The organism is Burkholderia sp. MSMB2157WGS, from assembly GCF_001532755.1.
Lineage (GTDB): Bacteria > Pseudomonadota > Gammaproteobacteria > Burkholderiales > Burkholderiaceae > Burkholderia.
The window spans coordinates 1-115,077 of sequence record NZ_LPJG01000002.1 but is presented as its reverse complement, the minus strand read 5'-3'; the positions used below and the strand labels follow the sequence as shown (position 1 = coordinate 115,077).

Annotated in this window: 104 protein-coding genes, 2 tRNA genes and 1 pseudogene (1 of these 107 only partly in view); 57 read left to right on the top strand and 50 right to left on the bottom strand. The window is 66.4% G+C overall.

The features are described 5' to 3' along the window. Positions 1 to 328, bottom strand: the 5' portion of a protein-coding gene (locus tag WT53_RS00985) for a phytanoyl-CoA dioxygenase family protein (protein WP_034208659.1). Its footprint begins 446 nt before the window's first position; only the first 328 of its 774 coding nucleotides appear in the window; it begins with the start codon at positions 326 to 328; its stop codon lies beyond the left edge, outside the window. Between the two features lie 351 nt (positions 329 to 679). Here WT53_RS00985 and WT53_RS00980 point away from each other — a divergent pair, with 351 nt between their 5' ends. Continuing rightward, positions 680 to 1,021, top strand: a complete 342-nt coding sequence (locus WT53_RS00980; protein ID WP_034208660.1) for a hypothetical protein — start codon at positions 680 to 682, stop codon at positions 1,019 to 1,021. Between the two features lie 111 nt (positions 1,022 to 1,132). Here the strand turns inward: WT53_RS00980 and metK are convergent, their stop codons facing one another. After that, entirely contained in the window at positions 1,133 to 2,320 is a 1,188-nt protein-coding gene (metK, locus tag WT53_RS00975; protein ID WP_006482984.1) for a methionine adenosyltransferase, read from the bottom strand. A gap of 265 nt (positions 2,321 to 2,585) precedes the next feature. Between metK and lpxL the strand changes: the two genes are divergently transcribed. Beyond that, positions 2,586 to 3,470 carry a lauroyl acyltransferase LpxL gene (gene lpxL / locus WT53_RS00970; protein WP_034208661.1) on the top strand — a complete coding sequence of 295 codons (885 nt, stop codon included), beginning with the start codon at positions 2,586 to 2,588 and terminating at the stop codon, positions 3,468 to 3,470. Positions 3,471 to 3,501: 31 nt separating this feature from the next. Here lpxL and WT53_RS00965 read toward each other — a convergent pair whose 3' ends face one another. Next, positions 3,502 to 3,804: a HigA family addiction module antitoxin gene (locus tag WT53_RS00965; RefSeq protein ID WP_034208662.1), complete on the bottom strand. Its 303-nt coding sequence runs from the start codon at positions 3,802 to 3,804 to the stop codon at positions 3,502 to 3,504. 16 nt (positions 3,805 to 3,820) lie between these two features. After that, a pseudogene (locus WT53_RS31615) lies at positions 3,821 to 4,096 on the bottom strand (type II toxin-antitoxin system RelE/ParE family toxin); the annotation flags it as partial. 391 nt (positions 4,097 to 4,487) lie between these two features. Between WT53_RS31615 and dapF the strand changes: the two are divergent. The 8 genes from dapF (at position 4,488) to hslU (ending at position 12,661) form a co-directional block, all read left to right on the top strand. Then, positions 4,488 to 5,357, top strand: coding sequence for a diaminopimelate epimerase (gene dapF / locus WT53_RS00955; protein WP_034208664.1), 870 nt, complete (start codon positions 4,488 to 4,490; stop codon positions 5,355 to 5,357). A gap of 39 nt (positions 5,358 to 5,396) precedes the next feature. Further along, positions 5,397 to 6,122: a DUF484 family protein gene (locus WT53_RS00950; RefSeq protein WP_034208665.1), complete on the top strand. Its 726-nt coding sequence runs from the start codon at positions 5,397 to 5,399 to the stop codon at positions 6,120 to 6,122. A gap of 13 nt (positions 6,123 to 6,135) precedes the next feature. Continuing rightward, positions 6,136 to 7,056: a tyrosine recombinase XerC gene (gene xerC / locus WT53_RS00945; protein WP_034208666.1), complete on the top strand. Its 921-nt coding sequence runs from the start codon at positions 6,136 to 6,138 to the stop codon at positions 7,054 to 7,056. A 76-nt stretch (positions 7,057 to 7,132) separates the two neighbouring features. Continuing rightward, positions 7,133 to 8,347, top strand: a complete 1,215-nt coding sequence (locus tag WT53_RS00940) for a class I SAM-dependent rRNA methyltransferase (protein ID WP_034208667.1) — start codon at positions 7,133 to 7,135, stop codon at positions 8,345 to 8,347. Positions 8,348 to 8,541: 194 nt separating this feature from the next. Continuing rightward, the gene (locus WT53_RS00935) at positions 8,542 to 9,621 is read left to right on the top strand and encodes a GTP-binding protein (protein ID WP_034208668.1); all 1,080 of its coding nucleotides are present in this window, start codon (positions 8,542 to 8,544) and stop codon (positions 9,619 to 9,621) included. A gap of 495 nt (positions 9,622 to 10,116) precedes the next feature. Beyond that, positions 10,117 to 10,533 (top strand): RNA polymerase-binding protein DksA, encoded by a 417-nt coding sequence (dksA, locus tag WT53_RS00930; protein ID WP_006477498.1) that lies wholly within the window; start codon positions 10,117 to 10,119, stop codon positions 10,531 to 10,533. A 237-nt stretch (positions 10,534 to 10,770) separates the two neighbouring features. Then, complete coding sequence (gene hslV, locus WT53_RS00925; protein WP_006760749.1) at positions 10,771 to 11,307, top strand: ATP-dependent protease subunit HslV; 537 nt, start codon at positions 10,771 to 10,773, stop codon at positions 11,305 to 11,307. Between the two features lie 10 nt (positions 11,308 to 11,317). Then, positions 11,318 to 12,661: an ATP-dependent protease ATPase subunit HslU gene (gene hslU / locus WT53_RS00920; protein WP_034208669.1), complete on the top strand. Its 1,344-nt coding sequence runs from the start codon at positions 11,318 to 11,320 to the stop codon at positions 12,659 to 12,661. A gap of 216 nt (positions 12,662 to 12,877) precedes the next feature. On the opposite strand, the gene WT53_RS00915 is transcribed toward hslU, so the two are convergent. From WT53_RS00915 to WT53_RS00905, 3 genes are all read right to left on the bottom strand, one after another. Further along, positions 12,878 to 13,420: a response regulator transcription factor gene (locus tag WT53_RS00915; protein WP_006483687.1), complete on the bottom strand. Its 543-nt coding sequence runs from the start codon at positions 13,418 to 13,420 to the stop codon at positions 12,878 to 12,880. Positions 13,421 to 13,433: 13 nt separating this feature from the next. After that, on the bottom strand, positions 13,434 to 14,852 hold the full coding sequence (locus tag WT53_RS00910) for an ATP-binding protein (protein WP_034208670.1): 1,419 nt from the start codon (positions 14,850 to 14,852) through the stop codon (positions 13,434 to 13,436). A gap of 90 nt (positions 14,853 to 14,942) precedes the next feature. Then, a complete protein-coding gene (locus WT53_RS00905; protein WP_034208671.1) occupies positions 14,943 to 15,167 on the bottom strand; it encodes a cysteine-rich CWC family protein in 225 nt (74 codons plus the stop codon). Positions 15,168 to 15,461: 294 nt separating this feature from the next. On the opposite strand from WT53_RS00905, the gene argB reads away from it, so the two are divergent. The 13 genes from argB to WT53_RS00845 all read left to right on the top strand — a co-directional run bounded on the left by argB (position 15,462) and on the right by WT53_RS00845 (position 31,675). After that, positions 15,462 to 16,361 (top strand): acetylglutamate kinase, encoded by a 900-nt coding sequence (gene argB / locus WT53_RS00900; protein ID WP_006490510.1) that lies wholly within the window; start codon positions 15,462 to 15,464, stop codon positions 16,359 to 16,361. Continuing rightward, positions 16,358 to 17,149, top strand: a complete 792-nt coding sequence (locus WT53_RS00895) for an HAD-IA family hydrolase (protein WP_034208672.1) — start codon at positions 16,358 to 16,360, stop codon at positions 17,147 to 17,149. Before argB ends, WT53_RS00895 begins: the two co-directional genes overlap by 4 nt. Then, complete coding sequence (gene slmA, locus WT53_RS00890; protein WP_034208673.1) at positions 17,116 to 17,793, top strand: nucleoid occlusion factor SlmA; 678 nt, start codon at positions 17,116 to 17,118, stop codon at positions 17,791 to 17,793. The genes WT53_RS00895 and slmA overlap by 34 nt, the downstream gene beginning before the upstream one ends. 543 nt (positions 17,794 to 18,336) lie before the next feature. Next, positions 18,337 to 18,879, top strand: coding sequence for a fimbrial protein (locus WT53_RS00885; protein ID WP_034208674.1), 543 nt, complete (start codon positions 18,337 to 18,339; stop codon positions 18,877 to 18,879). Between the two features lie 104 nt (positions 18,880 to 18,983). Then, entirely contained in the window at positions 18,984 to 19,748 is a 765-nt protein-coding gene (locus WT53_RS00880; protein ID WP_052100363.1) for a molecular chaperone, read from the top strand. A 138-nt stretch (positions 19,749 to 19,886) separates the two neighbouring features. Next, positions 19,887 to 22,514, top strand: a complete 2,628-nt coding sequence (locus tag WT53_RS00875) for a fimbria/pilus outer membrane usher protein (RefSeq protein ID WP_230624938.1) — start codon at positions 19,887 to 19,889, stop codon at positions 22,512 to 22,514. A 298-nt stretch (positions 22,515 to 22,812) separates the two neighbouring features. Beyond that, positions 22,813 to 23,361, top strand: coding sequence for a fimbrial protein (locus WT53_RS00870; protein WP_034208675.1), 549 nt, complete (start codon positions 22,813 to 22,815; stop codon positions 23,359 to 23,361). A 120-nt stretch (positions 23,362 to 23,481) separates the two neighbouring features. Beyond that, positions 23,482 to 24,033: a fimbrial protein gene (locus WT53_RS33275; protein ID WP_179948979.1), complete on the top strand. Its 552-nt coding sequence runs from the start codon at positions 23,482 to 23,484 to the stop codon at positions 24,031 to 24,033. A gap of 134 nt (positions 24,034 to 24,167) precedes the next feature. Beyond that, positions 24,168 to 27,005 (top strand): autotransporter outer membrane beta-barrel domain-containing protein, encoded by a 2,838-nt coding sequence (locus WT53_RS00865; RefSeq protein WP_230624939.1) that lies wholly within the window; start codon positions 24,168 to 24,170, stop codon positions 27,003 to 27,005. A 339-nt stretch (positions 27,006 to 27,344) separates the two neighbouring features. Continuing rightward, positions 27,345 to 28,490: a homoserine O-acetyltransferase gene (locus tag WT53_RS00860; protein WP_034208676.1), complete on the top strand. Its 1,146-nt coding sequence runs from the start codon at positions 27,345 to 27,347 to the stop codon at positions 28,488 to 28,490. Then, complete coding sequence (gene metW, locus WT53_RS00855) at positions 28,487 to 29,095, top strand: methionine biosynthesis protein MetW (RefSeq protein WP_034208677.1); 609 nt, start codon at positions 28,487 to 28,489, stop codon at positions 29,093 to 29,095. Before WT53_RS00860 ends, metW begins: the two co-directional genes overlap by 4 nt. A gap of 116 nt (positions 29,096 to 29,211) precedes the next feature. Next, the gene (locus WT53_RS00850; protein ID WP_034208678.1) at positions 29,212 to 30,633 is read left to right on the top strand and encodes an AmpG family muropeptide MFS transporter; all 1,422 of its coding nucleotides are present in this window, start codon (positions 29,212 to 29,214) and stop codon (positions 30,631 to 30,633) included. After that, positions 30,623 to 31,675: a M48 family metallopeptidase gene (locus tag WT53_RS00845; RefSeq protein WP_034208679.1), complete on the top strand. Its 1,053-nt coding sequence runs from the start codon at positions 30,623 to 30,625 to the stop codon at positions 31,673 to 31,675. Before WT53_RS00850 ends, WT53_RS00845 begins: the two co-directional genes overlap by 11 nt. 22 nt (positions 31,676 to 31,697) lie before the next feature. On the opposite strand, the gene WT53_RS00840 is transcribed toward WT53_RS00845, so the two are convergent. After that, on the bottom strand, positions 31,698 to 32,642 hold the full coding sequence (locus tag WT53_RS00840; protein ID WP_034208785.1) for an AraC family transcriptional regulator: 945 nt from the start codon (positions 32,640 to 32,642) through the stop codon (positions 31,698 to 31,700). A gap of 227 nt (positions 32,643 to 32,869) precedes the next feature. On the opposite strand from WT53_RS00840, the gene WT53_RS00835 reads away from it, so the two are divergent. Continuing rightward, positions 32,870 to 33,922: an NAD(P)-dependent alcohol dehydrogenase gene (locus WT53_RS00835; protein WP_034208680.1), complete on the top strand. Its 1,053-nt coding sequence runs from the start codon at positions 32,870 to 32,872 to the stop codon at positions 33,920 to 33,922. 108 nt (positions 33,923 to 34,030) lie between these two features. Here the strand turns inward: WT53_RS00835 and WT53_RS00830 are convergent, their stop codons facing one another. From WT53_RS00830 to gatC, 5 genes are all read right to left on the bottom strand, one after another. Further along, positions 34,031 to 34,804 carry an exodeoxyribonuclease III gene (locus WT53_RS00830; RefSeq protein WP_034208681.1) on the bottom strand — a complete coding sequence of 258 codons (774 nt, stop codon included), beginning with the start codon at positions 34,802 to 34,804 and terminating at the stop codon, positions 34,031 to 34,033. Between the two features lie 41 nt (positions 34,805 to 34,845). Continuing rightward, on the bottom strand, positions 34,846 to 35,685 hold the full coding sequence (locus WT53_RS00825) for a polyphosphate kinase 2 family protein (RefSeq protein WP_034208682.1): 840 nt from the start codon (positions 35,683 to 35,685) through the stop codon (positions 34,846 to 34,848). Positions 35,686 to 35,803: 118 nt separating this feature from the next. Further along, positions 35,804 to 37,279 carry an Asp-tRNA(Asn)/Glu-tRNA(Gln) amidotransferase subunit GatB gene (gene gatB, locus WT53_RS00820; protein ID WP_034208683.1) on the bottom strand — a complete coding sequence of 492 codons (1,476 nt, stop codon included), beginning with the start codon at positions 37,277 to 37,279 and terminating at the stop codon, positions 35,804 to 35,806. Between the two features lie 4 nt (positions 37,280 to 37,283). Continuing rightward, entirely contained in the window at positions 37,284 to 38,774 is a 1,491-nt protein-coding gene (gene gatA, locus WT53_RS00815) for an Asp-tRNA(Asn)/Glu-tRNA(Gln) amidotransferase subunit GatA (protein ID WP_034208684.1), read from the bottom strand. A gap of 69 nt (positions 38,775 to 38,843) precedes the next feature. Beyond that, positions 38,844 to 39,143: an Asp-tRNA(Asn)/Glu-tRNA(Gln) amidotransferase subunit GatC gene (gatC, locus tag WT53_RS00810; protein WP_006485929.1), complete on the bottom strand. Its 300-nt coding sequence runs from the start codon at positions 39,141 to 39,143 to the stop codon at positions 38,844 to 38,846. Between the two features lie 366 nt (positions 39,144 to 39,509). Here gatC and WT53_RS00805 point away from each other — a divergent pair, with 366 nt between their 5' ends. From WT53_RS00805 to rodA, 5 genes are all read left to right on the top strand, one after another. Next, complete coding sequence (locus WT53_RS00805; protein WP_004189550.1) at positions 39,510 to 40,553, top strand: rod shape-determining protein; 1,044 nt, start codon at positions 39,510 to 39,512, stop codon at positions 40,551 to 40,553. A gap of 138 nt (positions 40,554 to 40,691) precedes the next feature. Continuing rightward, the gene (gene mreC, locus WT53_RS00800) at positions 40,692 to 41,741 is read left to right on the top strand and encodes a rod shape-determining protein MreC (protein ID WP_034208685.1); all 1,050 of its coding nucleotides are present in this window, start codon (positions 40,692 to 40,694) and stop codon (positions 41,739 to 41,741) included. Further along, entirely contained in the window at positions 41,738 to 42,250 is a 513-nt protein-coding gene (mreD, locus tag WT53_RS00795) for a rod shape-determining protein MreD (protein ID WP_027785749.1), read from the top strand. The genes mreC and mreD overlap by 4 nt, the downstream gene beginning before the upstream one ends. A 101-nt stretch (positions 42,251 to 42,351) precedes the next feature. Next, the gene (mrdA, locus tag WT53_RS00790; protein ID WP_034208687.1) at positions 42,352 to 44,637 is read left to right on the top strand and encodes a penicillin-binding protein 2; all 2,286 of its coding nucleotides are present in this window, start codon (positions 42,352 to 42,354) and stop codon (positions 44,635 to 44,637) included. 11 nt (positions 44,638 to 44,648) lie between these two features. Further along, entirely contained in the window at positions 44,649 to 45,797 is a 1,149-nt protein-coding gene (rodA, locus tag WT53_RS00785) for a rod shape-determining protein RodA (RefSeq protein WP_034208688.1), read from the top strand. A gap of 129 nt (positions 45,798 to 45,926) precedes the next feature. Here rodA and WT53_RS00780 read toward each other — a convergent pair whose 3' ends face one another. The 14 genes from WT53_RS00780 to def form a co-directional block, all read right to left on the bottom strand. Continuing rightward, positions 45,927 to 46,679: a tetratricopeptide repeat protein gene (locus tag WT53_RS00780; protein WP_034208689.1), complete on the bottom strand. Its 753-nt coding sequence runs from the start codon at positions 46,677 to 46,679 to the stop codon at positions 45,927 to 45,929. Next, a complete protein-coding gene (locus tag WT53_RS00775; RefSeq protein WP_034208690.1) occupies positions 46,676 to 47,461 on the bottom strand; it encodes an HpcH/HpaI aldolase/citrate lyase family protein in 786 nt (261 codons plus the stop codon). Before WT53_RS00775 ends, WT53_RS00780 begins: the two co-directional genes overlap by 4 nt. A 330-nt stretch (positions 47,462 to 47,791) precedes the next feature. Then, positions 47,792 to 48,244, bottom strand: coding sequence for a 6-carboxytetrahydropterin synthase QueD (queD, locus tag WT53_RS00770; protein WP_027785754.1), 453 nt, complete (start codon positions 48,242 to 48,244; stop codon positions 47,792 to 47,794). A gap of 18 nt (positions 48,245 to 48,262) precedes the next feature. After that, the gene (gene queE, locus WT53_RS00765; RefSeq protein WP_034208691.1) at positions 48,263 to 48,895 is read right to left on the bottom strand and encodes a 7-carboxy-7-deazaguanine synthase; all 633 of its coding nucleotides are present in this window, start codon (positions 48,893 to 48,895) and stop codon (positions 48,263 to 48,265) included. Between the two features lie 75 nt (positions 48,896 to 48,970). Further along, a complete protein-coding gene (queC, locus tag WT53_RS00760) occupies positions 48,971 to 49,705 on the bottom strand; it encodes a 7-cyano-7-deazaguanine synthase QueC (protein ID WP_034208692.1) in 735 nt (244 codons plus the stop codon). A gap of 351 nt (positions 49,706 to 50,056) precedes the next feature. Then, positions 50,057 to 50,132, bottom strand: a tRNA-Phe gene (locus tag WT53_RS00755). Between the two features lie 60 nt (positions 50,133 to 50,192). Continuing rightward, positions 50,193 to 50,894 carry a response regulator transcription factor EsaR gene (gene esaR, locus WT53_RS00750; RefSeq protein WP_034208693.1) on the bottom strand — a complete coding sequence of 234 codons (702 nt, stop codon included), beginning with the start codon at positions 50,892 to 50,894 and terminating at the stop codon, positions 50,193 to 50,195. Further along, the gene (esaS, locus tag WT53_RS00745) at positions 50,895 to 53,309 is read right to left on the bottom strand and encodes a sensor histidine kinase EsaS (RefSeq protein ID WP_034208694.1); all 2,415 of its coding nucleotides are present in this window, start codon (positions 53,307 to 53,309) and stop codon (positions 50,895 to 50,897) included. Further along, on the bottom strand, positions 53,299 to 53,889 hold the full coding sequence (locus tag WT53_RS00740; protein ID WP_034208695.1) for a DUF4390 domain-containing protein: 591 nt from the start codon (positions 53,887 to 53,889) through the stop codon (positions 53,299 to 53,301). The genes esaS and WT53_RS00740 overlap by 11 nt, the downstream gene beginning before the upstream one ends. Next, on the bottom strand, positions 53,886 to 55,277 hold the full coding sequence (rsmB, locus tag WT53_RS00735; RefSeq protein WP_034208786.1) for a 16S rRNA (cytosine(967)-C(5))-methyltransferase RsmB: 1,392 nt from the start codon (positions 55,275 to 55,277) through the stop codon (positions 53,886 to 53,888). Before rsmB ends, WT53_RS00740 begins: the two co-directional genes overlap by 4 nt. A gap of 248 nt (positions 55,278 to 55,525) precedes the next feature. Beyond that, the gene (htpX, locus tag WT53_RS00730; RefSeq protein WP_034208696.1) at positions 55,526 to 56,383 is read right to left on the bottom strand and encodes a zinc metalloprotease HtpX; all 858 of its coding nucleotides are present in this window, start codon (positions 56,381 to 56,383) and stop codon (positions 55,526 to 55,528) included. Positions 56,384 to 56,483: 100 nt separating this feature from the next. Next, positions 56,484 to 57,125, bottom strand: a complete 642-nt coding sequence (locus tag WT53_RS00725) for a LysE family translocator (protein ID WP_034208697.1) — start codon at positions 57,123 to 57,125, stop codon at positions 56,484 to 56,486. Positions 57,126 to 57,245: 120 nt separating this feature from the next. Continuing rightward, a complete protein-coding gene (gene fmt / locus WT53_RS00720; protein ID WP_034208698.1) occupies positions 57,246 to 58,229 on the bottom strand; it encodes a methionyl-tRNA formyltransferase in 984 nt (327 codons plus the stop codon). 34 nt (positions 58,230 to 58,263) lie between these two features. After that, positions 58,264 to 58,767 (bottom strand): peptide deformylase, encoded by a 504-nt coding sequence (gene def / locus WT53_RS00715; RefSeq protein ID WP_006477461.1) that lies wholly within the window; start codon positions 58,765 to 58,767, stop codon positions 58,264 to 58,266. 185 nt (positions 58,768 to 58,952) lie between these two features. On the opposite strand from def, the gene dprA reads away from it, so the two are divergent. From dprA to WT53_RS00700, 3 genes are all read left to right on the top strand, one after another. Next, on the top strand, positions 58,953 to 60,266 hold the full coding sequence (gene dprA, locus WT53_RS00710) for a DNA-processing protein DprA (RefSeq protein WP_034208699.1): 1,314 nt from the start codon (positions 58,953 to 58,955) through the stop codon (positions 60,264 to 60,266). Between the two features lie 36 nt (positions 60,267 to 60,302). Further along, positions 60,303 to 60,683 (top strand): thioredoxin family protein, encoded by a 381-nt coding sequence (locus WT53_RS00705; protein WP_034208700.1) that lies wholly within the window; start codon positions 60,303 to 60,305, stop codon positions 60,681 to 60,683. A 194-nt stretch (positions 60,684 to 60,877) separates the two neighbouring features. Further along, the gene (locus WT53_RS00700; protein ID WP_034208701.1) at positions 60,878 to 63,475 is read left to right on the top strand and encodes a DNA topoisomerase III; all 2,598 of its coding nucleotides are present in this window, start codon (positions 60,878 to 60,880) and stop codon (positions 63,473 to 63,475) included. A gap of 108 nt (positions 63,476 to 63,583) precedes the next feature. On the opposite strand, the gene WT53_RS00695 is transcribed toward WT53_RS00700, so the two are convergent. Beyond that, positions 63,584 to 64,633 (bottom strand): LysR family transcriptional regulator, encoded by a 1,050-nt coding sequence (locus WT53_RS00695; RefSeq protein ID WP_034208702.1) that lies wholly within the window; start codon positions 64,631 to 64,633, stop codon positions 63,584 to 63,586. A gap of 427 nt (positions 64,634 to 65,060) precedes the next feature. Here WT53_RS00695 and WT53_RS00690 point away from each other — a divergent pair, with 427 nt between their 5' ends. Further along, the gene (locus tag WT53_RS00690; RefSeq protein WP_034208703.1) at positions 65,061 to 66,074 is read left to right on the top strand and encodes a D-2-hydroxyacid dehydrogenase family protein; all 1,014 of its coding nucleotides are present in this window, start codon (positions 65,061 to 65,063) and stop codon (positions 66,072 to 66,074) included. Between the two features lie 49 nt (positions 66,075 to 66,123). Here WT53_RS00690 and WT53_RS00685 read toward each other — a convergent pair whose 3' ends face one another. Together WT53_RS00685 and WT53_RS00680 are read right to left on the bottom strand one after the other, a co-directional pair. Beyond that, complete coding sequence (locus WT53_RS00685; RefSeq protein WP_034208704.1) at positions 66,124 to 66,990, bottom strand: patatin-like phospholipase family protein; 867 nt, start codon at positions 66,988 to 66,990, stop codon at positions 66,124 to 66,126. Positions 66,991 to 66,998: 8 nt separating this feature from the next. Then, on the bottom strand, positions 66,999 to 67,403 hold the full coding sequence (locus tag WT53_RS00680) for a PaaI family thioesterase (RefSeq protein WP_031399646.1): 405 nt from the start codon (positions 67,401 to 67,403) through the stop codon (positions 66,999 to 67,001). Between the two features lie 190 nt (positions 67,404 to 67,593). Between WT53_RS00680 and WT53_RS00675 the strand changes: the two genes are divergently transcribed. Together WT53_RS00675 and WT53_RS00670 are read left to right on the top strand one after the other, a co-directional pair. Then, a tRNA-Lys gene (locus tag WT53_RS00675) sits at positions 67,594 to 67,669 on the top strand. A 325-nt stretch (positions 67,670 to 67,994) separates the two neighbouring features. Continuing rightward, complete coding sequence (locus WT53_RS00670; protein WP_034208705.1) at positions 67,995 to 68,903, top strand: DUF3592 domain-containing protein; 909 nt, start codon at positions 67,995 to 67,997, stop codon at positions 68,901 to 68,903. Positions 68,904 to 68,939: 36 nt separating this feature from the next. Here the strand turns inward: WT53_RS00670 and WT53_RS00665 are convergent, their stop codons facing one another. After that, positions 68,940 to 69,554: a CGNR zinc finger domain-containing protein gene (locus WT53_RS00665; protein WP_034208706.1), complete on the bottom strand. Its 615-nt coding sequence runs from the start codon at positions 69,552 to 69,554 to the stop codon at positions 68,940 to 68,942. 81 nt (positions 69,555 to 69,635) lie between these two features. Between WT53_RS00665 and WT53_RS00660 the strand changes: the two genes are divergently transcribed. Further along, the gene (locus tag WT53_RS00660) at positions 69,636 to 70,451 is read left to right on the top strand and encodes an alpha/beta fold hydrolase (RefSeq protein WP_034208707.1); all 816 of its coding nucleotides are present in this window, start codon (positions 69,636 to 69,638) and stop codon (positions 70,449 to 70,451) included. A 171-nt stretch (positions 70,452 to 70,622) separates the two neighbouring features. Here the strand turns inward: WT53_RS00660 and phnY are convergent, their stop codons facing one another. Both phnY and phnA read right to left on the bottom strand, forming a co-directional pair. After that, on the bottom strand, positions 70,623 to 72,077 hold the full coding sequence (gene phnY, locus WT53_RS00655; RefSeq protein WP_034208708.1) for a phosphonoacetaldehyde dehydrogenase: 1,455 nt from the start codon (positions 72,075 to 72,077) through the stop codon (positions 70,623 to 70,625). 27 nt (positions 72,078 to 72,104) lie between these two features. After that, positions 72,105 to 73,343, bottom strand: a complete 1,239-nt coding sequence (gene phnA, locus WT53_RS00650; RefSeq protein WP_034208709.1) for a phosphonoacetate hydrolase — start codon at positions 73,341 to 73,343, stop codon at positions 72,105 to 72,107. A 208-nt stretch (positions 73,344 to 73,551) separates the two neighbouring features. Here phnA and WT53_RS00645 point away from each other — a divergent pair, with 208 nt between their 5' ends. The 5 genes from WT53_RS00645 (at position 73,552) to WT53_RS00625 (ending at position 80,187) form a co-directional block, all read left to right on the top strand. Continuing rightward, a complete protein-coding gene (locus WT53_RS00645; protein ID WP_034208710.1) occupies positions 73,552 to 74,607 on the top strand; it encodes a putative 2-aminoethylphosphonate ABC transporter substrate-binding protein in 1,056 nt (351 codons plus the stop codon). Positions 74,608 to 74,701: 94 nt separating this feature from the next. After that, positions 74,702 to 75,793, top strand: a complete 1,092-nt coding sequence (locus WT53_RS00640; protein ID WP_034208711.1) for a putative 2-aminoethylphosphonate ABC transporter ATP-binding protein — start codon at positions 74,702 to 74,704, stop codon at positions 75,791 to 75,793. Further along, the gene (locus tag WT53_RS00635) at positions 75,790 to 77,517 is read left to right on the top strand and encodes a putative 2-aminoethylphosphonate ABC transporter permease subunit (RefSeq protein ID WP_034208712.1); all 1,728 of its coding nucleotides are present in this window, start codon (positions 75,790 to 75,792) and stop codon (positions 77,515 to 77,517) included. The genes WT53_RS00640 and WT53_RS00635 overlap by 4 nt, the downstream gene beginning before the upstream one ends. Before the next feature lie 47 nt (positions 77,518 to 77,564). Continuing rightward, complete coding sequence (locus WT53_RS00630) at positions 77,565 to 78,695, top strand: 2-aminoethylphosphonate--pyruvate transaminase (RefSeq protein ID WP_034208713.1); 1,131 nt, start codon at positions 77,565 to 77,567, stop codon at positions 78,693 to 78,695. Between the two features lie 103 nt (positions 78,696 to 78,798). Then, positions 78,799 to 80,187, top strand: coding sequence for an FAD-dependent oxidoreductase (locus tag WT53_RS00625; RefSeq protein ID WP_059824674.1), 1,389 nt, complete (start codon positions 78,799 to 78,801; stop codon positions 80,185 to 80,187). Positions 80,188 to 80,278: 91 nt separating this feature from the next. Here WT53_RS00625 and WT53_RS00620 read toward each other — a convergent pair whose 3' ends face one another. Continuing rightward, a complete protein-coding gene (locus WT53_RS00620) occupies positions 80,279 to 81,004 on the bottom strand; it encodes a phosphonate utilization associated transcriptional regulator (protein WP_034208715.1) in 726 nt (241 codons plus the stop codon). A gap of 213 nt (positions 81,005 to 81,217) precedes the next feature. Beyond that, on the bottom strand, positions 81,218 to 83,389 hold the full coding sequence (locus tag WT53_RS00615; RefSeq protein ID WP_060258176.1) for a phosphocholine-specific phospholipase C: 2,172 nt from the start codon (positions 83,387 to 83,389) through the stop codon (positions 81,218 to 81,220). A 230-nt stretch (positions 83,390 to 83,619) separates the two neighbouring features. Between WT53_RS00615 and WT53_RS00610 the strand changes: the two genes are divergently transcribed. Then, on the top strand, positions 83,620 to 84,546 hold the full coding sequence (locus WT53_RS00610; protein WP_060258172.1) for a LysR family transcriptional regulator: 927 nt from the start codon (positions 83,620 to 83,622) through the stop codon (positions 84,544 to 84,546). A 99-nt stretch (positions 84,547 to 84,645) separates the two neighbouring features. Here WT53_RS00610 and WT53_RS00605 read toward each other — a convergent pair whose 3' ends face one another. Continuing rightward, positions 84,646 to 86,286 carry an L-lactate permease gene (locus tag WT53_RS00605; protein ID WP_034208718.1) on the bottom strand — a complete coding sequence of 547 codons (1,641 nt, stop codon included), beginning with the start codon at positions 86,284 to 86,286 and terminating at the stop codon, positions 84,646 to 84,648. Positions 86,287 to 86,759: 473 nt separating this feature from the next. Between WT53_RS00605 and WT53_RS00600 the strand changes: the two genes are divergently transcribed. Beyond that, positions 86,760 to 87,077, top strand: a complete 318-nt coding sequence (locus WT53_RS00600) for a DUF4148 domain-containing protein (RefSeq protein ID WP_034208719.1) — start codon at positions 86,760 to 86,762, stop codon at positions 87,075 to 87,077. Between the two features lie 69 nt (positions 87,078 to 87,146). Here WT53_RS00600 and gshA read toward each other — a convergent pair whose 3' ends face one another. From gshA to ada, 3 genes are all read right to left on the bottom strand, one after another. After that, positions 87,147 to 88,760: a glutamate--cysteine ligase gene (gene gshA, locus WT53_RS00595; protein WP_060258169.1), complete on the bottom strand. Its 1,614-nt coding sequence runs from the start codon at positions 88,758 to 88,760 to the stop codon at positions 87,147 to 87,149. Between the two features lie 464 nt (positions 88,761 to 89,224). Then, a complete protein-coding gene (locus tag WT53_RS00590) occupies positions 89,225 to 90,184 on the bottom strand; it encodes a DNA-3-methyladenine glycosylase (RefSeq protein WP_034208721.1) in 960 nt (319 codons plus the stop codon). Beyond that, positions 90,181 to 91,275 (bottom strand): bifunctional DNA-binding transcriptional regulator/O6-methylguanine-DNA methyltransferase Ada, encoded by a 1,095-nt coding sequence (gene ada, locus WT53_RS00585; protein ID WP_034208722.1) that lies wholly within the window; start codon positions 91,273 to 91,275, stop codon positions 90,181 to 90,183. The genes WT53_RS00590 and ada overlap by 4 nt, the downstream gene beginning before the upstream one ends. 430 nt (positions 91,276 to 91,705) lie before the next feature. Between ada and WT53_RS00580 the strand changes: the two genes are divergently transcribed. Next, positions 91,706 to 92,119, top strand: a complete 414-nt coding sequence (locus tag WT53_RS00580; RefSeq protein WP_034208723.1) for a VOC family protein — start codon at positions 91,706 to 91,708, stop codon at positions 92,117 to 92,119. Positions 92,120 to 92,140: 21 nt separating this feature from the next. Here the strand turns inward: WT53_RS00580 and WT53_RS00575 are convergent, their stop codons facing one another. From WT53_RS00575 to speG, 3 genes are all read right to left on the bottom strand, one after another. Beyond that, positions 92,141 to 92,695 (bottom strand): YaeQ family protein, encoded by a 555-nt coding sequence (locus tag WT53_RS00575; RefSeq protein WP_006498691.1) that lies wholly within the window; start codon positions 92,693 to 92,695, stop codon positions 92,141 to 92,143. Positions 92,696 to 92,884: 189 nt separating this feature from the next. After that, complete coding sequence (sap1, locus tag WT53_RS00570) at positions 92,885 to 93,232, bottom strand: surface attachment protein Sap1 (RefSeq protein ID WP_034208724.1); 348 nt, start codon at positions 93,230 to 93,232, stop codon at positions 92,885 to 92,887. A gap of 488 nt (positions 93,233 to 93,720) precedes the next feature. After that, complete coding sequence (gene speG / locus WT53_RS00565) at positions 93,721 to 94,278, bottom strand: spermidine N1-acetyltransferase (protein WP_034208787.1); 558 nt, start codon at positions 94,276 to 94,278, stop codon at positions 93,721 to 93,723. Positions 94,279 to 94,428: 150 nt separating this feature from the next. Here speG and WT53_RS33750 point away from each other — a divergent pair, with 150 nt between their 5' ends. The 4 genes from WT53_RS33750 (at position 94,429) to WT53_RS34005 (ending at position 96,708) form a co-directional block, all read left to right on the top strand. Continuing rightward, positions 94,429 to 94,599 carry a hypothetical protein gene (locus WT53_RS33750; RefSeq protein WP_006489933.1) on the top strand — a complete coding sequence of 57 codons (171 nt, stop codon included), beginning with the start codon at positions 94,429 to 94,431 and terminating at the stop codon, positions 94,597 to 94,599. A gap of 116 nt (positions 94,600 to 94,715) precedes the next feature. After that, positions 94,716 to 94,964 (top strand): DUF2795 domain-containing protein, encoded by a 249-nt coding sequence (locus tag WT53_RS00560; protein ID WP_034208788.1) that lies wholly within the window; start codon positions 94,716 to 94,718, stop codon positions 94,962 to 94,964. Between the two features lie 109 nt (positions 94,965 to 95,073). Further along, positions 95,074 to 96,432, top strand: a complete 1,359-nt coding sequence (locus WT53_RS00555; RefSeq protein WP_034208725.1) for a sensor domain-containing diguanylate cyclase — start codon at positions 95,074 to 95,076, stop codon at positions 96,430 to 96,432. Positions 96,433 to 96,582: 150 nt separating this feature from the next. Then, the gene (locus WT53_RS34005; protein WP_256980637.1) at positions 96,583 to 96,708 is read left to right on the top strand and encodes a hypothetical protein; all 126 of its coding nucleotides are present in this window, start codon (positions 96,583 to 96,585) and stop codon (positions 96,706 to 96,708) included. A 75-nt stretch (positions 96,709 to 96,783) separates the two neighbouring features. Here the strand turns inward: WT53_RS34005 and WT53_RS00550 are convergent, their stop codons facing one another. Beyond that, positions 96,784 to 97,443 (bottom strand): hypothetical protein, encoded by a 660-nt coding sequence (locus tag WT53_RS00550; protein WP_034208726.1) that lies wholly within the window; start codon positions 97,441 to 97,443, stop codon positions 96,784 to 96,786. 225 nt (positions 97,444 to 97,668) lie between these two features. Beyond that, complete coding sequence (mnmE, locus tag WT53_RS00545; RefSeq protein WP_060258166.1) at positions 97,669 to 99,063, bottom strand: tRNA uridine-5-carboxymethylaminomethyl(34) synthesis GTPase MnmE; 1,395 nt, start codon at positions 99,061 to 99,063, stop codon at positions 97,669 to 97,671. Positions 99,064 to 99,401: 338 nt separating this feature from the next. Between mnmE and WT53_RS00540 the strand changes: the two genes are divergently transcribed. Beyond that, complete coding sequence (locus WT53_RS00540; RefSeq protein WP_006489946.1) at positions 99,402 to 99,836, top strand: transcriptional regulator; 435 nt, start codon at positions 99,402 to 99,404, stop codon at positions 99,834 to 99,836. A 116-nt stretch (positions 99,837 to 99,952) separates the two neighbouring features. Here WT53_RS00540 and yidC read toward each other — a convergent pair whose 3' ends face one another. From yidC to rpmH, 4 genes are all read right to left on the bottom strand, one after another. Then, positions 99,953 to 101,614 carry a membrane protein insertase YidC gene (gene yidC, locus WT53_RS00535; RefSeq protein ID WP_034208728.1) on the bottom strand — a complete coding sequence of 554 codons (1,662 nt, stop codon included), beginning with the start codon at positions 101,612 to 101,614 and terminating at the stop codon, positions 99,953 to 99,955. A gap of 8 nt (positions 101,615 to 101,622) precedes the next feature. Further along, on the bottom strand, positions 101,623 to 101,889 hold the full coding sequence (gene yidD / locus WT53_RS00530; protein WP_006489939.1) for a membrane protein insertion efficiency factor YidD: 267 nt from the start codon (positions 101,887 to 101,889) through the stop codon (positions 101,623 to 101,625). A gap of 75 nt (positions 101,890 to 101,964) precedes the next feature. Continuing rightward, entirely contained in the window at positions 101,965 to 102,426 is a 462-nt protein-coding gene (rnpA, locus tag WT53_RS00525) for a ribonuclease P protein component (protein WP_034208729.1), read from the bottom strand. 15 nt (positions 102,427 to 102,441) lie between these two features. After that, the gene (gene rpmH, locus WT53_RS00520) at positions 102,442 to 102,576 is read right to left on the bottom strand and encodes a 50S ribosomal protein L34 (protein WP_004198824.1); all 135 of its coding nucleotides are present in this window, start codon (positions 102,574 to 102,576) and stop codon (positions 102,442 to 102,444) included. Between the two features lie 421 nt (positions 102,577 to 102,997). Between rpmH and dnaA the strand changes: the two genes are divergently transcribed. From dnaA to WT53_RS00500, 4 genes are all read left to right on the top strand, one after another. Beyond that, on the top strand, positions 102,998 to 104,575 hold the full coding sequence (dnaA, locus tag WT53_RS00515; RefSeq protein WP_034208730.1) for a chromosomal replication initiator protein DnaA: 1,578 nt from the start codon (positions 102,998 to 103,000) through the stop codon (positions 104,573 to 104,575). A 169-nt stretch (positions 104,576 to 104,744) separates the two neighbouring features. Then, positions 104,745 to 105,851, top strand: coding sequence for a DNA polymerase III subunit beta (gene dnaN, locus WT53_RS00510; protein WP_034208731.1), 1,107 nt, complete (start codon positions 104,745 to 104,747; stop codon positions 105,849 to 105,851). Positions 105,852 to 106,044: 193 nt separating this feature from the next. Next, on the top strand, positions 106,045 to 108,519 hold the full coding sequence (gyrB, locus tag WT53_RS00505) for a DNA topoisomerase (ATP-hydrolyzing) subunit B (RefSeq protein WP_034208732.1): 2,475 nt from the start codon (positions 106,045 to 106,047) through the stop codon (positions 108,517 to 108,519). A 674-nt stretch (positions 108,520 to 109,193) separates the two neighbouring features. After that, entirely contained in the window at positions 109,194 to 110,645 is a 1,452-nt protein-coding gene (locus WT53_RS00500) for a DNA sulfur modification protein DndB (RefSeq protein ID WP_218921405.1), read from the top strand. A 557-nt stretch (positions 110,646 to 111,202) separates the two neighbouring features. On the opposite strand, the gene WT53_RS00495 is transcribed toward WT53_RS00500, so the two are convergent. Continuing rightward, a complete protein-coding gene (locus tag WT53_RS00495; protein ID WP_052100366.1) occupies positions 111,203 to 111,958 on the bottom strand; it encodes a hypothetical protein in 756 nt (251 codons plus the stop codon). 517 nt (positions 111,959 to 112,475) lie between these two features. Here WT53_RS00495 and WT53_RS00490 point away from each other — a divergent pair. From WT53_RS00490 to WT53_RS33270, 4 genes are read left to right on the top strand one after another with little or no spacing between them, the layout of a single operon-like run. Next, on the top strand, positions 112,476 to 113,711 hold the full coding sequence (locus WT53_RS00490; protein ID WP_034208735.1) for a DNA cytosine methyltransferase: 1,236 nt from the start codon (positions 112,476 to 112,478) through the stop codon (positions 113,709 to 113,711). An 18-nt stretch (positions 113,712 to 113,729) separates the two neighbouring features. Continuing rightward, entirely contained in the window at positions 113,730 to 114,182 is a 453-nt protein-coding gene (locus WT53_RS31585) for a very short patch repair endonuclease (RefSeq protein ID WP_218921404.1), read from the top strand. Next, a complete protein-coding gene (locus tag WT53_RS31580; RefSeq protein WP_080747832.1) occupies positions 114,179 to 114,493 on the top strand; it encodes a transposase in 315 nt (104 codons plus the stop codon). The genes WT53_RS31585 and WT53_RS31580 overlap by 4 nt, the downstream gene beginning before the upstream one ends. Continuing rightward, positions 114,477 to 114,623: a hypothetical protein gene (locus WT53_RS33270; RefSeq protein WP_155294486.1), complete on the top strand. Its 147-nt coding sequence runs from the start codon at positions 114,477 to 114,479 to the stop codon at positions 114,621 to 114,623. Before WT53_RS31580 ends, WT53_RS33270 begins: the two co-directional genes overlap by 17 nt. On the opposite strand, the gene WT53_RS34390 is transcribed toward WT53_RS33270, so the two are convergent. Beyond that, positions 114,607 to 114,873 (bottom strand): transposase, encoded by a 267-nt coding sequence (locus WT53_RS34390; RefSeq protein WP_052100368.1) that lies wholly within the window; start codon positions 114,871 to 114,873, stop codon positions 114,607 to 114,609. The genes WT53_RS33270 and WT53_RS34390 overlap by 17 nt on opposite strands. Positions 114,874 to 115,077: the final 204 nt, after the last annotated feature.

Genomic DNA, 115,077 nt, shown 5'->3' with positions numbered 1-115,077 from the left:
CGGGTTCTTCACCGAAATACTCGCGCATCCACGCGCCGATTTCAGGGGCCACCGCGCGCTCGGCAAACGCCGGATCGCGCGAATACGCGTCGAGCAGCCGCCGCACCGTATGCCCGCCCGGCGCATGCTTCGATTCGGGCGCGCCCGGGTAGCGCAGGTCAGCCTCGAACTCGATCGGCTCGGCAGCCTCCCGCAACTGACGCTCCGCGATCTGCCTGAGCGCCGCGCACTGCGCCTCGCCGACGAGGCCGCGCGCGACGACGAAGCCGCGCTCGCGCAATTCCGCGACTTGCGCGCGGATCGATTCCGACTGCAATGGAGACGACATGGGATGCCAGACGTTTATTGTGTGAATGTGACGATTGTAAATCGGCGCCGGATACCGCGAACAGCACCATTGTCGTGCGCAGGGGCATGCCAATCGCGGCTTTGATCCGGGTCAAGGGAACTGTGCGACGCGGCACCTGCCCCAGCGACAGGCGGTATGCGGCACACGCGTTGCGGCACAAGGGTTTATCGCGACTTTTGCCCGTCACGAAACCCCTGTAGCCTGACGCGGCCTGTCAATTCTGGCGGGGGCGGCGCGCAGCGGGATCCGATAAGATCCGTTGTGCCATCCGAGGCCGTTCATACCAGTGCGCTCTTCAGGCGCCACCCATACAAGCGAAGCATCGTTCACATGCCATTCCGTCTGACTTCCCGTTTCAACCGCGCTGCGAAGCGCGTCGTGCCGTCCGCTCCCGCCCGCTCGCTGCGCCATCACCGCGCACGCACGCAGGCGCTGGCCGAGCGTACGCACACGCACAGCCGGCTGGACGGCATCCGTGCGTGGTTCCACGCGTTTTTCTCGATGATGAGCGCACAGACGTTCGCGCGCCGCGCCGGCCTGCGCTCGCTGCTGCAGAAGCCGTCGTCGCTGCGCGCGCTCGCGCTGCGCCGCACGCTCGGCCCGCAGCGCCGCGTCAACCGCCCGCGCCGCCTCGCGGCGAGCAATGGCTGGTTCGGGTTCGGCGCACGCTGAGCGAATGCCTGGCGGGCATGGCCCGCACCGATCGCCGCCATTGCATCGGCGACCGAAATCCATAAAAAAACCCCGGCCTGGCCGGGGTTTTTCATTTCAGGCGAACGACGCTTACGCGACGCGTGCCGTCGGCTCCACACCGGCCGCTTCGGCCAGCGCGAGCGCCTTGTCGGTCGCTTCCCACGAGAATTCCGGCTCTTCGCGGCCGAAGTGGCCGTAAGCCGCGGTCTTCTCGTAGATCGGGCGCAGCAGGTCGAGCATCTTGATGATGCCCTTCGGACGCAGGTCGAAATGCTCGCGCACGAGCTTCGTGATCACCGCATCCGACACGCGGCCCGTGCCGAACGTGTTGACCATCACCGAGGTCGGCTCGGCCACGCCGATCGCGTACGACACCTGGATCAGCGCGCGCGACGCGAGGCCCGCGGCGACGATGTTCTTCGCGACGTAGCGGCCGGCATAGGCAGCCGAACGGTCGACCTTCGACGGATCCTTGCCCGAGAACGCGCCGCCGCCGTGCGGTGCGGCACCGCCGTACGTGTCGACGATGATCTTGCGGCCGGTCAGGCCGCAATCGCCCTGCGGGCCGCCGATCACGAACCGGCCGGTCGGGTTCACGAGGAACTTGATGTCGCCCTTGATCAGATCGGCCGGCAGCGTCGGCTTGATGATTTCCTCGATCACGGCTTCGCGCAGCGCGGGCAGCTCGATGTCCGGTGCGTGCTGCGTCGACAGCACGACGGTGTCGATCGAATCGGGCTTGCCGTCCACGTAGCGGACGGTGACCTGCGACTTCGCGTCCGGACGCAGCCATTGCAGGCGACCGTCGCGGCGCAGGCTGGCCTGGCGCTCGACGAGGCGATGCGACAGGTAGATCGGCAGCGGCATCAGTTCCGGCGTTTCGTCGCACGCATAGCCGAACATCAGGCCCTGGTCGCCCGCGCCTTGATCGAGGTTGTCGTCGTGTGCGCGATCGACGCCCTGCGCGATGTCCGGCGACTGCTTGTCGTACGCGACGAGCACCGCGCAGCCCTTGTAGTCGATGCCGTAGTCGGTGTTGTCGTAGCCGATGCGCTTGATCGTGTCGCGCGCGATCTGGATGTAATCGATGTTGGCCGTCGTGGTGATTTCACCGGCCAGCACGACGAGACCCGTGTTGCACAGCGTTTCGGCCGCAACGCGGGAATATTTGTCCTGCTCGAGGATGGCGTCGAGAATCGCGTCCGAGATTTGGTCCGCGACCTTGTCCGGATGGCCTTCGGAGACGGATTCGGACGTGAAGAGATAATCGTTTGCCACTTTTTCAGGCTCCTGTGTGGTTACGGTTGGTTTCACGTAGCCAGCTTCGTTGGGCCTGAAGCGGCGACGCTTTAGCGGATTACCAGGACCGGGCAGCGCGTGTCGCGCCAGCCGGCTTCGCCCCGCAAGTTGTCAGTTAACTCGGCGAAGCCCGTATTATAGCGGCTTTCCTGAATTGTCACAGAGCGCCGCCCGTGCTGCATCTTCCGCTGTCTCACCACCCTGTTCGCAACGTGCCGGCCTGCCGGCCCTACGGAGCTTCCGCATGCTAGGCCGCCTCGGCACGCACCTCGCCATCGGCTTGCTGAAGCTGCTCGCCCTGCTGCCGTACGGTCTCACCGCACGGTTCGGCGACGGCCTCGGCTGGCTGCTGTATCAGATCCCCAGCCGGCGAAAGCGCATCGTACATACGAATCTGAAACTCTGCTTCCCCGACTGGAGCGACGAGCGGCGCGAGGACGTGGCGGGCCGGCATTTCCGCCATGCGATCCGCAGCTACGTCGAGCGCAGCGTGCAGTGGTTCGGCTCGGAGAAAAAGCTCGCGAAACTGATCCAGGTCGACAGCGCGGTCGATCTCACCGATCCCGACCTGCCGCCGACGCTGTTCCTCGGGCTGCACTTCGTCGGCATCGAAGCCGGTTCGATCTGGCTCAACCGGTCGCTGCAGCGCCGCTGCGGATCGCTGTACCAGCCGTTCTCGAACGCGGTGCTCGAGGAAGAGGCGAAGAAGGCGCGCGGGCGCTTCGACGCCGAGATGGTCGGCCGCGCGGACAGCGCGCGCGTCGTGCTGCGCTGGCTGCGCGACCGCAAGCCGGTGATGCTCGGCGCCGACATGGACTACGGGCTGCGCAATTCGACGTTCGTGCCGTTCTTCGGCGTGCCGGCCTGCACGCTGACGGCCGTCGGCCGGCTCGCGAAGACGGGCCGCGCGCAGGTCGTGCCGTTCATCGGCGAGGTGCTGCCGAACTACAAGGGCTATCGGCTGAAGGTGTTCAAGCCGTGGGACAACTACCCGACCGGCGACGACGATCTCGACGCGCGGCGGATGAACGAATTCCTCGAGGAACAGATTCCGCTGATGCCCGAGCAGTATTACTGGGTGCACAAGCGCTTCAAGACGCGCCCGCCTGGCGAGCCGAGCCTCTACTGAGACTGAGCAGCATCGGCCTGCGGGCGCACGGTCAGGCGCGCGTCCGCACTCGGGTTACCTTCGGCACGCCTTTCGCGCGTGCCTGCCACAGATCGTAGGCGGATTGCTGCGCGAGCCACAGATCCGCACGGCCGCCATTCTCCTCGCCGAGCCATGCCTCGAGGCGCAGCGCCATTTCCGGCGAGATTCCTGCATGGCCGTGCAGGATGCGCGACAGCGCCGCGCGCGTGACGCCAAGTTGCGCGGCAGCCTCGGTGACAGTCAGGCCCAGCGCCGGTAGCACGTCCTCGCGCAACGCTTCGCCCGGATGCGGTGGATTGAAGATGCGAGTCATGGCTTGAATCACCTCGATGGTAGTCCTGGTAATCGACCAGGACGGCATCGGCTCCGTCGAAGCTGAACGTCAAACGCCAGTTGCTGCTCACGCTCACCGCGTAATGGCCGTCCAGCCCTCGGGCCAGGCCGTGAAAGCGCCAGCCCGGCACGTTCATGTCGAGCGGCCGGCTCGCAGCGTCGAGACGTGCGAGCTGGCGCCGTAACCTCGGGGCATGGTCGGGCCGGATGCCCGCCTTGTTCCCGCTCGTGAAAAACGCTTCCAGCCCCTTGTGCTGCCACGACTTGATCATGGATCTCCCACATTCGAGTCGCGATGCCGACAGCATGGCCCATGCGTATAGCCACACTATACGAATCGCTTGATTGCGCTGTCAATTTGACCTGTACGAAAGTGCGCGTCCCGCTCATCCGCTGTTTTCGCCGAGCCTTGCGCCCGCCGTGACAGGTTCGCCACACCGCACCAATTTGCCCACCCGCCTCGCATGCGACCAGTCGACCGATCGGCAGATACCGCTCCCTGCCCGCCTTCGCCCGCGGTACAAACCGGTCGCCCACGCAGGACGCCCCTGTCGGCTGCATGTATCATTTGCGGTTGAGATCAGCACGACGAACGAGGCCGCCCCGGCGTGGCCGCCGGCCGTCCGTGCCGACCGCCTCGTTCGCCATGGAATTCCGGACCCAGTGAAACTCTCGTTCACCAAGATGCACGGCGCGGGCAACGACTTCGTCGTGCTCGACGGCTATTCGCGCGCGCTGCCGCCGCTCACCGACGCGCAGGTGCGCGCGCTCGCCAACCGCCACTTCGGCATCGGCGCCGATCAGTTGCTGCTGGTCGAGAAACCGACCGTCGACGGCGCGGATTTCAAGTACCGGATCTTCAATTGCGACGGCGGCGAGGTCGAGCACTGCGGCAACGGCGCGCGCTGTTTCGTGAAGTTCGTCAGCGACCGCGGCCTGACCGACAAGCGCAGCGTGCGCGTGCAGGTCATGAAGGGCCTGATCACGCTGACGATGCAGGACAACGGCGAAGTCGTCGTCGACATGGGTGCGCCCGTGTTCGCGCCGGCGCAGGTGCCGTTCGATGCATCGGGCCTCGACGGCCGGGCCTACGGCAACGACACGCTGTGGCCGCTCGACGTCGGCGGCGCGACGCGCTGGATCTCGACGGTGTCGATGGGCAACCCGCACGCGGTGCAGGTCGTCGACGACGCCGAAGCGTATCCGGTGCTGGAAGAAGGCCCGCTGATCGAGCGCCATGCGCGCTTCCCGCAGCGCGTGAACGCCGGCTTCATGCAGATCGTGTCGCGCCGCGAAGTGAAGCTGCGCGTGTACGAACGCGGCGCGGGCGAGACGCTCGCGTGCGGCACCGGCGCGTGCGCGGCGGTCGCGGCCGGCATCCGGCGCGGCCTGCTCGATTCGCCCGTGACCGTGCACACGCACGGCGGCACGCTGACGATCGGCTGGGACGGCGCGCGCGACGAAGCCGCCGCGCTGACGATGGCCGGCCCCGCCGCGACCGTGTTCGAAGGCGAGATCGACCTGACCGCCTGACCCTGCAACGTCCTTGACAACACTGAACGCTCCAGCCACATGAACGATCGCGAAGTCGCCGACTACCTGCTCGCCAATCCCGAATTCTTCGCGCAGCACGCCGAGCTGCTCGCGACGATCCGTCTCGCGAACCCGCACGGCAAGGCCGCGATCTCGCTGCAGGAGCGGCAGATGGAGATGCTGCGCGACAAGAACAAGCATCTCGAACGCCGGCTCGCCGAGCTCGTGCGCTACGGGCACGAGAACGACAGCCTGTCCGCGAAGTTCAGCCGCTGGACCGCGCGCGTGATCGCGGAGCGCGATCCGTACGCGTTGCCGCGCACGATCGCCGACGGCATCGCCGACGTGTTCGACGTGCCGCAAACGGCGGTGCGCGTGTGGGATGTGGCCGACACCTACGCGCAAGCCGACTTCGCACGCCAGGTCGGCGAGGAAGTGCGCCTGTTCACGAACGGCCTGTCGACGCCGTACTGCGGCGCGAACACGGGCTTCGAGGCCGCCCAGTGGCTCGCGCCCGCGCTCGCCGCCCCGGCCGCGAGCGCGGCGGAGGGCGCCGAAGCCGCGCCGGCCGGCGACGGCTCGGCCGCATCGGTCGCGCTGCTCGCGCTGCGTGCGCCGCTCGCCGGCAACGACGCGCCCGCGTTCGGCCTGCTGGTGCTCGGTTCGCCCGATCCGCGCCGCTTCCACGACGGGATGGCCACCGACTTCCTCGCGCAGATCGCGACGCTCGCGAGCGCCGCGCTCACGCGCCTGCTGCCGCACTGATTCGCCGCACGCGATGACCGACGATCCGATCGCCGCCTACCTGTCGAACCTGAAGCACGTCAGGCAGCTGTCGGAACACACGCTGCGCGGGTACGCGCACGAACTCGACGAACTGAAGAAGCTCGCGGCCGGCCGCCCGCTCGAAGCATTGACCGCCGCCGACATGCGCGGCGCGGTCGTGCGCGCGCACGCGGCCGGGCTGTCCGCGCGCTCGATCTCGCACCGGCTTTCCGCATGGCGCGCGTTCTATCGCTGGTTCGCGCAGCGCATCGAGATGCCCGCGAATCCCGTGGCCGGGGTACGCGCGCCCAAGCGCGAGAAATCGCTGCCCAAAGCGCTGTCGGTCGACGATGCGGTCGCCCTCATGGATACGCCGCTGCCCGAAACGACCGAAGGCGTCCGCGACCACGCGATCCTCGAGCTGTTCTATTCGTCGGGGCTGCGCCTCGCCGAACTGGTCGGGCTCGATGTCGGGTACGTGCAGGCCGACGGCTACCGCTCGGCCGGCTGGCTCGATCTCGCCGAAGCCGAAGTCACCGTGCGCGGCAAGGGCAACAAGGAGCGCAAGGTGCCGGTCGGCCGCAAGGCGATCGACGCGCTGAACGCGTGGCTCGCGGTGCGCGGCGAATTCGTGAAGCACGATCCGCATCCGCTGTTCGTGTCGGTGCGCGGCAACCGGATGTCGCCGGGCGTCGTGCGCGAACGCGTGAAGCGCGCGGCGCTCGCCGCCGGCATTCCCGCCAACGTCCACCCGCACGTGCTGCGCCACTCGTTCGCGACGCACGTGCTGCAGTCGAGCGGCGACCTGCGCGCGGTGCAGGAACTGCTGGGCCACGCGAGCGTCGCCGCGACGCAAATCTATACGTCGCTCGACTTCCAGCATCTCGCGAAAATTTACGACAGCGCGCATCCGCGCGCGAAGAAGCGCGACTGACGCGCGTCCCGTGTTACCCGCCGCGCGCGGCGGCCGGCATCGGCCGGCGTCGCGCCCGGCCCCTTTCGATCTCATCATGCAAACCGTCACCCTCAAGCCGTCCAAGGAAAAATCGCTGCTGCGCCGCCATCCGTGGATCTACGCCAATGCGATCGACCGCGTCGACGGCAAGCCCGCCCCCGGCGCGACCGTGCTCGTGCGCGCGCACGACGGCCGCTTTCTCGCGCGCGGCGCGTACAGCCCGCAGTCGCAGATCCGCGTGCGGGTGTGGAGCTTCGACGAGAACGAGCCGATCGATCACGCGTTCTTCAAGCGCCGCGTGCAGCGCGCGGTCGCGCACCGCACGACGATGGTGTCGGGCACGGGCGCGGTGCGGCTCGTGTTCGGCGAAGCCGACGGGCTGCCGGGGCTGATCGTCGACCACTACGTCGCCGATACCGCCGAAGCCGGCGCGACGCCGCGCGGCCAGCTCGTATGCCAGTTCATGGCGGCCGGCGTCGAAGCGTGGAAGGACGCGATCGTCGCGGCGCTCGTCGGCGCGACCGGCTGCCCGAACGTGTACGAGCGCTCGGACGTGTCGATCCGCGACAAGGAAGGGCTCGAGCAGACGACCGGCGTGCTGGCCGGCGACGCGCCGCCCGCGACGCTGATCGCGAACGAAAACGGCGTGCGCTATCACGTCGACGTGCCGAACGGCCACAAGACCGGCTTCTACGTCGACCAGCGCGACAACCGCGCGCTCGTCGCGCAGTACGCGGCCGGCCGCGACGTGCTGAACTGCTTCTGCTACACCGGCGGCTTCTCGCTCGCGGCGCTCAAGGGCGGCGCGAAACGCGTCGTGTCGATCGACTCGTCGGGCGACGCGCTCGCGCTCGCGCAGCAGAACGTCGTGGCGAACGGCTTCGACGCGGCGCGCGCGACCTGGCTCGATGCCGATGCGTTCAAGACGCTGCGCCGCCTCGTCGACGAAGGCGAGCGTTTCGACCTGATCGTGCTCGATCCGCCGAAGTTCGCGCCGACGCGCGACAGCGTCGATCGCGCGGCCCGCGCGTACAAGGACATCAACCTGAGCGGCTTCAGGCTGCTGCGCCCGGGCGGCCTGCTGTTCACGTACTCGTGCTCCGGCGCGATCGACATGGACCTGTTCCAGAAGATCGTCGCGGGCGCGGCCGCCGACGCGAAGGTCGACGCGCGCATCCTGAAGCGGCTCGGCGCGGGCGTCGATCATCCGCTGCTCGCCGCGTTCCCGGAGGGCGAATATCTGAAGGGCCTGCTGTTGCAAATCGTCTGATCGCCCCGATCTAGCGCGGACGACCGCGTCCGCCCCGCCCGGTTGGCGGCACAGCGCTTTCGCCTGTCGTCCGGACGACGGGCGGGGGCTTGACAGGTATGTTTCAATGGATGGTTGTGCGCCCCGGCTCGCAGCGCGAGGGCGCGACGCACATCCTGGTTTTGACCCCGATTCACGAACCACAGGCGACCGACATGGCCACTCCCGTCACCATCCTTACCGGCTTCCTCGGCAGCGGCAAGACGACGCTGCTCAAGCGCATCCTGAACGAACAGCACGGCATGAAGATCGCCGTGATCGAGAACGAGTTCGGCGAAGAGAACATCGACAACGAAATCCTCGTGCAGGATTCGAACGAGCAGATCATCCAGATGAGCAACGGCTGCATCTGCTGCACGATCCGCGGCGACCTTGCCCGCGCGCTCGGCGATCTGGCCGCGAAAAAGCGCGAAGGCAAGCTCGACTTCGACCGCATCGTGATCGAGACGACCGGCCTCGCGAACCCGGGCCCCGTCGCGCAGACCTTCTTCATCGACAGCGAAATCGCCGACGATTTCCTGCTCGACGCGGTCATCACGCTGGTCGACGCGAAGCACGCGAACGCTCAGCTCGACGAACACGAAGTGGTGCAGCGCCAGGTCGGTTTCGCCGACCGCCTGTTCATCACGAAGTCGGACCTGGTCGACGGCGAGACCGTCGCCGGCCTCAAGCACCGCCTGATGCACATGAACCCGAAGGCCGCGATCAAGATCGTGAATTTCGGCGAAGCGGACATCAAGGAAATCTTCGACCTGCGCGGCTTCAACCTGAACGCGAAGCTCGAGATCGATCCCGATTTCCTCGCCGAGGACGATCACGCGCACGCCCACCACGATCACGACCATGATCACGATCACGCCGATTGCGACCACGATCACGGCCAATGCGCGCACGATCACGGCCATGGCCACCACGACCACCACCACGCGCACCATGACGACAAGATCAAGTCGTTCGTGTACCGCAACGACCGCCCGTTCGATCCGAACAAGCTGGAAGACTTCCTCGGCGGCATCCTGCAGATCTACGGCGAGCGGATGCTGCGCTACAAGGGCGTGCTGTACATGAAGGGCGTCGACCGCAAGGTCGTGTTCCAGGGCGTGCACCAGATGATGGGCAGCGACCTCGCGGCCAAGTGGCTGCCGGCCGAGAAGAAGACCAACAAGATGGTGTTCATCGGCGTCGACCTGCCGCAGGACCTGATCACCGACGGCCTCGACGCCTGCCTCGCCTGATCCGCGCGGGCGCCTGCCCGCCACCGTTGCCCGGCCGCCTTCGCAGGCGGCCGCGGCAGCCGCGCGGCGCCTTTTCCGGGCAGGGTTTCGTCGTCATCGCTTTTTCGCGATTTGCGCGTTATATTTTCAAGATATTGGCGTGGCCGACGGGGATCGACCCGATACGGCGCCCGCTTGCGATTCAGTTACAATACGTGCCCGCTGGAGTACGGCAACAAACAGGCCCGGTTCTTGCTGAACCAGTTATCCGGGCATCGCAACCGCGCCGGATCGCCCATCCGCCTCCCGGCCGCGGCCGATGCGATCTGCCGCGCAGCACACCGGTTCGCAGCGCGCGCAAATCAGCGCCAGGCCTATCCCTGGTATTTGAGAACCGGTTTCCAGAGGCTTTCGGCCCCGCGGCGGCAAATCGCAAATGATTGCAAGCGCGGTTGCGGGTAATCCCAAAGTGCAGGCACTATCTCTTGATTTGCCGCACATTGAAGAAGCAAGCAGATGACGAAGAAACTCTTGACCGAAGCCGAAATCCTGAAGATGAGCGACAAGGATTACATGAATGAGGATCAGCTCGCCTTCTTCAAAAATCGGCTCGAACAGTTGCAGGCGGACATCCTCAAGAATGCAGGCCAGACGACCGAGAACCTGCGCGAGACGGTGATCGTCCCCGATCCCGCCGACCGCGCGACGATCGAGGAAGAGCACGCGCTCGAGTTGCGTACGCGCGATCGCGAACGCAAGCTCCTCAAGAAGGTTCAGCAGTCGCTCGCCCGCATCGATTCCGGCGATTACGGCTGGTGTGAGGAAACCGGCGAACCGATCGGCATTCCGCGCCTGCTCGCGCGTCCGACCGCCACGCTGTCGCTCGAGGCGCAGGAGCGCCGCGAGTTGCGCCAGAAGCTGTTCGGCGACTGATCGAGCGGCATTCCGCTCAGACACGCTGCTTCCCGGAAGCGCGCGGCCTGCCGCGCGCTTTTTGTTTTTCCGGCGCCGGCTCCCGACCGCCGGCCGATTTGCCTCCCCCTCTTGATATCCCGGCGCCCGCCCTAAAATGAAACGGACGTGCGCCGGGCCGCTTCCCGGCGCACCGCGGATTCACGCGGCGGCCCCTCGCGCCGCCCGACTCTTCCCCGTTTTTCTCAAGGAACGCAGATGGAGCAATTTCACGGCACGACCATCGTTTCGGTCCGGCGCGGCGACAAGGTCGCGCTCGGCGGCGACGGCCAGGTAACCCTCGGCAACATCGTCATGAAGGGTGGCGCGCGGAAAGTGCGGCGGATCTACAACAACCAGGTTCTGGTCGGATTCGCGGGCGGCACCGCCGATGCGTTCTCGCTGCTCGACCGCTTCGAGGCGAAGCTCGAGAAGCACCAGGGCAATCTCACCCGCGCGGCCGTCGAGCTCGCGAAGGACTGGCGCACCGACCGGATGCTGCGCCGCCTCGAGGCGATGCTGATCACGGCCGATGCGACCACCACGCTCGTGATCACCGGCAACGGCGACGTGCTCGATCCGGAAGGCGGGATCTGCGCGATCGGCTCGGGCGGCGCGTACGCGCAGGCGGCGGCCCGCGCGCTCGCCGAGAACACCGAGCTGTCGCCGCGCGAGATCGTCGAGAAATCGCTCGAGATCGCCGGCGACATGTGCATCTACACGAACCACAACCGCATCATCGAAACGATCGAGTAAGGACCGCACCATGAGCACCATGACCCCTGCCGAGATCGTCTCGGAACTCGACAAGCACATCATCGGCCAGGCGAAGGCGAAGAAGGCCGTCGCCGTCGCGCTGCGCAACCGCTGGCGCCGCCAGCAGGTCGCCGAGCCGCTGCGCCAGGAAATCACCCCGAAGAACATCCTGATGATCGGGCCGACGGGCGTCGGCAAGACCGAAATCGCGCGCCGCCTCGCGAAGCTCGCCGATGCGCCGTTCATCAAGATCGAAGCGACCAAGTTCACCGAAGTCGGCTACGTCGGCCGCGACGTCGACAGCATCGTGCGCGACCTGATCGAGATCTCGGTCAAGCAGACGCGCGAATCCGAAATGCGCAAGGTGCGCAGCAAGGCGACCGACCAGGCCGAAGACCGCATCCTCGACATCCTGCTGCCGCAACCGCGCGCGGTGGGCTTCGGCGGCAATGCCGAGCACGCGAACGACGACAACAACGCGACGCGCCAGACGTTCCGCAAGCGCCTGCGCGAAGGCCAGCTCGACGACAAGGAAGTCGAGCTCGACCTCGAGCAGCCGACCGTCGGCATGGACATCATGGCGCCGCCGGGGATGGAAGAGATGACCGAGCAGATCCGCTCGATGTTCTCGAACCTCGGCAGCGGCAAGAAGCAGCGCCGCAAGGTGAAGATCAAGGAAGCGCTGAAGCTGCTGACCGACGAGGAAGCGGCGAAGATGCTGAACGAAGAGGAAGTGAAGACGAAGGCCGTGCAGAACGTCGAGCAGAACGGCATCGTGTTCCTCGACGAGATCGACAAGATCACGTCGCGCAACAACGAAGGCAGCGGCGGCGAAGTGTCGCGCCAGGGCGTGCAGCGCGACCTGCTGCCGCTCGTCGAGGGCACGACGGTCAACACGAAGTACGGGATGGTGAAGACCGATCACATCCTGTTCATCGCGAGCGGCGCCTTCCACCTCGCGAAGCCGAGCGACCTGATTCCCGAACTGCAGGGGCGCTTCCCGATCCGTGTCGAGCTCGATTCGCTGTCGGTCAACGACTTCGAAGCGATCCTCGTCGCGACCGACGCGAGCCTCGTCAAGCAGTACCAGGCGCTGCTCGCCACCGAAGACGTGGAACTGGAATTCGCGGAAGACGGCATCCGCCGCCTCGCCGAGATCGCGTTCGCGGTCAACGAGAAAACCGAGAACATCGGCGCACGCCGGCTGTACACGGTGATCGAGAAGCTGCTCGAGGAAGTGTCGTTCTCGGCCGGCAACCACGCCGGCGAGCGCGTGACGATCGACGCGCAGTATGTCGACCGCGCGCTCGGCGAAGTGTCGCAGGACGAAGACCTGTCGCGCTACGTGCTGTAACGCGCGCGGCGGCGAAAGCGAAACGGGCGGCCCCGCGGGTGAGCGGGGCCGCCCGTTTTCGTTGGCGCGCGCCCGTGGCCGCGCTCGCGGCTTCCTGCCGGACAGCGCCGCGCGGCTGCGCCGTAGCGCGTCGCGTTGCGTCGCTCCCGAATCGCATCGCGCGACGCCCGTGCCGCTCGTGCCACCCGGCGTGCGTGCGCGCCGGCGCCGCGCCGCTTATTGCCGCACCGGTTTTTTGGCGAGCTTGCGCTGCAGTGTGCGGCGGTGCATGTTCAGCGCCCGCGCGGTCGCCGAAATGTTGTTGTTGTTCTCGGCCAGCACACGCTGGATGTGCTCCCATTCGAGCCGGTCGACCGACAGCACGACCGGATTCTCGAGCGCCTCTTCGGCCTGCACTTCGGTCGCGTTGGTCTGCAGCGCGGCCAGGATCGACTCGACGTTCGCGGGCTTCGCGAGGTAGTTGTCGGCGCCCTCCTTCACGGCCTGCACGGCGGTCGCGATGCTCGCGTAGCCGGTCAGCACCAGAATCCGCGCATCGGGCTGCAGGTCGCACAACGGCGCGATCAGGCTCAGCCCCGAATCCTCGCCGAGATGCAGGTCGACGGTGATGAACTGGAACTTGCCGCCTGCGGCGAGCCGGAGCGCCGCCTCCTTGTCGTGCGCCTGCTGGACCGCGTAACCGCGGCGCTCGAGGCCGCGCGCGAGCGTGCCCGCGAACACCTCGTTGTCGTCGATCACCAGGAAATTGTTCTCGCTCATGGGGTTTCTCCGTCTACGTGTTGGTTGAGGCAGCCGGCATCGCGACACGCGCGACCGGCAGGCGCAGCACGGCCCGCGTGCCGCGCCCGGCCGCGGCACCGGCCGTCCGGCCGTCCGGCGTGCCGGCTGGCCGTTCGGCCGCACGTGCACCCGTGCGTTGTCCCGATGCGGCCGCCGCGTGGCCATTCGCCGCACCGGCCGCCCGGCCGTTGCCGCCGGCCGCACGCGGCGCGACGTCGGACAGTTCGATCTCGCCGCCCAGCCGCGCGGCCGCACTGAACGCGAGATACAGGCCGACGCCGTGCCCGCCCTGCGTGCTGTCGACCGGCATCGCGCCGAGCGATTCGCGCAGCGCGGCCGGAATGCCGGGCCCGTCGTCGCATACCTCGAATTCGATTTCGTCGGTCGCGCGGTCGTGCGCGACCTTCGCGGCGAGCGTCACGCGCTGCGGGCTCGCGCGCGCGGCGTTGTCGAGCAGGATCGTCAGGATCTGGCCGGCCGCGACCGTATCGTCGAGCGCGACGCCCGACGGGCGCGCGCCGAGCAGCTCGAACTGCACGTGCGGATGCCGCAGACGCCAGTGCTCGACGAACGTGTCGAGCCAGTCGTCCACCGGCTGGCGGCTCGCCGGCGCGCTCGCGCGGCTGCGCAGGCGCGCGAGCGCCGACGTGCAGAGCGTCATCTGTTCCTCGAGCACCTTCAGGTCGGCCTCGTAGCGCGCCAGCCCCGGATCGGCGCGCGCCGCGTCGCGCAACTCCTCGGCGAGCATCGCGATCGTCGACAGCGGCGTGCCCATTTCGTGCGCGACGGTGGCGGCCTGCACGCCGAGCGCGACGGCCCGCTCGTCACGCAGCAGGTGCTGCTGCGCCTCGCCGAGCGCCGCGTCGCGCTGGCGCAGCGCATTCGACATGCGCGCGACGAACCACGCGATCAGCCCGACGCTGACCATGAAGTTCGCCCACATGCCGGTCCGGTAGTAATCGAACAGGTTCGCCGGGTTGTCCATGTTGAGCGGCACCGAATCGAAGCCCAGCGCCGCGTAGCACGCGACCGCGAACGCCGCGAGCCAGATCATCAGGTGCCACGGCAACACGGCCGCCGCGATCGCGAGCGACGGCAGGTACAGCGACACGAACGGATTGGTCGTGCCGCCCGACAGGAACAGCAGCGCGGACAGCGCGCCGAGGTCGACCCACAGCTGGCCGAGCAGCTCGAAATTGGTCTCGGGCCGCGCGCGCAGCACGCGCACCCAGGTCAGCGCGTTGAAAACGATTTCGAGCGCGATGACCATCAGCATCGCCGGCAGCGGCAAATGGACGCCGAAATAGGTCTGCACGACGCCGATCGTCACGAGCTGGCCGATGATCGCGAGATTGCGGAGCCAGAACAGGTGACTGAGGTTGACGCGCCCGGTGGTGGTGATTCGTTGCATCCGGGCAGTTTACCCGTTTAGCGCCCGGCGCCCCTAGCGGGGCCGGATCCGCGCGTGCGAACGGGCGGCACGCGTGCGCGGCGAGCCGCGTCAACCGGCCTCGCCGGCCATGCGCTGCGCGATCTCGTCGGCCAGACACTCGGGGCATCGGCACCGCGCACCGGCCGCGGGCGGCGTGCCGCCGGGCAGCATCGGCATCGACGCGCACCAGCAGTCGAACGGCTGCGTGTGCGCGCCGCAGTCGAAGCCGCGCCCGCAGTGCGGGCAGCGCGCACGGCGCGGGACGGAACGGGCGTCGGCGGCGGAATCGGTCATGACGCGATCGCGGAAGCGGGCGGGACATCGCCCCACGCGACAAGCATAGCGCGGCGGCTGAATTTTGCACGCCGGCCGCCCGGCCGCGGTCGCCCGTCAACGCATGCGCGCCCGTCCGCCGGCGCCCGCCGCGCGACGGCGCCCCGAATCGTGCCGCGCCATAGCCGGCGGGCCGCCGCGTGCGATGCCGCGCCGCGCCGCCGGTGTTCCGGCCGGCCCAAAAACCCGATGCTGCGCTGCGCCACTCCTGTACAATTCGCCCTGTTTCAACCGTTCCCAGCCAGAGCCGCCGCCATGTCCGAGCCCATCGACCTCTCGCAGATCGCCCCCACGCTGAAAGCAGAAATCCTCGCGGAGGCGCTGCCGTACATCCGTCGCTACCACGGCAAGACCGTGGTCATCAAATACGGCGGCAACGCGATGACGGAAGAGCGGCTCAAGCAGGGCTTCGCGCGCGACGTGATCCTGCTGAAACTGGTCGGCATCAACCCGGTGATCGTCCACGGCGGCGGCCCGCAGATCGATCACGCGCTGAAGAAGATCGGCAAGGCCGGCACCTTCATCCAGGGCATGCGCGTCACCGACGAAGAGACGATGGAAGTCGTCGAATGGGTGCTCGGCGGCGAAGTGCAGCAGGACATCGTGATGCTGATCAACCACTTCGGCGGCCATGCGGTGGGGCTGACGGGCAAGGACGGCGGCCTGATCCACGCGCGCAAGCTGCTGATGCCGGACCGCGACAACCCGGGCCAGTACATCGACATCGGCCAGGTCGGCGAAGTCGAGGCGATCAACCCGGCGGTCGTGAAGGCGCTGCAGGACGACGCGTTCATTCCGGTGATCTCGCCGATCGGCTTCGGCGAAGACGGCCTGTCGTACAACATCAACGCCGATCTCGTCGCGGGCAAGCTCGCGACCGTGCTGAACGCCGAGAAGCTGCTGATGATGACCAACATCCCGGGCGTGATGGACAAGGACGGCAACCTGCTGACCGATCTGTCCGCGCGCGAGATCGATGCGCTGTTCGAGGACGGCACGATCTCCGGCGGCATGCTGCCGAAGATCTCGTCAGCGCTCGACGCCGCGAAGAGCGGCGTGAAGTCGGTGCACATCGTCGATGGCCGGATCGAGCATTCGGTGCTGCTGGAAATCCTGACCGAGCAGCCGTTCGGCACGATGATCCGCTCGCATTGAGCGCGCGCCGCCCGCCTGCCGGCCCCCACCTGCCGGCTCCGCTGCGGCGCCGGCGCATCTCGCGCCACCGGCCGCGCGCTGGCGCGCCGGTCTGGCTGTTCGATCTCGACAACACGCTTCATCACGCGTCGCACGCGATCTTTCCCGAGATCAACCGTGCGATGACGCAATACATCGTCGACGCGCTGCAGGTCGAGCGCGCCGAAGCCGATCGCCTGCGCACCGGCTACACCGCGCGCTACGGCGCCGCGCTGCTCGGCCTCACGCGCCATCACCCGATCGATCCGCACGACTTCCTGCGCGTGGTCCACACGTTTTCCGACCTGCCCGCGATGGTGCGCGCCGAGCGCGGCCTCGCGCGCATCGTCGCCGCGCTGCCGGGTCGCAAGCTGGTGCTGACCAACGCGCCGGAGAACTACGCGCGCGCGGTGCTGCGCGAGCTGCGCATCGAGCGGCTGTTCGAGCGCGTGATCGCGATCGAGCACATGCGCGACCGCCGCACGTGGCGCGCGAAGCCCGACCACGCGATGCTGCGCCGGACGCTGCGCGCCGCGCATGCACGGCTGGCAGACGCGATTCTCGTCGAGGACACGCGCAGCCACCTCAAGCGCTACAAGCGCCTCGGCGTCGGCACGGTATGGATCACGGGCCACCTCCCGAGCCATTTGCCGAACACGGGCCGGCCGCATTACGTCGACCAGCGCATTCGTTCGTTAAAATCGCTGCGACTGGGCACTCGATCGGGGCGACAAAAATGCAGCCGACTCACCCGCAGGACCAAGCCGTAACCGAAGACCACACCGTCGCCGGCCGCGCCCGCCCGAAACCGGGCGAGCGCCGCGTGCACATCCTGCAGACGCTCGCGTCGATGCTCGAGGCGCCGAAGCGCGAGAAGATCACGACGGCCGCGCTCGCGGCGCGGCTCGACCTGTCGGAGGCGGCACTCTATCGCCACTTCTCCAGCAAGGCCCAGATGTTCGAGGGCCTGATCGAATTCATCGAGGAAACCGTCTTCCGGCTGATCAACCAGATCGCCGCGAAAGAGCCCGACGGCGTCATGCAGGCACGCGCGATCGCGTTGATGCTGCTCGGTTTCGCCGCGAAGAACCCCGGGATGACACGCGTACTGACGGGCGAGGCGCTGGTCGGCGAGCACGAACGGCTCGCCGAACGGGTCGACCGGATACTCGAGCGGATCGAGGCGACCGTGAAGCAGAGCCTGCGCGTCGCGCTGCTCGACGCGCGCGCGCGCCGCGACGGCGGCAGCGATGGCGCCCATGCGGTGCCGCTGCCCGGCGATTACGATCCGGCCGTGCGGGCGAGCCTGCTCGTCAGCTACGTGATCGGCTGCTGGCATCGCTTCGAGCGCAGCGGCTTCGCGCACGCGCCCGGCGAACAGGCCGATGCGCATCTGCGCCTGATTCTGCAGTAACGTTCCCGCGCACGGCCTGCGCCGGCGCCCGCCGGCGCGCAGATTGACGGGCGTGCCGCCTCCGGGCGGGTGTCGGCACGCCCGGCCCGCGCCCTGTATCGCCGATTCACCACGCAAAGCCACGCCGGATTCGCCGCCGGGCCCTTGGCGCAGTCGCAGACGATACGTTCTGCTAATGGAAAGCACCGTCGATACCTTTTCCGTACCACGCCCGGGCACGGCAAACATTTCGCAGTCCGGATCATTTGCGCCGATCGTCCCGTCCGGACATCACGCCGCATACGGATTCGACAACGTCAAATCCTTGTAACGGTTGCAATCGTATTCCGTCGGGTTGACGCTATCTGAAGAAAATTAGTACGCGTACTAGTCAATTCCACGTCACCTTCAGAATCGTCCAATTTTTTCAAACTGCTTACTTGGAAACAATGTGGGCTGTTTCCCACCGCTGCTTTCGGCACGCGCTCCAGTGGTCGGCGACAGCGCGAAGGAAACGTCGGTGCGTCGTCTTTCGACGCAAGACCATTTCAAACAGGTACTTACATGTCCAAGAAAGCACTCTCCATTTTGCTGGCAACAGCGGGTCTCGTCACCGCGGCGTCGTCGGCCCACGCAGCAGACGGCACGATCACGTTCATGGGTGAAATCACGTCGCAAACCTGCTCGATCTCGGGCAACGGCGGCGGCAAGGATTTCACCGTGGACCTGCCCACCGTGTCGACGTCCGCGCTGTCCTCGACGGGCACGACGGCCGGCCGCAAGCCCTTCAAGCTCTCTCTGACCAACTGCACGGGCGGCTCGGGCAACGTCTCGGTGTACTTCGAGCCGGGCACGACCGTGAACGCCGGCACCGGCAATTTGCTGAATGCAACGGGCACGGCGAAGAACGTCGAGATCGGCCTGCTGAACAAGAACGGCTCGAGCATCAAGCTCGGCGCCGCACAAGCTCAGCAAAACTCGCAGGTGGTCGCGATCACGGGCGGCTCGGCCGAACTCGAATACGCGGCGCAGTACGTCGCAATGGGCGGCGCGGCCACGGCTGGCACCGTGAACACGTCGGTCATGTATTCGATCGCCTACCAGTAACGCGGACTCGGTCCGGCAGCCCGGATTCGCGGCGGATCGCGGATCCGGGCCGACGAGGTATGCAAGCGCATGCCTTCGATGTTCAAACCAGGGAGAAATCAGCGATGAACAGACGGAAAAACTGGCGCATCGGTGCGACCGGCGCGATGCTGGCCGCGTCGCTGCTCGGCCCGGCGGCGGCGGATGCGAGCGTCGTGATCAGCGGTACGCGCGTCGTGTATCCGGAAAAGGAACGCGAAGTCACGGTCAAGCTGACCAATGACGGCGATCGACCGTCGCTCGTGCAGGGCTGGGTGGACGACGGCAATGCAAATGCGCTGCCGGACGACACGAAAGTCCCGTTCACTGTGACGCCGCCGCTGTTCCGCCTCGATCCGAAGAAAGGGCAGAGCCTGCGGCTGATCTATACGCAAGAGCCGCTGGCGCAAGACAGGGAGACGCTGTACTGGCTGAACGTGCTCGACGTTCCACCCCAGATGGCCGACAACCCCGACGCGCCGAATCTGTTGCAACTCGCGTTCCGTTCGCGCATCAAGCTGTTCTTCCGCCCAGCTTCGCTGCAGGGCGTCGCCGACGAATCGGCCGAAAAGGTGAGCTGGCATTTCGCACCGAAGCCCGGTGGCGGCTACGTGCTGGAAGCGAACAATCCGACGCCGTACCACGTGACGTTCAGCAAGCTGGCCGTCAAGGCCGGCAGCACAAGTTGGACCAACGACCAGGGCGGCATGGTCGATCCGAAATCGACCGCGCAATTCGATGTCGGCAACGTGCCGTCGGCGCCCACCGGGCCGATTCAGGTCGATTACACATTTCTCAACGATTACGGCGCCGGCGTCGAAGGCCGCTACGCACCGAAGCCAACGCGCTGAGGCAGCCGCCTAGCCCGATACATCCCGAAAGGACCGAAGAAGCGGCGATCGCATCGCCGCAGGAAAACCGTCGCTCGCGTTATGACGATGCGGCATCAAAATGTTTAATTCATGCGAGCGAATCATCGAATAGCGCCGTTGCCGGCCATCGGGCGAGTAGCGCTCAAGCCGGGCTACCTGTGCGTGCTTGCGGCACTTGCCAGTTGGGGCGTCGAGGTCCGCGCGGCGGACACGCAAACCGGCCCGGCGGGGGGCTACACGGTCGCCCAGGTTCACTTCAACGACACGTTGATGATGAAGCCGCGCGGGCAGCAGCTCGACCTCGAGCGCTTCTCCAAAGGCAATCCGGTCCCGCCGGGCGACTATCTGGTCGACCTCCATGTGAACGGGGACTGGCGCGGCCGTTCGACCGTGCGGTTCAGCGCGGAAGCGGGTGTGGCGAGCGCCAAGCCGTGCTTCGATCGCGGCCTGGTCGCCCGGCTCGGCCTGGACGACCAGGCACTGACCGTCCCCGGGCGCGCCGAACTGGCGCGCGTGCAGGCAGACGGTACATGCACGGACGTCGCGAAGCTGGTCGACGAAGCCTCGTATGAATTCGACATGTCCGAATTCCGCCTCAACGTGAGCATTCCGCAGGCGGCTGTATTGCGCAATCCGCGCGGATACGTCAGCCCCGAGCTGTGGGACTCGGGCGTGCCGTCCGCGACGCTGCGCTACGACGCGAACGTGTTCCGCAATTCGTCGTCGGGCTACGAAAGCACGCAGGGGTACCTCGGCCTCGTCGGCGGCGTGAACATCGGGAACTGGCATTTCCGGCACAACGGCACCTATACCGCGCAATCGCGTGGCGACAATCGCTACCAGAGCATGAACACGTACGTTCAGCGCGATCTGCCGGCATGGCGCAGCCAGTTGAAGATCGGCGAGGCGTATACCGACGGCTCGCTGCTCGACAGCATCGGCATGCGCGGCATCACGCTTGCCACCGACGATCGGATGCTCCCGGATTCGATGCGCGGCTACGCGCCGCTGATCCGCGGCGTGGCGGCGAGCAATGCGCATGTCCAGGTATCGCAGCACGGCAACGTGCTGTACGAAACGTCGGTCGCGCCAGGGCCGTTCCAGATCGACGACCTGTACCCGACCGGCTACGGCGGCGACCTGCTCGTCACCGTGACCGAAGCCGACGGGCACAAGAACAGCTTCACGGTGCCGTATGCGGCGGTCGCGCAGTCGCTGCGCCCGGGCGTCTCGCGCTACAGCGTCGCGCTCGGACAGGTACGCGAATCCCAGCTGGATCGCCATCCGAATTTCGTGCAGGGCACCTATCAGCGCGGCATCAGTAACCTGATCACCGGCTATGTCGGCGCGATCGTCGCGGAAAACTACCTCGCCGGCCTCGTCGGCGCCGCGTTCAACACTCGGATCGGCGCGATCGCGGTCGACGTCACGCAGGCCAACGCAAATATTCCCGGTGCGCGGTCCACGAGCGGGCAAAGCGTTCGGGTGAGCTACAGCAAGTTCCTTGAAACGACCGGCACCAACATCGCGGTCGCGGCTTACCGCTACTCGTCGAGCGGCTACTGGGGAATGCGCGACGCGCTGTACGCCCGCCAGGAAGCGGCGTCGAACCGCGATCCGAACGACGTGTACCGCCAGCGCAACCAGGTCCAGCTGACGCTGAACCAGGATCTCGGCGAAGCGCGCGGCAGCGTGTACGCGGTGGGATCGTCGGTCAATTACTGGAACCGTCACGGTACGACGACGCAATTCCAGCTCGGCTACAACAACAGCATGCGCGTGTTCGGGGTCAACCTGAGCTACAACGTGTCGGTCTCACGGCAACGCGACGGCTACACGGGCCAGTTGTCGAATCAGGTGTTCGCGAACCTGTCGGTCCCGCTCGGCCGCCGCACGCACGCGCCGACTTTGAGTACGAGCATCGCACGCGACAACCAAAGCGGCACGTCCCAGCAGATGTCGCTGACCGGCACGCTCGGCGAGACCCACGCGTTCTCCTACGGTTTCAACGCGAGCCATGCGTCCGGCTCGACAAGCGGCGGCGGCAACGCACAGTACCGCAGCCCGTATGCCTCCTTCTCTGGCAGCGCCAGCGGCGGCAAGGGTTATTCGAGCGTGTCCGCGGGCATGTCCGGCGCGCTGGTCGTCCACGCGGGCGGCGTCACGCTCGCGAACGATCTCGGCGACACGGTCGCGATCATCGAGGCCAAGGGCGCGAAGGGCGCACGCGTGATGAACGGTACGGACGTGAAGATCGACGGGCGCGGCTATGCGGTATTGCCGTACCTCACCCCGTACCAGATGAACACGATCGAGCTCGACCCGAAGGGCATTCCGCTGGATGTCGAAATGCAATCGACGAGCGAGCAGATCGCGCCGCGCGCCAACTCCGTGGTGAAGATCAAGTTTGCGACGGTGAGCGGGCGCGCGGCACTGCTGACCATTCGTCAGCCCAACGGCGCGACCGTGCCGTTCGGGAGCGTCGTGACCGATGCGCAAGGCAAGACGATCGGGATGGTCGGCCAGGGCGGCGCGTTGTTCGTCCGCGGTCTGGAGAACGACAGTGCGTTGACCGCGAAATGGGGTAACCGCGCGACCGACGTCTGCTCGCTCACCTACCGCCTGCCGACGGCATCGAACAAAGCGCTCGGGTACGAGCGGGCCGAGGCGGTTTGCGACTACGGCGTACCGAAGGCCGGCCAATCGGATGGCCCGATTACCGCGGCCGCGCCAGATGGTGATTGAGCGCAAGGTCGGGCCGTCGACGTGCACGTACGGCTTCGTCGAGCGAAGCCGCCGAATGATCTCGACACAAGCATCGCGGAGAGCGTCCTGCCATTCCAGGAGCATGCTGGCCGCTTTCCGACAGGCCGTCGCCTAGCCGCCGGCCTCAATCGTCTTTCGATTCGCAGTCCAGAGCAGTTGAAGATCGAAAGACAATCGTTGGAGGAAGTCCCGTATCCCCGCATCGTCGGCTACGACATGCAGGTGCCGCGAAGACGGAATCCGTTTGTTTATTGCCTCACGTCCTACAGGAATTGATATGAAACTCGCATTCTCCAGCATCGCAGCACTGACCGTGGCCGCCGCCGCCGCACTGCCGACGATGGCACACGCAGCCGACGGCACGATCACTGTCACCGGCGCGGTCGGCACGCAGACGTGCACGATCGAGGGCAACGGCGCCGGCGGCGGCAAGGACTTCACGGTCCAGATGCCGAAGGTCTCGACGAGTGCACTCGGCGTCGGCGGCTCGACCGCAGGCCGGACTGCATTCAACATCGGCCTGAAGAACTGCGCGCCGGCCTCGGGCAAGGTCTACACCCACTTCGAGGCAGGCACGACCGTCAACTCGACGACCGGCCAGCTGTTCAACGCGTCGGGTACGGCGAAGAACATCGAGATCACCCTGCTCAACGGTTCCGATTACAGCCAGATCAATCTCGGCAAGGCGCAGGAAAACTCGATCCCGGTTGATCTGGCGAACGGGTCGGCCACGCTGCCTTACTACGCGCAATACGTCGCCGTGGGTGGCGGTGCATCGGCGGGTACGGTGAATACGTCGGTGATGTACTCGATCATGTATCAGTAATCGACACGCCGGCGCGCACCACGCGCGCCGGATCGTCTCCTGGCGCGCGGGCACACTGCGGCCCGCGCGTCGCGCTTGTTTTTCGCGAATCGCGAATCCACGGGATCCGTCACGCGTCAGTTGGATTCCATCGGCGCCGCCACAGGCGACACGGGCTTCAACATCGGCCTGAAATGTCAGTCCGGCGCGAGCCTGTATGTGACGCTCACCGACCTGACCGCCCCCGCCAACACGAGTGATCAGTTGACGCTGGCCCCCGCCTCCACCGCAAAAGGCGTAAAACTGCGCATTCTCCGAAACGGCTCGCCGGTAGGCTACGGTCCCGATTCGCGCGTGGCCGGCAATCCGAACCAGTGGTACGTCGGCAGGGCGCCCGACGACGACCAATATTCCACTGCGTGCGCAATACATCGCGACTGGCCCGGTTTCCGCCGGAACGGTCAAGGGTGTCGCGACGTTCACGACGAGCTACCAGTAGTCGCATGGGTCCATTGGCTACCTCCCGCCGGAGCTCATGCTTGTGCACGAATCCCGCCCCGTCGCCGCACTTCCGGCGAAGACGATGAGGTCGTGCGATCGAACAGACTGCAAAATTCGAACTCGTCCAATTTCGCGCATCACCTGATCGGTTTAATTTTCACCCATTCAAGTGCAATCGAGGTGAACGGGTGAACGACGGATTTCCATTTTTTCTAGCGCGCGCCCGCCGGCGTATCGCGCACTCCGCGCTGCTCGCCGGCGCGATGATGCCCTTGCCGTCATCGGCCCAGGTCAGCGGCGGCGGCCCGCAGAGGGCGGACGGCACCGTGCTGGAACTTGTGCCGGGCGACTACTCGACGACCGGGCATGGCCAGCCCGTACTGACGGCCATCAACGGCGGCCTGCTGGTCACCACCGGCAAAACGCGCCTGTTCTCGACCGGCCACGCCGCACCGGGTGCCTCGGCATGGGGGGCCGGCTCGCGCATCGAACTGCGGGACACGGAAATCCGGACGCGAAGTTCCAGCGCCGGTATCGAGGCCCGCGTCGGCGCCAGCGTGTCCGCGGAACGCATCTCCATCGATACCGATCAAGCCTACGGGCACGGCGTCTCCCTCGCCGACCGCAACAGCCGGTTCGACATCGACGACAGCGTGATCGTGACGCGCGGCAAGGAAGCATACGGCATCATCGCGACCGGCGTGCCGGGCGGCACGATCGACGTCGCACGCACGCTGATCCGCACCGGCGGCGACTTCGCCTACGGCCTCGGCATCAGCTATGACGGCGCACGCGCCACCCTCAGCCGCACCGACATCCGTACCGCCGGAAACTATGCGTCGGCCCTGTTCCTGCCGGGAGCTTCCTCGGTCACATTCGGCGACTCGCACCTGGAAACCGACGGCTATGCCGCGCTCGGCGTGGATACGCGCGAGGGTCATGTCGAACTCGCGCGCACGAACGTCGTCACCCACGGCACCAGTTCGCACGGACTCTACGCATCGAAGGAGTATGCGGACACACCGGTCGTGGACGCGATCGATACGCGCGTGACGACAACCGGCGAACGCTCGGCGGGCGTACTCGCGCTCAACGGCGGCCGGATCGCAATGACGCGCGGCGGCATCGCGACGAGCGGCGAGCGCGCCTTCGGCGTGTACGCGGGCGGTACGGGCGCCCTCGTCTCCCTCGCCGACACGAGCGTCGAGACCCACGGCAAGCGTGCCGCCGCGCTGCGTGCCATCGTCAATGGCACGATCGACCTGCAGCGCGCCGACGTGCTCGCGACCGGCGCCGGCGCGTCGGCCGCAAGCGTCCACGGCGGCACGCTGACGGCCGACGGCAGCACGCTCGTCAGCACGCAGCACAGCGCGATCGACGCGTCCGAGGCCGTCATTTCGCTGCGCAACGGCACGCGCATCGCAGGCGGCAACGGCACGCTGCTGGCGGTAGACGCGGAATCCGGCGCACCCGTACGCCTGACGCTCGATACGGGCTCGCAGGCGGAGGGCGACATCGTGAACCTTCCGACCGAGGACGGCAGCGCGACGCACGCGGTCACCGACGTCGCGCTGTCTCGCGCCGCCGTATGGGCCGGCGCAACCGACGCCGTGCGCGCGCTGTCGCTCGACGCCGACAGTCTATGGTTCGTCACCGCGAATTCCACGGTCGCGTCCGTCGCGCTGAACGACTCGACGATCGCGTTCACGCCTCCGGATGTCCCAGGCGCTCCACGCAGGCTCGTCGTCAACGGCGACTACGCGGCACATAACGGCAAGCTGCTGATCCATACGACGTTGAGCGACGATGCGTCGCCGACCGACAAGCTCGTGATCGACGGTGGCCATGCGTCGGGCAACACGAACATCGTCGTCAAGCACGCCGGCGGCGACGGCGCGCAGACGACGATCGGCATTCCGGTCGTCGAAACGCGCAATGGCGGCACGACGGATACGTCGGCATTCGCGCTCGACGCGGCGTCGGACGGCTACCGTCAAGGTTTCGGCACGCTGTCGGCCGGCGGCTACGACTACATGCTCGCGCGCGGCGGGCACGGCGGCCAAGCGGAAGACTGGTATCTCGTATCGGCCGCGAAGCCCGAACCGCCTCGGCCGCCTGTGCCACCGCTGCCGCCAGAGGGCAACGACGGCAACTCGCCGGAGACGACGCCATCGCCCCCGTCGCCTCCGTCGCGCGCCGTCGCGCCGGAACCCGACGCGTATCTGGCGAACGCCGACGCGGCCGCGATGATGGCGATCCACAGCCTGCATCAACGCGAGGACCGCACGCTGCGCACCGCCGGCTCGACGTCGGGCCCGCTCGACGGCGCAGTGTGGCTGCGCGCCGAAGGCCAGTTCACGTCGATGTCCGGCGGCGCGCGCAGCGTGTCCGGCAACGGCCGCCTGATCCACGCGGGCGCCGACCTGTTCCGCTTCGACGATGGCCGCGGCGGCAGCCTGCGCGTCGGCGCGATGGGCATGTACGGCAGCCAGACGAGCTGGTCGACCCGCCCGCTGTGGAACGCGGCAACGCACCGCATGGCCGACGCCACCGCGCGCGGCAGCGTCGCGGGCTACAACGTCGGGCTGTACGGCACGTGGTACGGCAATCGCGACATCCTGTCCGGCCCGTACGTCGATACGTGGGTCATGTACGGCGCGTACGCGAACAGCGTCGGCGGCAGCCTCGCCGGCGATTCGTACCGCTCTCGCACCGTGACGGGATCGGTGGAGACCGGCTATTCGATCCCGTTCTACGAACGCGGCGATTCGCGGTTCTTCGTCGAACCCGAGGCGCAACTCGTCGTGTCCGACTATCGCGCGGCCGCGCACGACACACCGGGCGGCCGTCTCGACGGGCAAGGCTCGACCGACGTGCTGACCCGGCTCGGCGTACGCGTGCACGGTGTAACCGCAATGCCGTCCGGGCGCGAGTTGCGGCCGTTCGTCGAGGCGAACTGGTGGCATGGCCCCGGCTCGCGATCACTGACGCTCGATCGCAACGCGTTCTCGTTCAGTGTGCCGCGCGATCGTGCGGCGTTCCGCATCGGTGCGACAGGCCAGTTGTCGAAGCGCTTCGCGATCTCGGCCGGGTTCGGCGTGGAAGCGAACCTGTCCGACTATGCGGTGGTCAAGGGCGAGCTCGCGGCGAAGTACCGCTGGTGACGCGGTACGGTCCCGGCTTCCCGCTTCATGCCGACGACGGCCAGGCGCCGCCTCTCGCCGGCCCGGCGTCGACACGGGGCCGACGAGCGCCCCTCGCGCGCCCGAATCGGCGTTCCGCGCAATTTCCGCTATACTTTGCCGACTTGCCGCCCGGTGGCGGCAGGTCGGAAGCGCGCCGATTTGCTGACTCGATTGCGGGCGCGCGAACCGGCCGGGGCCCAGGTTTCGTCTTCGTCCCGGCGGTTCACTACAAATGCGGCTAAAGAGGTCGTCAGCCGCGCATCTCCGACTCCGCGCCTCGCCGACACCGTTTAGCCGCCCAGTCATAAGGCGGAACGAATGGAATCGATCGGCATCGTCGCTCCACAGACCATGCATTTCGCCGAACCGCTGCGCTTGCAAAGCGGCAGCGCGCTCGGCAACTATCAGCTCGTCGTCGAAACGTACGGCGAGCTCAATGCCGCGCGCTCGAACGCGGTGCTCGTCTGTCACGCGCTGAACGCGTCGCATCACGTCGCCGGCGTCTACGCGGACGATCCGCGCAGCACCGGCTGGTGGGACAACATGGTCGGGCCGGGCAAACCGCTCGACACCAACCGCTTCTTCGTGATCGGCGTGAACAACCTCGGCTCGTGTTTCGGCTCGACCGGCCCGATGAGCATCGATCCGTCGACCGGCAAGCCGTACGGCGCGCGCTTCCCGGTCGTCACCGTCGAGGACTGGGTGCACGCGCAGGCGCGCGTCGCCGATGCGTTCGGCATCGAGCGCTTCGCCGCGGTGATGGGCGGCAGCCTCGGCGGGATGCAGGCGCTCGCATGGAGCCTGATGTATCCGGAGCGCGTCGCGCACTGCATCGACATCGCGTCGACGCCGAAGCTGTCCGCGCAGAACATCGCGTTCAACGAAGTCGCGCGCTCGGCGATCCTGTCCGATCCCGATTTCCACGGCGGCGACTACTACGCACACGACGTGAAGCCGAAGCGCGGTCTGCGCGTCGCGCGGATGATCGGTCACATCACCTACCTGTCGGACGACGACATGGCCGAGAAATTCGGCCGCGCGCTGCGCCGTGCGGACGGCGCGCTCGATGCGTACAACTTCAGCTTCGACGTCGAATTCGAGGTCGAGTCGTACCTGCGCTACCAGGGCGACAAGTTCGCCGACTACTTCGACGCGAACACCTACCTGCTGATCACGCGCGCGCTCGATTACTTCGACCCGGCGAAGGCGTTCGACGGCAACCTGACGGCCGCGCTCGCGCACACGCAGGCGAAATACCTGATCGCGAGCTTCTCGACCGACTGGCGTTTCGCGCCGGCGCGCTCGCGCGAGATCGTGAAGGCGCTGCTCGACAACAAGCGCACGGTCAGCTACGCGGAAATCGATGCGCCGCACGGCCACGACGCGTTCCTGCTCGACGACGCGCGCTATCACAACCTGATCCGTGCGTATTACGAACGAATCGCCCTCGAGGTGGGAGCATGAACCAGCAAGCGCTGAATTCCCTGTCCGCGCGCGCGGACTTCCGCACGATCGCCCGCTGGGTCGAGCCGCGCTCGACCGTGCTCGATCTCGGCTGCGGCGACGGCTCGCTGCTGGCGCTGCTGATGGAGGAGCTGGACGTCACCGGCTACGGCATCGAGCTGAACGACGCGGGCGTGCTCGCCAGCGCGAAGAACGGCATCAACGTGATCCAGCAGAACCTCGAGGACGGCCTGCGCCTGTTCGAGGATCACAGCTTCGACATCGCGATCCTGTCGCAGACGCTGCAGACGATCCACCAGACGGCCGCGATCCTGCGCGAAACGGCGCGCGTCGGCCGCGAGTGCATCGTGTCGTTCCCGAACTTCGGCTACTGGTCGCACCGGCTGTCGGTGCTGCAGGGCCGCATGCCGGTGTCGAAATCGCTGCCGTACCAGTGGCACAACACACCGAACGTGCGGGTGCTGACGATCAAGGATTTCGAGGCGCTCGCGCCCGAGGTCGGCGTCACGATCCTCGACCGCGTCGTGCTGCACGAAGGCCAGCCGATTCGATGGGGAGCGAACTGGCGTGGTAGTCTTGCTGTCTATCGCGTCAAGCGCAGCTGAGCCGGGGAGCCGTTGACGGAAGATCCGGCCCGCCCGCGTGCGCGGCCGCCCCTCCTGCGCCGTCCGCGCCGCCTGCGCTGCCGCCGCCATCAGTCAACGCTACCCAGTTCCATTCCATGTCGAAAACGCCACACGAGGCGCCCGCACTCACCGCTCACGAGGATCACCCCGGCTGGCGCGCCTATCTGAACACGCACATGCTGATCTGCGTGTTCCTGGGCTTCACGTCGGGGCTGCCCCTGTTCACGCTCGTCTACCTCGTGCAGGCATGGCTGCGCTCCGAGGGCGTGAACCTGAAGGAAATCGGCCTGTTCGCGCTGATCCAGTTCCCGTATACGTGGAAGTTCCTGTGGGCGCCGCTGATGGACCGCTACGTCCCGCACCTGCCCGGCTGGCGGCCGGGCCGTCGGCGCGGCTGGCTGCTGCTCACGCAGTTGCTGGTCGCGGGCGCGATCGCCGCGCTCGGCTTCGTGTCGCCGCGCGACTCGATCTGGACGGTCGCGGCGCTCACGACGCTCGTCGCGTTCTTCGGCGCAAGCGCCGACATCGTGATCGACGCGTATCGCCGCGAGCTGCTGCGCGACACCGAGCAGGGCCTCGGCAACGCGGTGCACGTGAACGCATACAAGCTCGCCGCGCTGATCCCCGGCTCGCTGGCGCTGATCCTGTCGGACCACCTGCCGTGGGACGCCGTGTTCGCGATCACCGGCGCGTTCATGCTGCCGGGCATCCTGATGACGCTCGTCGTGCGCGAGCCGGAAGTGGTCGGCGCGCCGCCGCGCAACCTGCGCGATGCGATCGTGCTGCCGTTCCGCGAATTCATCCAGCGCGACGGCTGGGCCGGCGCGCTGCTCGTCATCGCGTTCATCTTCCTGTTCAAGATCGGCGACACGATGGCCACCACGCTGTCGACGTCGTTCTTCCTCGACATCGGCTTCACGCGCACCGAGATCGGCATCGTCGCGAAGACCACCGCGCTCGTCGCGAGCGTCGCCGGCGGCATCATCGGCGGCATCTGGCTCGTGAGGATCGGCATCGGCCGCGGGCTGTGGATCTTCGGCGCGCTGCAGATGGTGTCGACACTCGGCTTCGCGTGGCTCGCGCAGCTCGGCCCCGGCTCGCCGGTGCTCGCGGTGCTGTACGACTTCACGATGTCGACGAGCCACGCGATCGCGGCCGCGCTGTCGGTGTTCGGCATCGCCGTCGCGCCGCAATTCAGCCCGATGACGGTCGCGCTCGCGCTCGTCTACGGCTTCGAAACCTTCACGACCGGCCTGACGATGGCCGCGTTCGTCGCGTACATCGCGAGCACGACCGACCCGCGCTATACGGCCACGCAGTTCGCGCTGTTCACGAGCCTCGCGTCGGTGCCGCGCACGCTCGCATCGGCCGCGAGCGGCTTCGTCGTCGCGAAGATCGGCTGGTACGACTACTTCATCGTGTGTACCGCGCTTGCGATTCCCGGCATGCTGCTGCTGTTCAGGATCGCGCCGTGGAACGGTACCGCACGCAACGGCGAGGCCAGCCGTGCGCGGTAACCGCCTGCATCGCCTCGCACACGCGGCGGCTTCGCTGAGCGTCGGCGCCGCGGCACTCGCCGCGACGCTCGCGCACGCGACCGACACCGGCGCGACGGCAGCGGGTTCCGCGCCGGCCGCAGCGCAGGCGACGCCGCCCGCCCCGGCCACGTCCGCCGCGCCCGTTGCGCCGTCCGCCGCGGAAGGCGCGCAGCCGACCGGCGCCGCGGTGCCGGCGAAAGCCTATACGCCGACGCCGCAGCAGGTCCGCTACGGCAACGCGATCGCGTTCCGCACGCTGATCCCGTCACCGCTGCTCGAACAACTCACCGCGAACGAATACGCGCAGATCGTGCAGACGGCCGCCGACAGCAATCGCCTGCTGCCCGCGAACCAGCCGCGCGTGAAGCGGCTGCGCGCGATCGTCGCGAAGCTCGCGCCGTATTCGGTGAAGTGGAACGACCGCGTGAAAAGCTGGGCGTGGGACGTCAACGCGATTCGCTCGCGCGACATCCGCCTGACCTGCCTGCCGGGCGGCAAGGTGCTCGTGTACGGCGGCATGCTCGAGCGCGTGCGCCTGAACGACGACGAGCTCGGCGTGCTGCTCGCGCACGGCATCGCACATGCGCTGCGCGAACACGCGCGCAGCAATTTCAGCATGACCTCGCAGACGTCGCTGCGCGCGGCCGCGCTGCCGCCGCTGTTCGGCGTCGGCGATCCGCTGCCGCAGGCGCTGAACCTCGGCGAGCGCCTGCAGTCGCTCCACTACGATCCGACCGACGAGACCGAGGCCGACGTGATCGGCGGCGACATCGCCGCACGCGCGGGCTTCGATCCGCGCGCGGCGATCACGCTGTGGGACAAGCTCGCGGTCGCGACGCGCGCGAACAAGGCGTCGGGCTTCATCTACACGCACCCGTACAGCAGCGCGCGCCGCCAGGATCTGCTGAATCGGCTGCCGGACCTGATGCCGCTGTACGCGAAGGCGACGGGCAAACGCGTCGAATCGCTGCCCGACTACGCGGGCATCAGCGCACAGCGGCGCAAGATCGTGCGGCGCTGAGCCGCCGGCGAAACGGCGAACGCTACGCGTCCACGTCGGCCATCGCCGGGCGCACGCCGCTGTCGCGCATCCAGCGCACTTCGTCTCCGGGGCTGCGGCCGAACAGCCGCTTGAACTCGCGGCTGAACTGCGACGCGCTCGCATAGCCGACCCGCGCGGCCGCCGCGCCGGCGCCCACCCCGTCCTGCACCATCATCAGCCGCGCCTGGTGCAGCCGCGCGGCCTTCACGTACTGCATCGGCGACGTCGCCGTCACGTGCTTGAACTGCGCGTGGAACACCGCGACGCTCATCCCGGCCTCGCGCGCGAGCGTCTCGACGTCGAGATCGGCCTTCAGGTCCGCATGAATGCGGCGCAGCGCCTTCGCGACGCGGCCGAAATGATGCTGCTGGACGAGCGCCGCACGAATCGCGTCGCCCTGCGCGCCGGTCAGCACGCGGTACGCGATCTCGCGCATGATCGCGGGCCCGAGCACGCGCGTGTCGTGCGGCGACGCGAGTGTTTCGAGCAGGCGCACCACCGCGTCGGCGAGCGGCGCATCGAGCGGCGTCGAATAGACGCCGTGCGGCTCGCTGACCGCGGCGCCGAGCGTCTCGTCGAGCAGGATCGCGAGTTCGGCGATCACCGCGAGATCGACGCGGATCGAGATCGCGAGAAACGGCTCGTCCATGGTCGCGAAGGTTTCGCACTCGAACGGCAGCGGCACCGACAGCACCAGATACTGCTGCGCGTCGTAGACGAACGAGCGATCGCCGAGATAACCGAGCTTGCGGCCCTGGCACACGACGACGATGCTCGGTTCGTACAGCACCGGCATGCGCGGCACCGGACGGCTCACGCGAATGAAGCGCACGCCGTCGAGCGCCGCCAGCGTATCGCCTTCATTCGGCGCGAGACGCGAATGCAGCTCGATCATGCGGCGCCGCACACGGTCGCCCGAGTCGTCGAAAAGGGGCTGGAAGCTCATCGGCGTCGTCCTGTCGTGCAAGAGAATCTGGCTCGCAATGTAGCACCGCGAACGCATTTTGACGGCTGTTCGCGGGCAATTCGAGAGGAATAGGCAAATCTTCCAGACCTTCGGGTATTTCACCGCGGCGGTGCGCTCCTTACGATAGGCACCTGTCTCGCCGCATCGCCACACGATGCGACGGCAGTCTGTTTCGCCGGATCTTTTCCGGACAAGGAGCCCACCGCATGAGCACAACCTATGCCTACGCGGCGACGGATTCGCAGTCGCCGCTCGCCCCGTTCGAATTCCAGCGTCGCGCGCTGCGCGACCTCGACGTCCAGATAGACGTCCTCTATTGCGGCGTCTGCCACTCGGATCTTCATCAGGCGCGCAATGAATGGCGCAACACGATCTATCCGGTCGTGCCGGGCCATGAAATCGTCGGCCGCGTGACCGCGACCGGCCCGCAAGTGTCGCGTTTCAAGGTCGGCGAGCTGGTCGGCGTCGGCTGCCTCGTCGATTCGTGCCGCACGTGCGCGAGCTGCGCGGAAGGTCTCGAACAGTATTGCGAGAACGGCTTCGTCGGCACCTACAACGGCCAGGATCGCGTCACCGGCGACATCACGTACGGCGGCTATTCGACGCAGCTCGTCGTCGACGAGGCTTTCGTGCTGCGCGTGCCGGACACGCTCGACCCGGCCGGCGCCGCGCCGCTGCTGTGCGCGGGGATCACGACCTATTCGCCGCTGCGGCAGTGGAACGTCGGCCCCGGCAAGAAGGTCGGGATCGTCGGTCTCGGCGGCCTCGGCCACATGGGCGTGAAGCTGGCGCGCGCGATGGGCGCGCACGTCGTGCTGTTCACGACGTCGCCGTCGAAGATCGAGGACGGCAAGCGGCTCGGCGCGCATGAAGTGGTGATCTCGAAGGACGAGGCGCAGATGAACGCGCATCTGAACAGCTTCGACTTCATCCTGAACACGGTCGCTGCGCAGCACGACCTGAATCCGTTCCTGCACCTGCTGAAGCGCGACGGCACGATGACGCTGGTCGGCGCGCCGGAGCATGACCACCCGTCGCCGCAGGTGTTCAACCTGATCTTCAAGCGGCGCCGCCTCGCGGGCTCGCTGATCGGCGGCATCGCGGAAACGCAGGAAATGCTCGACTTCTGCGCGGAACACGGGATCACGTCCGACATCGAGACGATTCCGATGCAGCAGATCAACACGGCCTACGAGCGGATGCTGAAGAGCGACGTGAAGTACCGGTTCGTGATCGACATGGCGTCGTTGAAGCAGTAAGCGCCGCCCCAAGCGAAACGGGCCGCCTGTCGGAACAGGCGGCCCGTCTTTCATCCGGCGACCGGGATCACTCGCCCGGCGGCTGCGCGCGCGGCGCAGCGCCGGCCATCACTTCTGGTAGTCGTAGTCGACCGTCAGCGGCGCATGATCGCTGAACTTGATGTCCTTGAAGATCGACGTGCTTTTCGCGGTACCGGCCACACCCGGGGTCGCGATCTGGTAATCGATCCGCCACCCGACGTTCTTCGCGTACGCCTGGCCGCGGTTGCTCCACCACGTGTACTGCTCGGGACGCGGGTCGAGCGTGCGGAACACGTCGACGTAGCCGACGTCGTCGAACAGCTTCGTGAGCCACTCGCGCTCTTCCGGCAAGCAGCCCGAGTTCTTCTGGTTGCTCTTCCAGTTCTTGATGTCGATTTCCTTGTGGACGATGTTCACGTCGCCGCACAGGATCACCTCGCGCTTCTTCTTCAGCGCGGCGAGGTGCGGCATGAATTCGGCCATGAAGCGGTACTTCGCCTGCTGGCGCTCTTCGCCGCTCGATCCGGACGGCACGTACACCGACACGATCGACAGCTTGCCGTAGCGCGCCTCGACGTAGCGCCCTTCGGGATCGAACTCGCTGCTGCCGAAGCCGATGATCACGTCATCGGGCTCGCGGCGGCTGTACACGCCCGCGCCGCTGTACCCCTTCTTCTCGGCGTGGTGGAAATAGCTCTTGAAGCCGTGCGGCTCGACGAATTCGGCCGGCAGGTCGTCGGCCGATACCTTGATTTCCTGCACGCACACGCAATCGGCGTTCTGCTCGCCGAGCCAGTCGAAGAAGCCCTTCTTCGCGGCGGAGCGGATGCCGTTCAGGTTGGCGGTAATCACTCGCATCATGTCGGGTTCCGTTCAGTTCGATGTTTTTACAGGGTGGCAGCTTAACGGATCTTCACGCCTTCGAGCTCGGGCTTCGGCGGCGGGAATTCCAGCTTCATGTCGGTCATCGTGCGCAGCAGCAGCTCGGCGATCATCACGTTGCGGTGCGTCTTCGAATTCGCCGGGATCACGTACCACGGCGCGTGCTCGGCCGACGTCGCGGCGAGCGCGTCGCGGTACGCGGACTGGTAAGCGTCCCAGTGCTTGCGCGCGTCGAGATCGGAGATGTCGAATTTCCAGTGCTTGGTCGGGTCGTCGATGCGCGCCTGCAACCGCGCGCGCTGCTCGTCCTTCGAGATGTGCAGGAAGCACTTGACGATGGTCGTACCGTTCTCGAACAGCATCGTCTCGAAATCGCGGATCTGCCGGTAGCGGCGCTCGCACTCCTTGTCGCCGATCGCGCCGAGCACGCGCGGCACCAGCACGTCTTCGTAGTGGCTGCGGTTGAAGATCGCGAGTTCGCCCGCCGCCGGCACCTGCGCATGCACGCGCCACAGGAAGTCGTGCGCGGCCTCGATCGGCGTTGGCGCCTTGAACGGCACGATGCGCAGGCCGAGCGGATCGACCTCGCGAAACACCGCGCGCACGGTGCCGTCCTTGCCGCTCGTGTCCATCCCCTGCAGCACGAGCAGCACGCGCTTCTTCTGCTGCGTGTGCAGGCGCTCCTGCTGGACGTCGAGCTCGGTCGACACGACCGACAGCCGTTCGCGATCGGCTTCCTTCGAGCCGGACGAAAACGGCTTCGCGGCCGGGTCGAACGCGTCGAGCTTGAATGCGGCGGCTTCCTTCTCGCGCGTGCTGTAGGGCACGCGAAAATCGTCGAGCGACGGTTGTTTCGCCATTCGTTCCTCCGTTGGACGGTGCGATGCATACGATAACGCATCCACCAAACGCAACGGGCCGCCCCGAACTGGTTCGGAGCGGCCCGTCGTCAAGCGCGGTTCAGGCGCGCGCGCATGCTCAGCCGAGCTTCTTCTTCAGCAGTTCGTTGACCTGCTGCGGGTTCGCCTTGCCCTTCGTCGCCTTCATCGCCTGGCCGATCAGCGCGTTGAACGCCTTTTCCTTGCCCGCGCGGAATTCCTCGACCGACTTCGCGTTCGCCGCGAGCACTTCGTCGATGATCGCTTCCAGCGCGCCGGCGTCGGAGATCTGCTTGAGCCCCTTCGCGTCGATGATGCGATCGGCCGCGCCGTCGTCGGTCGCCTTCTCGTCCCAGATCGTCGCGAAGATTTCCTTCGCGATCTTGTTCGAGATCGTGCCGTCGGCGATGCGCTGCAGCAACAGCGCGAGCTGCGCGGCCGACACCGGAATCGCGTCGATCTCGATGCCGTCGCGGTTCAGTTGCGACGACACGTCGCCCATCAGCCAGTTCGCGGCGATCTTCGCGTTCGCCGCGCCGGCCTTCGCGACCACCGCTTCGAAGTACGCGGCCATCGCCTTGCTCGACGTCAGCACGCCCGCGTCGTACGCGGACACGCCGTACTCGTCGACGAAGCGCCGTTGCATCGCGGCCGGCAGCTCGGGCATGCCGGACTGCACGCGCTCGATCCAGTCCTGGCCGATCACGAGCGGCATCAGGTCGGGATCCGGGAAGTAGCGGTAATCGTGCGCGTCTTCCTTGCTGCGCATCGAACGCGTCTCGCGCTTGTCCGGATCGTACAGGCGCGTTTCCTGCACGACTTCGCCGCCGTCCTCGATCAGCTCGATCTGGCGACGCACTTCGTAGTTGATCGCTTCCTCGAGGAACCGGAACGAGTTCAGGTTCTTGATTTCCGCGCGCGTGCCGAACTTCTCCTGGCCGACCGGGCGCACCGACACGTTCGCGTCGCAGCGGAACGAGCCTTCCTGCATGTTGCCGTCGCAGATGCCGAGCCACACGACGAGCCCGTGCAGCGCCTTCGCGTACGCGACGGCCTCGGCCGCGCTGCGCATTTCCGGCTCGGTGACGATCTCGAGCAGCGGCGTGCCGGCGCGGTTCAGGTCGATCCCGGTCATCCCGGCGAAGTCTTCATGCAGCGACTTGCCTGCGTCTTCCTCGAGGTGCGCACGGGTCAGGTTGACCGTCTTCTCGTACGCGGGCTTGCCGGCCTTCTCGTTGGCCGGCACCTGGATCGTGATCGAGCCGCCCTGCACGACCGGAATCTCGTACTGGCTGATCTGATAGCCCTTCGGCAGATCGGGGTAGAAATAATTCTTGCGCGCGAAGATGCTGCGCGGCGCGATGGTCGAGCCGATCGCGAGGCCGAAGCGGATCGCCCGCTCGACCGCGCCGCGGTTCAGCACCGGCAGCACGCCCGGCAGCGCCAGGTCGACCGGGCACGCCTGCGTGTTCGGCTCGGCGCCGAACTGCGTCGACGCGCCCGAGAAAATCTTCGAGACGGTCGACAACTGCGCGTGCGTCTCGAGACCGATAACGACTTCCCACTGAGTAGCCATATGCTTACACCCCTGCCGGTACTTGCTTGTGCCAGTCGGTCGCGCGCTGGAACGCGTCGGCGACCTGCAGCATCCGGGCTTCGTTGAAATAGTTGCCGATGATCTGCAGACCGACCGGGCGCTTCGCGTTCGCGCCGGCGCCGAAGCCGCACGGCACGCTCATGCCGGGCAGACCGGCGAGGCTCACCGACAGCGTGTAGATATCGGCGAGATACATCGCCACCGGATCGTCGCCCTTCGCACCGAGATCCCATGCGACCGTCGGCGACGCCGGGCCCATGATCACGTCGCAGGACTTGAACGCTTCCTGGAAATCGTTCGCGATGATGCGGCGGATCTTCTGCGCCTGCAGGTAGTACGCGTCGTAATAGCCGTGCGACAGCACGTAGGTGCCGACCAGGATCCGGCGCTTCACTTCAGGCCCGAAGCCTTCGGCGCGCGACTTCTTGTACATGTCGAGCAGGTCGCCGTACTGCGCGGCGCGATGGCCGAAGCGCACGCCGTCGAAACGCGACAGGTTCGACGACGCCTCGGCCGGCGCGATCACGTAGTACACGGGGATCGACAGTTCCGTCTTCGGCAGCGACACCGGCACGAGCGTCGCGCCGAGCGCTTCGTATTGCTTGAGCGCCGCGTCGATCGCCGCGCGCACGTCGTCGGCGAGGCCGGCGCCGAAATACTCGTTCGGCAGGCCGATGCGCAGGCCGGCGAGCGGCTTGCCCGCGTCGTTGCCAGGCGCCCACGGCTGGCCGAGGTGGCGCGTGAAGTCCTCGTCGTCGCGCTCGAGGCTCGTCGAGTCGCGCTCGTCGAAGCCGGCCATCGCGTTCAGCAGCAGCGCACAGTCGGACGCGCTCTGCGCCATCGGGCCGCCCTGGTCGAGCGACGACGCGAACGCGATCATCCCGTAGCGCGACACGCGGCCGTAGGTCGGCTTGATGCCGGTCACGCCCGCGAACGACGCGGGCTGGCGGATCGAGCCGCCGGTATCGGTGCCGGTCGCGGCCGGCGCGAGGCGCGCGGCGACGGCGGCCGAGCTGCCGCCCGAGCTGCCGCCCGGCACCGCGTTCGTGTCCCACGGGTTCTTCACCGCACCGAACGCGGAATTCTCGTTCGACGAGCCCATCGCGAACTCGTCCATGTTGGTCTTGCCGAGCGTGACCATGCCGGCCGCCTGCAGGCGGGCGACGACGGTCGCGTCGAACGGGCTCTCGTAATTCGCGAGCATCTTCGAGCCGGCGGTCGAACGCCAGCCGCGCGTGACGAAGACGTCCTTGTGCGCGATCGGCAGGCCGGTCAACGCGCCGCCCGCGCCGCGCGCGAGTTCGGCGTCGGCGGCTTTCGCCTGCGCGAGGGTGAGGTCGGCGTCGACTTGAATGAACGCGTTCAGGTCGCGCGCGGCGTCGATCCGTTTCAGATAGTGCTGCGCGAGCTCGACGGCCGAGCATTCCTTGGCGGCGAGCGCGGCGCGCAGTTCGGTCAGGCTTTTTGCGTGCATTGAGTGGTTTTCCTGGGAATTCTGGGTGGCGCGCGGCGCCGAGCGGCCGGCGCGCTTGTCATCGAACGCTTACTCGATCACCTTCGGCACGAGATAGAGGCCGTCCTGGACGGCCGGCGCCGGACGCTGGTTGTCGTCGCGATCGACGACTTCCGTCACGGCGTCGTCGCGCAGGCGCTGCGCGACTTCCTGGATCTGTTCGATCGGGTGGGCGAGCGGCGCGATGCCGGCGGTGTCGACCGCCTGCATCTGCTCGACGAGGCCGAAGAATTCATTGAGCTGGCCGAGCATGTGCTCGGCGTCGGCGTCGGCCATTTCGAGTCGCGCCAAGTGCGCGATGCGTTTCACATCGGTCAGGGTCAGGGCCATGCGATCACCGGAAAAACAAGGCTGCGCAGTGCGTCGAAAGCAGCACTGCGGCGGGGGGTTGGAGGGTGCGATCCCACCCTCAAAAATCGGGGCCGAAGCGGCAAAAATACCGCCCGTTTCGATTCAAATACCGAGAAATTATAAGGTATCATTACGCGTTCGACCCAAACCCGGCAGCCTTTTCCCGCACCGTTTCGCCCCCTTCGGCAAGCCGTGCGTGCTTCGTGCGATCCCCGGTAGACATCACTCGCAGCTTCGTGCGCCGCGGCGGCCGCTTCCGCCACGCTTCCCGAGGCTGTTATTTTTTCCGCTGCCGCCCTCAGCGCTCGCTATGCAGGGCCGGCCCAGAGCGAAACAGGATTCTGAATGTTCGGTTTTTTGCGCAGCTACTTCTCCAACGATCTCGCGATCGACCTCGGCACCGCAAACACCCTGATCTACATGCGCGGCAAGGGCATCGTGCTCGATGAGCCGTCCGTCGTGTCGATCCGCCAGGAAGGCGGCCCCAACGGCAAGAAAACGATCCAGGCGGTCGGCAAGGAAGCCAAGCAGATGCTCGGCAAGGTGCCGGGCAACATCGAGGCGATCCGCCCGATGAAGGACGGCGTGATCGCCGACTTCACCGTCACCGAGCAGATGATCAAGCAGTTCATCAAGACGGCCCACGAGTCGCGCATGTTCTCGCCGTCGCCGCGCATCATCATCTGCGTGCCGTGCGGCTCGACCCAGGTCGAGCGCCGCGCGATCAAGGAAGCGGCGCACGGCGCCGGCGCGTCGCAGGTCTACCTGATCGAGGAGCCGATGGCGGCCGCGATCGGCGCGGGCCTGCCGGTGTCGGAAGCCACCGGCTCGATGGTCGTCGACATCGGCGGCGGCACGACCGAAGTCGGCGTGATCTCGCTCGGCGGCATCGTCTACAAGGGCTCGGTGCGCGTCGGCGGCGACAAGTTCGACGAGGCGATCGTCAACTACATTCGCCGCAACTACGGGATGCTGATCGGCGAGCAAACCGCCGAGGCGATCAAGAAGGAAATCGGCTCCGCGTTCCCGGGCTCCGAAGTCAAGGAAATGGAAGTGAAGGGCCGCAACCTGTCGGAAGGCATCCCGCGCAGCTTCACGATCTCCAGCAACGAAATCCTCGAAGCGCTGACCGATCCGCTGAACCAGATCGTGTCGTCTGTGAAGATCGCGCTCGAACAGACGCCGCCGGAACTCGGCGCCGACATCGCCGAACGCGGGATGATGCTGACGGGCGGCGGCGCGCTGCTGCGCGACCTCGATCGCCTGCTCGCGGAAGAAACCGGCCTGCCGGTGCTCGTCGCGGAAGATCCGCTGACCTGCGTCGTGCGCGGCTCCGGCATGGCGCTCGAGCGCATGGACAAGCTGGGCAGCATCTTCTCGTACGAGTGATCGCCGAGTGATCGCCTAAGCAGTCCCGTTTGATATGACGCACCCGCGGCGTGGCCGGATCGCTCGTTCAGAACGAACCGCCGCGCCGTTTGCGCGTCTGAGCATTATTTAACCGATCACACGCGCCCGGCGCCGACCATGGAATACAGTCCGCCGCCCCTCTTCAAGCAAGGTCCGCCCGCGCTCGCGCGGCTCATCTTCTTCGTCGCCCTCGCCATCGCGCTCCTCGTGTCGGACGCGCGCTTCAGCACGCTCGAAATCGTCCGCGGCGTGCTCGGCACCGTGCTCTATCCGCTGCAACGCGCGGCGCTCGTCCCGCGCGACCTGTTCATGGGCGCGGCCGACATCGCCGTCACCGGCGCGTCGCTGCGCCACGAGAACGACGACCTGCGCAAGCGCAACCTGCAGCTGTCCACGCAGGCCAATCAGGCCGCCGTGCTCGCGCAGGAAAACGCGCACCTGCGCGCGGTGCTCGAGCTGCGCCAGCACATCGCGACGCAATCGACGCCGGTCGAGATCCAGTACGACACGAGCGACCCGTTCACGCAGAAGATCGTGGTCGGGCAAGGCTCGCAGCAAGGCATCCAGGACGGCTCGCCCGTCGTCAGCGAGGACGGCGTGGTCGGCCAGGTCACGCGCGTGTTCCCGCTGCAATCCGAAGTCACGCTGGTCACCGACCGCGATCTCGCGATTCCCGTGCAGGTGCTGCGCACCGGCCTGCGCAGCGTGATCTACGGCACGCCGAAGGGCGATTCGCTCGACCTGCGTTTCGTGCCGACGAGCGCGGATCTCGTCGCCGGCGACGAGCTCGTCACGAGCGGCCTCGACGGCGTCTATCCGCCCGGCCTGCCGGTCGCGAAGGTCGTGCGCGTCGACAAGCTCGCCGATACCGCGTTCGCCCGCGTGACCTGCGCCCCGGTCGCGGCCGTGCGCGGCGCGCGCCAGATGCTCGTGCTGCATTACCGGAACGACATCCCGCCGCGCCCGGCCGAGCCCGATCCCGCCGCCGACAAGAACGCGAAGGGCAAGAAGGGCGCGAAAGCCGCCGCGAAGGCCGAGAAAGCCGACAAGGCCGACGCGAACGCGAAACCGGCCGCCGCGGCGCAGCCCGCCGTCGCGAAGCCGGCGCCGGCCGCCCCCGCCGCGCCGGCCAAGCCCGCCGCCGGGCAATCGGGAGCCCAGCGATGAACCGCCCGCAATACATCCTGCAGCCGGTCAATCCGTACTTCATCGTCTTCAGCCTCGCCGCCGCGTTCCTGCTGAACCTGATGCCGTGGGGCCGCCTGCCCGGCGTGCCCGACTTCGTCGCGCTCGTGCTGCTGTTCTGGAACATCCACCAGCCGCGCAAGGTCGGGATGGGCGTCGCGTTCGCGCTCGGCATCCTGATGGACGTGCATGACGCGGGGCTGCTCGGCGAGCACGCGCTCGCCTATACGCTGCTGTCGTACGGCGCGATCACGATCCACCGCCGCGTGCTGTGGATGCCGATCGGCGTGCAGGTGCTGTACGTCACGCCGCTGCTGGTCGGCGCGCAGCTCGTCCCGTTCGTGATCCGCCTGCTGATGGGCGCCGCGTTCCCCGGTTGGCGCTATCTGGTCGACGGTTTCGTCGAAGCCGCGCTGTGGCCGATCGCGAGCCATCTGCTGCTGATGCCGCAACGCCGCCCGGTCGACCCGGACGATACGCGCCCGATCTGAGCCGGACCGACCTTGAATACCCGCCGCCCCCACGCCCGCCGCGCGCCGTGCCCCGGGGCGGCACCTCGCCCGCGCCCGCGCACGGGCCAGATTGCCCTTAAATGACCGAATTCAACGACACCCAACAGCAGCTCTCGAGGTTCCGCCTGCGCGTCGCGGCGGCGGGCGTGTTCGTGTTCGTCTGCTTCGGGCTGCTCGCGAGCCGCTTCTTCTACCTGCAGCTGATGCAGCACGGCAAATACGCGCTGCAGGCCGAGGAAAACCGCATCTCGGTCGCGCCGATCGTGCCGAACCGCGGGATCATCACCGATCGCAACGGCGTGATCCTCGCGAAGAACTACTCGGCGTACACGCTCGAGATCACGCCGTCGAAGCTCGACGACACGCTCGACAACACGATCGACAAGCTGTCCGAGATCGTCCCGATCGACGCACGCGACCGCCGCCGCTTCAAGAAGCTGCAGGAAGACTCGAAGAACTTCGAGAGCCTGCCGATCCGCACGCGGCTCACCGACGCCGAAGTCGCGCGCTTCACCGCGCAGCGTTTCCGGTTCCCCGGCGTCGACGTGCGCGCGCGGCTGTTCCGCCAGTACCCGCTCGGCATGACGGCCGCGCACGTGATCGGCTACATCGGCCGGATCTCGAAGCGCGACCAGGATCGCATCGACGCGATGAGCGACGACAACGACAGCGACCAGGAACACTACGATCCGCGCCGCGACGCGAACAACTACAAGGGCACCGACTACATCGGCAAGATCGGCGTCGAGCAGAGCTACGAAACCGAGCTGCACGGGCTGACCGGCTTCGAGGAAGTCGAGGTGACGGCCGGCGGCCGGCCGGTGCGCACGCTGTCGCGCACGCAGGCGACGCCCGGCAACAACCTCGTGCTGTCGCTCGACATCGGGCTGCAGCAGGTTGCCGAGCAGGCGTTCGCGGGCAAGCGCGGCGCACTCGTCGCGATCGAGCCGAAGACGGGCGACGTGCTCGCGTTCGTGTCGTCGCCGAGCTTCGACCCGAATTCGTTCGTCGACGGCATCGACCAGCAGACCTGGGACGAACTGAACAACTCGCCCGACAAGCCGCTGCTGAACCGCCCGCTGCACGGCACCTACCCGCCCGGCTCGACGTACAAGCCGTTCATGGCGCTGGCCGGCCTGACGCTCGGCAAGCGCACGCCGGGCTGGGGCTTCCAGGATCCCGGCTACTTCACGTTCGGCGGCCACACGTTCCGCAACGACGTGCGCTCGGGCCAGGGCTGGGTCGACATGAACAAGGCGATCATGGTGTCGAACGACACCTACTTCTACATGCTCGCGCGCGACCTCGGCGTGAACGCGATCGCGAACTTCATGAAGCCGTTCGGCTTCGGCCAGATCACCGGTATCGACATCCAGGGCGAGGCGCGCGGGATCCTGCCGTCGACCGACTGGAAGAAGAAGGCGTTCAAGAAGGCCGCGCAGCAGAAGTGGTTCGACGGCGAGACGATCAGCCTCGGGATCGGCCAGGGCTACAACTCGTTCACGATCCTGCAGCTCGCGCACGCGACCGCGACGCTCGCGAACAACGGCGTCGTGATGAAGCCTCACCTCGTGAAGGAAGTCGAGGATCCGATCTCGCGTGCACGCCACCTGACCGTGCCGAAGGAAAGCGACGTGATCCCGCTGAAGGCGGCCGACATCGACGTCGTGAAGCGCGGGATGGAGAACGTGATCGAGAACCCGTCCGGCACCGCGTACAAGGTGTTCCGCGGCGCGCCGTACCTCGCCGCCGGCAAGACCGGCACCGCGCAGGTGTTCTCGCTGCAGGGCTCGAACTACAAGGGGCACCTGCTCGCCGAACATCTGCGCGACCACGCGCTGTTCATCGCGTACGCGCCGGTCGACCACCCGCAGATCGCCGTCGCGCTGGTCGTCGAAAACGGCGGCTGGGGCGCCCAGGCCGCCGGCCCGATCGCGCGTCGCGTGCTCGACTACTACCTGGTCGAGCGCCAGAACCCGAAGAACGAGGCCGCGGCCGTAGCCGCCGCGGCGTCGGCCACCGAGCCGGTGAGCGCGCCCGTGGTCGGCGACACCTCGAAGCCCGCCACCATCGCGGCCGGCTTCACCGCGCTGCCGCAGCCGGTCGTGCCGTCGGCGGCCAGTGCGGCCGAGGCGGCATCGGCCGCATCGGCGGCCTCCGGCACGGCCGACGCCGGCGCCACTGCCACGCCGCCGGCCGACGCGAGCGCCGCGGCGCCGATGGCCGCGAGCCTGCCGCCGATCCGGCGCCCGCACCGGCCGCGCCGGCCCGCGAGCGACGCGCAGCCGCTCGTCGCCACGCCGCGGGACGACAACCACCGTGCGACGGCCCCCGCGAAAGCGGCGGACGCCGGCACCGCTCATTGACGGAGAAAGGCATGCAATTCGACAAGCGCGCCTGGCTCGACAAGATCAAGCAGATGTTCGCGGGGTTCGACCGCCCGCTCGCGCTCATCGTGTTCCTGCTGCTGTGCGTCGGCATCGTCACGCTGTACAGCGCGTCGATCGACGTGCCGGGCCGCGTCGAGGACCAGTTGCGCAACATCCTGCTGACGTTCGTGCTGATGTGGGTGATCGCCAACATCCCGCCGACCACGCTGATGCGCTTCGCGGTCCCGCTCTACACGTTCGGGGTCACGCTGCTGATCGCCGTCGCGCTGTTCGGGATGACCAAGAAGGGCGCGAAGCGCTGGCTGAACGTCGGCGTCGTGATCCAGCCGTCGGAAATCCTCAAGATCGCGACGCCGCTGATGCTCGCGTGGTACTACCAGCGTCGCGAAGGCGGGCTGCGCTGGTACGACTTCGTCGCCGCGTTCGGGATCCTGCTGGTGCCGGTCGGGCTGATCGCGAAGCAGCCCGACCTCGGCACGGGCCTGCTCGTGTTCGCGGCCGGCTTCTTCGTGATCTACCTCGCCGGCCTGTCGTTCAAGCTGATCGTGCCGGTGCTCGTCGCGGGCGTGATCGCGGTCGGCTCGATCGCCGTGTTCGAGGAGCGCATCTGCCAGCCCGAAGTGCAGTGGCCGCTGATGCACGATTACCAGAAGCACCGTGTGTGCACGCTGCTCGACCCGACGTCCGACCCGCTCGGCAAGGGCTTCCACACGATCCAGGCCGTGATCGCGATCGGCTCGGGCGGCGTGCTCGGCAAGGGCTACCTGAAAGGCACGCAGGCGCACCTCGAATTCATTCCGGAGAAGCACACCGACTTCATCTTCGCGGTGTTCTCCGAGGAATGGGGGCTCGCCGGCGGCCTCGTGCTGCTGACGCTGTACATGGCGCTGATCGCGCGCGGGCTCTACATCGCCGCGCAGGGCGCGACGCTGTTCGGCCGGCTGCTCGCGGGCTCGCTCACGCTCGCGTTCTTCGTCTACGCGTTCGTCAACATCGGGATGGTGAGCGGCGTGCTGCCGGTCGTCGGCGTGCCGCTGCCGTTCATGAGTTACGGCGGCACCGCGCTCACGACGCTCGGCATCGCGATCGGGATGATCATGAGCGTCGGGCGGCAGCGGCGGCTGATGAAAAGCTGAGCGCGCGGCCCGCACCGCGGCGCTCGGAAACGACGATGCCGGTGTGAGCTGCGCCCCAAGGATTGGACTCGATCCAACCTTTTGGGGCGTGTTTCGATGAACCGCCTGGATGGCTTGGGCGCGGGCCGCTTACGGCGGCGGCGCGTGCGGCTTGCCTTGTTCCGCGCCGGCGCCCGACGCCGGCGTCGGCGCCTTCAGCCGCGCGCTCAACTCCTTGAATTTCAGCCCGGCCGTCTCGTCGCCCTGCGCGGCTGCCGCCGCGTAATACGCGCGTGCGATGTTCAGGTTCTGCGCGACGCCGTCGCCGCCGCGCTCGTAGAACGACGCGGTCACGTACTGCGCGATGGGCTCGCCCGCGTCGGCGGCCTGCTTGTACCACGCGAATGCCTGCCGGTTGTCGCGCGGCGTGCCGCGCCCGTCGAGGAACTGGTTCGCGAGCGACAGCTCGGCCTGCACGTGCCCCTGCTTCGCGGCCCGCAGGAACCAGCGATGCGCTTCGGCCGGGTTGCGCGCGACGAACTCGCCGTCGTCGAACATCCGGCCGTACACGTACTGCGCATGCGACATGTTCGCGTCCGCCGCGCGCTTCAGCCAGCGCAGCCCTTCGTCGACGTTCGCCGTCACGCCTTCCCCGGTCAGCAGCATCATCGCGTAGTTGAACTGCGCAAGGCGATCGCCGCGCTCGGCCGCGTCGTGGAATTGCACCAGCGCCGCGCGATAGTCGCCGGCGTTGTAGTCGGCGACCGCCGATTGCGTCTCGTGCGACGGATCGGGCTTCGCTTGCGGCGCGCCCTGCGCGGCGGCGGCCGCACACACGGCCCACAGGCCGACCATCGTCCCGATCCGCGCGCGCCGGCGGCACGCACCGTCTGTGCCGTTCATGACCGTACCTCCTGCAACGCCTGCCGCGTCGCGCGCAGCAGCCAGCTCACGTCGGCCGACACCGTGATCATCCGGTAACCGGCCTCGCGATACTGGCGCGCGGCCGCCGTGTCGCCGGCGAAGATGCCGACCGCGACGCCGGCCTGCTTGCCGGCCGCGAGCACGCGCGCCATCGCGGTTTCGACGTCCGGGTGGCGGATATCGCCGAGATGCCCGAGGCTCGCCGCGAGATCGGCCGGGCCGACGAACAGGCAATCGACGCCGGGCGTCGCCGCGATCCGCTCGACTTCGTCGACGCCGCGCGCCGATTCGACCTGCACGATCACCGCGACCTGCGCATTCGCCGTCTGCAGGTAGTCGCGGCGCATGCCGAACGCCGCCGCGCGCACCATGCCTGCGACCCCGCGCAGCCCGTCGGGCGATTCGCGCGACGGAAAGCGCGTGAGCCGCACCGCGTGCGCGGCGTCGTCGGGCGTCTCGATACACGGAAACATCAGCGTGCGCGCGCCGGCGTCGAGCGCGCGCTTCACGAGCCACGGCTCCCGCGCCGGCACGCGCACGACCGGCTCGCTCGGCAGGTGCGCCGCGGCGATCGCGCGCAGTTGCGACGCCACGTCGCGACTGTCGTTCGGCGCATGCTCCATGTCGATGCAGAGCCAGTCGTAACCGGCATGCGCGAGCGCTTCCGCGGCCGAGTCGCTGCCGAGCGACAGCCACAGGCCGTACAGCGGCTCGTCGCCGTCGCGCAGGCGTTGTTTGAGGGAATTGGTGAGCGTGCTCATCGATACGGCCTCCGGAACGGAACGGCAATCGAACGGGACAAGCAACAGGCGAAGCGAAACGCGCGGCGCCGGGCAATCGAAGCATGGCGGCGGCGACGGACCGCGCGCCGGAGAACGTGAGTCGGATCGGGCCGGCCGATCTGACAGCGGGCCGCGCAATCGCTCACGCGAGCGTTTTTCGGTGCCGCACGACGATCATAGCGCGGCGGGGTGCTCGATGCGGGAACAGACGGTGGAAGCCGTACCGGCACGGCGCGGAGGAAGGCTAGCCGGCGGCGGCGACGAGGCGGCCCACGCCGGACGGCGGGGCTGCCTCTCGGGAGGGCAGGGTCAGCGGCCGGGCTGGCGCTCGACGTCGGCCCAGCAGTTCGGCGTTTCGTACAGGCGCACGCGCTCGAGGCGCAGGTTCACGCCGTAGTGCGCGTCGTACACGTTCGCGAGGAGGTCGAACGCGATCGCCGCGAGGTTCTCGACGGTCGGAATCCGATCGAGCACGACGGTCTTGTGGTCGGCCATCTGCTCGAGGAACGAGCGCACGACCTCGTCGCGCGCATAGACCAGGAACGCGTGATCCCACTTGCTGACGAGATGCTCGACCGCGAGCGCCTTCACGTCGGCGAAATCCATCACCATGCCGCGGTCGGGCGCCCCCTCGGTATCGACGAGATCGCCGCGCAGCGTGATTTCGAGCACGTAGCGATGGCCGTGCAGGTTCCTGCACTGGCTGCGGTGATCGGGAATGCGGTGGCCCGCGTCGAATTCGAGTTTTCGGGTAATCAGCACGATGTCAAAAGCCGTGGCTCAGGGAATGTTCAGATATTTATGGGTCTGCATCGACAGCCGCCACTGCGGATGACGCTTGCACCAGTCGATCGCGAGCTTCGTGTTGAGGTCGCGCGACGGGCCGTCCATCGGCTGCACGAGAAAATACGCGAAATCGAGCTTCGCGTAGTCGGCCAGCCGCTGGTTGTCCTGCGGAACGACGACCTTCAGTTCGTTGCCCTTCGTGACGACGAGCGGCGCATCGGCCTTCGGGCTCACGCAGATCCAGTCGATCGATTCGAGCACCGGCAGCGAACCGTTGGTCTCGATCGCGATCTCGAAGCCCGCCGCATGCAGCGCGTCGACGAGCGGCTGGTCGAGCTGCAACATCGGCTCGCCGCCCGTGCAGACGACGAAGCGGTGCGCTTCGCCGTCCGGCCACAGGCCGGCGATCGTCGCGACGAGCGACGCGGCGTCCTTGAACTTGCCGCCGTTCTCGCCGTCGGTGCCGACGAAGTCCGTATCGCAGAAGCGGCACACGGCCTCCGCACGATCCTCTTCGCGGCCCGACCACAGGTTGCAGCCGGCGAACCGGCAGAACACGGCCGGCCGGCCCGCATTCGCGCCCTCGCCCTGCAACGTGTAGAAAATTTCCTTGACCGCGTAAGTCATCGTGCTTCGTCCGGCTTGCGCCGCTCGTTGTCGATCAGAATCCGTTGTCCATCAAGCGCTGCCCGCGCAGCCGCGTCACAGCGGCGCTTCGGTCACGCGCTCGCCCTTCAGGTAAGCCTCGTAGCCGCGCTTGCGCAGCTTGCAGGCCGGGCATTCGCCGCAGCCGAAGCCCCAGTCGTGCAGTTCCGCGCGCTCGCCCACGTAGCACGTGTGCGTCTCGACGCGGATCAGTTCGACGAGCGTCTCGCCGCCGAGCTGTTCGGCGAGCTGCCACGTCTGCGCCTTGTCGAGCCACATCAGCGGCGTCTCGAGCACCATGCGCGTATCCATCCCGAGATTCAGCGCGACCTGCAGCGCCTTCATCGTGTCGTCGCGGCAGTCGGGATAGCCCGAAAAGTCGGTCTCGCACATCCCGCCGACCAGCACGCGCAGCCCGCGGCGATAGGCGATCGCCGCGGCGATCGTCATGAACATCAGGTTGCGGCCCGGCACGAACGTGTTCGGCAGGCCGTTTGCCGCCGTCTCGATCTCGATCGTGCGCGTCATCGCGGTATCGCTGATCGCGCCGAGCACCGACAGGTCGATCATGTGATCGTCGCCGAGCCGGTCCGACCACGCGGGAAACTTGCGCTTCAGCGCTTCGCGCACGCCTTCGCGACACTCGAGTTCGACGCGATGGCGCTGGCCGTAATCGAAACCGAGCGTCTCGACCGTCTGGTAGCGCTCGAGGGCCCATGCCACGCACGTGGCGGAGTCCTGCCCGCCGGAAAACAACACGAGCGCGCCGTCTTTAGCGTCTGTCCGAATCACCGTGATACTCCGTGAATGTGTAGGCTCGCGTCGCACTGCGCCCCGAGGCCGGCTGCCGCCGGGCGGCCCGACGCGGCCGGCCTGCGCCGGCTCGACCAGTATAGGCAGCGCGGTCGGCCGCGAATGCGGCGGCGCGCTTATACCGCTCATCGCGCGGCATCGTTGCCGCGCGCCACGGCGGGCGCACCGCGGGCAGCCTGCCATGCGCATGAAGCGATGCGCTAAGTCATTGAGCGGGCACGGATTTTATCATGCTCCGGCGAATGCTGCCGGGCCCGCCGCCCACGACACGCAATACCCACCACAAACGAAAAACCCCAAGAACCTTCCGATTCTTGGGGTTTTAAATGCTGGTGGCCTGGGACGGAATCGAACCATCGACACGCGGATTTTCAATCCGCTGCTCTACCAACTGAGCTACCGGGCCAACGAAGAATGAAAGTATATCGAGCTATTGGTCCCCGAGCAAGTGCTTTCGCAAAATATTTTACAGCGCGCCTTCGGACGGCTTCTTGCCGAGCTCGACGCCGAGCTGCTTGAGCTTGCGATACAGGTGCGTGCGCTCGAGGCCCGTCTTCTCCGCGACGCGCGTCATGCTGCCGTTCTCGCGCGCGAGGTGATATTCGAAGTACGCGCGCTCGAACGCATCGCGCGCTTCCCGCAACGGGATGTCGAACGGGATCGCGGCCGTCTGGCCCGCGAGGCCGAGCGCCGACGCCATGTCGTCGCCGAGCGTCGGCAGCGCCGCCGCCGACGCGACCGCCGCCGGCCCCGCGGCCTGCCCGCCGCCCGCCTTCGCCGCCGCGTTCGCAGACACCGGCGCCGCGCCGCGTGCGAGACCGTGCTCGACGGCCTTCAGCAACTTCTGCAGCGCAATCGGTTTCTCGAGGAAATCGAGCGCGCCGATCTTGGTCGCCTCGACGGCGGTATCGATCGTCGCGTGCCCGGACATCATGATCACGGGCATCGTCAGCAGCCCCTGCGCCGCCCATTCCTTGAGCAGCGTGACGCCGTCGGTATCGGGCATCCAGATATCGAGCAGCACGAGATCGGGCGCCTGATTCAGCCGGTATTCCCGCGCGGCCTGCGCGTTCTCCGCCGCCTCGACGACATGTCCTTCATCGCTGAGGATCTCCGAGAGCAATTCCCGGATGCCCATTTCATCATCTACCACCAGGATGGTTGCCATTTACGCTGCCTTTGTCTGCTCACTTGCTTTTGTCTTGGCGGAAGCCGCCCCGTCCTGTGCACCGGATTCGGCGCCTGGCGTATCGCTCGCCATCTGCAGGAAGAGGATCGACACCTGCGCACCCTCGACGGTCTCGCCGTGCATGCGATTGCGCAGATCGATCCGCGCGCCGTGCTCGTCAACGATTTTCTTGACCGTGGCCAGCCCGAGCCCCGTGCCCTTCGCCTTCGTCGTCACGTAAGGCTCGAACGCGCGCGTCAGGATGCGTGCCGGAAAACCGGGCCCGTTGTCGGACACGGTCAGACGTACCGCGACGCGCGTTTTGCCCTCGGCGTCGGGGTCGCCATATTCTACTGTCTTGGTTTCGATCAACACACGCGGATGCGCGGACTCCGCGACCGAATCCTGCGCATTCTGCAGCAGGTTGTGAATCACCTGGCGCAATTGCGTCGCGTCGCCGCGAATCACCGGCAGCGACGGCGCGAGCTCGGCGACGATCGCGCTCTTGCCTTCGCCGACGCCGTACAGCCCGAGCACCTCGCTCGCCAGTTCGTTCAACTGCAGGTTCGCGAGCACCGCCGGCGGCGTGCGCGCGTATTCGCGGAAATCGTCGACCATCCGCTTCATCGCGGCCACCTGGTTCACGATCATCGTCGCGCCGCGCTTGAGCACGTCCGCGTCGGGCGGGGCGAGCTTGTCGGACAGCTTCATCTGCAGCCGCTCGGCCGACAGCTGGATCGGCGTCAGCGGATTCTTGATCTCGTGCGCGAGCCGCCGCGCGACCTCGCCCCACGCGACCGAACGCTGTGCGGAAATCACGTCGGAGATGTCGTCGAACACGACGACGTAACCGGACGTCTGCGGATCGTCGGCCTGCCCCTCGACCGTCGACACGAGGCGCGTGCCGCGCACGAGCAGCGTCAGCGGCTCGGTTTCGCCCGGCACCTCGATCGCGAACTGCTGCTGCCAGTGGCCGCGATCGCCGCTGCCGCCGTCGGACGCCGCCTCGCGATCGGCGAACGCCTTGCGCACCATCGCGCCGAACCCGGCGGCCACGCCGATCCGGTCGAGCGTCGTGCCGATCAGCGAGTTGAACGGTTGCCGGAAGATCCGCTCGGCGCCGCGATTGGCCGTCGTCAGCCGGAACTGGCGGTCGAGCACGAACACGCCGGCCGTCAGGTTCGCGAGGATGCTCTCGAGATACGTCTTCGAATGCTCGAGCGCGATGCGGTTCTTCTCGACCGCGAGCCGCGCCTCGGACAACTGGCGCGTCATCGCGTTGAACGACTGCGTGAGGAAGCCGAGCTCGTCGCGCGTCTTGATCTCGCGCTTCGGCGTGTAGTCGCCTTCCGTGATCTCCTTCGTGCCCTGCGCGAGCAGGAACAGCGGCCGCGCGAGCTGCTGGCCGAGCGCGAGCGCGAGCATCATCGCGATGAAGGTCGCGAGGAACAGCGCGAGCGTCAGCGTGCCGATGTACATCTTGCGCAGGCCCGTGCGGCCGAGCGACTTTTCCTGGTACTCGCGGTACGCGCGCTGCACGGCGTCCGCGTTGTGCGCGAGCGTCGGCGGCACCGGCTGCGTGAGCTGCAGGAACCGCTCCGCCGGCTGCAGCAGCGACGTCGTCGCGTCGGGAATCGGCCGCACGACGCGCAGCCGCAGCGCGCCCTTCGCGCCATGTGCGCGCGGGTCGCCGTCGACTTCGCCCTCGATCGCCGCATACGCGCCGTGTTCGCGCGCCTGGCTCAGCATCAGCGGCGTCGGCAGGTCGTCCGGAATCAGCGCCGCGAAATTGCCCGACGCCTGCGCGACGATGTGCAGGTCGGGCGCCGCGCCCGAGCCGCCGCGGCTCGGCTCGACGATCGTCGCGTCCTGCACGCCGAACTGGTCGCGCAGCCGCAGCAGCGTGAGCGTCGTGCCGTTCGTGTTCGCATCGACGCTCGCGAGCTGGTCGGACATCAGCCGCGCCTTCGTCTGCAGATCGGACAGCGACGCATCGAGCATCCCGCGGCCGAGGTTCAGCCCGGCCGTCAGCGCCGTCTCGACGTTCACGTCGAACCACGACTCGATACTGCGCGACACGAACTGGTACGACACGACGTAGATGATCCCGCCCGGCACCACGCCGACGAGCGCGAAGAACACCGCGAGCTTCGCGAGCAGCCGCGTGCCGAACTTGCCCTTGCGCAGGCGCACGACGATCATCCCGATCAGCCCGAGCACCACGAGCAGGAACACCAGCGCGACGACGATGTTCGTCGCGTACAGCCACGAGTAGTAGCGGTCGAAGAATTCGGTGTTCGCGCTCGCGGCCGCGAGCAGGACGAGCAGCAGCAGCGCGGTCAGCGCGACGGTCGAGACGATCACGCGGATGAGGAGGCTCTTCCCGCTGGCCGCGCGGCGTACTTTATTTAGCACGTTCGGTCACCGTGAAGTTGAAGCGCTTCCAGTCCGACCCGAGCGTCCAGTCGCGGTTGTTCACGGCATCGACCTGGAACGGCTTCGGCATCAGCGCCGTATCGAGCTGCATCCGCACCGATGCCGTGTAGGTTTCGCCCGCGCGCACCTGGTTGCGGTCGATCACGTGCCACGACGTGATGTGGCGGACCACCGCGAGCGCATCCTTCAGCGACGGGAAGCCGAGCTGCAGGCCGCCCGTCGACACGCGATACTCGCGCGTGAGCGGCTGGAACGACAGGCGGATCGTCTGCGTGACCGACACCGGCTGCTCGTCGAACCAGTACCAGCGCGCGCGGCTCAGTTCGAAGTCGGTCGTGAAGTAAAGCGGGATGCCCTTGTTGACGGCATCCTCGAGGCTCGGATTCAGCTCGAAGTCGAAACGCGCGTCCAGGCTCCAGCCGCTTCCGTCCGACTGAAGCGACGCGCGCTGCACGGCGATCGATTCGGCATGCGCCGGCCGGACGACGGCCAGGCACAGCGTCAACGCGACCAGCAAGACGACCGCGAGCCGAAATGGAAAAAGGTGTTTGATCGTCACCGTTTCTGAAACCGCGCGTAGAAAAATCCGTCGTGATCGATGTTCTGGTCGAGTGCGCCGGCGGCCGCCCGCCCCTGCACGCCGCCCGGCAGCAGTTGGCCAGGGGCGTCCAATCGTACCGCATCTTCGCAGGCCGCTTCAAACCAGCGGGCCTGCCATTCGCCTTCCTCAGGAAAGATCGAACAGGTCACGTAAAGCAGTTCGCCGCCCGGCTTCACGAGCGGCCACAGCGCCGACAGGATGCGACGCTGCTCCGCGACGAGCGCCGGGATGTCGGCCTCGCGGCGCAGCCAACGGATGTCGGGATGCCGCCGCACGATACCGGACGCCGAGCACGGCACGTCGGCCAGGATGCGATCGAACGGGCGCCCGTCGTACCACGCGTGCGGCGTGCCCGCGTCGCCGACGCACACGTTCGCTGCGAGCGACAGGCGCACGAGATTCTCGCCGATGCGCGCCGCGCGCGTCGCGTCGCTTTCGAGCGCCACGACGTCCGCATCGGCGAGCTCGAGAATATGGCCGGTCTTGCCGCCGGGCGCCGCGCACGCGTCGAGCACGCGCATGCCGTCGCGCGCGCCGAGCCATTCGGCCGCGAGCTGCGCGCCGGCGTCCTGCACCGACACCACGCCGTCGGCGAATCCCGGAATGCGATCCACCGGCAGCGCCGATGCGAGCCGCACCGCATGCCGGCCGATCGCGGTCGCGTCGATCCCGCTTGCGCGCAACGTGTCGAGATACGCATCGACGCTCGCGCGACGCGCATTCACGCGCAGCGTCAACGGCCCCTGACGCTCGCCGGCCGCGAGGATCGCCTGCCACGCGTCCGGCCATGCGCGCTTCACCGCATCGACCCACCACGCGCGGTAGTTCCAGTGCGCGACCGGGTCGTCCTGCATCGCCGCGGCGAGTGCGTCGCGCTCACGCAGGAAACGGCGCAGCACCGCGTTGACCATCCCCTTCGCGAATGCGAACTCGCGCCGCGCACCGATGACCGTGACGGCCTGGTCGACCACCGTGAACGCCGGGTACGCGGCCTCGTCCGCCGGGTCGAGCAGCAGCGCGAACGCGCCGGCGAGCACCGCGTGCACGTGCGCGGGCGGCGCCTTGTCGATGAACTTGCCGATCAGCCAGTCCGCGCTGCCGAGGCGGCGCATCGTCCGGTAGGCGACGTCCTGCGTCGCGCCGCGCGCGAGCGCCTGCGCACCGGACGGCATCTGCGCGAACACCGCCGACAGCGCCGCCGGCAACGCGGTGCCGCGTCGCACCGCATCGACCGCCTGCGCGGCCGCGTCGAGCGCGAAGCCGAGCGAATCGGGCGCCAGGTGCAGCGCGGACAGGCGCGCCGGGCGGCCGGAAGAAGTCGGAGCGGAAAAACGGGGTCGTGTCATCGGTGCGGAATCGGCAAACAAGCGCCACAATCGGGTGCGACAAACCAATGCGGCAAGCAGCGGCGGCAAACGGCGGGATCGCGGCCGCCAGGTGGCCCTGCGATCCCAAACCGCGCATTGTAGCGTGCGACCATGCCGCCCCCTTTGGCCCCTTTACGGCGCGCACAAATGAAACACCCCGCAGCGCGGAGCATGCGGGGTGGCGGAGCGGCCTGCGCGCGGCAACGGCCGCGCGCTACGCCGGGGCATCAATCGAAGCGGCCGGTGCGCGCCATCTCCATCAGGCGCGCGATGCGCTCCTCGGTGGCCGGGTGCGTCGAGAACAGGTTCTGCAGGCCACCGCCGTGCAGCGGGTTCATGATCATCATCTGCGCGGTGGCCGGATGCGCCTCGGCCGCCTGGAACGGGATGCCCGCCGCGTAGCGATGGATCTTGTCGAGTGCGGTGGCCAGCGACTGCGGATCGCCGGAAATCTGCGCGCCGCCGCGGTCGGCCTCGAACTCGCGGGCCCGCGAAATCGCCATCTGGATCAAGGCGCCTGCGATCGGGGCGAGCAGCGCGACCGCGATACCCGCGATCGGGTTGGCCGGCCGGCCGTTCTCGTCGCGCCCGCCAAAGAACATCGCGAAGTTCGCGAGCGCCGAAATCGCGCCCGCCATCGTCGCGGTGATCGTCGAGATCAGGATGTCGCGGTGCTTCACGTGCGCGAGCTCGTGCGCCATCACGCCGCGCATCTCGCGCTCCGACAGCACGCGCAGGATGCCCGTCGTCGCCGCGACCGCCGCGTGCTCGGGGTTGCGGCCCGTCGCGAACGCGTTCGGCGCGTCCTCGTTGATCAGGTAGACGCGCGGCATCGGCAGATTCGCGCGCGTGGCCAGCTCGCGCACCATCCGGTAGAACTGCGGCGCCGTGCTCTCGTCGACTTCCTGCGCGTTGTACATGCGCAGCACCATCTTGTCGGAGAACCAGTACGAGAAGAAATTCATGCCGAGCGCGAACAGCAGCGCGATCGTCATGCCGCGCGAGCCGCCGATCATCCCGCCGATCACGATGAACAGGGCCGTGATCGCGGCCATCAGCATCGCCGTTTTGACCCAATTGAACATACCCACTCCTTATCCGTCAGGGGACCCGCCGCGCATGACAGCGCACGGCGGAAAATTGTAAGCGATTTGTTAGATAAGGTCTCGCCGGAAAAATTCAATCTCAGCGTTGCGCGCTCGCCAGACGAAGGCCGAGGCCGACGAAAGCGCTGCCGACCGTGCGGTCGAGCCACTTCTTGACGCCCGGCTTGCCGGCGAAGCGCTGCGTGACGCTGCCCGCCACCCACGCGACGACGCTCGTCCAGACCGTGCTCATCGCGACGAACACCGCGCCGAGGGTCAGGAATGCCCACGCCTTGTGCGGACTGTCGGCCGACACGAACTGCGGAAAGAACGACACGAAGAACAGCACGACCTTCGGATTCAGCACGTTGGTCCAGAAACCCTGCATGAACAGCTGCCGCAGCGGCCTGGCGGCCGCGGCGTGCGTGGCTTCGGCGCCCGACGGCGCGGCGGCCTGCTTCGCGACGATCATCCGCACGCCGAGATAGATCAGATACGCGGCGCCGACCAGCTTGATCACCGTGAACGCGGTTGCCGACGCGGCCAGCAGCGCGGTCAGGCCGAATGCGCATGCGAGCGCGTGGACGCAGCAGCCGGCCGAAATACCGAACGCCGACATCAGCCCCGCGCCGCGCCCCTGCGCGACGCTGCGGCCGATGATGTAGGCCGTGTCGGGGCCGGGCGTGATGTTCAGCAGGAAAACCGCGAACACGAAGAAGCCGAAATGGACGATGCCGAACATGAAAACCTCGAAACCGGAAAGCGCAGGGAAATTCTACGCGTGCCTGCGGCCCCGCGCGACTCGGCCGTCCGGCCAGTTGCGCGGGGCCGGCGAATCCGGTCGAATGGCGCTCAGGCCGTGTCAGTCGATGTCGGGCAGCGCGAAACGCTGGCCCGCGGCGAGCGGCGAACCGGCGAGGAATTCGCGCGCGGGCAGCCGCTTGCCGCCCGGCTTCTGCAACTGCGTGACGCGCAGCGCGCCGCTGCCGCATGCGACCACCACGCCTTCCGGCGCGGCCTCGACGATCGTGCCGGGCGCCGCGTCGCCGCGCGCCGCCACGGGCTCGGCCGCCCACAGCTTGATGGCCGCGCCGTCGAGCGTCGCGACGCCGCCCGGGAACGGATCGAACGCACGCACCTGCCGCGCGAGCACGTCGGCGGGCTTGCGCCAGTCGAGCGCCGCTTCGTGCTTGCCGATCTTTTCCGCGTAGCTCACGCCGTCGGCCGGCTGCGGCGTCGCCGGCAGCGCGCCGTCGCGCTCGAGCCGCACGAGCGCGTCGACGATCAGTCGCGCGCCGTCGGCGGCGAGCCGGTCGTGCAGCGTCGCGGTCGTATCGTCGGGCGCGATCGCGATGCGCGCCTCGTCGATCATCGCGCCGGTGTCGAGGCCGGCATCCATCTGCATCAGCGTGACGCCGGTCTCGGCGTCGCCCGCTTCGATCGCGCGATGGATCGGTGCGGCGCCGCGCCAGCGCGGCAGCAGCGACGCGTGGATGTTGATGCAGCCGGCGCGCGGGATGTCGAGCACCTCCTGCGGCAGCAGCAGGCCGTACGCGGCCACCACCATCACGTCGTGCGGCGTCGTGCGCAGCAGCTCGATCGCGTCGGCCGCCTCCGCCGGATACTTGCCCGCGCGGCGCAGCGACGGCGGCTGCGCGACGGTCATCCCGTGCTCGACGGCGTAGCGCTTCACCGCGCTCGCCTGGAGTTTCATCCCGCGGCCGGCCGGGCGATCGGGCTGGGTGAGCACGAGCGGCACCGGGAAACCGGCCTCGTGGATCGCGGCGAGGGCAGCCGCGGCGAATTCCGGCGTGCCGGCAAAAATCACGCGCAACGTATGGGTCATGACAGCGTTCGGGGTCGGGCTGGGCGTACGCGCATCACATCGCGCGTTCGAGTTTCTTCATCTTCGTCTTGATGCGCGTCTGCTTGAGCGGCGACAGGTATTCGACGAATACGCGGCCCATCAGGTGATCCATCTCGTGCTGGACGCACACGGCGAGCAGGCCTTCGCAGTCGAGCTCGAACGTCTCGCCCTGCTCGTTGAGCGCGCGCACGCGCACGTGGTCGGGGCGTTCGACTTCGTCGTAGATGCCGGGCACCGACAGGCAACCCTCTTCGTAGATCTGCTTCGCGTCGCTCGACCACACGATCTCCGGGTTGATGAACGCGCGCAGCTCGTTCTTCTCCTCGGAGACGTCGATCACGATCACGCGCTCGTGCACGTCGACCTGCGTGGCCGCCAGGCCGATGCCGGGCGCCGCGTACATGGTCTCGGCCATGTCGGCGACGAGCTTGCGGATCCGGTCGTCGACCTTGTCGACGGGTTTGGCGACCTTGTGCAGCCGCTTGTCGGGGTAATGAAGAATATTGAGCAAAGCCATGGCGTTCGGTATTCGGTGGAGCGGCGTGCCGCATCGGCCATCCGGCCGGCTGGCGCCACCGCCGGGATGCAATGAAGATGAGGCGGATGCGTGGCATATCAATGCCGCGAATCGCGCCTCCTGCAATCGGCCGGGCGCCTGCGCGCACGGCCCTGTCGAGTATTTCGGATGATGAAAATTTTATCATGGCGCCACGCGCTGCGCTGGCCGCCACATTCGAGGGCAGCCTCATGTCGCCGCAAGCGCTGACGCCCTCCGCGCTGCGCGCATGGCTGCAGCTCGCGCATGCGCCCGGTCTCTCGCCCGCCGTGTTGCAGGCGCTGCTCGCGGCATTCGGCTCGCCGGCGGCGGTGCTGTGCGCGTCCGACCAGGCCATCGCCGCCGTGAGCAGCCCCGCCGCCGCGCAAGCCGTGCGCGCGAGCGAGCGCGACGATCTCGATACGCGCACCGACGCCGCACTCGCCTGGCTCGACGGGCCGGGCAACGTGCTCGTCACGCTGAGCGATCCGGCCTACCCGCCGCGGCTGCGCGACCTGCACGATCCGCCGCCGCTGCTATATGTAAAGGGGCGGCTCGACCTGCTGCACGCACGCGGCCTCGCCGTGGTCGGCAGCCGTCATGCGACGCCCCAGGGGCTCGCCGACGCAACGCATTTCGCCCACGCGTTGTCCGACGCGGGCCTCACGATCGTCTCGGGCCTCGCGCTCGGGGTCGACGGCGCCGCGCATCGCGGCGGGCTCGACGGCCGGTCGGGCACCGTCGCGGTGATCGCGACGGGCGCCGATCTCGTCTATCCGGCGCGGCACCGCGCGCTCGCCCACGAAATCGCCGCGCACGGCGCGATCGTGTCGGAATGGCCGCTCGGCACGCCGGCCCGTGCCGCGCATTTTCCGCAGCGCAACCGGCTGATCGCCGCGCTCGCGCTCGGCGTGCTCGTCGTCGAGGCCGCCCCGCGCTCGGGCTCGCTGATCACCGCGCGGCTCGCAAACGAACTGGGGCGCGATGTGTTCGCGATACCCGGCTCGATCCACGCGCCGCTCGCGCAGGGCTGCCACGCGCTGATCCGCGACGGCGCAAAGCTCACCGCGGCGCCGCTCGACGTGCTCGAGGAATACGGGCTCGGCGAGCCGGCGGCGCACAGCACGGGCGGCGCGGCGCGCGCCGGCAACCCGCGCGCGAACGCCGGCGAAATCCGCGCGCCCGGCACGGCCGGCAGCGCGCCAGCGGATCGCGCCGCAGCGGCTGCCGCGCCGCCCCGATCCGAAGCCCCGCCACCGGATGATCCGTCGGAACGAGCGGTGCTCGTCGCATTGGGATACGGCCCCGTGACGTACGAATGGCTCGCCGAGCACAGTGGCCTGCCCGACGACGTGCTGCATGGCGCGCTGCTCGCGCTGGAACTGGCCGGCCGCATCGCGAGCGTCGCCGGCGGCCGCTTCGCGCGGCTCGACGCGGCGCCCACCCCGTCCGCGCGGGGCGTGCTACAGTCCCCGCCATAGGGGCGGCCCGGCCGCCGACGATATCCAAGGAATTCCATGCCCGCGCTGAATCTCGACACCGATGCGGATCGGATCGCCGAGCGCCTCGCCGATCCCGGCACGTTGCTGGTCGCCTGCCTGTGCGCCGAGTGGTGCGGCACGTGCCGCGACTACCGGAGCGCCTTCGACCGGCTCGCCGACGCGCATCCGGACGCCTGCTTCGCCTGGATCGACATCGAAACCCATGCCGATCGGCTCGACGATCTCGACGTCGAGAACTTCCCGACCATCCTGATCGAGGACGCCCACACCGCACGCTTCTTCGGCACGGTGCTGCCGCACGCGGCGATCGTCGAGCGCATGCTGTCCGACTTGAGCGCGGTACCCGGTGCGCCGCACGCACCGAAATTGCGCGACGTCCTGAACGTCGAAGCCTGAATTCGCGGCCCGGCGCGGCAGTTTTTGCGCAGGCTTGCGCGCCCCGCCGCGCCGGGCGCTTGCCGCCGTTGCGGCCCCCCTCTATGATGAGCCGCTTTTTACACGCCGAGCCGCCGTCGCTGCGGCGTGTGCTATAAAGCGGTCGTAAAAGGGACCCACAACCGGCGAACCCGGTCTACCAACACACACCTGTCATGTCCAAAGCACTGATCATTGCGGAAAAGCCTTCTGTCGCGAACGACATCGCACGCGCTTTGGGCGGCTTTACCAAGCATGACGAGTATTACGAGAGCGACGATTTCGTCCTTTCGTCCGCTGTCGGCCACCTGCTGGAAATCGCAGCCCCGGAGGAGTACGAGGTCAAGCGCGGGAAATGGAGCTTCGCGCATCTGCCCGTCATTCCCCCGCATTTCGACCTGAACCCGATCGCAAAAAGCGAGTCGCGCCTCAAGGTGCTCACGAAACTGATGAAGCGCAAGGACGTCGACCGCCTGATCAACGCATGTGACGCGGGGCGCGAAGGCGAGCTGATTTTCCGCCTGATCGCGCAGCACGCGAAGGCGAAACAGCCGGTCCAGCGTCTGTGGCTGCAATCGATGACGCCGCAGGCGATCCGCGACGGGTTCGCGAACCTGCGCAGCGACTCGGACATGCAACCGCTCGCCGACGCCGCCCGCTGCCGCTCGGAAGCCGACTGGCTCGTCGGGATCAACGGCACCCGCGCGATGACCGCGTTCAACAGCAAGGGCGGCGGCTTCTTCCTGACCACCGTCGGCCGCGTTCAGACGCCAACGTTGTCGATCGTCGTCGAACGTGAAGAGAAAATCCGTCGCTTCGTCCCGCGCGACTACTGGGAAGTGAAGGCCGAATTCGCGTGCGCGGCCGGCTTCTACGAAGGAAAGTGGTTCGACCCGAAATTCAAGCGCGACGAATTCGATCCGGAAAAGCGCGACTCACGCCTGTGGAGCCTGCCGGCCGCCGAAACGATCGTCGCCGCCTGTCGCGACCAGGTCGGCACGGTGTCCGAGGAATCGAAGCCGTCGACGCAACTGTCGCCGCTGCTGTTCGACCTGACGAGCCTGCAGCGCGAGGCGAACAGCCGCTTCGGCTTCTCCGCGAAGAACACGCTCGGCCTCGCCCAGGCGCTGTATGAAAAGCACAAGGTGCTGACCTACCCGCGTACCGATGCGCGCGCGCTGCCGGAAGACTATCTGTCGACGGTCCAGTCCACGCTCGAGATGCTCAAGGAGAGCCACAACTATCTGCCGCATGCGAAGCAGGTGCTCGACAAGGGCTGGGTGAAGCCGAACAAGCGGATCTTCGACAACTCGAAGATCAGCGACCACTTTGCCATCATCCCGACGCTGCAGGCGCCGAAGTCGCTGTCCGAGCCGGAGCAGAAGCTGTACGACATGGTCGTGAAGCGCTTCCTCGCGGTGTTCTTCCCGGCAGCCGAATTCCGCGTGACGACCCGGATCACCGAAGTCGCCGGCCATCACTTCAAGACCGAAGGCAAGGTGCTCGTCGAGCCGGGCTGGCTGCAGGTGTACGGCCGCGACGCCGAAGGCGCGGACGCGAACCTCGTGCCGGTACAGAAGGACGAGAAGGTGAAGACGGACGAGATCGCCGCCGTCGCGCTGGTGACGAAGCCGCCCGCACGCTACTCGGAAGCGACGCTGCTGTCGGCGATGGAAGGCGCGGGCAAGCTGGTCGAGGACGACGAGCTGCGCGAGGCGATGGCCGCGAAGGGCCTCGGCACGCCGGCGACGCGCGCGGCGATCATCGAAGGCCTGCTCGGCGAGAAGTATCTGCTGCGCGAAGGCCGCGAACTGATTCCGACCGCGAAGGCATTCCAGTTGATGACGCTGCTGCGCGGCCTCGGCGTGAAGGAACTCACGGCGCCCGAGCTCACCGGCGAATGGGAATACAAGCTGTCGCAGATGGAGCGCGGCAATCTCGGCCGCGACGCGTTCATGCAGGAAATCGCCCGCATGACGCAGCAGATCGTCAAGCGCGCGAAGGAATACGATTCGGACACGATCCCCGGCGACTACGCGACCCTCGAGACACCGTGCCCGAACTGCGGTGGCCAGGTGAAGGAAAACTACCGCCGCTTTGCGTGCACGAAGTGCGATTTCTCGATCTCGAAGATTCCGGGCAGCCGGCAATTCGAGATCCCGGAAGTCGAGGAGCTGCTGCAGAAGAAGGAAATCGGGCCGCTGTCGGGGTTCCGCAGCAAGATGGGCCGCCCGTTCTCGGCGATCCTCAAGCTGTCGTTCGACGACGAGACGAAGAACTACAAGCTCGAGTTCGATTTCGGCCAGGATCAGGGCGGCGAGGAAGGCGAAGCGCCCGACTTCTCGGCGCAGGAACCGGTCGGCGCGTGCCCGAAGTGCAAGGGCCGCGTGTTCGAGCACGGGATGAGCTACGTGTGCGAGCACTCGGTGGCGAACCCGAAGACCTGCGACTTCCGCTCGGGCAAGGTGATCCTGCAGCAGGAAATCACGCGCGAGCAGATGGGCAAGCTGCTTGCCGACGGTCGCACGGATCTGCTGCCGAACTTCAAGTCGTCGCGTACCGGCCGCAACTTCAAGGCGTTCCTCGTGAAGCAGCCGGACGGCAAGATCGGCTTCGAGTTCGAGAAGAAGGAGCCGAAGGCCGCCGCCGCGAAGAAGACGGCCAAATCGGCGGCGAAGGATGCCGAAACCGTGACCGAAGGCGCCGAAGAGAAACCGGCACCGGCCCGCAAGACCGCCGCACGCAAGACGACGGCGCGCAAGACGGGTTCGTGACGCCCCGACCGCCGGGCGCCGCTTGCGGCGCGTCCGGCGCCGGTACGCAGCCATAAAAAAACGCGGATCGATCGATCCGCGTTTTTTTTCGTGCCGGCCTCCGAGCCGTTACAGCGGCGACGGCACCGCCACGCGCGTGCGCGGCGAGCGCGCAAGACGCGGCTGCAGGTTCGGATCGGTCGACTCGGGCTGCTCGGCCCGCATCTCCACGCCGATCGGCGGCGGCGTCGCGCCCTGCGCGGCCCACTGCTCGCCCATCATCGCGTCGGTCGAGTGGCTGAAATGTTCGACGAGGTGGTCGATGAACGTGCGCACCTTGGCCGGCAGGTGGCGCCGGCTCGGGTAGGCGATGTTGATCTCGACCTGCGGCAGCCGGAATTCCGGCAGCAGCCGCACGAGCGCGCCGCGCGCGATGTCGCTGCCGATCAGGTAGCTCGGCAGGATCGCGACGCCCATTCCGAGCAACGCGAACTGGCGCAGCATCGCGGTGTTGTTCGCGACGATCACGTTGGTCGGGCGCACGCGCACTTCGCCGTCCGGCCCCGTGAACACGCGCTCGTCGCCCCAGTATTCGGTCGGCAGGCTCAAGGCCGGGTGCTCGGCGAGCTGTTCCGGATGAATCGGCACGCCGTGCTTCTCCAGATAGCTCGGCGTCGCGCACACGGTCATGCAACCGGTGGTGAGACGCCGCGTGACGATGCTTGCGCTGCGCATCTGGCGCGTGACGACGATGCCGACGTCGAAGCCTTCCTCGACGAGATCGACCTGCCGGTCGACCAGCGTGAGATCCGGCACCACTTTGGGGAAATTCTCCGTGTACGACTGCAGCACGGGAGCGAGGTTGTGCAGGCCGAACACGACCGGCGCAACGATGCGCAGCGTGCCGACCGGCTCGTGATTGCGTGCGACGACCATCTGCTCGACGTCCTCGAGCTCGTCGAGGATCTGGCGGGCACGCTCGAGATAGACCTGACCCGACTCCGTCAGGGAGAGGCTGCGCGTGGTGCGGTTGAGCAAACGCGTGCCGAGCCGGCCTTCCAGATCGGCGACGTGGCGCGTCGCGACCGCGTTGGAGATATCCATTGCGCTCGCGGCCCGCGCGAAACTGCCGAGATCTGCAACCTTGACGAACACGCGCATCGACTGCAAATGATCCATAAACGACTCCTGCCGCTGTTACAACTTCAAAAAGATGAAGCAAATGCGTAATTCTCCTACGACAGCGGAAATGATGCAGAGTTGCTCAACAAGGGGGCGGTTGACGATAAAAATAGTCAAAAATCCTCGGCTTCCGCGGATAGTTGATCCAATTATTCTGCTTGGAGCAACAATTGGGTGAACCTCGGCGTGTAAGCGGCCGAATCAGAAAGGACGTGTTTGATGCGACACAACAGCGCACCGCTTCGCACGGCGCGCGAGTGGCGCCGGGGGTGACTGGCGCCGATTGCGGCGGAGCGTAACAACCTGTTAAAAAGACACCACGAAGGCGGCCGGCGTAGCATCATGTCGGCCCCGGCCGGGCAGAGCGGGCGCGCAACGCGCGCCGCCGCCCGCGCCGCTTTCAACGCGCGACACCCCGTTCACCATGAAAATTGCCATCCTCGACGATTACCAGGACGCCGTCCGCAAGCTGAACTGCTTCGAGATGCTCGCCGGCCACGACGTAAAGGTCTTCAACAATACGGTGCGCGGCCTGGGACAGCTCGCCAGCCGTCTGGCGGAAGTCGAGGCGCTCGTGCTGATTCGTGAACGGACCCCGATTACTTCGCAGTTGCTCTCGAAGCTGCCGAACCTGCGCATGATCAGCCAGACCGGCCGTGTGTCGAGCCACATCGATCTCGACGCGTGTACCGACCGTGGCATCGCGGTGCTCGAAGGCACCGGTTCGCCGGTCGCGCCGGCCGAACTGACCTGGGCGCTCGTGATGGCCGCCCAGCGCCGCATTCCGCAGTACGTCGCGAACCTGAAGCAGGGCGCCTGGCAGCAGTCGGGCCTGAAGACGTCGGCGCTGCCGCCGAACTTCGGCCTCGGCCAGGTGCTGCGCGGCCAGACGCTCGGCATCTGGGGCTACGGCAAGATCGGCCGTCTCGTCGCCGGCTACGGCAAGGCGTTCGGGATGAACGTGCTGATCTGGGGCCGCGAGCATTCGCTCGAAGCCGCGCGCGCCGACGGCTACACGGCCGCGGAGAGTCGCGAAGCGCTGTTCGAGCAGAGCGACGTGCTGTCGCTGCACCTGCGCCTGCACGACGACACGCGCGGGATCGTGAAGCAGGAAGACCTGATGCGGATGAAGCCGACGTCGCTGCTCGTCAACACGAGCCGCGCCGAGTTGCTCGAGGACAACGCGCTCGTCAACGCGCTGTCGCACAACCGTCCGGGGATGGTCGCGATCGACGTGTTCGAAAGCGAGCCGATCCTGCAGGGCTACAGCCTGCTGCGGATGGAAAACGTGATCTGCACGCCGCACATCGGCTACGTCGAACGCGAAAGCTACGAGCTCTATTTCAGTGCCGCATTCCGCAACATTCTCGCGTTCGACGACGGCGACATGTCGAGCGTCGCGAATCCGGAAGCGCTGACGCCGATCCGCAAGCGCTGATCGCACGGGCTGCGCACGCCGCGCGGCCCCGCTGCTCCATTCCCGATCGTCAGGCGGCCACGCGGCCGCCCGTCATCGCGCCGACACGCGTGAGGAAGTGCTCGCCGTCGCGCCGACCGAGATCGTACGCATGCCGCATCTGCGACGGGCTCGTGTAATCCCAGCTCGAAATCGGTACCTTGCTCGACGGCTGCACGTACAGCCGCCGCTGGTCGCCATGCGCGACCGTGAACATCTGCGGACGCGGATACAGGCGCGTGACGAGCACCAGCACGTCGCCCGGCGACGGGTCGAGCGCATCGACCGGTACGTTGTCGACCATCCCGCCGTCGAGCACCGGCCGGCCGCCGCGCCGCAGCACCGGCGTGAACGGCGGCGTGCAGGACGACTGCAGGATCAGGTCGGCGAGTTCGTCGACTTGCGTGCAGGCCTGCGCACGCACGAATTCGGGCCGGAAACCGAGTGTGCGCCCGAGCGTCGGATGCAACGTCTTGCGCACGTACTTTTCGATGTTGTACGCGACGAGGCCGGCGGCGACCGCGCTGCGCGCGCCGAGCCAGCGCGGCACGTGCGACACGCCGATGCGGATCTCCGGCGCCGCGGCGAGCTTCGCGAACGGCTCACCGTAGATGTCGAGCAACGCCTGGCGGTAGATCCGGTAGTGCGGAAACACCGGCTCGCGCCCGAACAGGTTGCCCCAGTACGCGTTCTTCCGGTTGTGGCGCAGCGCCTCTTCGTAATAGCGCATCACCCACGCGGCGTCGCGCGTATACAGCATGCACGCGGTGGCCGCGCCGGCCGAAATGCCGGTAATCACGCGCGGGCGCAGGTCGAGCGCCGGCTGCGCGACGTCCCAGAAGCCGGCCTGCCACCAGCACCGATTGCCGCCGCCCGCAAAGACGATCTGGTCGAACATCGCGCCGCTCAGCCGACGAGCGCGTAGGTCGACGTCGCGTGGACGGCCATCTTGCCGTCCTCGTCGAACAGCTCGACTTCGCCGAACACGAGATTGCGGCCCATCCGCAGCACGCGCGCGGTGACGAGTACGTCGCCCTTGCGCACGGGACGCATGAAGTTCGTGTTCAGCGACACCGTCGTCATCGGCCGGAATTCGCCGAGCGCGGCCGAGATCGCGACCACCATCGCGGTGTCGGCGGCCGCCGTGAACACCTGGCCGCAGATCACGCCGCCCGAATGGCGGAACTCGCCGGAAAACGGCAGGCGCAGCGTGACGCTGTCGTCGCCGATCGACACGGGGACCAGACCCAGCGAGCGGACCCACGGGGCCAGCAGGCGATCCAGCAATTCGCGGACTGCGTTTTCGTCCATCTTCGACTGTCCAGAAAACGTCGCGCGACCGCCGCGCAACGCGTGTGGCGTCATCATACCGGGAGCGCGCAAACTGCGACCGCTCGTTATCGCGCCGACGGCCACCGCCGTCTCGACGAAATATTTTCAGGATATTTGCAGAAAAGGCTTGCCAAGCCTGAAATACTCACGCATAATCTTTCTTCTGTTGGGGGCGTTAGCTCAGTTGGTAGAGCAGCGGACTCTTAATCCGTAGGTCGAGTGTTCGAGTCACTCACGCCCCACCAGGAATTCCAAAGGCCGGTCAGCGAAAGCTGACCGGCCTTTTTCGTTCTGGCGCGCCGCACTCGCGGCGCGCGCCTTTCGCGGTACGTCACCGCACGCCCGTCGCGCATCGTTTCCGCTAGAATCGTCCGACAAAATCACACGACCGGCGCACGTATCGTCGTCTGCCGCCGGCACTGAGAGAACACGGGACGTCAGACATGGAAGCATGTGAACGAGACGCGACCATTCAGAGGGCGTGGTCGCGCCAATATCGGCCTGTCCGTCGCGACGGGCCGCTCCCCCGGGCGCACCCGAATCCGCGCGACGCACGAACCGGATCGCGTCATGCCGGGTAAGAACGCGCTGGTCGCGCTGACGATCGGTGTCGTCCTGTCCGTGCTGACCGGCGCACTCGCCGTCACGGCAAGCCGGGAACCCGGCCACCTGGTCCGCGTGCCGGGCACGGTCGTGCGCATCGTCCAGGACAGCGATGCGATGCGCGCGTACCGGCCGATCGTCGCGTACCTCGCGAACGACGGCCAGCGCCGCGAAGTCGCCGGCAATACCGCATCGACGGTCCCCGCCTACGACATCGGCGAAAACGTCGACGTCCTGCTCGACCCCGACCACCCCGAGCGCCCGGCGCTGATCGACGATTTCACGCAACGTTGGTTTCCGGTGGCCGTGCCGGCGCTGCTCGCCGTCGCGTCGTTCGCGATCGGCAGCGTGCTGATCGCCGGCGAGCGTCGCCGCCGACAATCGGAGCCGGCGCGGCCCCGCGTCGCACGCCAGCCGGCACGGCGCCGCTGGGATGTCGCGATCGTGCTGATTCCGATCGCGATCGGCACGGGCTTCCTCGCCGGCGCCGGCGCGGCCGGCCTGCGTCAGTGGCAGATCGTCCACCACTATGCGCGCTCGACCGGCCATGTGGTCGAGATCGCGAAAAACGGGCGATCGTCGCGGTCGCGCACGTCGCTGTATTCGGCCATCGTCGCGTTCACGACCGACAGCGGACGGCTGATCACGTTCGCCCAGGGCTCGGCGTCGTCGCAACCGGGGCTGCGCGAGGGCGACGCGGTCAGCGTGCTGTACGATCCCGTCACCCCAGAGCGGGCGCTCGTCGACCGCTTCTGGGATCGCTGGGGCCTCACGGCCATCCTGTTCGCGATCGGCGCGCCGTTCCTCGCAGCGGGGCTGTTCGTCGCCGCGACGTTATGGCCCGACCACCACCGGCCGCACGAAGCCGCCCGATGACGCACGCGCGGGGCGGCAACCGTCGCGACGCACGCGTCACCGCTCCCTGAACGCCTCCACCTTCGCGCGATTCCCGCACGTGCGCATGTCGCACCACCGCCGCCCGACACCGCGGCCGCGATCGACGAAGAACCACGTACACCGGCCGCACTGCCGCACGCGCGCGAAATCGTCGCTGCGCATCAGATGCTCGAAACCGAGCGCGACCGCATCGATCCAGCGCGACGCCGCGCGCGCGTCGGGCCGCCACGCGAAGCGGCCGCCGACCGCATCGAACGCGCTACGCCCGATCGCGTCGCGGATCGCCGCCGTGAGCCGGTCCGCTGCGCGCGCGCCTGCACTGCCGCCGCCTGCGGCCGTCAGATGCGCGATCGCGACGTACGCGTCGTCGCGAAAGCGGTGCAGCGCCGCGAGCTCGTCCGGGCCGTCCTGGCGCGGATGACGCAGCAGCCGCGCCAGATCGTCGGGCGCCAGCAACCCCGCTTTCGCGGCCCATGCGCGCACGGCCGGCCAGTCGACGAGCTTGTCCTCGTCGCGCGTCTTGCCGGTGTCGGCCACGGTGTTCAGAAAATCGAGCGCCGGATGGCCGCCGACGAAATCGGCCGCACGCCATTCATGCCCGTGTCGCGCCCGGTCGGATCGAGTAACCATTTATTCTCGCCTATCGGTTTCACATCCGGAAAATCCGGCGTAACCTGTTAACAACCAAAACAGGTTATCACGGAGAAGCCGATGCTCGAACTCCCGAACCGCTTCGATTTCGAAGGCCACCGGATTGCATGGGGCACGCTCGGCGAAGGGCCGCCGCTCGTGCTCGTACACGGCACGCCGTTTTCGTCGCAGGTATGGCGCCGGATCGCGCCGTGGCTCGCGCGACGCCATCGCGTGTATTTCTACGACCTGCTCGGCTACGGCCAGTCCGACATGCCGGACGCGGACGTGTCGCTGGGCCGTCAGAACGCGCTGTTCGGCGCGCTGCTGAATGAATGGCAACTCGCACGGCCGCGCGTGCTCGCGCACGACTACGGCGGCGCGACCGTGCTGCGCGCGCACTTTCTCGACGGCATCGCGTATGCGGATCTCACGCTCGTGAACCCGGTCGCGATCGCGCCGCAAGGCTCGCCGTTCGTGCGCCACGTCGCGCAGCACGAAGCCGCGTTCACCGGCTTGCCCGCGTACGCGCATCGTGCGCTCCTGTCGGCCTATCTCGGCAACGCGGTCGCGCAGCCGTTGAGCGAAGACGTGCTGTCGACCTACCGTGCGCCGTGGCTCACGCCGGCCGGCCAGGCCGCGTTCTATCGCCAGATCGCGCAGATGCGCCAGCGCTACATCGAGGAAGCGGAGGCCCGCTACGCGCCGCCGGACTTTCCGGTGCGCATCGTGTGGGGCGAGGAAGACGCGTGGATTCCGCTCGAGCAAGGACAGGCCCTGGCCGATCGCATCGCGAACGGCCGGCTGATCCGCGTCCCTCGCGCGGGCCACCTGGTTCAGGAAGATGCGCCGGAAGCGATCGTCGCGGCCGTGCTCGACGGGTACGCACGGCGCTGAGCCGGTACCGCGTCTCGCGTCACCACACCGGCACGCCTGCGCCGTTCGAGAGGTCCGCGAATTCTACCGACGCGTCGCGGCCCGGCAAAAACGCGAATCGGCCGACGCTACGCGCCGATCGAACCACGCCCGCGCCGGCTGCGATGCCGGCGCGGGCACGTGGCACGGCGCTTACCACGGCAGCGAATACGTCTTCGTATTCGTGAAGCTCTTCATCGCCTCCTGCACGCCCTCCTTGTACCCGAGCCCCGAATCCTTCACGCCGCCGAACGGCGTCAGTTCGAGTCGATAGCCCGGCACCTCGCGCACGTTCACACTGCCGACTTCCAGCTCGGTGATGAAGCGCGTGATGTGGTCGAAGCGATTCGTGCACACCGACGACGACAGCGCGTAGTCGGTGCTGTTCGACATCCGGATCGCTTCGTCGATGTCGCGAAAGCGCATGATCGGCGACACCGGGCCGAAGGTTTCATGCTTCACCAGCGGCATGTCGGGCGTCACGCGATCGACGACCGTCGGCGAATACAGCGCGCCGTCGCGCACGTTGCCGACCAGCAGCCGCGCACCGCGCGCGATCGCGTCGTTCACCTGCTGCTCGCAGAACTTCGCGGCCGCTTCGTCGATCACGGTGCCCATGTCGATCGACGGATCGGACGGATTGCCGTACGACCACGCGCGCGTTTTCTCGACGACCAGCTCCGTGAAGCGATCGGCCACCGCCTCGTGCACGAGCATCCGCTTGATCGCCGTGCAGCGCTGCCCCGAATTCCTGTACGAGCCCGACACCGCGAGCGTGCTCGCTTCGTCGAGATCGGCGTCTTCCATCACGATGATCGGATCGTTGCCGCCGAGTTCGAGCACCGCGCGCCGGTAGCCCATCCGCGCGGCGATCGACTTGCCGATCGACACGCCGCCGGTGAACGTGATGAGATCGATCGCCGGGTTCGTGATCAGCTCGTCGGCGATCTCCTTCGGGTCGCCGGTGATCACCTGCAGCATCTGCGGCGGCAGGCCGGCTTCGTACAGGATGTCCGCGAACAGGTAGCACGACAGCGGCACCTTCTCCGACGGCTTCACGACGATCCGGTTGTTGGTCGCCACCGACGGCACGATCTTGTGCGCGACCTGGTTCATCGGGTGATTGAACGGGGTGATCGCCGAAATCACGCCGAGCAGCGGGTCGCGCTGCGTGTACACGCGGCGCTTCTTGCCGTGCGGCGTCAGATCGCACGAGAAGATCTGCCCGTCGTCCTTCAGCACTTCGCCGGCGCCGAACGTCAGCACGTCGGCCACGCGGCCGGCTTCGTACGTCGAATCCTTGATGCACAGCCCGGCCTCGGCCGTGATCAGCGCCGCGATCTCCGCGGTGCGCGCACGCACGATGTCGGCTGCGCGGCGCAGGATCGCCGCGCGATCGTGGCGCGTGAGCGTCGGCCGGTACGCATGCGCAACCGCGAATGCGCGGCGCACGTCGTCGAGCGTCGCCTTCGGCACGGTGCCGACCAGCGCGCCGTCGTACGGGTTGCGCACGTCGATGACCGCGTCGCGGTGGATCCTCTCACCGTCGATTCGCAGTGCTTCACGACGAAGCGTGCGGACGTCCGACGATTCTGCAATGGCGTTCATGAGTGTCTCCTGGCGGATGCGTCCGCGTCACTGCAGGTGGTTGAGCGCGATGTCGATGATGTCGAAATTGCGCAGCCGCGCGCGGCCCGCGACGTCGGTCGCGACCGGCTTGCTGAAGATCAGCGGCACGATCTGCTCGGAGATCCCGCCGTGCGAGCGCAGCGGCACGTCGAGGCCCGACAGGTCGTGCTTGATGCGGCGCGTGCCGAGCACGACGTCCTGCTTCGAGATCACGATCAGGTCGCCCATCCGCGCGGGCGGCAGTTCGAAGCGCGCGCAGCCTTCCGCGCCCGTCAGCACGACCTCGATGCCGTCGACCGCGGCGAGCCGCGCGCGCAGCGCATCGGCATCGGCCGTCGCCGGCACGTAGACGGTCGCGAACGAACCGAGCGCACCGTGGTGCACGACGTACGGATCGGTGATCGGCAGGATCACGCGCGCCGCATCGTGGCCGAGCCATTCGTCGAACAGCTCCTGCAGGTAGATCACGTTCGGCTCGCCGGTCTCGTCGTCGTGCTTCGCGTTCATCCCGTGATCGGCCGTGATCGCGACGATCGCGCCGAGTTCGTCGAGGCGCCGCAGGTACGTGTCCATCATCGCGTAGAACGCGTTCGCGCCGGGCGTGCCGGGCGCGCACTTGTGCTGCACGTAGTCGGTGGTCGACAGGTACATCAGGTCGATCGGGCGCGTCTCGAGCAGGCGCACGCCGGCGGCGAACACGAACTCCGACAGGTCCGCGCTGTACACGCTCGGCACCGGCTTGCCGACCAGCTCGAGCACGTTGTCGATGCCGTTTTCCGCGATGCTCGCTTCGTCGGCCTTCTCCGACGAGAAGCAGATGCCCTTCAGCCCCTTGCCGAGCAGGCGGCGCAGCTTGTCCTTCGCGGTGACGACCGCGACGCGCGCGCCCTGTTCGGCGAAGGTCGCGAGCACGGTGGGCGCGACCAGGTATTTCGGATCGTTCATCAACACCTCGGCGCCGGTGTCACGATCGTAGAAGTAATTGCCGCTTATCCCGTGGATCGCCGGCGGCACGCCGGTGACAATCGACAGGTTGTTCGGGTTCGTGAAGCTCGGCACCACGCATTCGCCCTTGAGCGCCGTGCCGGGCTTCAGCAGCGTGCGCAGGAACGGCGCGACGCCGGCCTCGGCGGCTTCTTCCAGATATTCGTATGCGCAGCCGTCGACGCAGACGACCACCACGGGCCGGCTCATCCAGTTGTAGCGGCGGCCGTTCACTTCCACGGATACAGGCGTTTCAGTCATGACGTTCATTCCTTTCAGGTCGAAGGGGTGAGCCGTCGGCGCCCGCGCCGCGCCGAAGGGAGGTGTTTTCCATGCTTGACATTAAAATTGAGGATTTGTAGATTGTCAACAACATGCAGAGAACAGAAAGCAAAACAACGGTGCAGCAAGAGGGCTGGTCTCCACTCATCCGCCGCGTGCCGCGGCGCCACAGTCAAGGGGTCTGAAGATGAACGAAGTGCCGGTACACAAGCGTTTCGATGCATGGGCGACGGGCGCGGCCCGTGTCGCGCTGGCCGTGGCCGTCGCGCTCGGCGCCGCCCAGGCGGCGCACGCGAAGACGTCGCTGCTCGTCTACACCGCGCTGGAAGACGAGGCGATGAAGCCCTACAAGGACGCGTTCGAGAAGGCGAACCCCGATATCGAGATCCGCTGGGTGCGCGACTCGACCGGCTCGGTCACCGCGAAGCTGCTCGCGGAGAAGAACAACCCGCGCGCGGACGTCGTGCTCGGCCTCGCCGCGTCGAGCCTCACGCTGCTCGACCTGCAAGGCATGCTGATGCCGTACGCGCCGAAGGGCTTCGACCAGCTCACGCGCAAGTACAGCGACGCGAACACGCCGCCGCACTGGGTCGGCATGGACGTGTGGGGCGCGACGATCTGCTACAACCGCGTCGCCGCGCAAGCGAAGAACATCCCGAAGCCGACGTCGTGGGAAGACCTGACGAAGCCGGTCTACAAAGGCGCGATCGTGATGCCGAGCCCGGTGTCGTCGGGCACCGGCTACCTCGACGTGACCGCATGGCTGCAGACCTTCGGCGACGACAAAGGCTGGAAATTCATGGACGCGCTCGACAAGAACGTCGCGCAGTACGTGCATTCGGGCTCGAAGCCGTGCACGCTCGCGGGCACCGGCGAATTCCCGATCGGCATCTCGTTCGAGTTCCGCGGCCACGAACTGCAGGCGCAGGGCGCACCGATCGATCTCGTGTTCCCGAAGGAAGGGCTCGGCTGGGACATGGAAGGCACGGCGATCATGAAGACGACGAAGCAGCCCGACGCCGCGAGGAAGCTCGCCGACTTCATGGCGAGCAAGGAAGCGAACCAGATCACCGCGCGCTGGTGGGCGATCGTCGCGTATCCGGGCGTGGCGCGAAAGCTGGCCGGCATCCCCGACAACTACCCGGACCTGCTCGTGAAGAACGACTTCGTGTGGTCGGCGAAGAACCGCCAGTCGATCCTCGATACGTGGCAGAAGCGTTACGGGGCGAAAGCGCAGCAATGACGCTGCCCGCAGCGGGGCCGCGCCGCGCGCCGCCCCGCGTCACCCTTTCCGTCGTCGAACCCGGCCCCCGGGCCGCCCCTCCATGGAGGCGCGCATGGCACCTTATCTGAGCGTAGAACGCATCGAGAAGCGGTACAACGACACGCAGGTCCTCACCGACATCGACCTGAACGTGATGAAGGGCGAGATGATCTGCTTCCTCGGGCCGTCCGGCTGCGGGAAGACCACGCTGCTGCGGATCATCGCGGGGCTCGAGACGCAGAACGCCGGCCACATCATGCAGGACGGCCGCGACATCTCGCGGCTGCCGCCGCAACTGCGCGACTACGGGATCGTGTTCCAGTCGTATGCGCTGTTCCCGAACCTCACCGTGTACGACAACGTCGCGTACGGGCTCGTGAACCGCAAGATGAAGCGCGACGCGATCCACGAGCGCGTGCACACGCTGCTCGCGCTGGTCGGCTTGCCCGACAGCCATCGCAAGCACCCCGGACAATTGTCCGGCGGTCAGCAGCAGCGCATCGCGCTGGCGCGTGCGCTCGCCACGTCGCCCGGCCTGCTGCTGCTCGACGAGCCTCTGTCGGCGCTCGACGCGCGCGTGCGCGTGCGGCTGCGCCAGGAAATTCGCGCGCTGCAGCAGCGGCTCGGCGTGACGACGATCATGGTCACGCACGACCAGGAAGAAGCGCTGTCGATGGCCGATCGCATCGTCGTGATGAACCACGGCGTGATCGAACAGATCGGCACCCCGCTCGAAATCTACCGGCAGCCGGCATCGCCGTTCGTCGCGGATTTCATCGGCCGCGTCAACACGATTCCCGCCGAAGTCGCGCACGACGGCACGCTGCGCGCGGGCGCGGTCGGCCTCGATTGCCGCCACGGTGCGGCCCGCCCCGCGCAGGGCGCGGCGGTGTCGGTCTACGTGCGGCCCGAGGACCTGCGCATCCGCGTGCCGGGCGAGACGCCCGACAACGTGCTGGCCGGTCGCGTCGAGAAGCTCGAATTCCTCGGCGCGTTCTGCCGCGTGAGCTTCCGGATCGACGGGCTCGACGGCCAGGAGATCGTCGCCGACCTGTCGTATCGCGACGTCGACCGCACCGGCGTGCAGGCCGGCGCGCGCATCGACCTCGCGCTCGATCGCGAGCATGTCCGCGTGTTCCCGTGCGCGAAGGAGCGACTGCAATGAGCACCGTCCTGACCGAGCGCCGCCGCGGCGCGTCCGCCCCCGCCGACGTGCGACAGATCACGCACTGGCACGACCGCATCGCCCAGCTCGCGCTCTTCGCGATGGCCGCGCTGATGTCGCTGTTCCTGCTGCTGCCGCTCGCGCTCGTCGTGCAGAAATGCTTCGTCGACGCCGACGGCCGTTTCGTCGGCGCGCACAACTTCGTCGAGTATCTCGAGGACAGCGGCGTGCTGCGCTCGATGCTGCATTCGCTGACGGTCGGCGCGCTCGTCACGGCGATCGTCGTGCCGATGGCGTTCACGTTCGCGTATGCGCTGACGCGCTCGTGCATGCCGCTGAAGAACGCCGCGCGCACGATCGCGCTGCTGCCGCTGCTCGCGCCGACGCTGCTGTCGGCCGTGTCGTTCATCTACTGGTTCGGCAACGCGGGGCTGCTCAAGCCGCTGCTGCACGGCCATTCGATCTACGGGCTGCCGGGCATCGTGCTGAGCATGGTGTACGCGTCGTTCCCGCACGTGCTGATGATCCTCGTCACCGCGCTGTCGCTCGCGGACGGCCGGCTCTACGAGGCCGCCGACGCGATGGGCACGGGTCGCATGCGCAAGTTCTTCACGATCACGCTGCCCGGCGCGAAGTACGGGCTGATCAGCGCGACGATGGTCGCGTTCACGATGTGCATCAACGACTTCGGCGTGCCGGTCGTGATCGGCGGCTCGTACAACGTGCTGTCGACCGACATCTACAAGCTGATCATCGGGTTGCAGGACTTCAACCGCAGCGCGGTGGTGAGCCTGATGCTGCTGTGCCCGGCGCTCGTCGCGTTCGGCGTCGACCTCTTCGTCCGCCGTCGCCAGCAGTCGCAGCTCGGCGCGCGCTCGACGCCGTACCAGCCGAAGCCGTCGCGCGGTTTCGACGCCGCGATGCTCGCGTACTGCGCGCTCGTGTGCGCATTCTTCGTCGCGGTGGTCGGCATCTCGGTGTTCGCGTCATTCGTGAAGTTCTGGCCGTACCAGATGAGTCTCGGGCTGCAGCACTACCGGATGGGATTGATCGCGGCCGGCATCTTCGACGCGTACAAGAACAGCTTGCGGATGGCCGCGACGGTGGCCCTCGGCGGCACGATCGTCGTGTTCGGCGCCGCGTACCTGATCGAGAAGACCCGCGGCGCGCGCTGGCTGCGCGGCTTCATCAGCCTGTGCGCGATCTTGCCGATGGGCGTGCCGGGGCTCGTGCTCGGCATCAGCTACATCTTCCTGTTCAACGCGCCCGGCAATCCGCTGAACGGGCTGTACGGATCGCTGTGGCTGCTCGCGATCGTCACGGTCGTCCACTACTACGCGTCGAGCCACCTCACGGCCGTCACCGCGCTCAGGCAGATCGACGGCGAGTTCGAGGCCGTATCCGCATCGCTGAAGGTGCCGTTCTACAAGACCTTCCTGCGCGTGACGGTGCCCGTGTGCCTGCCCGCGATCCTGCTGATCGCGCGCTACCTGTTCGTCAACGGGATGACGACGGTGTCGGCCGTCGCGTTCCTGTACTCGCCGGACACGCAACCCGCCTCGGTCGCGATCCTGAACCTCGACGACGCGGGCCAGATGGGCCCGGCCGCCGCGATGGCCACGCTCGTGCTCGCGACTTCGTCGTTCGCATGCGTGCTGTTCGCGTGCATCTCGCATCGCCTGCTGCGCCGTACGCAGGCGTGGCGCCATCCGCATCGCCGTTGAATTCCCGCCGCATTCCCGTGACGTCCCGACTTCATCAAGGAGACACCATGACGCTCGCCGCCCAGCCCATCCTGCTCACCCCCGGCCCCCTGACGACCTCCGACCGCACGCGCGACGCGATGCTGCGCGACTGGGGCTCGTGGGACGGCGATTTCAACGCGATCACCGCGCGGCTGCGCGAACGGCTGCTGCAGATCGTGCACGGCGATGGCACGCACGAATGCGTGCCGCTACAAGGCAGCGGCACGTTCTCGGTCGAGGCGGCGATCGGCACGCTCGTGCCACGCGACGGCCACGTGCTCGTGCCGAACAACGGCGCGTACTGCCAGCGCATCGCGAAGATCTGCCGCGTGCTCGGTCGCCGGCTGACGACGATCGACTACCGCGAGGATCGCCGCGTCGATCCGGCCGACGTCGAGCGCGCGCTCGCCGCCGATCCGACCATCACGCACGTCGCGCTCGTGCACTGCGAAACGGGCGCCGGCGTGCTGAACCCGCTGCACGACGTCGCGCAGGCCGTCGCAAAGCACGGGCGCGCGCTGATCGTCGATGCGATGAGCTCGTTCGGCGCGATCGACATCGACGCGCGCACGACGCCGTTCGACGCGGTGATCGCCGCGTCCGGCAAGTGTCTCGAAGGCGTGCCGGGGCTCGGCTTCGTGATCGCGAAGCGCAGCGCGCTCGAACGCTGCGAAGGCAACAGCCACTCGCTCGCGATGGACCTGTACGACCAGTGGGTCTACATGCAGCGCACGACGCAGTGGCGCTTCACGCCGCCGACGCACGTGGTCGCCGCGCTCGACGCGGCCGTCGCGCAATACGTCGACGAAGGCGGACTCGCCGCGCGCGGCGGCCGCTACCAGCGCAACACTCGCGCGCTGATCGACGGGATGCGCGCGCTCGGCTTCCGGCCGTTCCTCGATCCGGCGATCCAGGCGCCGATCATCGTCACGTTCCATGCGCCGGACGACCCGAACTACGATTTCAAGCGGTTTTATCAGGAGGTCAAAAAGCGCGGCTACATTCTGTATCCGGGCAAGCTGACCGAAGTGGAGACGTTCCGCGTCGGCTGCATCGGCCATTTCGGCGAAGCCGGGATTCCGGGCGCCGTCGCGGCCATTGCCGACACGCTGAAAGCGATGGGCGTGCGCCGCGTATCGGCCGAAGCGGCGGCATGACGAGGTGACGCGATGCACCCGGCCGCGTGCGCACGCGCATGCGGCCGCCCGTTTTTCCCGGCCGTGCGTCGCGCGGCCCCTTACCTTATCGACGAACCTTCCGATGCGCCCCTTCTGGATCGAACAAGCGCTGTTCAACGACGGCGATCTCGCCCCCGCGCTGCAAGGCGCGACGCAGGCCGACGTGTGCATCGTCGGCGGCGGCTACACGGGCCTCTGGACCGCGATCCAGGCGAAGCAGCAGCACCCCGCGCTCGACATCGCGATCCTCGAAGCCGACCTGTGCGGCGCCGGCGCGAGCGGGCGCAACGGCGGCTGCCTGCTCACCTGGTCCGCGAAATTCCTGACGCTGCGGCGTCTGTTCGGCGAAGCCGAGGCGATCCGGCTCGTGAAGGCGTCGGAAGCGGCGGTGCAGCACATCGCCGATTTCTGCCGCGCGCACGACGTCGATGCCGAATTGCGGCTCGACGGCACGTTGTACACCGCGACGTCCCACGCGCAGGTCGGTACGCTCGCGCCGGTGCTCGACGCACTCGCCGCGTGCGGCATCCACAGCTACGAGCCCCTGCCGCCCGCCGAAGTCGCGCGCCGCTCGGGCTCCGCGCGCAATCTCGACGGCGTCTACTCGCCGATCGCCGCGACCGTGCATCCCGGCAAGCTCGTACGCGGGCTGCGCCGCGTCGCGCGCGCGATGGGCATCCGCATCTACGAACGCACGCCGATGCTCGACTTCACGCCCGGCCAGCCGGCCGTCGTGCGCACGCCGTCGGGCAGCGTCACGGCGGGCAAGCTCGTGTTCGCGATCAATGCGTGGATGGCGAGCCGTTTCCCGCAGTTCGAACGCACGATCGCGGTCGTGTCGAGCGACATGGTGATCACGGAGAAATGCCCCGAGCTACTCGAGCGGACCGGGCTCGTGGACGGCGTGTCGGTGCTCGATTCGCGGATCTTCGTCTACTACTACCGAACGACGGCCGACGGGCGCCTGATGCTCGGCAAGGGCGGCAACACGTTCTCGTGGCGCAGCCGCATCGCGCCGGTGTTCGACCGCCGCTCGCCGTACGAGGCGCAGCTCACACGGAGCCTGCGCGCGTTCTTCCCGTCGCTCGCGGACGTGCCGATCACGGCAAGCTGGAACGGGCCGTCGGATCGTTCGGTCACGGGCTTCCCGTTCTTCGGCCGCCTCGACGGCGCGCCGAACGTGTTCTACGGGTTCGGTTATTCGGGCAACGGCGTCGGGCCGACCTACATGGGCGGGCAGATCCTGTCGTCGCTCGTGCTCGGCCTCGACAACGCGTGGACGCGCAGCCCGCTCGTGCGCGGCCCGCTCGGCCATTTTCCGCCGGAGCCGATCCGCTACGTCGGCGCGCACGTCGTGCGCAACGCGATTCGCCGCAAGGAACGCGCGGAAGACGAGAACCGGCAGCCGTCGGTCGTCGATACGTGGCTCGCGAAATTGGCGAGCGCGGCGGGGAAGGCCGACAAGGCGTGACGATGCGTCGGCCCGAACGCGCAACGAAAAAGGGACGCGGCGACGCGTCCCTTTGCCGATACGCGGCAGCCCGCGCGAACATCGCCGACGCTTATGCGCCGGCCTTCTCCCGCGCCGCCTTGCCCGCCGCGGGCAACCCCTGCTCGTGCGTGCGGCGCATCCGCGCGAGGCCGTGCGCGACGTGCTCGCGCACGAGCGCGACGGCCTTTTCCTCGTCGCCGGCCGCGAGCGCCTGCACGATCTTGTCGTGCTCGGCCGCCGACACGGCGATCGCATCCTCCTCGGCCTCGATCGCCGCCTGACGCAGCAAGCCGAGCTGGCGCACGAGCCGCCGGTAGGTATCGGTGAGATGCGTATTGCCGACGCCGACGACCATCGCGTCGTGGAACTGCACGTTCAACTCGGTGTAGCGCGTGACGTCGTGCGCCTTCGCGGCGTCCTTCATCGACTGGATGATGCCCTTCAGCACCTTCAGCGTGTCGGGCGAGATACGCTTCGCGAGCGCGCGCGCGACCGATTCGTCGAGCATCGCGCGCACTTCGTAGATCTCCTCGGCCTCGCGCAGCGGCACGACGCGCACGGTCACGCCGCGGTTCTTCTCGTTGCGCAGCAGGCCGGCCTGCTCGAGCGCGCGGAACGCTTCGCGCACCGGGCCGCGCGACACGTTCAGCTTGGTCGCGATCTCGACTTCGTTGAGCTTCTCGCCCGGTGCGTATTCGCCGGAGACGATCGCGCGCTCGAGCATGTCCTGGACGATCATCGCGAGCGACTGGCTTTGCAGGAGTTCGATGGCGCTGAGCGCGTTCGGGGCAGTCATGGTCGGGGCAGCGGGCTGGGGTGAAACGACGGCGCCATATCGGCGAATGATCCTTGTATACCCTCACCCCGGCATATTGTCAACAGTTTTCAGTTTCCAAAACCCAACCCCGCGTGCCCGCACACGGGCTGCCCCCGGCCGGCATGCAACCGGCACGCGGCGCTCGCGCGATGCGGGGAACCGCCCCCGCTTCGCGCGACGCCGGCGCAGCCGTCAGGCCGTGCGCTTCACCGGGCCCGGATCGCTGTGGCTCGGCCGGCCCGTCTCGACGTGGCCCGCGAAGCGGCGCACGACCTTGTCGTCGCCGCCGCGCAGCGTGGTCGCGGTGATCGTCAGATCGTACCAGCCGTGGCTCGACGACAGCTCGAAGTGCTCTTCGACGCGCTCGCCCGGCTCCAGCGTGTAGGTGCGCGCCTGCGCTTGGCTGTACGCGTTGTCGACCGTCACGCGGCACGTCGCGCGCCCGCTGTTGCGCAGTTGCAGGTACACGTGACGGTTGCGCACGTCGTAGCCGATCTTCGCTTCGGGGTTCGCGTGGCGGCCGTCCGCGGCGAGCCGCGTGTTGCCCTGGAACTCGCACAGATAGCCGTTCGGGCCGTAGGCGGCCAGATGGTACTCGCCGCGCGCGGCCGACGTGCTCCACGTATCGACGAAGCGGTCGTGCGCGGACACCGCGTAGCGGCGCGGCGGCGTCGCCGGGTTGCGGCGGTCGTACACGTAGAACGCGGCACCGGCGTCGCCGGTGTTCGCGAAGTCGAGCGACACGGTATCGTCGTGCGCGCCCACGCGGCTGTGCACGAACAGCTCGTACGGCAGCGCACGCGCCGGACGCGTGCCGGGTTCCTGCGCCGGCATCGACTGCTGCGCGGGCACCTGGTACGCCTGGCCGGCCGTCGCGATGTGCTGCGGCACCGTGAAGCTCACCGTGCGCGTGTCGGGGCGCGCGGAAAAGTCGAACGCCGACGTGAGATCGCCGCAGATCGACCGGCGCCACGCGCTGATGTTCGGCTCCTTCACGCCGAAACGCGCTTCGAGGAAACGCAGCACCGACGTATGGTCGAACGTCTCCGAGCAGACCCAGCCGCCCTTCGTCCACGGCGAGATGATGATCAGCGGCACGCGCGGCCCGAGGCCGATCGGCTGGATGCCGCCCGGATCGGCGCCCGGCACGAGCGGGCTCATCTCGCCCGGGTACTTGTTCAGGTCGAGCAGCTCGTCGCCGAGGTTCGACAGCAGGTTCGACGACACGATGCCCTGGCCGCCCACGCCGCTCGTGACCGGCGGCACCGGCGGCACGACGTGGTCGAACAGCCCGTCGTTCTCGTCGTAGTTGAGGATGAACACCGTCTTCGCCCATACCTCGGGGTTCGACGTCAGCGCCTCGAGCACCATGTTGATGTAGAACGCGCCGTCGGTCGGCGACGCCTGCGGGTGCTCGCTGTACTTGTACGGCGACACGATCCACGACACCTGCGGCAAGCGGTTGGCCTGCACGTCGGCCTTCAGTTCCGCGAGCGTGTGGTTCGACGCGCCCTTGTCGACCAGCGGGCCGCTCGCGCCTTCCTTCACCTGGAAACGCTTGAAGAACATCAGCGAGTTGTCGGTGTAGTTGTCGGTCGGGTCGCCCGGGATGCCGGTGCCGCCCTGGTACACCTTCCAGCTGATCTTCGCGTCCTCCAGGCGTTCGGCGTAGGTCGTCCACGTGTAGCCGTTCACGTCGTTGCGCTCGCCGATGCCCGGGCCGTTCGGCGCGCTGCCGTAGACGTTGCGCGAGTCGACCGTGCCGGTCCACAGGTAGATGCGGTTCGGCGCGGTGTCCGCGTGCGCGGAACAGAAGTACGAATCGCAGATCGTGAACGCGTCGGCCAGCGCGTAGTGGTACGTGAGATCCTGGCGCTTCAGGTAGCCCATCGTCAGCACGTCCTGCTTCTGGTTCACCCACTGATCCCACTGGCCGTTGTTCCAGGACAGGTGCCCGCTGCTCCAGCCGTGGTTGGTGCCCGGCTGGAATTCGGTCGTCTGCTTCGGATCGAGATAGAACGGCAGCACGTACGGCGCCGACGGATCGAGCCCGCGCGAATGGTAGTTCTTCGTGAACACCGACGCCGGCGGCTGCTGCCACACCGGCGCGCCGTTCGGCAGCAGATGCGGACGCGGGTCGTCGAAGCCGCGCACGCCGCGCAGCCCGCCGAAGTAATGGTCGAACGAACGGTTTTCCTGCATGAAGATCACGACGTGCTCCACGTCGCGGATCGTGCCGGTGCGATAGGCGGCCGGCATCGCCAGCGCATTGCGGATCGCGGGCGGGAAGCCCGCATAGGCGGCCATCGCGCCGGCCGACTGCGCGGCGAGGCGCAGGAAATCGCGTCGATTGTTCGAGGACATGAAGAGAGCCTTGTGGTCGGAGGGAGTGGGGTCGCCGGGCGAGCGGGGCCGGCGTTTCTGCGTCGCCGTTATTACCCCGCACCGGCATGTCCCGGCCGTGACCGGTTCCTGCAGGTTTCTTGCGCTCATCCCCAGCTTTTTTTCGAAGCCGCGCACGACGCGCCTTTCATGCGGCCGACACATGCGTACGCTACGCTGACGCGCGATGAAGAGGGGGGAGAAGCCGACACGTGTTCGATCAGCTGAAGGCGTTCCATGCGACCGTCCGGCAGGGCAGCATCACGCGCGCCGCGCGCCACCTCGGCGTGAGCCAGCCGACGATTGCCGCGCAGATCCGGCAGGTCGAGCAGCTGTACGGCGTCGAGCTGTTCTACCGCAGCGGCCGCAAGCTCGAAGTGACCGAGACGGGCATCGAGCTGCTGCCGCTCGTCGAGAAGATGATCGCGCTCGAGGCGCAGGCCGACATCATGCTGCGCAACGTCGGCGGCCTGTTCGAAGGCCACCTGCGGATCGGCGCGACGGGCCCGTACTACATCATGGACGCGGTCGGCCGCTTCTCGAGCGCGCATCCGTCGATCGCGCTGACGTGCCGGATCGGCAACTCCGAGGAAATCCTGCAGGCGCTGCAGGAGTTCCGCATCGATCTCGCGGTCTCGTCGCAGCGCAACGACGCCGACGGCCTCGAACGCAAGGTCATCTCGACCGATCCGCTGGTGCTCGTCGTGCACCGCCGTCATCCGCTCGCGCGGTTCGATGCGATCGACCCGGCGCAGCTCGCCGACGTGCGACTGCTGATCCGCGAGGAAGGCTCGGTCACGCGCCGCTGCACGGAGACGATCCTCGCAACGGCCGGCGTCGCGGCCGCCTCGGTCGCCGAGATCGGCAGCCGCGAAGCGATTCGCGAGGCGATCCTGCATGGGGTGGGCGGCAGCCTGTTTCCGCGCGGCGAGGCCGAGCGCCATCCCGACCTGCGCGTGATCGCGCTGCGCGGTGTCGATACGACGATCGACGAATACGTGTACTACCTGAAAGCGCGCCGCCAGAGCCCCGCGATCGACGCGTTCCTCGCGTGCATCCTGCCGGACGACGGCGAAACCGCAGGCGCGGTCGATGCGGCCGAAACCGGACGAACGATGCGGCGGGCGAACGCGCGCTGAGCCGCCGCGCGTTCGCCGCCTCCGCACACTACGTGGCGCTTTTCCCGCGCCTTCCCTCGTTGCTTTCCTCGTGCCTTCCTTCTGTCGTGGCGCCGCGCGTCACTTCGGCAGCGCCGGAATCATCCAGGTCAGCACGTGCTGCTGCAGGAACACCAGCACGCCGAGCAGCAGCGTGAGGATCACGCTGTGCCAGAAGGTTCGCGCGAACACGACACCCTCCCGCCCTTTCAGGTCCGTCGTCGACACGCCCGTCGCGATGTTCTGCGGCGAGATCATCTTGCCCATCACGCCGCCCGACGAGTTGGTCGCGGCCATCAGCACCGGATCGAGGCCGAGCTGCCGGGCGGCGACGACCTGCAGGTTGCCGAACAACGCGTTGCCCGACGTGTCGCTGCCGGACAGGAACACGGCGATCCAGCCGAGCGACGCCGACACCAGCGGGAACAGCGCACCCGTCGACGCGACGCCGGTGCCGAGCGTGTAGCTGATGCCCGAGTAGTTCAGCAGGTACGCGAGCCCGACGATCATCATCACCGTGACGATCGCGATCCACGTCTGCCGCCACGTCTTCACCACGCATTCGACAAACGCGCCGGGGCCGGTGCGCGTCAGCGCGGCCGTGACGATCGCCGACACGAGGATCGCCGTGCCCGTGCCGAGCGGCTGGAAATCCCAGATCGCCGCATACGGCTTGTGGTACAGCGACACGTACACGGCGTTGTGCAGGCCGGGCCACTTGATCTTCACGTCGCCGATCGCCGCGATGTTCGCGTGCACCCAGACGATCACGACCACCGACACGACGAGCCACGGCAGCCAGCCGCCGAAGCCGGCGCGCGCGGCGCCGGCTGCCGCCGGCACGCTGCGCGCGAGCGCGTATTGCGGATCGGGCTGCGGCTTCCACAGCTGCAGGAAGCCGATCGTCACGATCAGCGACGAGAGCGACGACAGCACGTCGGTGAGCTGGTAGCCGAGGAAGTTCGACGTGACGAACTGCGCGATCGCGAAGCTGCCGCCGGACACGAGCAGCGCGGGCCACAGCTTCGCGATCGAGCGCAAGCCGCCGTATGCGCCGACCACGTAGAACGGCAGCAGCAGCGCGAAGAACGGCAACTGGCGGCCGACCATCTGCGCGAGCGTCGCGGGCGGCAGCGACGTGACCGCGCCGAGCACGGTGATCGGCACGCCGAGCGCGCCGAACGCGACCGGTGCCGTGTTGAACAGCAGCGTATAGGTGAGCGCTTCGAGCGCGGGAAAGCCGAGCGCGATCAGCAGCGCGCTGGTGATCGCGACCGGCGTGCCAAACCCGGAGATTCCTTCGAGCAGACAGCCGAACGAGAACGCGACGACGAGCAGCACGAGGCGGCGATCGTCGGGCAGGTTGTCGAGCATCCACTGCCGGAACTGGTCGAAGCGGCCGGACTTCACCGCGATGTTGTACAGCAGCAGCGCGTTGAAGACGATCCACATCACCGGCACGACCGCGAGCGCCATGCCGGCGCCGACCGCGTTGAACGCGAGCCCGGCCGGCATCCCCCACGCGCCGATCGCGACCGCGAGGCCCGCGACGAGCCCCGCGAGCGACGCCTGCCACGCGGGGCGGCGCAGCACGCCGAGCGCGATCAGCGCGACCGCGATCGGGATCGTCGCGACGAGGAACGACAGGAGCAGCGAATGGGCGACCGGCGTCAACGGTTGCGCGAAGACGATGCCGGGCGGTAGGGCGTCGGTGGGATTCATCGTGTCTCCAGATATCGACCCGAGTGGGCGCTTCAGCGCGTACCCGGATCCCATGCCTTGTGCGGCCGGCCCGGGTTCGCATGTCGATGCGCCGAGCTCGGTACAAGTCGATGTCCTGCAGTCGCGACCGCGATCGGGCGCTTGCGTACGCAACGACGTTGCGCGGCCAACCGATCGGTCGCTTAAAAGAGGTTAGGAGGCGCGACGCGCTTGTACAAGGGGGAGAAGCCCGATGCGGGCGAGCCCGTGCGGACCCGCCGCCGCACGATGGCAGGCTGATGGCGTGCCGCTGTCGCGTTCGACAGAAAACCCGTCGCAGCCGGCTCGCCGGTGGCCGCGCAATGTTGCGCGACCGGAAAAGGTGACTGCCAGCCGCGAGGATGTTTCGTTTGGCATCCGAAGCCTAGACTGGCTGCATCGTTTCCGGCCGCGCCGGCGATGGCGCGGCACCGGAACCCCACGGAGCAAACACGATGATGATGAAGAAACACGCGGCATGCGCGTTCGTGCTGATCGGCGCGGCGTTCGCCGCTCACGCGCAAGCCGCGTCGACGCTCACGCGCGCGCAGGTCCGCCAGGAGCTCGTGGAACTGCAGGCCGCCGGCTACCGGACGAGCCTCGCCAGCAGCCCCGACTTTCCGCGGAACATGCAGGCGGTCATGCAACGTGCGGCGCAGGCGCGCGGCGAGGGCGACGCTGCCGGTTACGGCGGCGATGGCCAGACCCATGCGGAATCGGCCGGGCCGGCGCTGCCGCGTGCGGCCGATCGCGGCACGTACGCCCATCACTGATCGTCGACGGAACGGAATTGCAATCGCATCGCGGCGCGGCGCACCGTGCGCCGGCCGCATGCGCGATCGTCACACGCTGAAGCGGTTCAGCGTATAGGCGCGATAGGCGGCGACGAACGCGTCGAACGATCCGGCCTCCTTCGCTTCGAGCTCGGCCTGCTCGGCCAGCGACTTCGCGGCGAGCGCCTGCTCGGTGCGCAGCGTCTCGGCCGACGGCGGATGCGCGCGGAAATGCGCGGCATGCGCTTCGCTCCGGGCGAGCGCGAACGCGAGGAACGACTGACCGTTCTCGCGCATCGTGCGCAGCACGCGCGCGGACGGCGTGCGCTCCGGATCGGCGAGCTTCTCGCGTTGCGCGGCAATCGCGCGCGCATGCTCGTCGCCGCCGCGAATGTCGTCGAGACGGCGGCCGACGATGTCGATATCGGCCATCAGCGCGTCCGCCCACGCCTGCAGCGCGACCGGCTGGCCGTCGCGCATCAGCGCGAGCCCCGGCTTGCGGCCATCCAGCGTCACGCTGCCGAAGTTCGCGTTCGCTTCCTTGTACGCGTCGCAGTCGAGCGGCGCGCTTTCGTCGAGCGCGCAGGCGAGCAGGAACGCGTCGAGGAAGCGCGCGGTCTCCAGTGCGATGCCGGTCGGTTCGAACGGATCGATGTCGAGACAGCGCACTTCGATGTATTGCACGCCGCGCGACGCGAGCGCGTGCAGCGGCCGCTCGCCAGAATACGTGACGCGCTTCGGCCGGATCGTCGAGTAGAACTCGTTCTCGATCTGCAGCACGTTCGTGTTGATCTGGATCCACTCGCCGTCGCGATGCGTGCCGATCGCCTCGTACGCCGGATACGGCTCGCTGACGGCCTTCGACAGCGCGTCGAGATAGCCGGGCAGCGTGTTGTAGTCGACGTGCAGCGCGGCCTGGGCCGTCGTGTTCGAGTAGCCGAGATCGCTCATCCGCAGGCTGGTCGCATACGGCCGGTACAGCGTATCGGCGTCGAACGTCTCGAGCGCGTGCGGCTTGCCGCGCAGGAACTTCGTGTCGAGCACGGGCGACGCGCCGAACAGGTACATCAACAGCCAGCTGCGGCGGCGGAAGTTGCGGATCAGCGCGAGATAGCGTTCCGACTGGTAATCGACGAGCGTCGCCGTCGATCCTTCTTCCGCATGCAGGCGCCGCCACACTTCCTCGTGCAGCGAGTAGTTGTAGTGGATGCCGGCGATGCACTGCATCGTGCGGCCGTAGCGATACGCGAGGCCGCGCCGGTACACCGTCTTCAAACGGCCGATGTTCGACGTGCCGTAGTCGGCGATCGGGATCTGGTCGTCGGCCGGCAGCAGGCCGGGCATCGAGTCGCTCCACAGCATCTCGTCGCCGAGCGACGCATAGACGTAGCGATGCAGATCGTCGAGGCGTTCGAGCGTGAGCGCGGCGTCGCGCTCCGCGGGCGTGATCAGTTCGATCAGCGCTTCGGAATAGTCGGTCGTCAGCGCCGGATGCGTGAGCGCCGAACCGAGCGCGCGCGGATGCGGCGTGAACGCGATCATCCCGTCGCGCGTCACGCGCAGGCTTTCCTTTTCGATGCCGCGCAGGCCGTCGGGCAGATGCTGCCGCGTCGGGCCCGAGCTCAGCGCGTCGAGGCGATTCAGCAGCAGTTCGGACTGGCGGTAAGTCATGGTGTTCGACATGGAGACGCAAGTGCGTGACGGCCGCGCGCAGAACGCCGCGCGCGGCCGGCTGGATTGTTGGTCGCTTCGTTGGTAGCGGGCACTTTAACATCTCGCCGGAACCCGCGCTTGAGGTGGCCGCGGGCACGGCGCGCGGGCCTGAGCGGGCCGTCGGACGGGCCGGGCGCGGTCGTCCCGGCCGGTATCGCCGGTTCCGAACGACGCCGATCGGCACGCCGGCCGGCGCCATTCGTCGGACGGAACGCGAACGACGAACGGATGGCGACAGGTGCAACCTCGCCGCCGCATGGATCGCGAAACGACGCGTGTGCACGCATCGCACGCGCGACGCCCGGCCGACGCCGGACGCGCGAACTCGCCATGACGCGCCGCGTCACGCCGGCGCTTGCCGCATGCCGGCGTCGTGTGCGCAACGGGTTGCAGCCCGGCCGCGTTGCGGTCGCGCCGGTGGCGGGCCGCCGCGCTTACCCGCCGCGCGCGCCGCCCGCCCGGTCGGCCACTTCGTTCCACAGATGCAGCGCCGCATACGCGCGCCACGGCCGCCAGCCTTCGGTGCGGCGCTTCTGGCTGGTGAGCCGGTCGAGCGCCGGGTCGCGCGCGGCGATCGACTGCATCAGCACGAGATCGGATGCCGGCCACGCGTCCGGGTCGCGCCACGCGCGCATCGCGATGTATTCGACGGTCCACGGGCCGATGCCGGGCAGATCGAGCCATGCGCTGCGCAGCGTCGCGAGATCGGCATGCGCGCGGTCGACCGGCACGTCGCCGGCCGCCACCGCGCGCGCCACGCCGGTCAGCGCCGCCACGCGCTTGCCGGGCATCCCGATCTTGTCGAGATCGCACGCGGCCAGCGCGTCGGGTGTCGGGAAACGCCACGCGGGCGCGCCGTCATCTTCATGAATCACGCGTTCGCCGGCCCGTTCGACGAGCCGGCCGACGATCGTCGTCGCGGCCTTCACGCTCACCTGCTGGCCGACGATCGCACGCACGGCCAGCTCGAATCCCGACCACGCGCCCGGCACGCGCAGCCCCGGCGCGGCCTCGACGAGCGGCGCGAACCACGGATCGCGCGCGAGCCCGCCGCCGATCGCGGCCGGATCGGCGCCGAGATCGAACATCGTCGCGACGCGTGCGGCGAATGCATCGTCGACGTGACGCGCGAGCGCCCCTTCGACGGTCGCGATCAGGCAATGCTTGCGCGGATGTTTCGCGACGGTGAGCCGGCCGGCAATGCCGTGCAGGTCGACGATGCGGCGATACACGCCGTCGGCGACCTGCTCGACGCCCGGAATCGCGCGCCCGCTGAAGAAGCGCAGCACGCGCACCCAGTCGTACGGCGCCTTGTAGCGCAGCTCCATCTGCGCGGACGGCGGCACTGGGCCGCCGTTCGCGAGGGACTTGATCGTCGTCGTCTCGATGCTCAAACCGCACTACCCTCCGTCTCGGCTTCGGCTTCGTCGTTGTCGTGGATATGACGCGCCTCGGCCGCGAGCAGCGTCGCCTTGCGGCGCACGCCCCAGCGATAGCCGGCGAGCGCACCGCCCTTTTGCACGACGCGGTGGCACGGAATCGCGAGCGCGACCGGATTCGACGCGCACGCGGACGCGACCGCCCGCACCGCGCGCGGCGAGCCGAGCGCCTCGGCGATCTCCGAATAGCTGCGCGTCTCGCCGTACGGGATATGCGTCAGCGCTTCCCACACGCGCTGCTGGAACGCGGTCGGCGCGATGTCGAGCGGCAGGTCGAATGCGTGCCGCGTGCCGTCGAGGTACGCGCGGATCTGCGTGACGAACGGCGCGAGCCGGGCCGGCGATTCGATCAGTTCGGCCCGCGCGAACGCGTCCTTCAGCTCGCCGACGAGCGACGCCGCGTCGTCGCCGAACGCGATCCGGCAAATGCCCTGTTCGGTGGCGGCGACGAGCACCGTGCCGAGCGACGTCGACGCGGTCGCGTAGTCGATCCGCAGGCCCGCACCCTGGCGGCGGAAGGACGACGGCGCCATCCCCAACTCGCGCGGCACCGACGCATAGAGCCGCGACGGCGAGTTGAAACCCGCGTCGACGGCCGCCTGCGTGACCGGCTGCCCGCTTTGCAGCGCCTGCCGCAGCGCGGCGCCGCGCTGCGCGGCCTGGTACTGCCGCGGCGACACGCCGACCACCCGCTTGAAGAGCCGCTGCAGGTGGAACGGGCTCACGTGCACCGCGTCGCTCAACTGCTGCAGCGTGAGCCGCTCGGCGTGCGCGTCGAGCACCGCGCACGCGCGATTGACGATTTCCAGCTCGCGCGGCAGCCCTTCCGGCTGGCAACGCTTGCAGGGCCGGAAGCCGGCCGCGCGCGCGGCCGCCGGATCGGCGAAAAAGGACACGTTCTCGCGGCGCGGCTGGCGCGACGCGCAGGTCGGGCGGCAGAACACGCCGGTCGTGCTGACGGCATAGAAGAACGCGCCATCCGCATGCGGATCGCGTTCGGTCACGGCGGCCCAGCGGGCCTCGTCGGTCGGATAGGCGGTTTTCATCTGAACCTCGCACTCTCTAGTGTAGACGGTGCCTACTCTAGACATCGGCACATGCCGTCGCGCCCTGAATCTTGCTCTGTGATTCGTGCCGATGAATCGGGGCCGTATCGTTAAAAATAAATCCGACGAAACGCACGCGACGGCCGCTCCCGCGTGGCTTTCGTCATCGTCGCGTCATCATTTTGCTGCAGTGCGGATGCGACAAATCGTCGTCCTGACGTTTTTTTGCAATCGGAATATTGCGTCGCACCATCGCCGTGTGTATAGTTGGAACTGTCTCCTCCATGTCTCCTCCTGATATGGATTAAGCCCGTTCCGCTCTGCGTGAACGGGCTTTTTTTCGTCCGTCGATTGTGCCGCGGTCCGGCCGGCAGCGCAGGCGCGATGCGTCTACACTCGATGCTCGTCGACTGCGAAGGAGTTCCCGCCCATGAAGCCCACCATCCGCGGAATCGATCACATCGTGCTGCGCGTGACCGACATGGCGGCAATGACACGCTTTTACTGCGACGCCGTCGGTTGCCATGTGGAGAAGGAGCAGCCCGACCTGGGCCTCGTGCAGTTGCGCGCCGGCGATGCGCTGATCGACCTGCTGGCGGTCGGCGGCCCGATCGACCGCCCCGACAGCGGCCCGCCCGGCACCGGGCGCAACCTCGACCACCTGTGCCTGCGGGTCGAGCCGTTCGACCCCGACGCACTGATCGCCCATTTCGCCGCGCATGGCGCGCGGCCGGAGGCGCCGGCGCAACGCTACGGCGCCGGCGGCTACGGGCCGTCGATCTACCTGTTCGATCCCGAAGGAAACATGGTCGAATTCAAGGGGCCGCCGGCCGCGCTCGGCTGAACGCGACCGGCGCGCGGGCCGTCACGCGTCGGCGCGCGCCTTCAGCACCGTCCACTCGACCGCGACCGGATCGTGATCGGCGCTCGAGATCCACGCGGCGCCGTCCTGCACCGTGCACTGAAGGCGCATCGTGCGCTCCGCGAGCCGCCCGAGCGCGGCCGCGACGCCGTCGGCGAGCGACAGCACCTGCACGTTGCGCAGCCGTTCGACCTTGCTGCGCACGCCCTGCCACCAGATATCCGATGTCTTGCCGCCGTAGGCGATCACCGTGACCTGCCCGGCACGGCCGGCCGCCTTCGAGATGCGCCGTTCGTCCGGCTGGCCGGCCTCGATCCATACGTCGATCGCGCCCGTCAGGTCCTTCTGCCACAGATCGGGCTCGTCGACGTCCGACAGCCCCTTGCAGAATTCGAGCCGCTCGTGCGCGAACAGCGCGAACGCGACGATGCGCACCATCATCCGGTCGTCGGTTTCCGACGGATGGCGCGCCACCGTCAGCGCGTGATCGGCGTAGTAATGCCGATCCATGTCGGCGATTTGCAGTTCGGCTTTGTAGATCGTGGATTTCAGCGCCATGCGGATGCGGCCCGGGCGGGCATTCGGTTCGGTCGGGCCGTGATGATACCGAATGCGTGCCGTCCGGCGTGCGGCATGCGCGATCCACAGCACAACGGCCCGGCATGGGCCGGGCCGTGTTCGATTCGCGCCGCCGGCCCGTCGGGCCGGCGCGCTCGCGCGTCCTGCGACGGCGCGGTGAGTGGACGGTTACTGCTTGACGAAGCGCGAATCGGTCCAGAGGCCTTGCTGGTCGCTGTTGTCGGCGCTGACGAACTGCACGTCGCCCTGGTCGACCGATACCACGCGGAAGCGCTGGCCTTCCGGCACCGACAGGCAGCGGAAGTCGTCGAAGTACTGCTGCTTCGCCTGCGACTTGCCGTCGCGTTCGTGACTCAGTACGGAGTCCAGATTGTCTTTCGACAGGCAGCCCCATGCGTTCTTCGTCAGCTGGATTTCCTGCTTCGGCTTGACGGCCGAATCGCCGCCGGCCTGGGCAATCGACACAGCGCAAAATGCGCCGACAAGGGCAAAAAGGACACCGGTACGCTTGATCATGTTCTGTCTCCAGGCTTGCGGGCACCAGGCTGGGTTAGCTATGTGTTTAAAGGTGATCGTGAACCCGCGTTTTTCACTTTAGAAGACCGGCAAACGATAGCAAGCACATTTGTTGTGCGACCGCAATAGCGGCGGATTGTCGCACCCCGTGCGCAGCCCGCTTATGGCGCGACGTACGCGAGCGGCACGGGCTGGCGAACGCGGCCCCGGCCCATGCCGCCGGGCGGAAAGCGTTACCCGGCAAGGCTTTCGGCAAAGTTACAGCGCGGCGATTGAACGGTTTGGATAATCCATTTCGCTATCCGGATCATTTTGATGCGTTGCACATAAAGTCGTCCGAAACGATTCGACTTTACCGCAGCGCGGAATCGCATTTACCTGAAACAAGAAAAATGCCAGATATAAGCGAATCCGTATTTATCCGGAGTTCCCCACATCCGTTCGGCGCCTGCGAAGCCCGTCGCAAGCGCCTTTTACCCATGTGGTGTTTACCCTGCTTTATTCAGCCCGATTGGCTGACGCGCGAAATAGTCGTGCTGGAAGATGCACATCCGATAAGCGTTGTGATATGCGCCATTCCCGAAAAATTCTTCCTTCAATTCGGCCTCGTGCTGGAATCCGCATTTCTCGTACACATGGATCGCCGCCGCGTTCGACGTATCCACGATCAGGTAAAGCTTGCGCATGTTCAGCACCTTGAACGCGTACTCGACCGCGAGACGCGTCGCCTGGCCCGCGTAGCCGCGCCCCTGGCATTGCGGCGCGATGATGATCTGGAACTCGCCGCGACGGTGGATGTAGTCGAGCTCGATCAGCTCGACGAGGCCGACCAGTTCGTCTTGCCCATCGACCGCGACGAACCGGCGCTCGCGCTGGTCGTGCACGTGGCGGTCGTACAGTTGCGACAGTTCCGAGAAGGTTTCGTACGGCTCCTCGAACCAGTAGCGCATGATCTTCGCGTCGTTGTTCAGCTCGTGGACGAAGCGCAGGTCCTGGCGCTCCAGCGGTCGTAGCGCGAGCGTGTGGGTGTCGTTCTGGAGTTGCATGTTCATGTCCTGTTCGATGCCGGCGCACGTGCGGAACGCCGGCGCGGCACGGCCGCGCCCGGCCCGTCTCGCACTGTAAGAAATTGAACGCGGGCGCAGTTCAGAGCCTAGAATGGGAGCAAGGGTTCCCGCCACCGCAAGGAGGCTATCGTGATCGAGCAAGTCATACTCGGCATTTTCCTCGTGCTCCCGCTGGTCATCGTGGCTGCGCTGTTTTCCGACGAACTCTGGCAGGAGCATCGCCGCCAGCATCCGCGCGACGAGAACGCCCCGCACATCGACTGGAAGCACCCGTGGCGCCGCGTGCGACGCGGGCATTGACGCCGATCCTCGTCGAACCGCAGCACGCGCCGGCCGGGCCATCCTGGGCCGGGCAGCATGCGGTGCACGATTCTTGCGCTTCGATCCGATTCCCGCCCAACCCGCGAGACACCGACGTGAACGACAAGCCCGCCCTTCCTCCACACGATATCCCGAACGAAACGATCGACCTGCAGATCGCCGATGTGCTGGCGACTGTCTGCTATCCGGCGAACAAGGATGCGATCGTCGACGCCGCACGCGAGGCCGGCGCCAGCAACGACGTGCTGTCGATGCTCGACGGCCTGCCCGAACAGGATTACGCGGACGTCGACGCCGTCACGCGCTGTGTCGCCGGCAACTTCGGCCCGGGGCTCGGCATTTGAGCGGATCCCAATAACGAGATAGGATCGGACCGCGCCGGTCGCGCCGCGACCGGATGCATGCCGCTCGGCGCAAGATCGGGCGTTCGAGCACGCGTGTCCGGGGGACTCCATGGAAGGCATCCTGATCCAGCACACGACGCAACGTCAGCTGTGGTTCGGCGCGCTGACGGCGCTCGTCATCCTGCTTGCGCTCGGGATCGCCGCGCCGCACGCGAACGTCGCGCTGCCGGCCGTCGAGCCGTTCATGCCGATGTGTGCGCTCACCGTGTTCACGACCGCCAGCATCGCGGCGTTCTTCCTCGGCGCGCAGTTCACCGTGACGCGCCAGCCCGTGCTCGGCGCGCTCGGCGGCGCCTATGCGTTCACCGCACTTGCCGTCGCGCTGCAACTGCTCACCTTTCCCGGCGTGTTCGCGCCGCACGGCCTGCTCGGCGCGCACCCGCAAAGCGCGGCATGGATGTGGATCTTCTGGCATGCCGGCTTTCCGTGCTTCGTGATGGCCGCGCTGTTCGCACGCGAGCGACTGACGCGCGCCCCGGTCGGCGAGAAAGCGACGCGCCGCTGGACGATCGCGCTCGTCGGCGGCCCGGCCGTCGCGGCGGCACTCCTGTGCGCGCTCGCGCTGAACGTGTCGCTGCCGCCCGCGTTCCATCCGCCTCGCGACGCAGCCGTGCTGCCCGTCAACGGCATCGCGCTCGTCGTATGGATCCTCAACGTGCTCGCGCTCGTGGCCGTGCTCGTCACCGGCCGGCTGCGCACGACGCTCGACCTGTGGCTCGCGATCGCGGTGCTCGCGTGCCTGACCGACACGACGCTGAACCTGCTGACGACGAACCGCTTCACGGTCGGCTGGTATGTCGCACGCGTGTTCAGCATGTTCACGCCCGGCGTGCTCGTGTGCGTGCTCGCGTGGGAAGTGACGATGCTGTATCAGCAGTTGTTCGAAGCGCATGCGACGCTGATCCGCTCTTCCGCGCGCGACGGGCTCACGGGCGCGTTCAACCGCAGCCACTTCAACGATCGTTTCCACATGCTGTTCCTGCAGGCGCGACGGCAAGGCGAACCGCTGTCGCTGCTGATGGTCGACGTCGATCACTTCAAGGCGTACAACGACGCGTTCGGCCACGTGAAGGGCGATGCGTGCCTGATCGCCGTCGCGAATGCACTGGCTGGCGCCGTGCGGCGGCCGGCCGATATCGTCGCGCGCTACGGCGGAGAGGAATTCGCGATCGTGCTGCCGAACACCGGCGCGCGCGGTGCGCGGGTCGTGGCCGACGAAGCGCGCGAAGCCGTGCTGCGGCTCGACCTCGCGATGCCCGATTCGCCGGCCGGGCGCGTGAGCGTCAGCATCGGCTGCGCGACCGTAGCGGCCGAGGATCTGTCGACGCCCGACGCGTTGATCGAAGCCGCCGATGCCGCGCTGTACCGGGCGAAGGATATGGGGCGAAACCGGGTCGTCGTCGCCTGAAGACGTCTGCTGTTTGGCCAATTGTTACGGTCATTGTGACCGGAATAATCCGCCGTTACGGATTGCGTGACGGGGATACCAACGCTTACAGCCGGTGTTGCCGGCGCTCGCTATGCTGGGTTCCATATCGAACCCGAGCAGGTGAACGCGATGAAGAAGACCCTTTTGCTGATTGCCGGCGTCGCCGTGTTGTTGAGCGGCTGTATCGTGGTGCCTGATGGTGGCGGGTATTACGGGGATGGCGGGTATTACCATCATCATCGTCATTGGGATTGAGATAGATGCAGGTCCGGACGCCTCGATCCGGACTGCACGCGATCAAGCCGGCGTCGCCGTATCCGGCATCCAAACTCAGGCGATGCCCGCGGCCGTCATCGGCGGCGGATATGCGGAAGGCGAGAGATTGCGGATGATCAAACGGTCGAGTTCGGCTTGCGCCTGCGCGATTTTCGCGTCGGCCGCGACGATTTTCCTTTGGTGGCGATAACGCGCCACGAGCACCGACCCGACGATCACGACACCGAACACGACGTTTTCGACTGCCGGCGCATGGTCGGCCAACTCGCCGGCCACGGTACCCGCGACCGCGCCGACCAGCACGCCCAATATGGCGGCGAGTATGCCGTCGACGATCCAGCTCTTCGAAGGGTATTTGAGCCGCGCCACGTTCATTGCGACAACGGCATCCACCATACCGTCGACGTCGCCCTCTACGGCGTCGAATTGCGCGTCGATGGCATCCATCAGGCTTTGGGCGCGCGCCTTGTCCGGTTTGGCGAGCGTCCCGGCATTGGAATAGGTCAGCAGGATGCCGTCCAGTTCTGCCCATGCGGCTTCCAGTTCGGCGGATACCCGGTCTTCTTCGCGCAGATAGTTCCACCCGGTATCGACATCGTTGAGATCGACGTATGCGCCATACGATGCGCAACATTTGAAAACCGCGAATGCCCGACGCAGTTCGAGCCCCGTGGTGAAATTGTCATTGGCTCGCGATCGCTGGCTTTTCGCCATGTCGACCGTCGAGTTGCCGGATGACTCGCTCCGTGTGCCGAATCTGAATCCCATGCGCGCCCTCTGTTTGTTTTGACGCCGGTGTTCGACGTTTTGATATTTCTCCGGCTGGCTGATTTTACGACAGGGCGCGTGATGCAAACGGGAGAGCGATCGGGAGCGGGTTTGGCGATTGGAAGTGCATGGCGTGCCAAGAACGACTTGCGAACTTCAAATGTGCGAGCATCATTTCCCGATACAAAACCTGCTGAAAATCACCCCCAGCAGGTCATCCGAAGTGAACTCCCCGGTAATCGAATTGAGTTGCTCCTGCGCGAGCCGAAGCTCCTCGGCGAACAGATCGAGCGACTGCGCGCGCTGCTCCGCGTGATCGGCCGCCTGCGCGAGATGCGCCTGCGCGGCCCGCAGCGCGATCAGATGCCGCTCGCGCGCCAGATAAACGCCCTCGGCCCCCGCCTGCCATCCGGCGATTCGCAACAACTCCGCGCGCAGCATGTCGATCCCGTCGCCGCGCTTCGCCGACAGATGCACCTCGGTCAGATCACCCTCCGCCGCCGGATGCTCGACGCTTGCCGGCACGCCGGTCAGATCCGTCTTGTTCAGCACGCGCACCACCGGCACGCCGGCCGGAAACCGCGCCGCGATCGTCCCGTCGTCGGGCGTCATCCCCGTGCGCGAATCGAGCAGATGCAGCACGACATCCGCGCGCTCGATCTCGCTCCACGTGCGCGCAATGCCGATCCGCTCGACTTCGTCCTCCGTCTCGCGCAGCCCGGCCGTATCGATGATATGCAGCGGAATCCCTTCCACTTGGATCGTCTGCGCGACCTTGTCGCGCGTCGTTCCGGCGATCGGCGTGACGATCGCCAGCTCCGCGCCCGCCAGCGCATTCAGCAGCGACGACTTGCCGACGTTCGGCTGCCCCGCGAGCACGACCGACAGCCCTTCGCGCAACAGCGCGCCCTGCCGCGCATCGCCGAGCACGTGCGCGAGCTGCGCACGGATCTTCGCGAGCTTGCCGCGCGCGTCGGCCGCTTCGAGGAAATCGATTTCCTCCTCCGGAAAATCGAGCGTCGCCTCGACCAGCATCCGCAGCGTGATCACGTCGTCGACGAGCGCGTGGATCTGCCGCGAGAACGCGCCGTCGAGCGAACGCCCGGCCGAGCGCGCGGCCGCCTCGGTGCTCGCCTCGATCAGGTCGGCAACGGCCTCGGCCTGCGCGAGGTCGAGCTTGTCGTTCAGGAACGCGCGCCGCGTGAACTCGCCCGGCTCCGCGAGCCGCAGCCCGAAGCCGCGCCCCACATCCAGGCAGCGCTGCAGCAGCAACTGCATCACGATCGGCCCGCCATGCCCCTGCAGTTCGAGCACGTGCTCGCCGGTGTACGAATGCGGCGCCGGGAAATACAGCGCGATCCCGCGGTCGAGCGGCGCGCCGTGCGCGTCGAGGAACGGCACGTAGCTCGCATGACGCGGCGCGAGCTTCTGCCCGCACAACGCGTCGATCAGCGGCAGCGCCGCCGCCTCGCCGCCGCGCCCGAACGACACGCGGACGACCCCGATGCCGCCCCGGCCGGCAGCAGTGGCAATGGCGACGATCGGATCGGAATCGGTAGCGAGCATGGGAATCGGAGAAATCGGGTAATCAGCGGGTCAATGGTGCGCCCGCACAACAGTTCGGGCATCGGAACGCCGGCATTGTAGCGTGCCGGCTCGCCCGCCACCGGCCACGGCGCCGGATTCGGACTCGCCTGAATTTATCCCACCAGGGATAAGCCAAGTATTAGCCCGGCATCATCACACACCGGCCATTTCGGACGAGTATGTGTGCCGGAGGGGCTCGGCACTGCGTCCCTCAATTTCATCACCCATCCTGATCAGGGCCGGGATTCGTCCGAACGAGATACGTTTATCTCATATGGTTGTCTGAGACGCGGCGATGGAATTGCACAATCTCCCCCATGCCGACATCCGAAGAAAAAGCCGCGTTCTCGGAACGCCTGAAATTTGCCCTGCGGCGCAGCCCGGAGAAAGTCACCGGCGCGACGGAGCTGGCGAACCGATTCAATCTGCGCCATCGCGGAACGCATCCCGTTTCGCCGCAAACCGCGCACAAATGGTTGACGGGCCGCACGATCCCGACGTCGGACAAACTCGAAACGCTTGCCGAATGGTTGCGCGTCGAAGTGCACTGGCTGCATTACGGGCCGTCGCCGAGCGTGATCGAACATCCGACGCCGCAACCGCTGCCGCGCGACGAACGCTATCCGCCGACGCCCGAGACGATCGAACTCGCATCAAAGATCGAGGCGCTATCTCCGCACCAGCGCTACCTCGTTCAGGAACTGGTCGAGCAGTTCTACGGCGATCCGAAACTCGAAGCGAAGAAGGCCTGAACGGCAGCGACCGTACGCGCCGCCGTCGCCGGGAAACAAAAAGCCGCATGGTCACGAACCATGCGGCTTTTTTGCGAGCATCGCGGGCGGCTGGCCCCCCGCGAATGCAACGGGCGTCAGGCCGGCTTCTTCTTGACGCCGCCGAGCTTGCGCGTGATGTAGTACTGCTGCGCGATCGACAGCACGTTGTTGACGACGTAGTACAGCACCAGGCCGGCCGGGAAGAAGAAGAACATCACCGAGAACGCGATCGGCATGAACTTCATCATCTTCGCCTGGACCGGGTCCGGCGGCGTCGGGTTCAGGCTCGTCTGCACGAACATCGACACGGCCATCAGCACCGGAAGGATGAAGAACGGATCGCGCTGCGACAGGTCGTGAATCCACAGAATCCACGGCGCGCCGCGCATTTCGACCGAGGCGAGCAGCACCCAGTACAGCGAAATGAACACCGGGATCTGGATCACGACCGGCAGGCAGCCGCCGAACGGATTGACCTTCTCGGTCTTGTACAGCTCCATCAGCGCGGCGTTCATCTTCTGCGGATCGCTCTTGAAGCGTTCGCGCAGCGCCTGCATGCGCGGCGTGATTTCCTTCATGCGCGCCATCGACTTGTAGCTCGCCGCCGACAGCGGGAAGAACACGGCCTTGATCAGCACCGTCAGCAACACGATCGCCCAGCCCCAGTTGCCGACATAGCCGTGGATCTTCTCGAGCAGCCAGAACAGCGGCTTCGCGATGATCGTCACCCAGCCGTAGTCCTTCACGAGCTCAAGGCCGGGCGCGATGCCTTCGAGCATGCGCTCTTCTTCCGGACCGGCGAACAGGCGCGCCTGCACGTCGGCCGACTGGCCCGGCGCGATCGCGGCGACCGGCTGCTTCACGCCGACGCGGTACAGCGCCGGATCGATCTTTTCGGCGTAGATGTCGCGCTTCGCGCCCTGCTGCGGAATCCAGGCCGACGCGAAGTAGTGCTGCACCATCGCGACCCAGCCGTTGTCGGCGGAGGTCACGTAGTCGGCCTTGTTCTTGTCGAGGTCGCTGAAGTTGATCTTCTGGAAGTGCTTCGAGTCGGTGTAGACCGCCGGCCCGAGGAACGTATGCGAGAACATCGGCGTTTCGACGGCCGTGTTGTCGCGCACCAGTTCCATGTAGACCGTCGGCGTGACGGGCGCCGTGCCGACGTTGTCGATCTTGGTGTCGACGCCGATCACGTAGCTGCCGCGCGTGAACGTGTAGGTCTTCACGACCTTCACGCCGCCCTTCACCGGCGATTCGAACGACAGCTTCAGCGTGTTCTGATCGCCCGTCAGCGACGTCGGGCCCGCATCGACCTGCGTGTAGACGTCGTTGTGGTTCGGGAAATCGCCGCCGAGCAGGCCCGTGCGTGCGAGGTACGTGTGGCCGGCCGTGTGGTCGAACAGCGTGATGTACAGGTCGGGCTGCTTGCCGTCGCCCTGCTTCTTCAGCGTCAGCTTCGCGAGCGTGCCGCCGCGCGTGTCGATTTCGCCGTCGTACACGTCGGTCGAGAATTTCACGAGCTGCGCCTGGGCGGCCGGGGCCGTCGTCGACGGTGCGGCGCCGGCTGCGGCGGCAGGCACGTCACCTGCGTTCGTCGTCGCGCCCGTGCCCGATGCGCCGCCGGCAGCGGCCAGGGCCGTGTGCGTGGCGCTCGGGAAGAACATCGACGGGCGTCCATGGTCCCGCTGCCAGTTGTCGTACAGCATGACAGCTGACATGAAGAAGATCACCCATAGGACGGTGCGTTTGATATCCATGCGTTGTCTCAGAGTCGATGGGACCGCGCGTCGGCTTCGCCGCGAGCGCGAGTGTCGGAGTTGGGCGGCGGGACGAGGTCGATGCCGCCCGCGGAAAACGGATGGCATCGGCACACGCGCCTGACGGCGAGATACGTGCCGCGCGCGGCGCCATGATACTGGATTGCCTCGCGCGCGTAATCCGAACAGGAAGGATAAAAACGGCAACGGTTGCCGAGCATCGGGCTCACGGCAACCTTGTAGAAGCGCAGTAACGCGATCAATACCGTTTTCATACCTTGGGCGGCGCCGTACGACGCCGCGTCAAAACCGGCCGGGTGGGCGGGAGCGCCGCACCGGGCACGGATGCGTCACTCGGACGCGGGCTTCGACGCGCGGCGGGCGATTTCCCGGGCCGCCCTGTCGAGCAGCTCGCGGATCTCCGCCGCGCACATCGCCGCGAGCGGGGCGGAAGCCGCGCTCGGCAGCGCTTTCTTGTCGAAGCGCGTGTGCTGCCGCAGCAGCAGGTCGTAACCGGCGAATTCGGCCCGGCGCAGGCGAAACGCATCGCGCGCCAGCCGCTTCACGAGATTACGGGTGACCGCTCGCGGCGCATACTTCTTGCCGATGACGAGCCCCAGACGCGCGGGCTGGCCGGTCGGCTTGCCGTAAATCACGAAGTGCGCGGAGCGCCGCCAGGGGCGCAAACGAAAAACGGATGAAAATTCATCCGTTTTCAGAAGTCGCGCAGCTTTCGGGAAGGCGGCTTTCGTCTGCGACGGATTCGCACCCGGCTCGACGGCACCTTCCGCAGGGCTGCGGACGGCGGACACAGCGCGCAACCTGCCTTAGATGGCGAGGCGCTTGCGGCCCTTCGCGCGGCGAGCGTTGATGACCTTGCGGCCACCTGCCGTCTTCATGCGGACACGGAAGCCATGGGTGCGCTTGCGGCGCGTCACGGACGGTTGGTAAGTACGTTTCATGATGTTCTCACTTGTTCGAGAATGTCGAAATTCAGGGGACCGCGTGCCCTTAACCGGAGGCATTCGGGCGAACGCAATCGCCGGGAATACAGGATTGGTTTTCGCGGAACCCGCTATTTAAACCGTTTTTCTCTTGACGGTCAATACTTTAGGCGTCGTCCGCCTGTGCCGGCCCGCTCCGATCCGGCCCCGCGACCCACAATCGGAGCCTGTGGATAAGTCCCGCTGTGGCCGCGTTTGGCGTTAGAATCTCGCCTTATCTCCAAGAATCCCGCACGCCGCTTCGGCGCCCGCCTGCCCCTCCAGGACTGTGACGCAGGCGTCCGAGGCACGCTCGCACGACCGCTTCGGGCCTTGTTGCGCCACCGCGACAAGGGCGCCGGCGAGCCGCGCTGTGCATGCAAAAAACGACAGCTACTTGATGAACGATTTCTGGCAACACTGTTCCGCACTGCTGGAGCGCGAGCTGACGCCCCAGCAGTACGTGACGTGGATCAAACCCTTGGCCCCGGTGGCCTTCGATGCGTCGGCGAACACGCTGTCCATCGCCGCGCCGAACCGCTTCAAGCTGGACTGGGTCAAGAGCCAGTTTTCGAGCCGCATCTCCGATCTGGCCCGAGAATTCTGGAACACGCCGATCGAAGTCCAGTTCGTCCTCGATCCGAAGGCCGGCATGCGCAGCGCGCCCGCGGGCGCCGCCCCGGCCGCCCCGCGGGCGCCGCTGACCCCGAGCGGCCCGGCCGCGACGGTCGCCGCGATCGCCGCCAACCTGACCGCGCATGCCGCCGCGGCGCCCAGCGCGCCGGCCGACGTACCGATGACGCCGTCCGCGGCCGCCGCGCACCACCTGAACGCCGACGACGCCGACATCGATCTGCCGAGCCTGCCCGCGCACGAAGCGGCGGCCGGCCGCCGCACGTGGCGTCCGGGCCCGGGCGCCGCGCCCGCCAACGGCGGCGAAGCCGATTCGATGTACGAACGTTCGAAGCTGAACCCGGTGCTCACGTTCGACAACTTCGTGACCGGCAAGGCGAACCAGCTCGCGCGCGCCGCCGCGATCCAGGTCGCGGACAACCCCGGCATCTCGTACAACCCGCTGTTCCTGTACGGCGGCGTCGGCCTCGGCAAGACCCACCTGATCCACGCGATCGGCAACCAGCTGCTGCTCGACAAGGCCGGTGCGCGGATCCGCTACATCCACGCGGAGCAATACGTGTCGGACGTGGTGAAGGCGTACCAGCGCAAGGCGTTCGACGACTTCAAGCGCTACTACCACTCGCTCGACCTGCTGCTGATCGACGATATCCAGTTCTTCTCCGGCAAGTCGCGCACGCAAGAGGAATTCTTCTACGCGTTCGAGGCGCTCGTCGCGAACAAGGCGCAGGTGATCATCACCAGCGACACGTATCCGAAGGAAATCTCGGGCATCGACGATCGCCTGATCTCGCGCTTCGACTCGGGCCTCACCGTCGCGATCGAGCCGCCCGAGCTCGAGATGCGCGTGGCGATCCTGATGCGCAAGGCGCAATCGGAAGGCGTGAACCTGTCGGAAGACGTCGCGTTCTTCGTCGCGAAGCACCTGCGCTCGAACGTGCGCGAACTCGAAGGCGCGCTGCGCAAGATCCTCGCGTATTCGAAGTTCCACGGCCGCGAGATCTCGATCGAGCTGACCAAGGAAGCGCTGAAGGACCTGCTGACCGTGCAGAACCGGCAGATTTCGGTCGAGAACATCCAGAAGACCGTCGCCGACTTCTACAACATCAAGGTCGCGGACATGTACTCGAAGAAGCGCCCCGCGAACATCGCGCGGCCGCGGCAGATTGCGATGTATCTCGCGAAGGAACTCACGCAGAAGAGCCTGCCGGAGATCGGCGAGCTGTTCGGCGGGCGCGATCACACCACCGTGCTGCACGCGGTGCGCAAGATCGCCGACGAGCGCAGCAAGGACGCGCAGCTCAACCACGAGCTGCACGTGCTGGAACAGACACTGAAGGGCTGAACGGGCCGGCGCGCTTGATAATTCGGCCTCCGCCCCAATTTAAGGGGGGCGGTTCGGTTTTGAGGCACAATACTGGTTTGACCGCCCCGGTGGTGGCGGGCCAAGAGCCCGGCCGGCGGGGCGCTGCGAGGCTGCTGCGCTGCAGGCCGTTACTCAACGAAGGAACTCTATGCAACTGGTCAAGACCGAACGAGACACCCTCCTCAGGCCGCTGCAAACGGTCAGCGGCATCGTCGAACGCCGCCATACGTTGCCGATCCTCGCCAACCTGCTGATCACCAAGAACGGCCCGGACGTTTCATTCCTGTCGACCGACCTGGAGCTGCAGATCACCACGCGCGCCGATTTCGGCGTCGGCGGCGACCAGATCGCGACCACCGTCGCGGCCCGCAAGCTGCTCGACATCCTGCGCGCGATGCCTGACGGCCAGGTCACGCTGTCGCTCGCCGACAAGCGCCTCACCGTTCAATCGGGCAAGAGCCGTTTCGCACTGCAGACGCTGGCGGCCGACGAGTTCCCGACCGTCGCGCAGGCGAAGGATTTCGGCGCCACGCTCACCGTCCCGCAGAAGTCGTTCCGCCAGCTGCTCGGCATGGTGCACTTCGCGATGGCGCAACAGGACATCCGCTACTACCTGAACGGCATGCTGCTCGTCGTCGACGGCGACCAGCTGATGGCCGTGGCCACCGACGGCCACCGCCTCGCGTTCTCGTCGATGAAGCTCGAAGGCGGCACGTTCGGCCGCCAGGAAGTCATCGTGCCGCGCAAGACGATTCTCGAGCTGCAGCGCCTGCTCGAGGACATCGACGACACCGTCACCATCGACATCGCGCAAACCCAGGCCAAGTTCACGTTCGGCCAGGTCGAGCTCGTGTCGAAACTCGTCGAGGGCAAGTTCCCCGACTTCCAGCGCGTGATCCCGAAGGCGCACAAGAACACGTTCGAGATCGGCCGTGAAGAACTGCAGCGTTCGCTGCAGCGCGCGGCGATCCTGACCTCGGACAAGTTCAAGGGCGTGCGCTGCATCGTCGCGCCGGGCCAGCTGAAGATCATGTCGACCAACGCCGATCAGGAAGAGGCGCAGGAAGAACTCGAAATCGCCTATCAGGGCGATACCGTCGACATCGGCTTCAACGTCACGTATCTGCTCGACGTGCTCGCGAACCTGAAGGTCGACACCGTGCAGGTGAGCCTCGGCGACGCCAGCTCGAGCGCGCTGATCACCGTGCCCGAGAACGACGAGTTCAAGTATGTCGTGATGCCGATGCGCATCTGACGCGCACGACATCGCGACACACACCAGGGGGCGGCAAGCCCCTTTGGCGTTTTTATGGCGAACCGACAACCCGCCCTTTTGGTGCCTTTTCGGCGCCTGGGGCGGGCCAGGAAACTGGAGCGGCCCGGCGATTTCTCTCGCTGAAACGCACCGCGCCGCCACCTGAGTGGCCTCGCAGAACCGGAAGATATCCATGAGTGAACAGCACAATTCGCAACCCGATAACAGCAGCTACGGCGCTTCGTCGATCCAGATCCTCGAGGGGCTGGAAGCGGTGCGCAAGCGCCCCGGGATGTACATCGGCGACACGTCGGACGGCACCGGTCTGCACCACCTCGTGTTCGAGGTGCTCGACAACTCGATCGACGAAGCGCTGGCCGGGTACTGCAACGACATCCACGTGACGATTCACGCCGACAACTCGATTTCCGTGACCGACAACGGCCGCGGGATTCCGACCGACGTGAAGATGAACGACAAGCACGAGCCGAAGCGTAGCGCCGCCGAGATCGTGATGACCGAGCTGCACGCCGGCGGCAAGTTCGACCAGAACAGCTACAAGGTGTCGGGCGGCCTGCACGGCGTGGGCGTGTCGTGCGTGAACGCGCTGTCGAGCTGGCTGCGCCTCACCGTGCGCCGCGACGGCAAGAAACGTTTCATGGAGTTCCACCGCGGCGTCGCGCAGGATCGCGTGATCGAGGTGGTGGACGGCGTGGAAGTGTCGCCGATGCTCGTGACGGGCGACACCGAGAACCGCGGCACCGAAGTGCATTTCATGGCCGATCCGACCATTTTCGGCACGGTCGAGTACCACTACGACATCCTCGCGAAGCGGATGCGCGAGCTTTCGTTCCTGAACAACGGCGTGCGCATCCGCCTCACCGACCTGCGTTCGGGCAAGGAAGACGATTTCGCGTTCGCCGGCGGTGTGAAGGGCTTCGTCGAGTTCATCAACAAGACGAAAAGCACGCTGCATCCGACGGTGTTCTTCGCCAATGGCGAAAAGGACGGCGTGGGCGTCGAAGTCGCGATGCAGTGGAACGACAGCTACAACGAAAACGTGCTGTGCTTCACGAACAACATTCCGCAACGCGACGGCGGCACGCACCTGACCGGCCTGCGGGCCGCGATGACGCGCGTCATCAACAAGTACATCACCGACAATGAAATCGCGAAGAAGGCGAAGGTCGAGACGACCGGCGACGACATGCGCGAAGGGTTGTCGTGCGTGCTCTCCGTGAAGGTGCCGGAGCCGAAGTTCAGCTCGCAGACGAAGGACAAGCTGGTTTCTTCCGAGGTTCGTGCGCCGGTTGAGGAAGTTGTGGCGAAGGCACTGGAAGAGTTCCTGCTGGAAACGCCGATCGACGCGAAGATCATTTGCGGGAAGATTGTCGAAGCTGCTCGGGCGCGGGATGCTGCGCGGAAGGCGCGTGAGATGACGCGTCGGAAAGGCGTGCTCGACGGCGTCGGCCTGCCCGGCAAGCTCGCGGACTGTCAGGAGAAGGACCCGGCGAAGTGCGAAATCTACATCGTCGAGGGCGACTCGGCAGGCGGGTCGGCGAAGCAAGGGCGTGATCGGAAGTTCCAGGCCATTCTGCCGCTGCGCGGCAAGGTGCTGAACGTCGAGAAGGCACGCTACGACAAGCTGCTGTCGTCGGAGCAGATCGTCACGCTCGTGACCGCGCTTGGGTGCGGGATCGGCAAGGAAGACTACAACCTCGAGAAGCTGCGCTATCACCGCATCATCATCATGACCGACGCGGACGTCGACGGTGCGCACATCCGGACGCTGCTGCTCACGTTCCTGTATCGTCAGATGCCGGACATGATCGAACGCGGGTACGTGTATATCGCGCAGCCGCCGCTTTACAAGATCAAGGCGGGCAAGGATGAGCGGTATCTGAAGGATGATGTGGAGCTCAACGCGCACATGCTGCGGTTGGCGCTGCAAGGGTCGGAGCTGGTGCCTGGGGAGAATGCGGCGGCGATTTCGGGTGATGCGCTTGGGGAGCTGGCGCGGTCGTATCTGCTGTCGCAGAGCGTGATCGAACGGTTGAGCCGGTTGTATGATCCGGCCGCGCTGGAAGCGGTCATGGATGGCGTGGTGATCGATCTCTCCAGCGAGGAGTCGACCGAGGCTTCGGCCAAGGCGCTGCACGCGGCGTTGCATGATGACGCGCTGAAGAACGAAGTGCGGGTCGTGCCTTCGTATGATCCGGTTCGCGAACAGCGGGCGCTGCATGTCGAACGGACGCATCACGGTAATGTGCGGGTTTCAGTCATTGATCAGGAATTCCAGCACACGGCGGATTATCAGCAGCTCGTGACGACGGCGAATACGTTCAAGGGGCTTATCGGGGAAGGTGCGGTCATCAAGCGCGGGGAACGCAGCATGGCTGTCGCGGACTTCAAGAGCGCGATGAAGTGGTTGCTTGCCGATGCTGAGCGGAACGTGTCGAAGCAACGCTATAAGGGCCTCGGCGAGATGAACCCCGAGCAGCTGTGGGAAACGACGATGGATCCGGCAGTGCGGCGTCTGCTGCGTGTGCAGATCGAGGACGCTATTGCTGCGGATGGAATCTTTACCACCCTCATGGGCGATGATGTCGAGCCGCGGCGGGCGTTTATCGAGTCGAATGCGTTGCGGGCGGGGAATATTGATGTCTAACTCCCTTCCACTGATGATGCGCTGACGCATGCAAATCAGCGGAGGCCGATTGAACTGTCGACAACATGCTGAACGCATCGGACAATTCGACTCAGCTTGAACCACCATCGAAGGGGGCGACGACGCACTACACAGCGGCAAAAGTAGCAATATTAGCTAGAGCGCTCCCCTCGCTGCCCCCCCAACAAAGCCGGCCTAGAGCCGGCTTTGTTGTTCCTACCTGTTTCTAAGGTTCTGCAGCCGACCGCGGCGTCATTTTGCCAACTTTGTCTGGCAATCCGTTCGCCCCATTCACCGCCCGGCTTACAACACTTGCGCGAACGATAGCTCGCCCAACCTACTCGGACCGACAGCTAGCTCGAACCATCCGCCAAAAAACTCAATCCAGGAAACGAATTCACACTAAACTTAAGCTACATTTTCTATCCTGGAGTTGCAAAATTCACATCCAGAATATATTTTTTTCTTCCTGGACTCAGTATTTCTTGCTTTTTGAGATGTTGCTGCATATAGTGACGTCAATGCTTCACTGACGCCGTCAGGGAGCATTGGGCGGTAAAGGCGTCCGTCTTGAGCGCCCAAAAAGAAAGCCGGAAAGGGTTCCCACCCTTTCCGGCCCGCATGCCCATCCCCCGCTGGCGGTTGCAGCCGTCAGCACATTTGGAGAAATAGACATGTCCAGTGTAATCGAACACCTCTTCGCAAACAACCAAAGTACTCCTATGGACCTCGACGATCTCATCGCACAAGGGGGTACCGCCGACAAGAAGATTGGCGTCCTCGTCGGACACAATCTCGGTAGTAATACCCTGCTGCTGAACACTCCGATGTTCGACTTCTATAAGGTTTCCGAAGTAGCTAACGAGCGAGCCCTTCAAAGTCGTGCGGATCTCGGCAATGAAGAGATCGCTCAGCGCAATCTGGATCCGAAACACGCGCAGAAGTTAGCAGTGTATCTGCTGAAGGGTCTTGCTCATGCACTTGCCACAAAGTACCGACGCGAGGGCGCCGAATTGCCCGCCGCGCTGGACCGGATTCAACGAACGCTGGGGAAGCAACCGTACTTGGCGATCCAACCCATCACGGCCAACATTCGCACGTGTGATTTTGGCGGTAAGGGCTTGCGATTTGAACAAGCGGGGGGCGGCTTAGTTAATGTCTATCTTGCAAATAAAGATGTTCTATGGGTAGTCGACGGACAACATCGACGATTCGCAATGGATATGCTTTTCGACTACCTTCGGACACTTACAACCGCTCACAAATATCCCAAACGACCACAGCTATTTCCGGTTGAGGGTGACGGGAAGGTTGATGCAGAAGAACTTCGTTGCTGGCTTGAAATCTTCGAGATCGGCCGCACAACTTGCAGCGTAATGGTCGAAGTCCATCTTGGGCTGACAGCAGAGCAAGAGCGGCAACTTTTCCACGACCTAAATAATCTTACAAAGAAGGTCGAGGCAAGTTTGGCATTTCAGTTCGATCAGTCGAACCCCGTCAACTTATGGATCAAAGAGCAGCTGCACGAGTCAGGTTTGCTAAGTGCTTCTATTGTCGAGCGAGACGTAACAGATTGGCATGACGACAAAGGCTACATCGCCCGCAAAGATTTGATCGCGATCAATGCAATCCTGTTCACAAATAAAACCAACGTAAGCAGTGCCACCCCTCAGGATGTTGAAGAGAAAAGTAAAGTTGCGGTGGAATTTTGGTCAGCAATAAACGAGATCGATGGTTTCGGCCAAGATAAGGCGAAGCAGCGAACTGTTGCCGCTCAGCCGGTGGTTCTCAAAGCACTGGCGAAGCTTGTCTATGATTTTGGTTTCGGGAGACAAAAAGATCCAGAATTGCTAGAAAAACTTCTCGCTGGCATTTCACGTGTAAATTTTTCTCACGAGGACCCCATGTGGCGCTATTACCAACTCTCGCCGGAGGAACGTACGAAATGGAATCTTGATGGACTCGCTGCGTATTTGCCTTCCGAGGAGGGAGCTAACCGTGACGTTGGGGCCTTTAACGAGAAGGATCGAGTCATGAGATTCGGCGCGAAGCACAACGATATATATCCAATTATCGGCGACATGATTCGCTGGAAACTCAATTTACCCACACGCAACAAAGCGTAACTCCGCACTATAAATTCAAAGCCCATCAAAAAAGATGGGCTTTTATTTACTACATTTACGATATCAATCCGACTCACATAATCGCGTGCTGTCGAATCACATCGCAGCACCGCTACGATCGCTCGATAGCAACCGTCGCTTCCGCAGGATCCCGAAACTATTCGACGCCACCCTCAGGTTTGCTTTGAACTGTGAAACGGCTACTTGGCGTCGCGCGCCCAGACGAACTACACAGGCGCCAGGTAACTTGAGAAGACTATGAGGCCGCTCGGTGTCATGCTCGATATGTCATTCCTCAACCTGCCACCTGGCATTGCACAGTGAGGTGAGTTAGCGCTCGCTCTAGCACTCGTTGCGAAAACATCCGCTAAAAAGCTCTCGACGTAGGCGCTCTCCTCCGGCTTGCCCGACCGAACGAACAACAATGCCACACCAGCCTCATGCGCCCAACCCCTTACCCGTTCACTCCGGTTCAAACTCTTGCAGGGACGTCCTTTTGAAGACATTACTCGCATAGCTGGAACGGTAGAGGTCAGCGAAGCTCCGTCCACAAGCCATTACAGGCCATTGAACCTCATCGAGTAGAGCGTCGCGAGGCGTTCGATGAAGCGGCTGTAATGGTAGTCGTCCGTGTCAGGCAGGATGATGTTGCTCGTCGGTGATACAGAAACCGGAGTTCGACCATCGTTGCGGCACTGGATCAAAATAACGCCGATGCCATCGAAGCCGGTATCGGTAGTAGTGGACCGCCGCTGCAGTTCTCGCAGCCCCTGCAGGACGAGCAGCGCATCCTTAGGTTGAACGTGCTGTGAGATATCGGGAGCCCGTGTCGAAAGATCGAACTTGTTAATATCTGGCGAAATGAACTCGTTCGATGTATTGACCAACACCAGCCCGGCAGCGATAGCATGTGCGCTGTCCCCGTGTATCGTCTGAAAGCTAGAGGTCAATTCGTCCTTGAGTCGGGGTCTCGCCTTCGAAAAAGCAGTCATTGCTGCCTTTGCCTCAATTGCGAGAAGAACGGACGAGACGTTGGCGATCGGCAGCACTGGAAGTTCCACCAAGGCATCCCTCTCTGCAGGGGCTAACTTAATGTCGTAGCTATCTACAAGCTCAGCGAAATTTACAGCGGCTTTCTTGCCGCTCTTGGAGCTCCCCGCCGATCCCTGGGTAGTGTGGCGGCAGAGTACAAGATCCAAATTCTTCTTCTTATGGTTTCGGTAATCGCTCATCTCATGATTGATACCCAACCCAACCTTGCCCTCTCGAACGTGCTTGCGAAGCAACGGGCACGACAGCAACAGGTCGAGCATAGCGCCCCAGCAAGCCACTTTGGAATGCCTGTCCGACCGGGAGTGGTATTGCCAACTGTTCCCGTAAGCGAAGCCTTTTCCTGAGCCAAACGTGGGAGTGGAAAGAGTTCTTGTCAGAATGCCGGGACAGTACATTGTTATAAGCAAACCACGTAATGATGAAGGCGTAAGTGTAGCTCACTTAGCAGGCAGCGCCGTTTTTCAGTCACCCCTGCTACTCCCCATAACTTGACGCCACGTGACCTTACCCCGCCGAGCGCACCATTCGTAATTTAGTGGGCTTGCCGGTTTTCGGTTGATGCAGTTGCCGGAATTGGTCCGGCGCCAGCTGCCTCAAGGCGCTATGAGGCTAGCCCTAAGACCCCCCTTCTAACGAGGAAACTTGGGTAGCTCACCGGAGTACCGCCCGCACGAAAACTGGCCCCTTTTTGGAGGCTCTCTTGGCCGTTGGGCGGACTCGAGTTTTATTGATGTCCATGCTACGATTCAACGTTTGCTTGAACCTGCTGGAGTACGCATGCCCACATCGCTAGAAATCACTGCCATTTTTGGGGGCATTGGTGGCCTGGAACTTGGCCTTCACCGGAGCGGCCACCGTACCACCCTTTTCTGCGAGTGCGACCCCGAAGCAACGATGGTGCTCCAGCACCAGTTCGCTGGCGTGCCCGTCGTTTCAGATATCAAGCAAACGGACGAAGTCCTGGCCAACATCTCTCCCACGTCGAACCTCTTGACCGCAGGCTTCCCGTGTACGGACCTTTCACAGGCGGGGCGGACTCGCGGATTCGCTGGCGGACGATCGAGCCTTATTCGCGAGACAATTGAACTGCTTCGCCGCCGCCCCTTCCCAAACGTCTTAATCGAAAATGTCCCCAACTGGCGACACCTGCACAAGGGCGAGTACATGGCGGAGGTTCTCTCCGCTTTGGAAGGGCTCGGTTATCGCTGGGCATACCGGACGATCGACGCGCTTGCGTTCGGTCTTCCACAGCGCCGAAACCGTATCTTTGTGTTCGCGACGTTGGACGGTGATCCGCGCCGAGTACTATTCCATGGGAACTACGCCCCGGTCGAGGGGGAAAAGAGTTTGACGGAATCCGCACACGGTTTCTACTGGACGGAAGGTACCAGGGGACTCGGATGGGGTGAGGACTGCATTCCGACCATGAAGGGAGGTTCGGCGATGGGCATACCGTCTCCACCCGCGATTCTGCTCCCTGATTTGTCCGTCATCACTCCGTCTCCTAACGATGCTGAACGGCTCCAAGGCTTCCCAGACGGCTGGACCGATTTTGAGGGTACCGTCAATGATGGCGGACACGTGTTCAATAAGCGCCGCCGGTGGATGCTCATAGGCAATGCTGTGAACGTCGCCGTGTCTACCTGGCTGGGCGAACAGCTTGCGATTCAGCGCCCTTACGAAGGTGAACTGGGAACACCGTTGGTGGAGGGAAAATCTTGGCCAGCCGCCGCTTGGTTCGATGGAAAGGTGCGATATGAAGTCCCGATCAGTACTTGGCCTGTGAGCGAAGACCGCCAATCATTGGCGCACTTTCTCCACCACTCGGGTTCTCCCCTCTCACTTCGTGCTACTGCCGGTTTCTACAAGCGCATCTGTGAGAGCACGCTTCGCTTCAAGCCCGGATTCAAAGAGGCAATTGCTGCCCACCTCAAGAAGATGGAAGCTTTCACGATCATCACTACGCCAAAGGCGCCAAAGAAGTTGGCGGTAGAAAGTGTAGAAATGGCCTAATTGCAACGTATGGCGCGTATGCAAGTACCGACCGATCAGATCACGTCGGAACGAATGAAAAGGGTACGCCGTCGTCATACCAAGCCCGAAGTCAAACTGCGCAAGATGCTTTGGTCCCTAGGTCTGCGATATCGTTGCAATTTTGCGGGATTGCCCGGCAGCCCGGACTTGGTCAATCGACGTGAGGGATGGGCAATCTTCGTCAATGGCTGCTTCTGGCATGGTCATCAGGGCTGCAAGCGAGCGACTACTCCCAAGCGGAACAACCATTTCTGGGAAGAAAAGATCTCCGCGAACCGACAGCGGGATATGGCTAAGGTTGCTGCGCTTCAGCAGCTAGGTCTTGAAGTCGTAACCGTATGGGAATGCGAGATAGAGAAGATCGACGCACTGGGTTTACATCGAGCGTGCCCTCAGCTACTTGCTCTTCTGGATCGTCTTAAAGCTAGACAGATAGTGAACGAAGAATAACGAGCCTCAACGCCACGAATCAGCGCAACGGCAAAGGGGCCAAGACGGTTCTGACCGAAGACGGTCCGATCCGTATCGAGGTGCCGCGTGACCGCGACGGCAGCTTCGAACCCCACCTTGATTCCCAAGCACGAACGGCGCTTCACGGGCTTCGACGCGACAAGATCGTCGCCATGTATGCCCGAGGCATGGCCGTACGCGAGATTCAGGACGTCCTGCTGGAACAGTACGGTACCGAGGTCTCGCCCGACTTCATCAGTTCGGTCATCCAATGGCGCCGACGAAAGTTGGGCGATGGACTTTGTTGCTGACGCGCTGGTGCATGGCGAAGCAGCCATCCCGCAACAACACATGAATCCGGCGATAGCCGTAACGGCGCTTCTGCGCGGCGATGGCCATCATCCGGCCAGTCAGCGCTTCGTCGTCAACTCGGCGGCGTGATTCGTAGTGGAACAGCGGGCGCGAAATCCCTACCAGCCCGCAGGCCCAGGGTAACACCCATGGCGCGTTCGGCCATCAAGATTCGGACCGCTTCGCGCTTGGCCTGCGGGCTTGCTACTTTCTTCGCTTTCCAGGTGTAGGAGGTCGCGTCCGATATGCCGTACTTGCGGCACAGCTTCGCCGGCTTCAGGCCGGCCTCGGCTTCCTTCAAGATGCTGATGATTTGTTCTTCGGTGAATCGCTTTTTCATTGCCGTTCCTCTCCGGAACGGACTCTACACCGTCACCGTACCAAACACGGGGAGCAGGTCAATACCAGGCGCCGCACATTTCCGCCGCGCCAATGCAAAAACCCCCGCCTTTTTGGGCGGGGGTTCTTGGCTTAGGGAGCCTGACGATTACCTACTTTCACACGGGAATCCGCACTATCATCGGCGTAGAGTCGTTTCACGGTC

Coding starts and splice junctions, on each gene's coding strand:
- WT53_RS00870 (WP_034208675.1), top strand. CDS start 22,813: ATGAAACTCGCATTCTCCAGCATCGCAGCACTGACCGTGGCCGCCGCC.
- WT53_RS00495 (WP_052100366.1), bottom strand. CDS start 111,958: ATGCTCGACCTGTTGCTGTCGTGCCCGTTGCTTCGCAAGCACGTTCGA.
- WT53_RS00640 (WP_034208711.1), top strand. CDS start 74,702: ATGGCACCTTATCTGAGCGTAGAACGCATCGAGAAGCGGTACAACGAC.
- WT53_RS00630 (WP_034208713.1), top strand. CDS start 77,565: ATGACGCTCGCCGCCCAGCCCATCCTGCTCACCCCCGGCCCCCTGACG.
- ada (WP_034208722.1), bottom strand. CDS start 91,275: ATGAAAACCGCCTATCCGACCGACGAGGCCCGCTGGGCCGCCGTGACC.
- WT53_RS00850 (WP_034208678.1), top strand. CDS start 29,212: ATGTCGAAAACGCCACACGAGGCGCCCGCACTCACCGCTCACGAGGAT.
- queE (WP_034208691.1), bottom strand. CDS start 48,895: ATGACTTACGCGGTCAAGGAAATTTTCTACACGTTGCAGGGCGAGGGC.
- phnY (WP_034208708.1), bottom strand. CDS start 72,077: ATGAACGCCATTGCAGAATCGTCGGACGTCCGCACGCTTCGTCGTGAA.
- argB (WP_006490510.1), top strand. CDS start 15,462: ATGTCCGAGCCCATCGACCTCTCGCAGATCGCCCCCACGCTGAAAGCA.
- WT53_RS00725 (WP_034208697.1), bottom strand. CDS start 57,125: ATGTTCGGCATCGTCCATTTCGGCTTCTTCGTGTTCGCGGTTTTCCTG.
- WT53_RS00885 (WP_034208674.1), top strand. CDS start 18,337: ATGTCCAAGAAAGCACTCTCCATTTTGCTGGCAACAGCGGGTCTCGTC.
- WT53_RS00555 (WP_034208725.1), top strand. CDS start 95,074: ATGGAAGGCATCCTGATCCAGCACACGACGCAACGTCAGCTGTGGTTC.
- WT53_RS00635 (WP_034208712.1), top strand. CDS start 75,790: ATGAGCACCGTCCTGACCGAGCGCCGCCGCGGCGCGTCCGCCCCCGCC.
- WT53_RS00705 (WP_034208700.1), top strand. CDS start 60,303: ATGCCCGCGCTGAATCTCGACACCGATGCGGATCGGATCGCCGAGCGC.
- dnaN (WP_034208731.1), top strand. CDS start 104,745: ATGCAACTGGTCAAGACCGAACGAGACACCCTCCTCAGGCCGCTGCAA.
- gatA (WP_034208684.1), bottom strand. CDS start 38,774: ATGCACGCAAAAAGCCTGACCGAACTGCGCGCCGCGCTCGCCGCCAAG.
- WT53_RS00550 (WP_034208726.1), bottom strand. CDS start 97,443: ATGGCGAAAAGCCAGCGATCGCGAGCCAATGACAATTTCACCACGGGG.
- lpxL (WP_034208661.1), top strand. CDS start 2,586: ATGCTAGGCCGCCTCGGCACGCACCTCGCCATCGGCTTGCTGAAGCTG.
- WT53_RS00645 (WP_034208710.1), top strand. CDS start 73,552: ATGAACGAAGTGCCGGTACACAAGCGTTTCGATGCATGGGCGACGGGC.
- yidD (WP_006489939.1), bottom strand. CDS start 101,889: ATGAAAACGGTATTGATCGCGTTACTGCGCTTCTACAAGGTTGCCGTG.
- WT53_RS00690 (WP_034208703.1), top strand. CDS start 65,061: ATGAAAATTGCCATCCTCGACGATTACCAGGACGCCGTCCGCAAGCTG.
- htpX (WP_034208696.1), bottom strand. CDS start 56,383: ATGTTCAATTGGGTCAAAACGGCGATGCTGATGGCCGCGATCACGGCC.
- rpmH (WP_004198824.1), bottom strand. CDS start 102,576: ATGAAACGTACTTACCAACCGTCCGTGACGCGCCGCAAGCGCACCCAT.
- gshA (WP_060258169.1), bottom strand. CDS start 88,760: ATGTCGAACACCATGACTTACCGCCAGTCCGAACTGCTGCTGAATCGC.
- WT53_RS00620 (WP_034208715.1), bottom strand. CDS start 81,004: ATGACTGCCCCGAACGCGCTCAGCGCCATCGAACTCCTGCAAAGCCAG.
- WT53_RS00775 (WP_034208690.1), bottom strand. CDS start 47,461: ATGAGCACGCTCACCAATTCCCTCAAACAACGCCTGCGCGACGGCGAC.
- sap1 (WP_034208724.1), bottom strand. CDS start 93,232: ATGATCAAGCGTACCGGTGTCCTTTTTGCCCTTGTCGGCGCATTTTGC.
- WT53_RS00660 (WP_034208707.1), top strand. CDS start 69,636: ATGCTCGAACTCCCGAACCGCTTCGATTTCGAAGGCCACCGGATTGCA.
- esaR (WP_034208693.1), bottom strand. CDS start 50,894: ATGGCAACCATCCTGGTGGTAGATGATGAAATGGGCATCCGGGAATTG.
- WT53_RS00915 (WP_006483687.1), bottom strand. CDS start 13,420: ATGAGCGAGAACAATTTCCTGGTGATCGACGACAACGAGGTGTTCGCG.
- WT53_RS00935 (WP_034208668.1), top strand. CDS start 8,542: ATGGCCACTCCCGTCACCATCCTTACCGGCTTCCTCGGCAGCGGCAAG.
- WT53_RS00695 (WP_034208702.1), bottom strand. CDS start 64,633: ATGGATCATTTGCAGTCGATGCGCGTGTTCGTCAAGGTTGCAGATCTC.
- fmt (WP_034208698.1), bottom strand. CDS start 58,229: ATGACCCATACGTTGCGCGTGATTTTTGCCGGCACGCCGGAATTCGCC.
- WT53_RS00665 (WP_034208706.1), bottom strand. CDS start 69,554: ATGGTTACTCGATCCGACCGGGCGCGACACGGGCATGAATGGCGTGCG.
- WT53_RS00575 (WP_006498691.1), bottom strand. CDS start 92,695: ATGGCGCTGAAATCCACGATCTACAAAGCCGAACTGCAAATCGCCGAC.
- WT53_RS34005 (WP_256980637.1), top strand. CDS start 96,583: ATGAAGAAGACCCTTTTGCTGATTGCCGGCGTCGCCGTGTTGTTGAGC.
- dnaA (WP_034208730.1), top strand. CDS start 102,998: ATGAACGATTTCTGGCAACACTGTTCCGCACTGCTGGAGCGCGAGCTG.
- WT53_RS00490 (WP_034208735.1), top strand. CDS start 112,476: ATGCCCACATCGCTAGAAATCACTGCCATTTTTGGGGGCATTGGTGGC.
- WT53_RS00965 (WP_034208662.1), bottom strand. CDS start 3,804: ATGACTCGCATCTTCAATCCACCGCATCCGGGCGAAGCGTTGCGCGAG.
- mreD (WP_027785749.1), top strand. CDS start 41,738: ATGAACCGCCCGCAATACATCCTGCAGCCGGTCAATCCGTACTTCATC.
- rodA (WP_034208688.1), top strand. CDS start 44,649: ATGCAATTCGACAAGCGCGCCTGGCTCGACAAGATCAAGCAGATGTTC.
- mnmE (WP_060258166.1), bottom strand. CDS start 99,063: ATGCTCGCTACCGATTCCGATCCGATCGTCGCCATTGCCACTGCTGCC.
- dksA (WP_006477498.1), top strand. CDS start 10,117: ATGACGAAGAAACTCTTGACCGAAGCCGAAATCCTGAAGATGAGCGAC.
- WT53_RS00825 (WP_034208682.1), bottom strand. CDS start 35,685: ATGGCGAAACAACCGTCGCTCGACGATTTTCGCGTGCCCTACAGCACG.
- dprA (WP_034208699.1), top strand. CDS start 58,953: ATGGCGCCACGCGCTGCGCTGGCCGCCACATTCGAGGGCAGCCTCATG.
- WT53_RS00670 (WP_034208705.1), top strand. CDS start 67,995: ATGCCGGGTAAGAACGCGCTGGTCGCGCTGACGATCGGTGTCGTCCTG.
- gatB (WP_034208683.1), bottom strand. CDS start 37,279: ATGGCTACTCAGTGGGAAGTCGTTATCGGTCTCGAGACGCACGCGCAG.
- gyrB (WP_034208732.1), top strand. CDS start 106,045: ATGAGTGAACAGCACAATTCGCAACCCGATAACAGCAGCTACGGCGCT.
- hslU (WP_034208669.1), top strand. CDS start 11,318: ATGAGCACCATGACCCCTGCCGAGATCGTCTCGGAACTCGACAAGCAC.
- gatC (WP_006485929.1), bottom strand. CDS start 39,143: ATGGCCCTGACCCTGACCGATGTGAAACGCATCGCGCACTTGGCGCGA.
- WT53_RS00840 (WP_034208785.1), bottom strand. CDS start 32,642: ATGAGCTTCCAGCCCCTTTTCGACGACTCGGGCGACCGTGTGCGGCGC.
- WT53_RS00580 (WP_034208723.1), top strand. CDS start 91,706: ATGAAGCCCACCATCCGCGGAATCGATCACATCGTGCTGCGCGTGACC.
- WT53_RS00980 (WP_034208660.1), top strand. CDS start 680: ATGCCATTCCGTCTGACTTCCCGTTTCAACCGCGCTGCGAAGCGCGTC.
- WT53_RS00835 (WP_034208680.1), top strand. CDS start 32,870: ATGAGCACAACCTATGCCTACGCGGCGACGGATTCGCAGTCGCCGCTC.
- mrdA (WP_034208687.1), top strand. CDS start 42,352: ATGACCGAATTCAACGACACCCAACAGCAGCTCTCGAGGTTCCGCCTG.
- WT53_RS00685 (WP_034208704.1), bottom strand. CDS start 66,990: ATGTTCGACCAGATCGTCTTTGCGGGCGGCGGCAATCGGTGCTGGTGG.
- WT53_RS00950 (WP_034208665.1), top strand. CDS start 5,397: ATGAACGATCGCGAAGTCGCCGACTACCTGCTCGCCAATCCCGAATTC.
- xerC (WP_034208666.1), top strand. CDS start 6,136: ATGACCGACGATCCGATCGCCGCCTACCTGTCGAACCTGAAGCACGTC.
- WT53_RS00830 (WP_034208681.1), bottom strand. CDS start 34,804: ATGATGCGAGTGATTACCGCCAACCTGAACGGCATCCGCTCCGCCGCG.
- WT53_RS34390 (WP_052100368.1), bottom strand. CDS start 114,873: ATGAAAAAGCGATTCACCGAAGAACAAATCATCAGCATCTTGAAGGAA.
- WT53_RS00910 (WP_034208670.1), bottom strand. CDS start 14,852: ATGCAACGAATCACCACCACCGGGCGCGTCAACCTCAGTCACCTGTTC.
- WT53_RS00625 (WP_059824674.1), top strand. CDS start 78,799: ATGCGCCCCTTCTGGATCGAACAAGCGCTGTTCAACGACGGCGATCTC.
- def (WP_006477461.1), bottom strand. CDS start 58,767: ATGGCTTTGCTCAATATTCTTCATTACCCCGACAAGCGGCTGCACAAG.
- slmA (WP_034208673.1), top strand. CDS start 17,116: ATGCAGCCGACTCACCCGCAGGACCAAGCCGTAACCGAAGACCACACC.
- WT53_RS00780 (WP_034208689.1), bottom strand. CDS start 46,679: ATGAACGGCACAGACGGTGCGTGCCGCCGGCGCGCGCGGATCGGGACG.
- WT53_RS31585 (WP_218921404.1), top strand. CDS start 113,730: ATGCAAGTACCGACCGATCAGATCACGTCGGAACGAATGAAAAGGGTA.
- WT53_RS00600 (WP_034208719.1), top strand. CDS start 86,760: ATGATGATGAAGAAACACGCGGCATGCGCGTTCGTGCTGATCGGCGCG.
- WT53_RS00880 (WP_052100363.1), top strand. CDS start 18,984: ATGAACAGACGGAAAAACTGGCGCATCGGTGCGACCGGCGCGATGCTG.
- metW (WP_034208677.1), top strand. CDS start 28,487: ATGAACCAGCAAGCGCTGAATTCCCTGTCCGCGCGCGCGGACTTCCGC.
- WT53_RS33270 (WP_155294486.1), top strand. CDS start 114,477: ATGGACTTTGTTGCTGACGCGCTGGTGCATGGCGAAGCAGCCATCCCG.
- WT53_RS00860 (WP_034208676.1), top strand. CDS start 27,345: ATGGAATCGATCGGCATCGTCGCTCCACAGACCATGCATTTCGCCGAA.
- WT53_RS00700 (WP_034208701.1), top strand. CDS start 60,878: ATGTCCAAAGCACTGATCATTGCGGAAAAGCCTTCTGTCGCGAACGAC.
- mreC (WP_034208685.1), top strand. CDS start 40,692: ATGGAATACAGTCCGCCGCCCCTCTTCAAGCAAGGTCCGCCCGCGCTC.
- WT53_RS00605 (WP_034208718.1), bottom strand. CDS start 86,286: ATGAATCCCACCGACGCCCTACCGCCCGGCATCGTCTTCGCGCAACCG.
- WT53_RS00615 (WP_060258176.1), bottom strand. CDS start 83,389: ATGTCCTCGAACAATCGACGCGATTTCCTGCGCCTCGCCGCGCAGTCG.
- yidC (WP_034208728.1), bottom strand. CDS start 101,614: ATGGATATCAAACGCACCGTCCTATGGGTGATCTTCTTCATGTCAGCT.
- WT53_RS00680 (WP_031399646.1), bottom strand. CDS start 67,403: ATGGACGAAAACGCAGTCCGCGAATTGCTGGATCGCCTGCTGGCCCCG.
- hslV (WP_006760749.1), top strand. CDS start 10,771: ATGGAGCAATTTCACGGCACGACCATCGTTTCGGTCCGGCGCGGCGAC.
- phnA (WP_034208709.1), bottom strand. CDS start 73,343: ATGACTGAAACGCCTGTATCCGTGGAAGTGAACGGCCGCCGCTACAAC.
- WT53_RS00540 (WP_006489946.1), top strand. CDS start 99,402: ATGCCGACATCCGAAGAAAAAGCCGCGTTCTCGGAACGCCTGAAATTT.
- WT53_RS00940 (WP_034208667.1), top strand. CDS start 7,133: ATGCAAACCGTCACCCTCAAGCCGTCCAAGGAAAAATCGCTGCTGCGC.
- WT53_RS00905 (WP_034208671.1), bottom strand. CDS start 15,167: ATGACCGATTCCGCCGCCGACGCCCGTTCCGTCCCGCGCCGTGCGCGC.
- WT53_RS00805 (WP_004189550.1), top strand. CDS start 39,510: ATGTTCGGTTTTTTGCGCAGCTACTTCTCCAACGATCTCGCGATCGAC.
- rsmB (WP_034208786.1), bottom strand. CDS start 55,277: ATGACACGACCCCGTTTTTCCGCTCCGACTTCTTCCGGCCGCCCGGCG.
- WT53_RS00500 (WP_218921405.1), top strand. CDS start 109,194: ATGTCCAGTGTAATCGAACACCTCTTCGCAAACAACCAAAGTACTCCT.
- speG (WP_034208787.1), bottom strand. CDS start 94,278: ATGCAACTCCAGAACGACACCCACACGCTCGCGCTACGACCGCTGGAG.